Below are 115,343 nucleotides of genomic sequence, written 5' to 3'. Positions count from 1 at the left end.
CGAGAGCCACAAGCCCCTCGTTGCCACGCTGCTGGCTGAAGATGCACCGCTGACGTCGACCCCTGAGGCGTACCTCAAGCTGCACCTGCTGTCTCATCGCCTGGTCAAGCCGCATGGTCTGAACCTGACCGGCATTTTCCCGTTGCTGCCGAACGTGGCCTGGACCAGCCAGGGCGCTGTGGACCTGAGCGAACTGGCCGAGCGTCAACTGGAAGCGCGCCTCAAAGGCGAACTGCTGGAAGTGTTCTCTGTGGACAAGTTCCCGAAAATGACCGACTACGTCGTGCCGAGCGGCGTTCGTATCGCTGACAGCGCACGTGTACGCCTTGGTGCCTACGTCGGCGAAGGCACTACCGTGATGCACGAAGGTTTCGTCAACTTCAACGCCGGCACCGAAGGTCCGGGGATGATCGAAGGCCGTGTGTCGGCTGGCGTTTTCGTCGGCAAGGGTTCCGACCTGGGCGGCGGCTGCTCCACCATGGGCACCCTGTCCGGCGGCGGCAACATTGTCATCAAGGTTGGCGAAGGCTGTCTGATCGGCGCCAATGCCGGTATCGGCATTCCATTGGGTGATCGCAACACTGTGGAGTCGGGTCTGTATGTGACGGCCGGTACCAAGGTTGCCCTGCTCGACGAGAACAACGAACTGGTCAAGATCGTCAAGGCACGTGATCTGGCCGGTCAGAACGACCTGCTGTTCCGTCGCAACTCGCAGACCGGCGCTGTGGAATGCAAGACCCACAAGTCGGCCATCGAGCTGAACGAAGCCCTGCACGCTCACAACTGATGCCGTGTGCGGGTTCGGAACACCGCGTTCCGAACCCGCTTCACCCAGCCGGATGAATCATGCCCCTCCTTTCTCCCTGGCGCGCTGACTTTCCTGCCATCGCCGCCCTGCAACGGCAAGGCCAGACCTATCTGGACAATGCCGCCACCACGCAAAAACCTCAGGCATTGATCGATGCCCTGACTCATTACTACACCAACGGTGCCGCCAACGTGCATCGTGCGCAGCATCTGCCCGGTGCACACGCCACTCAGGCATTCGAAGACAGCCGCAGCAAGACTGCACACTGGCTGAATGCGGGCGACTCGGGACAGATCATCTTTACCCACGGCGCGACCTCGGCACTGAACCTGCTCGCCTACGGCCTGGCACACGAATTCGCGGCGGGCGACGAAATCGTCATCAGCGCGCTGGAGCATCACGCCAATCTGCTGCCCTGGCAGCAACTGACGCAACGTCTCGATCTCAAGCTGGTGGTTCTGCCTCTGGACACCAACGGCATTATCGACTGCGTGGCGGCCGCTCACCTGATCGGGTCCCGTACGCGACTATTGGCCATCAGTCAGCTTTCCAATGTGCTCGGCACCTGGCAGCCACTGCAGCGGCTCATCGCCCTGGCCAAGGCACAGGGCGCGCTGACGGTGGTGGACGGTTCGCAAGGCGTGGTTCATGGCCGTCATGATGTCCAGGCACTGGGCTGCGACTTTTATGTGTTTTCAAGCCACAAGCTGTATGGCCCGGAAGGGCTCGGCGTGCTCTTCGGCCGCAACGACGCGCTGCCCAGTCTTGCGCACTGGCAGTACGGCGGCGAGATGGTGTTGACCGCCGACTATCACCACTCAAAGTTTCGCCCTGCACCGCTGGGCTTCGAGGCCGGTACGCCGCCCATTGCCAGCGTGATCGGCCTGGGCGCGACGCTGGACTATCTGGACAGCCTGGACCCTCAGGCGGTCGCGGAACATGAACTCAAGCTGCATCGACGCCTGCTCGAAGGGCTGCAACAGCGTGACGGCATTCAAGTGCTCGGCTCCCCGGACCTGGCACTGGTCAGCTTCGTGGTCGAAGGTGTGCACAATGCCGATCTGGCGCACCTGCTCACCGAACAAGGCATTGCCGTGCGCGCCGGTCATCACTGCGCCATGCCGTTGCTCAAGAGCCTAGGGCTGCCGGGCGCGATCCGGGCTTCGCTGGCGCTGTACAACGACTCGGACGACCTTCTTCATTTTTTCAATGCATTGGATCAGGCGCTGGAGTTACTCAGATGAGTCTTCCCTCGCTTGCCCGGACAGCACTCGACATTTTCAGCCAGCAACAAGACTGGGAGCAGCGTGCACGCCTGCTGATGCAATGGGGTGACCGGCTCCCGCCATTGAGCGATGACGAAAAGTCGGATGAACATCTGGTGCACGGTTGTGAGAGCAAGGTGTGGCTGACAGGCGAGATCAGCGCCGGGCACTGGCAGTTTCGCGCCGGCAGCGATGCACGTCTGATACGCGGGCTGGTTGCTCTGCTACTTGCACGGGTAAACGGGCTTTCGGCGGAAGAACTGCAGGCTGTGGATTTGCCGGGCTGGTTCAGTCAACTGGGCTTGAGTCGCCAGTTGTCACCCTCGCGCAGCAACGGTCTGAACGCTGTGCTGCAGAAGATGCAAACGCTCACTCAGGCCTGATCCGAGATCGCAGCAGCAGGTTTGACCCGCTCCGAAGGACGTCGTGTACCCGCGACCAGTTTGTCCACTGCGCGCGTGGCGGCGATCATGCCGAACGATGCAGTAACCATCATCACCGCGCCAAATCCGCCAGCGCAGTCGAGCTTGACCCCTTCACCGACAAACTTTTTCTCCAGGCAGATGCTGCCATCCGGCTTCGGGTAACGCAGTTGCTCGGTGGAGAACACGCATGGAACGCTGTAGTGGCGGTTAGGGGTCCGCGAAAAACCGTAATCACGGCGCAGCGTCGAGCGCACCTTGGAGGCCAGCGGGTCGTTGAAGGTACGGTTCAGGTCGGCGATCTGGATCAGCGTCGGATCGATCTGCCCGCCTGCGCCACCCGTGGTGACCATCTGGATCTTGCGCCGTTTGCACCAGGAGATCAGCGCAGCCTTGGCGTTGACGCTGTCGATGCAATCGATGACGAAATCCAGTTCCGGCGTGATGCACTCGGCCATGGTGTCGCGGGTCACGAAGTCTGCCACCGCATGCACCACGCAGTCCGGGTTGATGGAGCGAATACGCTCCGCCATCACCTCGACCTTCGCACGACCCACCGTGCTGTCCAGCGCATGCAACTGCCGATTGGTATTGCTCACGCAGACGTCGTCCATGTCGAACAGCGAAATTTCACCCACGCCGCTGCGCGCCAGCGCCTCCGCCGCCCAGGATCCCACGCCGCCGATACCGACCACCGCCACATGCGCAGCACGCAGACGCTCCAGCCCCTCGATGCCATACAAACGGGCAATGCCTGCGAAACGTGGATCTTCTGCGCTCATGATCAATACCTCAAAAACCGGCGCGCATTATAGGGGTTTGCGGGCTTCGCGGCACCTGCGACATTGACCCGACCTCTGCAGGTAGACATACCGCCAGCCAACCGTCCCGGCGAGCCGAGCATCAGTTGCGAGGGATTACCCCGGAGAATCGTCTGACCCCTAATTGACTAAATCAGTGAATAAGCATGTATCAGGGAGGAAGCCTCAAGATGGAACGCACCATGAAACCTCTAATGAACGACAGCCTCAGGCCGTCGTTTTGATATAAGATAACGGCCCTTTCGCGCCCCCCAGTCTTGCTACCGGAGTTCTGTACATGACGGCCCCTTCCGATCTTTCGCCCACCCTGCAGCTTGCCTGCGACCTGATTCGTCGACCGTCGGTCACGCCAGTCGATGCCGATTGCCAGACCGTGATGATGCAGCGTCTGGGCGATGCCGGTTTCAAACTTGAGCCGATGCGTATCGAAGACGTGGACAATTTCTGGGCAACCCATGGCAACCACGACGGTCCGGTGCTGTGTTTCGCCGGCCACACCGATGTGGTGCCGACCGGCCCGGTCACGGCCTGGCAGAACGACCCGTTCGATGCGCTGATCGACGAGCACGGCATGCTGTGCGGACGTGGGGCAGCAGACATGAAGGGCAGTCTGGCGGCGATGCTGGTGGCGGCCGAGCGTTTTGTGGCTGACTATCCCGATCACCGCGGTTCGGTTGCATTTCTGATCACCAGCGATGAAGAAGGCCCGGCGTATCACGGCACCAAGGCCGTTGTCGAGCGTCTGGCAGCGCGCAAGGAGCGTCTGGACTGGTGCATCGTCGGCGAACCGTCGAGCACCACGCTGGTGGGCGATGTGGTCAAGAACGGTCGTCGCGGCTCGCTGGGCGCCAAACTTACCGTGCGCGGCAAGCAGGGTCATGTGGCTTATCCACATCTGGCGAAGAACCCGATTCATCTTGCTGCGGGCGCGCTGGCCGAGCTGGCTGCCGAGCACTGGGATAACGGCAACGACTTCTTCCCGCCGACCAGCTTCCAGATTTCCAACCTCAATTCCGGCACCGGCGCGACCAACGTGATTCCGGGCGACCTGGTGGCAGTGTTCAATTTCCGTTTCTCCACCGAATCGACCGTCGAAGGTCTGCAGCAGCGCGTAGCCCGCATTCTCGATAAGCATGAACTGGACTGGCACATCGACTGGGCGCTGTCCGGCCTGCCGTTCCTGACCGAACCGGGTGCCCTGCTGGACGCGGTGTCCGCGAGCATCAAGAGCGTGACCGGCCGCGATACCAAGGCTTCGACCAGCGGCGGTACGTCAGACGGGCGCTTCATCGCGACGCTGGGCACTCAGGTCGTCGAACTGGGCCCGGTCAATGCGACGATCCATCAGGTCAATGAGCGCATTCTGGCCAGCGATCTCGATGTATTGACCGAGATCTACTACCAGACACTGGTCAAGTTGCTCGCCTGATGCTGACCTGCCCTATCTGCTCCGGGCCGCTCAGTGCGGCCGACAATGGCATGGTCTGCCCCGCCAATCACCGCTTCGACCGCGCACGGCAGGGTTATCTGAACCTGCTGCCGGTGCAGCACAAGAACAGCCGCGACCCTGGCGACAATCAGGCGATGGTCGAGGCGCGGCGTGATTTTCTCAACGCAGGCCATTACGCACCGGTTGCCCAGCGCCTGGCCGAACTCGCGGCTGAACGCATGCCCGCTCACTGGCTGGACATTGGTTGTGGCGAGGGTTACTACACGGCGCAAATTGCCGAAGCGCTGCCAAGGTCCGACGGGTATGCGCTGGATATCTCCCGCGAAGCCGTCAAGCGTGCCTGCCGTCGTGATCCGAACGTGACGTGGATGGTGGCGAGCATGGCCCGCGTGCCGTTGCCGGATGCCAGCTGTCAGTTTCTGGCCAGCGTCTTCAGCCCGCTGGACTGGGCCGAAGCCAAGCGCCTGTTGACACGCGGTGGCGGGCTGATGCGCGTCGGGCCGACCAACGACCACCTGATGGAATTACGCCAGCGTCTTTATGACGAAGTGCGCGACTACGCCGACGACAAGCATTTGGCGCTGGTCCCGGAAGGCATGCAACTCCAGCACAGCGAAACGCTGCGCTATACCTTGAAGCTGATCGACGGTCAGTCACGCGCCGACCTGCTGGCCATGACGCCGCACGGCTGGCGTGCCAGCGCCGAACGTCGCACGGCCGTGATCGAACAGCCCGGACCGTTCAAGGTTACCGTTTCCATGCGCTACGATTATTTCGTGCTGCAATAAGCATTCAAAAAGAGGCACCCATGCGCCAACCTGATATCGAGATCTACCTGAAAGACGAAGACGTCGACCACAAGGCCATCGCCCAGTGGCTCGGCGAAGCCATTGGCCCCTGCAGCGACTGGGCGCAAAAAGGCCAGACCTGGAAGTGCAAGGCAGGCAATGTGCCCGTGACCTGGCTGCCCAAGGCCGTGGGCAAGTGGAACAGCCTGTACCTGGAAAGCGACCAGACGCCGTGGGACGACGACATCGCCTGTGCCCGCGCAGCGTTTGCCGCCCTGAACGTGGAAGTCCGCTGTGCACCGGGCACCTGGGTCGAAGAGGAAAGCGATGAAGCCGCCGACCGCTGGATGCGCATCAGTGCCGACGGTGAAGAAGAAATCACCTGGCGGACTTCGTAAGCGACAGGATCCGGGAGCGGGCTCAAGAACGATCACAAACTCCCCCGGGCGGATCATTCCCATGCATAGAATGACCTGCAGCCCGGACGCGGAGCATCCCGAGAGTCGTTACACACAGCTCTGATTCTGCCCAATGCTCCGCGCCCATCGTCATGCACACGTCCTGCTGCAACCAAGGATTGTGGGAGGCGGCTTGCCGGCGATGCTTTTTCTTGACGACTGAACTGACGCCGTCGCCGGCAAGCCGCCTCACACACGCACGCATTCGGTCAGACACGTTCGTTTTGGCCCCGGTTTTCCGTCTTCCGGACTTGTGTTCAACGATGAGTGCTCCGCGTGGGCATGCAACCTGTGACGCTGCGCGTCACACTGGCACAAATTGCAGATCAACAATCCGGGCACCCGGTTTACATCACCGCTTTTGCCCATCGCCTCGGGATGCGTCACACTGGCAACCATCTCGGGCAGCCGCCCTTTATTCAGCAGAAGCCGTATGACCCGCTCTCCGTTCCGCCGTCTTGTATTCGGCACGCTGCGCCGTTTGCTGTACCTCTGGGTTCGCTCGGAAACCATCAATCAATCGTCTTTCACGCTCAATCTGGATCGCAGCCGGCCGGTGTTCTATGCCCTGCAATCGCCGTCAATCAGCGATCTGGCAGTGCTCGACACCGAATGCCGCAAGGCAGGTCTGCCTCGTCCCGTGTTGTCAGTGTCGGTCGGCGATCTCATGGAGCCTGCCGCGTTCTTCTACCTGACGCCCTCCCCCGACTGGCTGGGGCGTCATGACAAACGCGGTGCTCCACCGACGCTGGAGCGGCTGGTGGCGGCGGTCAGTCAGAACCCGGCCGAGGATGCCCAGATCATTCCGGTCAGTGTGTTCTGGGGCCAGTCGCCCGATCGCGAGTCAAGCGCCTGGAAGCTGCTGTTCGCCGACAGCTGGGCGGTAACAGGACGCCTGCGTCGTCTGGTCAGCATACTGATTCTGGGCCGCAAGACGCGTGTGCAGTTTTCCGCGCCGATTCACCTGCGTGAACTGGTCGACGAGAACAAGGGCTACGAGCTGACCCTGCGCATGACCCAACGTTTGCTGCGCGTGCACTTTCGCAACCTGAAGAGCGCTGTCATCGGCCCCGACGTGTCGCACCGACGCAACCTGGTCAAGGGGCTACTGGACGAGCCGCTGGTCAAGCAGGCGATTCTTGAAGAGGCGCAGCGCGAAAAGATCTCCGAAGACAAGGCACGTGAGCTGGCACTGCGTTATGGCAACGAAATTGCGTCGGACTACACCTACTCAGCGATCCGTTTTCTGGAAGTGGTGCTGAGCTGGTTCTGGAACAAGATCTACGACGGCATCAAAGTCAGCCATATCGAGGGCGTGCAAGAAGTGGCGCCGGGCCACGAAGTCATTTATGTACCCTGCCACCGCAGCCATATCGACTACCTGCTGCTCTCCTACCTGCTGTTTCGCAACGGCCTGACGCCGCCCCACATCGCGGCGGGCATCAACCTCAATATGCCGGTCATCGGCAGCCTGTTGCGGCGCGGCGGCGCGTTTTTCATGCGTCGCACCTTCAAGGGCAACCCGCTGTACACCGCCGTGTTCAACGAATACCTGCACACCCTGTTTACCAAGGGTTTCCCGGTCGAGTATTTCGTCGAAGGCGGCCGCTCGCGCACCGGGCGCATGCTGCAACCCAAGACCGGCATGCTGGCCATCACGATGCGCAGCTTCCTGCGCAACTCGCGCATGCCAATCGTGTTCATCCCGGTGTACATCGGTTACGAGCGCGTTCTTGAAGGCCGTACGTACCTCGGCGAACTGCGCGGTGCGACCAAGAAGAAAGAATCGATCTTCGACATCTTCAAAGTGATCGGCGCGCTCAAGCAGCGCTTCGGTCAGGTGTCGGTGAACTTCGGCGAGCCGATCAAGCTGGCCGAGTTTCTCGACGCCGAACAACCGGACTGGCGTGAACAGGAACTGGCTCCGCAGTTCAAACCGGACTGGCTCAGCGGCACCACCCATCGTCTGGGCGAGCGGGTGGCTCAGCACTTGAACGAAGCGGCAGCCGTGAACCCGATGAATCTGGTGGCTGTGGCGTTGTTGTCGACGCATCGGCTGGCGCTGGATGACCAGGCCATGGAACGGGTGCTTGACCTGTACCTGACGCTGCTGCGCGCAGTACCGTATTCGCCTCACACCACGCTGCCGGAAGGCGACGGCCGTGCGTTGATCGAGCACGTAAAGGGTATGGATCTGCTGGCGGAGCAGAAGGATGCGCTGGGCAAGATTCTGTACCTGAACGAACAGAACGCAGTGCTGATGACCTATTACCGCAACAACGTGCTGCACATTTTTGCGCTGCCGTCGCTGCTGGCCAGTTTCTTCCAGAGCTCTTCGCGCATGAGCCGCGAGCTGATCCTGCGCTACACCCGCGCGCTGTATCCATACCTGCAATCGGAGCTGTTCATCCGCTGGCCGCTGAACGAGCTGGATGAGGTGGTGGATCAGTGGCTGACGGCGTTTGTCGAGCAGGGCCTGCTGCGTCGCAAGGATGACGTGTACATCCGCCCGGAACCCAGTTCCCGCGAGTTCGTGCTGCTGACCCTGCTGTCCCGCGCCATCGCCCAGACCCTTCAGCGCTTCTACATGGCAATCGCCCTGCTGCTCAACAGCGGTCAGAAAAGCCTGACCCCCGAAGAGCTGGAAGACCTGTGTACGGTCATGGCCCAGCGGCTGTCGATTCTGCACGGCCTCAACGCGCCGGAATTCTTCGACAAGAGCCTGTTCCGCCACTTCATCCAGACCCTGCTTGACCTGGGTGTGCTACGCAAGGATGCCGCTGGCAAGCTGAGTTATCACCCGCTGCTGGGTGAACTGGCAGAAGGCGCAGCAAAACGCGTATTGCCGGCCGAAATCAGGTTATCTATCCGTCAGGTGGCGTTGCACAGCGGTGAAGATGAGCAAAATGTCAGCACCGAGGAAGGAGCCGCGTAGGCCTTATCCGTAAGCTATCCGGGTAAACTGGACAGGTATTTTTTTATTCTTCTCGGGCTACCAGGGTCGGGTTTGCATCCATGACTGGTGCCAATCACCCGAGGAAGATTGAACTGTCCAGCGAACCTCGTCTACGCCGTCAAGGCGAAGTTCGTTACCTGCCACGCATCGCACTGCTGGCAGGCTGCACCCTGATCGTCAAACTCGAAGACATCAGCCGGGCCGATGCCGCGGCTGCCGTTCGAGCTGAGCTACGCAGTACCCGCCTGATGATTGTCTGAGCCCCCTTTGACTTCCCGGTATCAGACACCCGCGCTGACTTCCTGATACGCTCAATGCATACAGCGCCGATATCTGCCTCGATGCTGCTTTCAAGACCTCACCAAAAGGATGCTGCCATGCTTCGCCCCACGTTCACCTTTGCCGGCCTCTGTGCAGGCCTGCTGTTGTCGGCCAACGTCTTCGCCCTGTCGCTGGGTGACCTGTCGCAATCCGATGCTACGGGCGGTCTCAAGGATGCCCTGACACAGGGCGCACAGGTTGCGGTCAAGCAACTGGGCGTGCCGGGCGGTTTCAGCAAGAACGAAGAAGTGCGTATCGAACTGCCCGGAAAACTTGGTCAGGTCGCCAAGAAAATGAAAATGCTCGGCATGGGCACTCAGGTCGACCAACTGGAAGCCAGCATGAACCAGGCCGCCGAAGCGGCGGTGCCACAAGCTCAGGCGCTGTTGGTGGATGCGGTCAAGAAAATGAGCGTGACCGACGCCAAGGCGATTCTCAGCGGTGGCAAGGATTCGGCGACGCAATACTTGAGCAGCAGCAGTCGCGAGCAGATCCGCACCAAGTTCCTGCCCGTCGTCAAGAAAGCCACCGATCAGGTCGGCCTGGCCCAGAAATACAACGCTTTCGCAGGCAAGGCTTCTTCACTGGGCCTGCTGGACACCAAAAGCGCGAACATCGAAAGCTACGTGACCGAGCAGGCGCTCAATGGCCTGTTCGAGATGATCGCCAAACAGGAGGAAAGCATCCGCGCCAACCCGGCCGCTGCGGCGACAGGACTGGCGAAGAAAGTGTTCGGGGCGTTGTAAGCGCTGCATATCGATCGTGCCCATGAATCTGCGTGGGCATGCAGCCCGGGACGCTCCGCGTCCCGATGGGAGGCCTAGACACCCTCGACTTTCTTCACCCTGAACCATGCCGCATACAGCGCAGGCAGAAACAGCAGCGTCAGCGCGGTGGCCACGATCAGGCCGCCCATGATCGCCACCGCCATCGGGCCGAAGAACAGACTGCGCGACAGCGGAATCATCGCCAGCACGGCCGCCAGTGCGGTCAATACGATAGGTCGGAAGCGACGCACCGTGGCTTCGATGATCGCGTGCCACTGATCCAGCCCTGCGGCAATGTCCTGCTCGATCTGATCCACCAGAATCACCGAGTTGCGCATGATCATTCCCGAGAGCGCGATGGTGCCCAACATGGCCACGAAGCCGAACGGCTGGTTGAAGATCAGCAGAAACAGCGTCACCCCGATCAGGCCCAGCGGCGCGGTCACGAACACCATGAGCATGCGCGAGAAGCTGCGCAACTGGATCATCAGCAGGGTCAGCACGACCACGATGAACAGCGGAACGCCGGCGTTTACGGAGTTCTGTCCGCGTGCCGAATCCTCCACCGTACCGCCAACCTCCAGCAGATAACCGTCCGGTAACTCGGCGCGCACTGCATCCAAAGTCGGCATGATCTGTTTCACCAGCGTTGCCGGTTGTTCCTTGCCATAGATATCTGCACGTACGGTCACACTGGGCAGTCGGTTGCGATGCCAGATCACACCCTCTTCAAACCCGTATTCCAGCGTTGCCACCTGAGACAGTGCTACGCTTGTGCCGTTTTGTGTCGGAACGGCCAGACTGGACAGCGCCTCCAGTTGTTCACGCTCATTGCGTGTGCCGCGCACCATGATGTCCACCAGTTCGTCGTCTTCGCGATACTGACTGACCGTGGAACCCGTGAGCGAATTGCGCAGGAAGGCTGACAAGTCAGCGGTGGTCACGCCCAGCGCCCGAGCGCGATCCTGATCGATGTTCAGGTGCACCACCTTGCTCGGTTCCTCCCAGTCCAGATGAACGTTGGACACATGCGGATTCTCGCGAACCTTGTCCTGCACCTTGCGCGCCAGCGCCCTGACCACTTCGATGTGCTCGCCAGTGACGCGGAACTGCACCGGATAGCCCACAGGCGGACCGTTTTCCAGACGCGTCACCCTGGAACGCAGGGTCGGGAACTGTTCATTGAGATGAGTGATCAGCCAGCTGCGCAGCGCCTCGCGGTCTTCGATGCTGCGAGTGAGCACCACAAACTGGGCGAAACTGGGCGCGGGCAGTTGCTGATCCAGCGGCAGATAGAAACGCGGCGAGCCGGTGCCCACGTAGGCAACGTAATTGTCGATGCCTTCGTGCCCCTTGAGCATCTGCTCCAGACGCTTGACCTGCTCGGCCGTGTTGACCAACGACGAACCTTCGGCCAGCTTCAGGTCTACCATCAGTTCCAGACGCCCGGAAGCCGGGAAGAACTGCTGCGGGACGAACTTGAACATCACCACCGACAGGACGAATAGGCCGACCGTGGCAACGATCACCGTCTTGCGGCGCCGCACGCACCAGCCCACCAGCGCCCGGACACGTTTATAGAACGGCGTCGCATACGGATCAGGCGCATGACTGCCGTGTTTGGCCGCATGCCGCTTGGCGAGGTCCGGCAACAGACGGTCGCCCAGATAAGGCACGAACATCACCGCTGCAATCCAGGAGGCAATGAGCGCGATAGTCACCACCTGGAAGATCGAGCGGGTGTATTCACCGGTACTCGATTGCGCGGTGGCAATCGGCAGGAAGCCCGCTGCCGTGATCAGCGTACCGGTCAGCATCGGGAACGCGGTGCTGGTCCAGGCAAAGCTGGCGGCCTTGAGCCGGTCGTAGCCCTGCTCCATCTTGATCGCCATCATTTCCACGGCAATGATCGCGTCATCCACCAGCAGACCCAGGGCAAGCACCAGCGCTCCAAGTGAAATCTTGTGCAGGCCAATGCCCAGGTAGTACATCGCCGCAAAGGTCATCGCCAGCACCAGCGGAATGGCCAGCGCGACCACCATGCCGGTGCGCACGCCCAGCGAGAAGAAGCTCACCAGCAGCACGATGATCAGCGCTTCGGCCAGTACCTGAACGAACTCACCGACGCCTGTCTTGACCGCTGCAGGCTGATCGGACACCTTGCGCAACTGCATGCCGGCGGGAAGGTTTTTCTGTAACCGGGCGAACTCGGTTTCCAGCGCCCGTCCCAGTACCAGAATGTCGCCGCCGTCCTTCATGGCCACCGCCAGACCAATCGCATCCTCGTCCATGAAGCGCATGCGCGGCGCGGGCGGGTCGTTGAAGCCGCGATGCACATCCGCCAGATCGCTGATTCGAAACGCGCGATCGCCAACTCGAATCGGAAAGTTGCGGATCTCGTCCACGCTCTGGAACTGCCCGCTGACCCGCAGCTGGATTCGCTCGCTGGACGTCTCGAAGAAGCTCGCCGAGGACACCGCGTTCTGCGCCTGGAGTGCCTGCTGAACCTGCTGCAACGGCAAGCCCAGCGTGGCGAGCTTGACGTTGGACAGCTCGATCCAGATCTTCTCGTCCTGCAGGCCGATCAGTTCGACCTTGCCGACATCCTTGACCCGTTGCAGTTGAATCTGAATCCGGTCGGCGTAATCCTTCAGCACCGCGTAATCAAACCCCTGGCCGGTGAGCGCGTAGATATTGCCGAAGGTGGTGCCGAACTCATCGTTGAAAAACGGTCCTTGCACGTCGGGGGGCAGGTTCTGGCGAATGTCGCCGATCTTCTTGCGGATCTGGTACCAGAGATCAGGCAGGTAGGCGGAAAAGATCGAGTCACGCGCAACGAAGGTGACGGTGGACTCCCCAGGCCGCGAGAACGACGCAATGCGCTCGTACTCGCCGGTTTCCATCAGTTTTTTTTCGATGCGATCCGTGACCTGTCGAGCCACTTCTTCGGCACTGGCACCCGGCCACAACGTGCGGATCACCATGGCCTTGAAGGTGAAGGGCGGGTCTTCGCTCTGCCCCAGCTTGGTGTAGGACAGCGCACCGACAATGGCCAGAACGATCATCAGATACAGCACAACCTGGCGGTGACGCAGCGCCCATTCGGAAAGATTGAAGTGCATCGGGCCTACTCCTTGGCAGCCAGTTTCACGGCCCGATTGCTGCGGTCCACCGGACGAATCCGCTCGCCCTCACGCAATACGTGTCCACCTGCGGCCACGATCCAGTCGGTTTCCTGCACCCCCTGAACGACCGGCACGGACTCCTGACCATACGGGCCGACCTGCACAGGAACTCGTGTCACGGTGCTGTCGGGGCTGACACGCCAGACGTAGGTAACCCCGTTTTCAGCCGTCACCGCCGAGAGTGGCACCGCCAGCGGCACCGCATGCTCGGACGCAATGAACACTCGCGCGCTCTGGCCAAGCTCTGCCGGAACCTGCCCGCTGGCAAACGCCACGCGCGCCGCAAAGGTGCGCGAACGGGGATCGGCGGAAGGTGACAGCTCACGGATACGACCAGGGAAGCGCTGATCGCGCACTGTCCAAAGCTCGACAGAAACCGGTTGACCGACCTTGAAGCGGGCAAAATTCTGTTCCGGGAGGCTGATCAGCACTTCTCGCTCTCCGTCTGCCGCCAGAGTGAAGACCGTCTGGCCTGCTGCAACCACCTGCCCGACCTCGACCGAACGCTTGGCGATCACCCCATCCTGGGACGCCCGCAGTACCGCGTAGCTGGCCTGATTGTCAGCGACTGTCAGCTCGGCCTTGATCTGCCTGAGTCGGGCTTCGCCGGCGCGGTAGAGGTTTTCCGCGTTGTCGTATTGCGAGCGGCTGACCATCTGCCGATCCAGCAGGGTCTTGTAGCGATCCCGTTCGGAGCGCACCAATTGCAGATTGGCTTCAGCGGCCGTGACCTGTGCACGGGTGGCGTCCAGTTGCAGGCGTACGTCCTGCGCATCCAGTTCGGCAAGCGGCTGGTTGGCCTTGACCCGCTGCCCCTCCTCGACCAGCCGTTTACTGACCTTGCCGGCAATACGGAACGCCAGTTCAGGCTCGAAACGGGCACGCACTTCGCCGGGGTAACTGTCCATGGACTGAGCGGAAGGCAGCGGCTGCACGACCATCGCAGGGCGGACGAAAACCGGGGCGGTGGTTTCCTGGCCACAGGCCGTCAGCAGCGAGACCAGACACAGTGGCACGAGAAGCGGCATGACATCGCGGAACATGATGTAAACCTTCATCAAAACAGGCTTGGAATAATTGTACTGGCGAGTATATTAAAAATTATCAAACTCACCAGTACATTATTTGAACCTTATGCCTGACACCCTATCCAACAGCGGACCCGGCCGCCCCAAGGACCTTGAGAAGCGCAAGGCGATTCTTGAGTCTGCAAAGAATCTGTTCGTCAGCAACGGCTACGTGAACACCAGCATGGATGCGATCGCCAGCGAAGCCGGCGTCTCCAAGCTCACCGTCTACAGCCATTTCACTGACAAGGAGACGCTGTTTTCAGCCGCCGTGGTGGCGCGTTGCGAAGAGCAGATGCCTGCCGCGCTGTTTCACCTGGCAGAAGGCGCGACCGTCGAGACAGCGCTGCTGAATATCGCCCGCGCCTTTCAGTGCCTGGTCAACAGCCCGGAATCCCTCGACCTTCATCGCTTGATGGTGACGCTGGGCACTCAGGACCCGCAGCTGTCGATGATCTTTTTTGAGGCCGGTCCGCAGAAGCTCGTCAGCGAGATGGAGCGTGTACTGGTGGAAATCGACGCTACCGGCAGCCTGCGCATCGAAAGCCCGCGCCGGGCTGCCGAGCACTTTCTGAATATGGTCAAGGGCATTCACAACTTCCGGCTGCTGGTGGGATGCAGCACGCCACCGGACGCGGATACCGCCGAGCGGCATGTGCAGGAAGTCGTGAAGCTATTCATGCGGGCCTATCAGCCTGAACGCTGACCGGCAGGCAAGTCGGATTCAATCGACGGTCTTGGGTTTGAGGGCCTTCTTCGGGTAGATGTCGTAGCGGCTGGATTTGCCATCCAGCGCATAACCCGGCTTGGGGCCGTCGATGCAAGGGGCCTTGCGCGGGCGCTTGACCACCACACGGTGCGTGGCCAGGGCCAGCGCGGCTTGCAGCAATGCAGGTGCGTCCATGTCGTCGCCCACCAGAGGGCGGAACAGGCGCATCTCCTTTTTGACCAGTGCGGTTTTTTCCCGATGCGGGAACATTGGATCGAGGTAAATGACCTGTGGCGGCTCGCCTTGCCAGTCGCGAATCAGCTCAATCGAGTTGCCGGTCAGCAAACGCATCTGACCGATGATCGAACCCACATCGCGGTCATGGCGCCCGCGTGACAGCCCGTCTTCCAGCAACGCAGCGATGATCGGTTGACGCTCGATCAGGCTCATCTCGCAACCCAGGCTCGCCAGCACAAACGCATCCTTGCCCAACCCTGCGGTGGCATCCAGCACGCTGGGACGGATACCCGGCTGAATGCCGACGGCCTTGGCGATCATCTGCCCGGTGCCGCCGCCGAACAGTCTGCGATGGGCTACTGCGCCTTCGACAAAATCAACACGAACGGCGCCGGGTGCATCGTCACCCAACTGCTGCAATTGGAGCCCATCGCCGGTCACCTGCAGGGCAAAATCGGCCTGTTCATCCTGCAAGGGCAGACCCAGACGCTCGGCCCACACGGCCGCCTGATCCTGCCCGTCCGCGGTCAGGGCTTCGACCCGGATACGACTGCCTGCCTGCTGTTCACTCATTACGTCCACGCACTCAAAAAATGTTAATGATCAGCAAAATCTGCCGATAACCAAGTATCCGGCATTTTGCCAGACCCAAGGCCAGTACTGATCGCTATGTCAGACATTGTTCAAACATCCATTGGCTATTTGTCGCACTCAGGCGACTTTAGCGTCCGCAACAGCCGCACCCTCGGTGGTGTCACGCAGTTGTGGTCGGATGCATTTGCACGCGCAATGGCTGATCAGGTCGCCGACAGCACGCCGATTCCCGTGCACCCAAGCAGTGTGGAAGTGGATGTCGAGACCGGCGAACCCGTCGCTGGCGCCAAGACCCTGAGCAAGATCGTCGAACAGCGCGCCTGCCCCGTCGCCGACACCGAGGTCAAGCCGCCAGAGCCGCTGTTTCTGCCAATCGCCGAATTCGAACTCGACCTGCTGCCACCGCCAGCCGAGCCGTTCAGCATCGCCGACCTGATCGAGCAGCAGCGTCATCTGGAATTCGAAAGCAACTGGGTGCGCCCGACCGTCCTCAATGCTCACAGCGACGTGACGCCTGGCCCGGCACCACAGACCCGCCCGCTGCATCTGCCTATCGCGGAACTGGAATGGGACCTGGCTGACAAACCTGCCCTGCCCCTCGACGAAAAAACCATCGCCACCCAACAGCGTCAGTTCGACTACGAGAACGTCTGGGCCCGTCCGCTGATTCTGCAAAATCTGCGAATGGCCGCCTGATCAGCGACACACCTGCCAACGCCCCATGTCCACATGAAAATGATCACGATGTGCCGCGTTGTACTCCGGCCCCAGCACCGTGCTGAAATTCTTGCAGGCCCCGTCGCGGACACGCCTCAGAAAACGCCCCTTGTCCCCCGCGTCGTTCCAGTCCTTGAGCAGGTTGATGCGCTGACCGTCTGCCAGACGAAAACCCGCGATGTCCAGCGCATTGGCTGTCGCGTGCTGGCTGAGCCGGCTGTTGGCGCGGTTATAGATATTGCGGCAGGCAAAACTGCCCAGATGATCGATGCGCGCAACGCGCTGACCGAACACCGCCTCGGCCGCCGGCTGCAGCGTATGGATATCGAACAGCACGTACGCCACCGCAAGCGGGCAACTGGCCAGAAAGCTGCTGCTCAGTGCCACATCACCGCCCTGCACACGCAAGGTGTTCTCCAGCGGACATCGTGCCGACGCCGGGCTGTCGGCCTGGCGGCTGAAGCGCAGACCCGACGCACTTAATACTTGATCGCACAGCGCCGGATCATCCCGCAGGCGCGACAGTTTGAACGGCGTCAACAGATTCGGTTCGGCGCGCACATCCAGCGCAGCCCAAGGGTTCCACTTCGGCGGCACGTCGACCCAACCGCGCCACACCGCAACCACTCCGACCGCACACAGGACCAGCAACAACAGGAACACACGCATGCTCAGCCCTTGAACAGATCGTTCAGTTGATCGAAGGGCAGCGCCTGTCCGGCGTAGTTGAAGGTGCCGTAGTTGCGAATTTCCTCCGCAGCGCGATAAAGACCACCAAAGGCTGCCCGCGCCAGCGAGGAGCCGACGCTGATCCGCTTGACGCCACACTCGCTCAGATCGGCCACAGACAGTGTCACACCGCCCAGCCCCATGAGGATATTGACCGGCCTGGGCGCCACGACACGCACCACTGCGATCACCTCTTCCCGGGTACGCAGTCCGGGGGCGTAAAGCACATCCGCGCCCGCGTCGGCATAGGCTTCAAGCCTGCGCAGGGTGTCAGCGAAATCCATCCGGCCGTTCAGCAGGTTTTCGGCCCGCGCCGTGAGCATGAAAGGGAACGGCAGGCTGCGAACGGCAGCGGCCGACGCCCGGACGCGCTCTACAGCCAGATCGAAGTCATAAATCGGATTGTCTGCCTGCCCGGTGGCATCTTCGATGGAGCCGCCCACGATACCTGCCGCCGCAGCCATGAGCAGCGTTTCGGCACAGGCTTCGGGGCTGTCGGCGAAACCGTTTTCCAGATCGGCAGCGACCGGAAGCGGTGTGGCCGCCACGATATCCGCCACGTTGGCGAGCGTGTCGTTGCGACTGATCGCACCCTCGGCGTCTGGACGACCCAGAGTAAATGCGAGGCCCGCGCTGGTCGTCGCCAGCGCTTCGAAACCCATCGAAGCCAGCAGTTTTGCCGAACCGGCATCCCACGGATTAGGCATTACGAAGGCGCCGTCGCGCTCGTGCAAGGTCTTGAATGCCTGCGCTTTGAGAAGTTGTTGCGAGTCCATGTGCGTGCTCTCCGGTGACAGGTCTCAATAAACCCACACCTATCGACCTCAGAGCAAGCCCAACTGCTCCACCTGTGGACCACGATCCAGCTCGGGCAGCGGCGACAGCCCCGGCAAACGCACCCTCAGCTGCTCATGAAAACGTCGCGCAAGCTCGGGCGCACGCAGGTTGTCCGGTGTGTGCAGGAACACGTAAGGCACCCGCCCTTCTTCGATCCAGGCGGCGACTTTCTCCACCCACTGCACCAGAAACGGGTCGTTGGCCTCAAGTTCAGGGCGGCCTATGAATCTCACTTGAGGATGCTGGGTCAACGCTGCCGGACGCGCAGGCACCTTGGGCTTCTTGGACTGCGCGTGAAGGACGGCGGGGTCGCTGGATACGCAACTGAACAAGGCACGCGAATCCAGACAGATACGCTCGACGCCACGATCCAGTAGCAGGCGATTGAGCATGCGCTCCTCATCGCCCTTCATGAAGAACGCCATATTGCGGACTTCTACAGCCAGCGGCACATTCAGTTCATCAATGAAACCGACCAGCTCTGCCAGGCGTTGCGGCGTGAAACTGGCCGACAGTTGCAACCAGAACGGCGCAACACGCTGGCCCAGCGGTGCCATCAATTGAATGAAGGTTTCAGCAGCGGACACGTGTGCGCGCAGATCGCCATCATGGCTGATGTCGCGGGGAAATTTGGCGGTGAAGCGGAAATCTTCAGGCATCATTTCAGCCCAACGCTGCACGGTGGAAGCCGCGGGACGGGCATAGAAGGTAGTGTTGCCTTCGACAACATTGAACACCTGTGAGTACAGGCTCAGAAAATCGGTTGGCCGGGCGTCATCGGGATACAGCGAATCGCGCCAGGCGTTCTCGCTCCAGGATGGACAGCCGAGGTAATAAGGCAGGCCGGACACGATCAAACGTGAAGATCGAGCCCCGATACTTCAAGGTCCCAATCCACAAAGCTGGCCGTGGTCAGGTAACTGGCCAGGGCGTTGGCGACACGAGAGCTCATGGAGCGGGGAAAGATGATGTCCTGAGGACGCGCAGGTACGTTGCCAGTACTGCCGATCGGACCCTGATCAGCTTCGCGGCGTGACGCGCGCGCAGGCACCGGAAGGTCAACGTCAGTGGTGACTTCTTCGAAAGAACCCTCAACGGTCGAAGGCTGCTTCTGCTGCTTTCGCTTGATGGGGTAGGAACGTTGTGATGGTCCGTCAATGCGCATCGATAGTTACTCGGCTTCTGTAGTGGCAATTTAACGTTACAGTCCGGATACTGGCAAATTCCCTAACGTTAACTAGACCACACATATTGCAAATTGTTTGAGCCCGAGCGCTTTAAGTCACACTAAAACGATAAACGGTAGATGGCGAATTGATATACCGATTGCAATCGTCACAACTTGCGAGTTGCTGCGGCAGGTATCAACGCGCCTTGGGCGTGGCAACCTTGTCGCGCAAATATACCGGTTGCGCCTCGTCAGCCTGAACGGCTTCGCCGCGATGCCAGGCAAAGGTGGCCAGTGTCAGCAGGTCCTGAGCGTGAGGCAACAGGCTTGCATCATGCCCCGCCAAGGCGACCGGGATGCGCTCACCGTAGCCCCATCCTGTACCGGCGCCAAACCATTGGCCTGAGACGTCTACAGGCAATGTGGCCCGTTCTGGCGCCATTACCGCTTCCTGACCCACCAGGCGCATCTCGCCTGCCGCCTCGCGATAGCAACCCCAATAGACCTCATCCATCCGCGCGTCGATGGCCGCTGCCACCTGCGAGACGCCCCGCTCGCGAAAGGCACGCTGTGCCAGCACTGCCAGGTTGGAGACCGGCAAGACCGGGCGTTCCAGCGCGAACGCCAGCCCCTGGACCACACCGATTGCGATCCGCACGCCGGTGAACGCACCCGGACCCCGACCAAACGCGATGGCATCCAGTGCCGACATGGCAAGACCCGCCTCGGCCAGCAAATCCTTGATCATCGGCAACAGGCGCTGGGCGTGCAGGCGCGGAATCACCTCGTAGTGGCTCAGTACCTTGCCGTCATGCAGCAAAGCGACCGAGCAGGCTTCAGTGGCGGTGTCCAGGGCCAGCAAGGTGGTCATCGGTGTATCCGTCGTCATGGAAAAGTGGCGCAGTATAAATGACAAATGGCCCGCAAGCGGGCCATTGTCGAGAAGCGGTGTCGACTCAGCTCAGTGCTTTCAGCACTTTGGCGGTGATCTCTTCGACAGAACCGACGCCAGGAATGTGGCTGCACTTGGGCTTGCCGTTCTGGGCGCTCAGTTTGCTGTAGAACTCCACCAGCGGCTTGGTCTGCTCGTGATACACAGCAAGGCGATGACGCACGGTTTCTGCCACGTCGTCAGGGCGCTGAACCAGATCTTCGCCCGTCACATCATCCTTGCCTTCAACCTTGGGCGGATTGTAGACCAGGTGATAGGTGCGGCCGGATGCCGGGTGAACACGGCGGCCGGACATGCGCTGGACGATTTCTTCGTCATCCACCGCGATTTCCAGCACGTGGTCGATTTCCAGACCGGCTTTAAGCAGTGCCTCGGCCTGTGGAATGGTGCGCGGGAAGCCATCGAACAGCACGCCGTTCTGGCAGTCCGGCTCAGCCAGACGGTCCTTGATCAGGCCGATGATCAGGTCATCGGAAACCAGACCACCCGAATCCATGACGCTCTTGGCCTTGATGCCCAGTTCTGTACCGGCCTTGACCGCTGCGCGCAGCATATCGCCTGTCGAAATTTGCGGGATGCCGAACTTTTCAGTGATGAATTTTGCCTGAGTACCTTTACCGGCCCCGGGAGCTCCCAGCAGAATCACGCGCATCGTCATGCTCCTCAAATTTTTTATATGGAAATCATCGGATTCGCCTCAGGGGCCAATCTAAAAAATGAATCAGGCCAATAGGCCAAAAGGCTGATCAAGATACACAGCAGACCGTAGCCGCACAAGCCGCCAAAAGTCGCAGTAACCGCAGGGCCGCTGGCGTGCAGGGCGAGGTCGTTTAACGGTACGACCTGCCTTGACCCTTTCGGCAGGTTAGCCCGTAAACGCTTCACCCGCCGTGATCCTGATCAAACACAAGGCCCGCCGACCGGGCAGGTGCCTCAGCCGGTGTTGCGCAGCCCGGCGGCAATTCCCGCCACAGACACCAGTAACGCCAGTTCCAGAGGGCTGTCCAGGTGCGCCTCACGGTGGCGCGAGCGCGACAGCAGTTCAGCCTGAAGCAGATGCAGCGGATCCAGATAGGTATTGCGCAGACTGATGAACTCGAGGGTTTCCGGGCTGTGTGCCAGCAATTGCGTCTGCCCGGTCAGCCCCAGCACCACGTCGCACGCCTGCGACAATAGGTCGCGCAAATGTGAGCCTAAATGTTGCAGCTCTTCGCTGACCAGACGTTCGTCGTACAGCCTGGCGATGTCTGCATCGGCCTTGGCAAGCACCATTTCCAGCATGTCGATACGGGTTCTGAAGAATGGCCAGCGCTCGCGCATCTGTGCCAGCACGTCGCCCTCGCCCCGCTCCAGTGCCTTGGTCAGTGCCGCTTCCCAGCCCAGCCAGGCGGGCAGCATCAGGCGGGTCTGGGTCCAGGCAAAGATCCAGGGGATGGCACGCAGGCTCTCCACCCCACCCTCGCGGCGTTTGGCCGGTCGGCTGCCCAACGGCAGGCGACCCAACTCCTGCTCGGGCGTGGCCTGACGGAAATACTCGACGAACTCCGGATTCTCCCTGACCACTGCCCGATAGGCACTGACGCCATCACTGGCCAACTGATCCATCATCGTGCGCCAGGCAGGCTCGGGCAGCGGTGGCGGCAACAGGGTCGCTTCCAGTACAGCGGCCAGATACAGATTGAGGTTCTGTTCGGCGATGTCCGGCAGACCGAACTTGAAGCGGATCATTTCGCCCTGCTCGGTGGTGCGGAAACGGCCGGCCACGGAACCGGGTGGCTGCGACAGAATGGCCGCGTGCGCCGGACCACCACCGCGTCCGACCGTGCCACCACGGCCGTGGAACAGCAGCAGTTCGACCTGCTGATCGCGACAGATCTGCACCAGCTTTTCCTGAGCCCGGTACTGCGCCCAGGCCGCGGCTGTCGTGCCAGCGTCCTTGGCCGAGTCGGAATAACCGATCATCACTTCCTGAGGACCGTGCAAACGCGAACGATAACCCGGCAAACCCAGCAGGGTTTCGATGACCGGCCCGGCGTTGTCCAGGTCCGCCAGCGTCTCGAACAAAGGCACGACGCGCATGGGTCGTTGCAGTCCGGCTTCCTTGAGCAGCAACTGCACCGCGAGCACGTCCGACGCAGCGCCCGCCATCGAGATGACGTAAGAACCCAACGACGCTGCGGGTGCCGCAGCCACTTCCCGGCAGGTTGCCAATACCTCGGCCGTGTCCGCAGCAGGCTTGAAATAACCGGGCAACAGCGGACGACGGTTGTTCAGCTCGCGCAACAGAAACTCGATGCGGGTCTGCTCGTCCCATTCCTCGTAACGGCCCAGCCCCAGGTAGTCGGTGATTTCAGTCATCGCCGCACAATGGCGGCTGGAATCCTGACGCACATCCAGACGCACCAGAAACAGGCCGAAGGTGACGGCACGGCGCAGGCAATCCAACAGTGGACCGTCAGCAATCACGCCCATGCCGCACTCGTGCAGCGACTGGAAGCAGAGCATCAAGGGTTCGATCAGTTCGCGATTGTCATGCAGCACGGCTTCAGGCGCAGGCTGAGTGACGGTCAGCGAAGCATTCGCCCAGTTGCGGGTCGCCCGAAGGCGTTCGCGCAGGCGCTTGAGTTCGGTGCGATAAGGCTCGGCGCTGTCGCCGACACGGGCGCGCAATGCCTCGCTGGCCTGCTGCATCGACAGGTCGGCGGCCAGGCTGTCCACATCGCGCAAATAGAGATCGGCCGCCATCCAGCGCGCCAGCAGCAAGACTTCACGGGTGACCGCAGCCGTGACATTCGGATTGCCGTCCCGGTCGCCGCCCATCCACGAGGCAAACCGTATGGGTGCCGCTTCGAGCGGCAAGTGCAGGCCGGTCGCCGCCTGCAGCGCCAGATCAGCCTTGCGCAGGTAATTGGGGATGGCGTGCCACAGCGAATGCTCAATGACCGCAAAGCCCCATTTGGCTTCATCGACAGGGGTCGGGCGGATGCGACGGATTTCTTCGGTGTGCCAGGCTTCGGCAATCAGCCGCTGCAGACGCGAGGTGATCTGCTCACGTTCCAGGCTGTTCAGGTCGCGGTGATCCAGCGCGGCCAGTTGCGCGGCGATGGCGTCGTACTTCTGAATCAGCGTGCGCCGGGCCACTTCGGTCGGGTGCGCGGTGAGCACCAGCTCGATCTCAAGCTTGCCCAGTTGCCTGGCCAGCGCATCAGGTGCATGACCTTCGGCCTTCAGGCGCTCCAGCAGTTCGGGCAGCACCCGGGATTCGAACGGTTGCGGCTGCGAATCGTCGCGACGATGCATGAGCTGGTATTGCTCGGCGATGTTCGCAAGATTGAGGAACTGGTTGAACGCGCGCGCCACTGGCAGCAGTTCATCGTCCTCCAGACCATCGACGCTGGAGCTGAGGGCTTCTGCACCTTCAGCGGAACCGCGCCTGCCCGCCTTGGCGCTCTTGCGAATGCGCTCGATCTTGTCGAGAAAATCAGCCCCACGCTGTTCGCGAATCGTATTGCCCAGCAGCTCACCCAGCAGGTGAACGTCTTCGCGCAGTCGCGCATCGATATCGGCCATCGTTCCCTCTCCCGGTTTTTTATAGGGGCTTTTTGCTTGATCGCTTACCCGAACTGAACGGGTGTTGAAATCCGCTTTGCCAACAGTGCATCAAAAGCGCGTTCGCCGACAAATCCTTGTGCATGAAATTATCTGCCCGTGCCGCGAATGCCATACCGGCTAATCTCATGCATGAGCCACACGACGACTTATTACGGAACACACTCGCCACAAGCGAGCACATCAAGAAGACAGTCAGGAGAAGTCACCATGAAAATCCGCGAGCTGGCCAGCCACTGGGAAAACAATGCCAAGGGTCGCCTGACCCGGACCCGCTATGCGATTCATCTGGATATCGAATCCGCCGCGCGACTCGCCGCATTGTGCGAGATGTACCCCAAACATCACCCGGAAGAGTTGCTGGGCGAGCTGATCGGCGCAGCCATGGAAGAACTGGAAGCCAGCTTTCCTTATGTGAAAGGGCCGCATGTCGTGGCCACGGATGAAGAAGGTGATCCGCTGTACGAAGACATCGGCGCCACGCCCCGCTTCCTGGCACTGTCCAAACGTTACCTGCATGAACTGTCCGAGAAGCTGGACACACCGGTCGATGAATCCGGTCAGGCGTAACACCGCCGATTCTGTCAGGGCCCATGCCCGCAAAAGGGCCGGGCCTGACGCTCGCCCGGCATGGGCAACATATTGAGCACGACATATCAAACGTTCCCGTCCGTCCGCGAAATATTTATGTGAACTATTCAAAAACCCCGCGGGTCCGAGCCATTAACCATTACAGGAAAGCCTGAAGAGCAGCAGGTGGTTGCATGACCTGATGCCCGGCCTGAATAAAAACTGTCATGGATAACCACGTTCGGAGTCAGACAATGGAGTTGATCACCATGAACACCCCTACTGCCAATACAAAGTTCAAAGGCCTGCGCGGGCTGAAACTCGCTGCGCTGGCGCTGGGTAGCACCTTTATCCTCGCTGGCTGCGCAGGCAACCCGCCGTCTGAGCAGTACGCAGTGTCTCAGTCGGCCGTCAACAGCGCAGTCAGCGCCGGCGGTACTGAGTTCGCAGCGGTGGAAATGAAGTCGGCTCAGGACAAGCTCAAAGAAGCCGACCTCGCCATGCAGGAAAAAAAGTACGACGAAGCGCGCAAGCTGGCCGAACAGGCTGAGTGGGATGCCCGAGTGGCAGAGCGCAAGTCTCAGGCTGCCAAAGCGGCCAAAGCCGTGCAGGATGCTCGTCAGGGCGTCAACGAACTACGTGACGAAGGCATGCGTCAGGTGCAGTGAGCACCGCCATCAACCTTTGGTTTTCATGCATTCGTAATCGATTAAAGGACGACCCTAATTATGCGTAAACAATTGATGATCCCTGCCCTGCTGGCCATGAGTGTTGCACTGGCTGCCTGTGCTACCAAGCCGAACCCTAACCTGGAGCAGGCACGTACCAACTTCACTTCCCTGCAGACCAACCCGGACGCCACCAAGGTTGCCGCGCTGGAAACCAAGGATGCGAGCGAATGGCTGGCCAAGGCTGAGCAGGCTTTCCGTGATGATGCCGACGTCAAGAAAGTCGACCAACTGTCTTACCTGACCAACCAGCGCGTTGAACTGGCCAAGCAGACCATCGCCCTGCGCAACTCCGAAGCCGCGCTGCAGAACGCCTCTGCCGACCGCGCCAAGGCCCGTCTGGAAGCGCGTGACGCTCAGATCGCTGCGCTGAAGAACAGCCTGAACGCCAAGCAAACCGAACGCGGTACCTTGGTCACTTTCGGTGACGTGCTGTTCGACTACAACAAGGCCGAGCTGAAGCCAGGCGCCCAGGGCGACATCGGCAAGCTGGCGGCTTTCCTTCAGGAAAACCCTGATCGCAAAGTGATCGTTGAAGGCTATACCGACAGCACCGGTTCGGCTTCCTACAACCAGTCGCTGTCCGAGCGCCGCGCCAATTCGGTTCGCATGGCTCTGACCCGCATGGGTGTAGACCCGACTCGCATCGTTGCCATGGGTTATGGCAAGGAATACCCGGTCGCTGACAACACCAGCAACTCGGGCCGCGCCATGAACCGTCGTGTGGAAGTGACCATTTCCAACGACAACCAGCCGGTTGCTCCACGCTCCTCGATGAAGTAATCGACCGAGCTGCTGCACCGAAGCCCCGCCTGCGCATACAGGCGGGGCTTTTTCATGGGCGTTTCACTGGATTGCCGCAGATGCCTGCTGATTGATGCAGCGCACGGCCTGCCTGTGATCATCGATCAGCACCCCGGACAGCCCGGTGCGTGAAGTGTCGAACAGCACCAGCACACCCTCGATGCACTGCGCCACTTCGGCCGCAGGCGTGGCGGCGATTCTGTAGTCCTCTCCGGGCACGGTCTTGAGCAGCGTGAACTCGCTCAACAGCAGCGCGTCTTCCGGTCGGGCGAAATGCAGGTAGCCGTAGTACCACAGGCAGCCAACCGTACCGATGATGCTCGCGATACCGGTCAGAATCATGCCTCTGACGTTGCGCTCCTCGCTCATTGCTGCGGCTCGGTTTGCTTTGAAGTTGCCGGGTAATTGGGCACTTCGGCGAGGCGACGCAAGCCATCGAAATGCTGTGGATCTTCCAGATAACGGACCATGACCTGTCGCCACAGCGGATCGGCGAACGTCTGCACATGTCCGCCGCGGGTCAGTTGCAGCACTCGCGGCGGGGGCGCGGCCTTGTAGAGGCTGATGCCGTTGGCGAGCGGCACCAGCGTGTCGTCCATGCTCTGGAAGATCAGCATGGGCGTACCGGTCAGCTTCGGCAGGCCGTTGATGGCACTGTCGGCGTCAGGCATCAGCCAGGAAAGGGGCGTCTTCAAAGGCCAGGTCAGCCATGAAGTGCTCAGCGTGTAACGGGTGACATCGCGGTAACTGGCAGGCGTGCCGTCGAGGATCAGCGCCTTGACGCGAGCCTTCTCCTGCGGGTGCTGTGACAGGTAATGCACGGCCAGCGCACCGCCGATGCTCTGACCCAGTACCACCAGCGGCTTGTTCTGTACCTCGGGCGCCGCTTGCAACCAGTCGAAGGCGGCCTGAACATCCTGATAGATCGCCGGCAGGCTCGGCTCGCCCTGCGACTGGCCGTAGCCGCGGTAGTCGAGCATCAGCACTTGATAACCCTGCTCAGGCAGCCACCAGCTTCCACCCAGATGCCAGGACAGATTGCCGCCGTTACCGTGCAGATGAAGCACCGTGCCCTTGACCGGCACGCCCGCCTTCGCCGGAAGCCACCAACCGTGCAGGCGCGTGCCGTCTGCTGCGGTCAGATTGACGTCGCGGTACTCCAGACGTGCCTTGTCGGGCGTGAAGGGCAGACCCGGCTCAGGGTAGAACAGCATCGAACTGCAGCCGGCAAGACTGAGGAGCAAGGCAAGGATGCTGATCAGTTTCAAATAAGGAATTCCTTGAGATTCAAGTCGTGCCCATCGCTGTACGTGGGCATTCAGCGCGTGACGCTCTGCGTCACAGGCGAGAGCGGACGCGGAGCGTTCAGCGCCATCAGAGGATATTCGAGTAATCCGCCTCGATGCGATCCAGGCTCAGGTGGTTGAGGAAGTTGGAGAAGCACATCCAGGCTGACAGGGCGTTCATATCGCGGAACTGCTCGGGCAGGTATTTGGGTGCGACCACCAGGCCTTCATCGACCAGTTGGCGAAGGGTGCGCATGTCTTCCAGTGTGGTCTTGCCGCAGAACAACAGAGGCACCTGTTCCAGCTTGCCTTTGCGCACGGCCAACTGAATGTAGTTGTACACCATGATGAAACCCTTCAGGTAAGACAAGTCCTTGGTGAACGGCAGCCCGCTGGGCACCGAACCGCGGAAGACCCGGCTGGCGTTGCCGTAGCTTTCCGGCATGCCAAAGCCCTGCTCGCGATAGAACTCGAACACCTGCAGAAAATCCGCGCCCTCTTCGGCCATGTGAATGGCTCGTGTGCGGTTGGTCAGCTTGCGCAGACGGCTGGGGTAGGATGCAAAGGCGATGACCTCCATAAGAATCGCCAGCCCCTCCTGTGTCACGGTTGACGAGGGCGGGCCTTTGGACAGAAAGGTGCAGATCGGCTGGTTCTGCCCGTTGAGCGTAGTACCGACATGCACGAGGCCTTCATGGACTTCCAGCGCCCGCACATCGCGCTCATTGAACATCGCATCACTGCGGATCTTGATGTAGTCCGCACCCGCCGCCGCATCGGCCACGATGCCGTCGGACTCGAAGACGCGGATGGTTTCCTCGGCCTCGCCGAACACCCGGTTCAGGCGCGATTGCAGCAAGGCCACGGCATCCTTGGCAGTCAGGGTTTTCGGCTCGTCCTTCAGATCGCCACGTCCGGCGATGTTGTTCAGGTAGTCGGAAAGCATCAGCCCCAGATCGGCCAATGTGGGATCGCCCGCGTGAAACGCATCGGAGGCCGCGCCGTACAATTCCTGAGAGATCAGCCCGAAGTCGGGTGTGCCACGCGCTTCAAGCATGCGGATTACCATGCGGTATTCCCGGCACATCCGGCGCATGATCTGCCCGACCGGATTGAACTGACCCAGCTGGCGCGTGACGTCGCGCTCAATGTTCTGGAATTCCTGCTTGAGGGCGCTGGAGTCAAAGCCCAGCGGGCGATTTTCGTAATACGCGCGATCGACGGCCGGCAGGGCCTTGCCCTTGGCGGCCAGGAAATCCCGGCGCACCGTGTCGTCCCACTTCACTGCATCCAGCACGCGAATCGGTGTCTGCGCGGCAACAATCCGATCCGATAAAACACGAATAGTCTGCTGGTACTCGTCCACCCGGTACTCCTTGGCTGGCGGGCTATTGCCCTGCTACTTGGCAACGCGCCTGTAACGCGCGACTTCCTGAAAAACATCTGAGTTGGCAGGATCGTCAAGGTACCCGAATACCTGCTCCAGAGGGCTGGTAATCAAGAGGCCCTTGCCGGTTTCATTTTCGACCGGCTGACCGGCCAGACTGCCTTGCTCGACCCACTGGCCGACGCGATCCATATCCAGACTATAGACAACCAGCTCACCACTGCGGGTCAGCTCGAAACCGCCCATGCCATAGTGACCGCCATACCTGGACGGGAGCTTCGCCGAGAGGTACCAGCGACTGCCGTGGTGCGTCACCGTCACGGAGTACTCATCGCCGTGACGACGATCGCCCTTGCGGTAGCTCACGGCCTTGTAGCGGTTGACCCCGGCGCGCGAAACGTCCAGCTCCAGCGGCTCGCCCCAGGCGTTCTTGCTGGTCCACTGGCCCAGCAATCCGGAGGGCGCGGCATCATGGGCGGGTATCGGGTCCTTGAAGATCACCAGACAGCCGCTCAACAACAGAAACGACAACGCAATCAACACGCGCCAGGTCTTCATGGGGTTCTCCTGAACAGAGGCAGCGTCACCCTCGAACCGGTTGAGGGGTTCCCAGCACCAGACGCATCTGGCGGGTGAGCATACAGAGGATTTCTTCGTCCGCCTGACGCAGCGGGCCATGAAGCAGGCCCTGATATTCCATCCGGCGGATGAGCCCCGTCAACACTTGCGCGTCCTGATAAGGCTGCAGAGAGCCAATCACCTGAAAAAACTGACAGCTGCCCTGCAACAGAATTTCCTGGTGTGCCATGACCAGCGGGGTCAGACGCGGGTTGATCAGCGCCTCGTGATAGAACGCATGTTCGGCAATCAGATAGTCGCGCCGGGTCAGCAACTGGTGACGAATATGTTCCATCACCATTTTTGCAATGTCATCGGCGAGCTTGAAACGATCACTGGGACTGCCGGAACTGCGGGTCATCATGTCGCGCAAGATGACTTCGGTGTTCTGCCACAACCTGGCCAGATAGTCCGCGCTGCGCTGCACGTATTGGGCGAAGGCATCGGTCAGCAGATCGTCAATGTCCTTGAAGTAATACGTCGTCGCCGACAAAGGTACGCCCGCCTCGGCAGCCACGGCCCGATGGCGCACGGCACGTACGCCGTCACGCACGACAATGCGCATGGCCGCATCGAGAATGACCTGCCTGCGCTGCTCGCTCCCCTCTCGACTGGCCTTGCGGCCCTGATACTTGACACTTCTGGCCACCGCACTCGCTACCCCGGCAGCCCCTTCTCTGGCAATCGTCACACTGCAGTCCTTATGAATTCGTCCTGAAAAGACCCAAAAAAAAGCCGCCCATTCGAGGCGGCTTTCTTTTTTTTTCGTTACGCCTGCGGGCGCATGTGCGGAAACAGGATCACATCCCGGATCGACGGCGAGTTGGTGAGCAGCATCACCAGGCGGTCGATACCGATCCCCTCACCGGCTGTCGGCGGCATGCCGTACTCCAGCGCGCGCACGAAATCGGCGTCGTAGTGCATGGCTTCGTCGTCACCGGCGTCCTTGTCGGCCACCTGCGCCTGGAAGCGCTCGGCCTGATCTTCGGCGTCATTGAGCTCGGAGTAGGCGTTGGCGATTTCGCGGCCACCGATGAACAGTTCGAAGCGGTCGGTGACGCTCGGGTTGTCGTCGTTGCGGCGTGCCAGCGGCGAGACTTCAAACGGGTACTGGGTGATGAAGTGCGGCTGCTCCAGCTTGTGCTCGACCAGCTCTTCGAAAATCATCACCTGCAGCTTGCCCAGACCTTCGAAGCCCAGCACCTTGGCACCGGCCTTCCTGGCGATGGCACGTGCCTTGTCGATGTCCTGCAGATCGGCTGCGGTCAGTTCAGGGTTGTACTTGAGGATCGAGTCGAACACCGACAGGCGAACGAACGGTTCGCCGAAGTGAAACACCTTGTCGCCATACGGTACGTCGGTAGTGCCCAGAACCAGTTGAGCCAGTTCGCGGAACAGTTCCTCGGTCAGGTCCATGTTGTCTTCGTAGTCGGCATAGGCCTGGTAGAACTCGAGCATGGTGAACTCGGGGTTGTGCCGGGTCGAAACGCCTTCGTTACGGAAGTTGCGGTTGATCTCGAAGACCTTCTCGAAGCCGCCGACAACCAGACGCTTGAGGTACAGCTCAGGCGCGATACGCAGGAACATTTCCATGTCCAGCGCATTGTGGTGGGTTTCGAAAGGCTTGGCTGCCGCGCCGCCGGGAATGGTCTGCAGCATCGGCGTTTCGACTTCAAGGAAGTCGCGCTTCATCAGGAAGCTGCGGATGTGGGCGATCACCTGCGAACGCACGCGGAAGGTCTCACGTACGTCTTCGTTGACGATCAGGTCAACGTAACGCTGGCGATAGCGCTGTTCGGTGTCGGTCAGGCCATGGTGCTTGTCCGGCAGCGGACGCAGCGATTTGGTCAGCAGGCGCACGGATGTCATTTCGACGTACAGGTCGCCCTTGCCGGAACGGGCCAGAGTGCCTTCGGCGGCAATGATGTCGCCCAGGTCCCAGGTCTTGACTTCGGCCAGGGTTTCTTCAGGCAGCGTCTTGCGGTTGACATAGACCTGGATGCGACCGGTCATGTCCTGGATCACCATGAACGAACCACGGTTGAGCATGATGCGACCGGCAACCTTGACCGGAATCGCTGCTGCAGCCAGATCTTCCTTGGTCTTGTCGACATACTGTTTCTGCAGGTCGTTGCAGTAGCTGTCGCGGCGGAAGTCATTCGGGAAGGCCTGACCCTTGGCGCGGCCGGCAGCAAGCTTTTCCTTGCGCAGGGCGATCAGGGTGTTTTCTTCCTGTTGCAGGGCTTGCGGGTCGAGTTGTTGGTCGCTCATGTCTTCAGTCATTCCATCACAGGTTCGTTGCCCCGGTTCATCCGGGTTCGCGGGCGAGGCGGATAGCCGTCCCGGACGCTTGCACAGGATCGCGCTCACGGCACGAATCCTGCGAAGCGTGCATTACAGCCCTTGTTTGAGGCTTGCGATCAGGTACTCGTCCAGGTCACCGTCGAGCACCTTGTCGCAGTCGCTGCGCTCGATGTTGGTCCGCAGGTCCTTGATGCGCGAAGCATCCAGCACGTAGGAGCGAATCTGATGACCCCAGCCGATATCGGACTTGGTGTCTTCCAGCGCCTGGGACGCCGCATTGCGCTTCTGAACTTCCTGCTCATACAAACGGGCCCGCAGCATTTTCATGGCGGTGTCCTTGTTCGCATGCTGGGAGCGTTCGTTCTGGCAACTGACCACGGTGTTGGTCGGAACGTGGGTGATACGTACCGCCGAGTCGGTGGTGTTTACGTGCTGACCACCGGCACCGGAGGAGCGGTAGGTGTCGATCCGCAGGTCCGACGGGTTGATGTCGATTTCGATGTTGTCATCGATTTCAGGCGACACGAACACGGCCGAGAACGAGGTGTGACGGCGGTTGCCGGAGTCGAACGGGCTCTTGCGCACCAGACGGTGCACGCCGATCTCGGTACGCAGCCAGCCAAAGGCGTATTCGCCCTTGATGTGCACGGTCGCACCCTTGATGCCGGCGACTTCGCCAGCGGACAGTTCCATGATGGTGGCGTCGAAGCCGCGCTTGTCAGCCCAGCGCAGGTACATGCGCAGCAGGATGTTGGCCCAGTCCTGCGCTTCGGTACCACCGGACCCGGCCTGGATGTCCAGGTAGGCATTGTTCTGGTCCATCTCGCCGCTGAACATGCGACGGAATTCCAGCTTCTCCAGCGACTCGCGAAGGCGCTCGACTTCGGCCGCGACGTCATCGACGGCAGCCTGGTCTTCTTCTTCGGCCGACATCAGCAGCAGGTCCTTGGCATCGGCCAGACCGGACGTCATTTCGTCCAGCGTGTCGACGATCTGTGCCAGCAAGGCACGCTCGCGGCCCAGGTTCTGTGCGTATTCGGGGTTGTTCCAGACGTTTGGATCTTCGAGCTCGCGATTGACTTCGGTCAGACGATCATGTTTGTGATCGTAGTCAAAGATACCCCCGAATGGTTTCGGAGCGCTCGGACAAATCCTTGATGCTGTTTAGGATCGGGTTGATTTCCATGGTGGGCAGCACTCGCAGGCGAAATTTTCAAAGCCGACGAGTATACCCCAGGCAATGCCACGAAAGCAGCCCGTCGAGCGGGCCTTGTGCAGTCAATTTTATCGATTGGGCGGGTTTCTCAAGGGAGGAGACCTGCCGGAAACCGGCAGCACACCCTTCGACTCAACCCACCGAGACCTGATTGCGACCATTGTGCTTGGCCACGTACAGGCCCTTGTCGGCATCCAGAATCAACTGGCGACTGTGCCCACCGACCTGTGGCGAAACTGTGGCTACGCCGATGCTGACGGTAAGATGCGAGCCCTCGGCAGGTGCGACGTGAGGAATGTTCATGCCCACCACGCTCTGGCGCAGCTTTTCCGCGATCAGCCGCGCACCACCCGGCGACGTGTTAGGCAGCACCATCGCAAACTCTTCGCCGCCGTAACGGGCGGGTAGATCGGACGGCCGACTGCAGCTGTTGCGAATCGCCTTGGCCACTTGCCGCAGAGCTTCGTCGCCTTCCAAATGCCCGAAGCTGTCGTTGTAGACCTTGAAGAAGTCGACGTCGATCATCAGCAGCGACAGCTGAGTCTGATCGCGGGTCGCGCGACGCCATTCCAGTTCCAGGTATTCATCGAAATGACGCCGGTTCGACAGACCGGTCAGGCCATCGGAATTCATCAGGCGCTGCAGAACCAGATTGGTGTCGAGCAACTGCTGCTGGCTGACGCGCAGGGCGCGATAGGCCTCGTCACGTTGCAGCAGGGTCAGGTAGGAGCGCGAGTGGTAAAGAATCCGGGCGACCAGTTCGATGTTGTCCGGCAGCTTGACCAGGTAATCGTTGGCACCGGCGGCGAACGCAGCGCTTTTGATCAGCGGATCTTCCTTGGTGGACAACACGATGATCGGGATATCGCGGGTCAGCGGATTGCTGCGGTATTCACGCACCAGCGTCAGACCATCCAGGCCGGGCATGACCAGGTCCTGAAGAATGACCGTCGGCTTGATCTGCACGGCCTGGGAGATGGCTTGATGCGGATCGGCGCAGAAGTGGAAATCGATAGAGCTTTCGTTGGCCAGACCACGCCTGACCGCTTCGCCGATCATTGCCTGATCGTCGACCAGCAGCACCATTGCAGAGTTTTCATCCGGTGTTTTGATGTCGTCCATCTGCACATCATGCATGAAGTTTCTCCTGGTCACCAAGCACCGGTGAGTTCATCTGGGCAGTCATTGGGCGAATACCTCCACAAGCCGCGGAGCGATGGAAGTCAACGGCCGGATCTCGACCGCCGCATCGATGGCAGCTGCCGCCTTGGGCATGCCATACACCGCAGAACTCGCCTGATCCTGAGCGATGGTCAGGAATCCGCGCTCACGCATGGTCTTGAGCCCCATCGCGCCGTCGCGCCCCATGCCGGTCAATAAAACGCCCACAGCATCTCCATTCCAATAACGGGCCACACTTTCGAAAAACACGTCGATCGAGGGCCTGTAGATTTCGTTCACCGGCTCTGCCGTATAGGCCAGCGTGCCGCCCTTCAACAGACGAATGTGGTGGTTGGTGCCTGCCAGCAGAACCTTGCCGCTCTGGGGTACCTGACCTTCGAGGGCCAGTTGCACAGGCAACCCCGAGGCTGTGGACAGCCACTCGGCCATGCCTGCGGCGAAGACCTGATCCACATGCTGCACCAGCACGACTGCCGCCGGAAAGCTCGACGGCAGTGCCTTGAGCAGAATTTCCAGAGCCGCCGGCCCGCCCGCCGAAGAGCCGATGGCAACCAGACGGTCACGCCGAACGGCCTCACGCAAAGGCGTGGCGACGGTCCGCTCATGGGTGTTGCGCTGGCCCATGAGCCATTCGATATTCAGAATCTTGCGCAGCAGCGGTGCCGCCGCCCCTTTGGGGTTGCCAGCGCCAATGGCTGGCGTGTCCACCACGTCCAGCGCACCGTGCCCCATGGCCTCGAATACACGGTGCACGTTCTGTTCGCGATCCACTGTCACTATGACGATAGCGCACGGTGTGCTGGCCATGATCCGGCGAGTGGCTTCGACGCCATCCATGACCGGCATGATCAAATCCATCAGGATCAGATCAGGCGTCTGTTCAGCACAGCAGCGCACCGCTTCGGCGCCGTTACCCGCCACCCATATCACCTGATGCAATGGCTCGAACGCCAGCGCCCGGCGCAGCGCTTCGACAGCCATGGGCATGTCATTGACTATAGCGATCTTCATGCCTGCGCATCCCCTATCAGCTCGACGACTGCATCGAGCAAGGCATCATCATGGAAACTGGCCTTGGCCAGATAATAATCGGCGCCCGCATCCAGTCCGCGGCGTCGATCTTCCTCACGATCCTTGTAGGAAACCACCATTACAGGCAGTGATTGCAGTCGGGTATCCCGACGCAACAGGGTAACCAGCTCGATACCGTCCATGCGTGGCATGTCGATGTCGGTAATCAGCAAGTCAAAATCTTCGGCACGCAACGCGTTCCAGCCGTCCATGCCATCCACGGCAACCGACACTTCGTAGCCACGACCGACCAGCAGCTTGCGTTCCAGCTCACGCACCGTCAACGAGTCATCGACCACCAGTACACGCTTGCGCGACGCGCTGTCGATCTGACGGTTCCGACGGTCAATACGCTCCAGACGTCCGGTATTGAGCAGCTTTTCCACTGAGCGCAGCATGTCTTCGACGTCGATGATCAGCACCACCGAGCCATCGTCAAGCAGCGCACCCGCCGACACATCCTGGACCTTGCCCAGCCGCGCATCCAGCGGCATCACCACCAGCGTGCGCTCACCGATGAAGCGCTCGACCGCAACCCCGTAGACCGCGTCGCGCTCGCGAATCACCACGACCTTGAGCGCTTCGCCAGCATCCTGTGTGGAGGGACGATGCAACAACTGGCTGGCCGACACCAGGCCGACATGGCGTTCTTCGTCCCAGAAATGCTGGCGTCCTTCGAGTTGTACGATGTCATCGGGCTGCAGATCGCGCATGCGTTCAATGTGCGCCAGCGGGAAGGCATAGGCTTCGCCGCCGACCTCGACCACCAGGCTGCGCACGACAGACAGGGTCAGCGGCAACTCGATTCTGAAACGACTGCCCTCACCCGCCCATTGCTGCAGTTCGACACTGCCGTGCATCTGTCGAACCATGTGCTGCACGGCATCGAGCCCGACCCCCCGACCGGACACTTGCGTGACCTTGTCGCGCAGGCTGAAGCCGGGCAGAAACAGAAAGCTCAGCAGTTCCTCTTCGCTCAACTGGGCGGCGGTAACGGCAGGCGACAGGTTGCGCTGCACAATGTTCTGACGCAGACGCTCAAGGTCCACGCCGCCGCCATCATCACTCAGTTCCACCACCAGAAGACCGGCCTGATGCGAAGCCTGCAGACGAATCAGCCCTTCCGGCTCCTTGCCGTGGGCGGCCCGTTTTTCAGGTGACTCGATGCCATGATCGACCGCATTGCGCAGCAGGTGCGTCAGCGGAGCCTCGAGTTTTTCCAGCACGTCCCGATCGACCTGAGTCTTGTCTCCCTCGATCTGCAAACGGACCTGCTTGCCCAGCTCGCGCCCCAGATCACGCACCATGCGCGCCTGACCGACCAGCACGTCGGCGAACGGCCGCATGCGGCAGGCCAGTGCGGTGTCATACAACAGCTGCGCGCGCTGCCCCGACTGCCAGCCGAACTCGTCAAGCTCAGCGGTCTGCTGAGCCAGCATTTGCTGTGCCTGAGACAACAGGTTGCGGGCGTCTTCAAGCGCTTTCTGTGCGTCGGCGTTCAAACCACCTTCGCCGAAACTGGCACCCAGCACTTCAAGCGCACGGTCGCTGCTGCTCTGCAAACGCTTGAGGCGCTGCATACCGGCCAGCAAAGGTTTGAGACGCTGGGTCTCGACCAGAGATTTGCTCGACATGTCCAGCAGACCGTTGAGGCGTTCGGCAGTGACCCGCAGCACACGCTCGCCGCCTTCAACAACCCGGCGCTCCTTGAAAGGCGTAGCCGGTGGCGTCTCAGGTTCGGTCATGGAGGCGGGAGCGCTGGCCGGTTCCAGACGCAGATCGGCTGCCAGTGGGTCGACCGGCGACTCGCTCAGCGGTGCTGGCGTGGCCGACGCTTCGAGCTGTTGCAGAGCGCTGCCCAGCAACGGATCCGTCATGGGTACGCTGACTGTTCGCGCCGCTCCGGCACCTGAAGCCAGCAATGTGTTCACCCTCTCGACGTAAGCGTCGATATCGGGCTGGCCGACGCTGTTTCCGCCCGGCGTCGCGATGCGCATCAGCAGATCGGTTCCGGACAACAGGGCGTCGATGTGCTCAGGCTGGAGCAGCAGTCGCCCTTCCTGAGCACTGACCAGACAATCTTCCATCACATGCGCAACGCTGACACCGAACTCGACGCCGACAATCTTTGCTGCGCCCTTGAGCGAGTGGGCGGCGCGCATACAGGCTTCGAGCTGGTCGGCCTGGGTCGGGTTGCGCTCCAGCGCCAGCAGGCCTGCACTCAGAACCTGAGTCTGCGCGTCGGCTTCCAGCGTGAACAGTTCGAACAGCGAGGCGTCGCGCATTTGATCTGGCGTCATGTAAGGCTCCGGTGCACCGCCGACAGCAACTGATCTTCATCGAGCCAACGCAGGCTTCGGTCTTTCCACTGCAGGACCCCTCGGGTAAAACGCGCATTGGCGTGTGTACCGGAAGCCGAAGCGGCGTCCAGTTCACGTTGGTCAATGGCATGAATACCTTCGACCTCATCCACCGGCACCACGACAGGACCGCCCTCCGCTGCAACGATCAGCATGCGTGGCACCGTTCGTGCGGACTGGGCAATCACCGGATTGCTGTCCAGCCCCAACAATTCGACCAGTGAGATACAGGCCACCAGCGCGCCGCGCACGTTGGCGACACCCAACAACGCGCGCGAACGCTGATGCGGCAGGGAATGGATGGTCTGCGCGGGTGCAACTTCCGACAGACAGCGCGATGCCAGACCCAGCCATTCTTCGCCCAGACGAAAGACCAGAATCGAGCGCGTCTTGATATCGCGCTGCAGGACAGAGCCCTGAAACTGCTCGTGATGTTCCTGAGCATGGGAATAGCGGTCGAGCAGACGCGTGGCCGCCGCCGAATAGACAGCACAATTGCGGCAGTGGATATGGTCTTCCAGCAACGGACAGGAGCGGTCACCGTGAACGCCGATTCTATTCCAGCAGTCGTCGATGTCCTGGGCCTGGTCATGGGTAAGGCTTGAAAAACCAGACGGCCCCGTCATCAGTGATTTCCTTGTTTATTGGCACCGCGCACGGCGCGGTCCTGCAATCGGCGAGCCCCGGCACTGTCGCCCCTGGCGGCCAGCAACGCGGCCATCTGCGCCAGTGATTCCGGATGCTGTGGCTGAAGGTAAAGGGCCTTGCGGTAAAAACCCTGAGCCTCGGCAGCACGGCCTTCCACTTCGCAGAGCAACCCCAGCCAGTAAAATACCTGTGCCACCGGTTCATGCTGTTGCAGATAACGTTCGCAGGCGGCACGTGCCTCGACCGTCTTGCCCTCGTTGGCCAGACTGGCGATCGTGCCCAGTAGCGCAGCACTCTCGGCGGTGCCGGTTGCCACCGCAGGTTTGATGCCCGGCGCGAATGCAGCCGAGTTGCGCGAAACGGGCCTGGCAACTGGCGCGCGCGCAGGCGCATCGGGAACCGGCCGCGGCGTCGCGGTGCTGAATGGAGCAGACACAGGCGCAGTGAGCGTTGCAGCCGCGTCCCGAGGCGCATGGCGAAAAACGAAGGACTGGGCAATGCCCAGCGAGCGCATGCCAATGGCTGACAGCAGGTTGCCTTCGGCAGGGCCGATGAACAGCACACCGTCTTCACGGGTCAGTTGCTTGAGAACCTGAAAGACGTGTTGCTGCGTCGGACGGTCGAAATAGATCACCAGATTGCGGCAGAAGACAATGTCGTAGGCCACCTGCTTAGACAGTTTGGGATCGAGCAGGTTGCCGGGCTGAAAATCGATGCAGCCACGAACCAGATCGGAAATCTCGAAACTTTCGCCTGCAGGGGTAAAAAAACGCTCGCGAAAACTCAGGTCGCTGCCACGAAACGAGTTCTTGCCGTAAACACCGTGCTTGGCGCGTGCAATCGAAACAGGGCTGATATCAATGGCATCGATCTTGAACTGCCGCACGCCAATGCCGGCGTCGATCAATGCCATGGCTATCGAGTAAGGCTCTTCACCGGTCGAGCACGGCAGGCTAAGAATGCGCAACGGTCTTGCGCCGTCCAGCGCCGTCAGGCGCTCGCGAGCCAGTTTGCCCAGCGTCACGAAAGATTCCGGATACCTGAAAAACCAGGTTTCCGGGACGATGACGGCCTCAATCAGCGCCTGCTGTTCCTGCGGTGAAGTCACCAGCAAATGCCAGTAGGCATCGCTGTCCGGGCATTTCGCCGAGGCTGCGCGCTGGCGCAAGGCACGCTCGATGATGGCCTCGCCAACGGAGGTTACGTCCAGTCCGATGCGTTCCTTGAGGAAACTGTAAAAGCGCGAATCATCACTCATGGCGCATCCTCAAGCGATTCCAGATCTAGCGGGGGCACCGGATACAGCAACTCGCGCACCGGCTCGCTCAGCAGTTCCTGAACATCAATCCATTGCAACAGGCCCTGTTCGTCCTCGCGGACCGGCCCCAGATAAGGCGACAGGCGATTGTCCAGCCCGTACTCCTTGAACTGCGACACCGGGCATCGCAGGGTTTCAGTGGCCTGCTCCAGAATAAGCCCGAGCAACTGCGCCGGATGCTTGTCGTCGTGCCGATAATGCACCAGCACCATGCGCGTGCTGGTGCGCGCCTTGGCCGGCTGGCCGCAGTTCAACGCGCTGATATCGATCACCGGTACGATTTCGCCCCGGTGGGCGAAGATGCCTGCGACCCAATGCGGCGCTCGGGCAATCGCCTTGAGCTTCACGCGCGGCAGAATCTCGGCGATTTCAGTCGCCTCCAGCGCGTAGCGGTCCTCTCCGATGCAGAACAGCAGAAACAATTTGTTCGACGCGGGCAACGCGGCGTTACGCCTGGGCGATTGATCCATCATCAGCGATGCTCAGACCTTGAATCGCGATACGCCACTGCGCAGCCCGACCGCCACCTGACTCAACTCGTCGATGGCGAAACTGGCTTGACGCAATGAATCGACGGTCTGGCTGCTGGCGTCAGCCAGTTGTACCAGGGCCTGATTGATCTGCTCGGCGCCAGTGGCCTGTGCCTGCATGCCTTCGTTGACCATGAGCACGCGCGGGGCCAGCGCCTGAACCTGATGAATGATCTGCGACAACTGCTCCCCGACCTGCGTGACTTCATACATGCCGCGCCGAACTTCCTCGGAAAACTTGTCCATGCCCATGACACCTGCGGAGACCGCAGACTGGATTTCCCGCACCATCTGCTCGATGTCGTAGGTGGCCACGGCAGTCTGGTCGGCAAGACGGCGCACTTCGGTAGCGACGACGGCAAAACCGCGGCCGTACTCGCCCGCCTTCTCGGCTTCGATGGCCGCGTTGAGCGACAACAGGTTGGTCTGATCGGCAACCTTGACGATGGTCACCACCACCTGATTGATGTTGCCAGCCTTCTCGTTGAGGATCGCCAGCTTGGCGTTGACCAGATTGGCCGCGCCCATGACTTGATGCATGGTGTCTTCCATGCGTGCGAGGCCTTGCTGGCCCGAGCCCGCAAGAATCGAGGCCTGATCCGCAGCCGAAGTCACTTCGGTCATGGTCCGCACGAGATCGCGGGAGGTCGCGGCGATTTCACGCGACGTCGCGCCGATTTCGGTGGTGGTTGCGGCGGTTTCCGTAGCGGTCGCCTGTTGCTGACGCGACGTGGCGGCAATTTCGGTCACCGAGGTAGTGACCTGCACCGACGAGCGCTGAGCCTGGGCAACCAGGGCGGTCAATTCGGCCATCATGTCGTTAAAACCGGTTTCGACGACATTGAACTCGTCCTTGCGCGCCAGGTTCAGGCGCGAACTCAAGTCGCCTGTGCGCATGGTTTCCAGAATCCGGACGATGAGTTGCATCGGCGCGATGATCGAGCGCATCAACAGCAGCCCGCACGCAGCGGCAGCCATGACGGCAATCAACAGGGAGAAGACCATGCTGACCTTGGCGCCCAGTACGGCATTGACGATGTTGTCGGTGGCGCGATCCGCCAGCTGTTTGTTGGCTACGATCAGTTCATTGAGCTGTTTGCGACCGTCAGTCCAGACGGGATTGACCTCGCCGTAGAACTCCGCACGAGCACCCGCATAGTCGCCACGCTCGAACTTGGCGTGCACCTCGGCGAGCAGCCGGGAATAGGTTTCGCGACGCTTCTCGAAAACGGCGAAGCTGGCTCTGTCGGCGTCATCGAAAATGGACTTCTTGTAACCGTCCACCTGGGTCTGCAGTGCGTCATCGAAGCCCTGAAACTGATCCTTTTCCTGCTTGGTCAAGGCACGCCCCTGACCTTCGCCGATCAACTCAAGTGTGCGGATGTAGCTCTCACCCCAGGCGCTACGCACCAGAGTGCTGTAGTAAACACCCGGCAACGCGTCGAGACGCACCTGCTCTTCGCTGGACTCGATCGACAAAAGGCGTGAGTAAGACACAACGACCATCAACAGCATGATTGCAATAATGACAGCAAAACTCGCCAGAATGCGTTGGCGCAACGTCCAGTTCTTCACAGTCAGCCCTCGAGAGTTCAACGACGGCATCCGGCCGTGTTCAAGAAGCGGACCGACAGACGGTCCAAGCCGCGTGAGTATAGCCCAGCGTTTCAGCCATTTGCGGGTGATATGAAAATGAAATGACGGTCGACAGGCATGTGCCCGTATTCAGGGCTGAAACACGGGCCTGAACGCTGCGCGAAGGCCTGAAAATGTGGACTGTTGCGAGCTGCCTGTCGACTTGGCGACGGTCGGAACAGAGGGCGATCATGTGTGGAGCGTGCCGACATACAGGACAGCACAAGCCTTGGTAGAACAAGCCGGGTGACTTCACTGACACCCGGCTCGGCAACACCTGCGCCGGCGAGGCACTCACGCGTCCCTGACCTGCCCTTCCAGTTCGGTCTTGAGGCCCGGGTCCAGCTTCAGCGCGCGGGCCAGTTCATCCAGATAAGCGCGCTCCATGAAATGTTCCTGATCCACCAGCATCACACTGGCGATATACATTTCTGCCGCCATTTCCGGCGTGGTGGCTGCCCGTGCGACCTCGGCCGGGTCCAGAGGCTTGTTCAGCTCCGCATGCAGCCAGCTTTGCAGGGTCTGATCGGTGCTCAACTTGTTGAATTCGCCTTCGATCAGCTGGCGCTCACGCTCGTCGACATGGCCGTCGGCCTTGGCAGCAGCCACCAACGCTCGCAGGATCGCCTGGCTGTGCAACTCGGCTTCCGAATCCGGAAGACGGTCGATAGTCTGCGGCTCGCGCTGGCCGGTCATGCCCTGGCTGGCCTGCCAGTTGTTATAGGCCTTGTAGGCCAATACACCCAACGCCGCCAGCCCGCCATATTTCAGCGCCTTGCCCCCCATGCCTCGAGAGCCCTTGCCCCTGAGCAGGCTCATGGCACCGGCCGCCAGCGCGCCACCGCCAGCACCGGACAACAGACCGCCCAGACCGCCCTGACTGCTGTTCTGGCCGCCGCTTTTATTGCCGCCCAGAAGGCTGCCCAGCCCGTCCATCAATGAATCGCTCCCTGAAGACGGCTTGCCGGACCTTGATTTGCCATTGACCTTGTCCTGCAACATGTTCTGACCAGACTTGAGCAACTGATCGAGTAAGCCACGCGTATTCACAGGGAACCTCCACAGGTTTGTCAGATGAATCATTGACCAGCAGGGTAAACAGAAGTGACAAAACACAGCCAACGGGTGTGCTTCCAGATGTTGCGGTCGCTCGTAGCAGGGCCAAAGGCCGGTACCGGGCCTACCCTGCATCAGAAAGACGTAACCCTTGAAAGTTGAAACAGTTGACTCATATAGGTGCCAAAAAAGAGGACAATGCGCCTTTCATCTGAATCGGGCGTCGATGTAATCGGCGTTCATCACTCTTTCATTACTGTCCAGCCGTCCATCGGGAGCTTGCTGAAGTGATATCACGAGTCGGGTTCCCTGCAGGCAGCAGCGAAGCAGCCGAGACAATCAGAACCAAAGACTGGAGCCAGACCTCGCTCGGTCCTGTGGACCAATGGCCTGTGGCATTGAAGAATGCACTGAATCTGATCCTCAACTGCCCTGAATCCATGTACCTGCTGTGGGGCCCGGAGCTGTTCTTCTTCCACAATGATGCTTATGCGCCGATCCTTGGGCCGCGCAAGGACCGGGCGATCGGCGCTTTGATGCACGAGCTGTGGGCTGATGTCTGGGATCAGGTGCTCCCGTTGGTCGAGCAAGCGTTGAACGGGCAGGCCGGCCGATGGCAGGACATGCCATTGACCATGGCCCGCTTCGGTGAAATCGAGCAAACCTGGTGGTCGTTCTCCTTCTCGCCCTTGATCGATGAACACGGCACCACCGTCGGCATGTTCTGCACCACCAACGAGACCACCCGGCATGTGCTTGATCAACGGGCACTTCAAGCCAGCGAAAGCAAACGCCGCGCGCTGATCGAGGAATTGATCGAACAGGAAAAACAGCAGACCGCCAAGCTTGAGCAACGCACGCAGGAGCTGGACACCTTCTGGAAGATCTCGCCCGATCCGTTGGCGATACTCGATTTCAACGGTATTTTCCTGAGCGTCAACCCGGCGTGGAACGCCCTTCTCGGCCGAACCGAGCGGGAGCTGGTCGGCACCTCGATCATGGACTTGCTCCACCCGGACGATGTTGTCAACACGCAAAATGCCCTGACGCACACCATCCATCACGTCCTGCCGCTGTTTGAAAATCGTTACCAACATATTGATGGCACGTACCATTGGTTCGGCTGGACGGCCGCACCGGGCAATGGCGTCATTTTCGCGTTGGGCAAACATTTGACCCATGAGAAGCAGCGCATCGAAGCGTTGCGCATTACCGAAGAAGCACTGCGCCAATCGCAGAAGATGGAAGCGGTCGGACAGCTCACCGGCGGCCTTGCACATGACTTCAACAACCTGCTGATGGGCGTCACCGGCAATATGGAGTTGCTGCAATCGAGAGTGAAACAGGGCCGCTTCACAGAACTGGATCGATACATTGGCTCGGCGCTCGAGGGTTCCAGGCGGGCTGCTTCGCTGACACACCGACTGCTGGCCTTTTCACGCCGCCAGACGCTTGCCCCCAAGGCAACCGACGTCGATCAGTTGATCGCAGGCATGGATGAACTCATCAGGCGTACCGTAGGACCTGCCATCGACATGCAGGTACACACTACTCAGGGGTTGTGGTCGATCATGGTCGACCCGCATCAGCTGGAAAACTCACTGCTGAACCTGTGTATCAATGCCAAGGACGCGATGCCGGACGGTGGCCAGTTGCTAATCGAGACCGGAAACCGATACCTGGACAGCCCGACTGCAGCTAAATACGAGCTGACTGCGGGCCGCTATGTAGAACTGACGGTCAGCGACACCGGTACGGGAATGGCCAAGGAAGTCATGGGGCGGGCCTTCGACCCGTTTTTCACCACCAAACCCATAGGCATGGGCACGGGGCTCGGGCTGTCGATGATTTACGGGTTTGCCCGGCAATCCGGCGGGGGCGTCGGCATTCTTTCCGAGGTCGGGAAAGGCGCGCAACTCAGCATCCTCCTGCCAATGTTCGAAGGTGAGGCCGAGCCCGTCGAGTTTGAATGCGCCGCACCCGTGCCCTCACAGAACGCGGGCGGTGAAACCATTCTGGTTGTCGATGACGAGCCGACGGTGCGCCTGTTGATCACCGAAGTGCTTGAAGAGCTGGGCTACCTGGTGTTGCAGGCCGACCGAGGCGCTGCTGCGCTGGAAATCCTGCAATCGAAGGCGGCGATCGATCTGCTGGTGACCGATGTAGGCCTGCCGGGCGGTATGAATGGCCGTCAGGTCGCGGACGCGGCCAGAGCGGTGCGGCCCGACCTGAAAATCCTCTTCGTGACCGGCTACGCAGAAAATGCCGCGCTCGCGCACGATACGCTTGAGCCTGGCATGTACGTGCTGCCCAAGCCCTTCTCCATCGCAGCCCTGACCGGGCGCGTGACCGAGCTGCTGGACAGTGCGAATGAGCGGTTGTAGCGCTGCCGCGCAGTAAGCGCGGCGTGGCATCGGACGCACTCAAGGGCCGCCAGGCGGCCCATCGCTGCAGTCACAAACTCCGAGAATCCCACGTCCTGCGGGCAGAAGCAGATTCAGCGAGCCTCCAAACTGCTCGCTCTCGTTAGCAGAAAGCCCCCAAACCCGGCTGTTGCCAAACCGTCAATCTCGCAGATCAGACTCGTGAATCGGCTGATCACGATGGGTTGCGCGCTGATATTGCGCGGGCCAGGTAGCCAGTCGTCCGCCGAGGTCGTCGTCGGCATGCAGCGGCCAGTACGGGTCACGCAACAGCTCTCGGGCCAGCAGGATAATATCGGCCTGACCGGTACGCAGGATGTGCTCTGCCTGAGCAGGCTCGGTAATCATGCCGACGGTACCGGTAGCGATACCGGACTCCTTGCGCACGCGCTCGGCGAAACGGGTCTGGTAGCCCGGACCGACCGGGATTTCGGCGTTCGCAGCAGTGCCGCCCGAAGACACATCGATGAGGTCTGCGCCCAGCGCCTTGAGACGGCGTGCCAACTCCACAGTCTCGTCCGGGTTCCAGCCATCTTCCACCCAGTCGGTCGCCGATACGCGCACGAACAGAGGCAATTCTTCCGGCCAGATCGAGCGAACGGCCTCGGTCACCTGCAGGGTCAGGCGGATGCGATTTTCGAAGGAACCGCCGTATTCATCCGTGCGCTGATTGCTCAGCGGCGACAGGAACTGATGCAGCAGGTAACCATGCGCCGCGTGGATTTCAACGACTTTGAAACCGGCCGTCAGCGAACGGCGTGCTGCGTCCACGAATGCCTTGATCAGCTCCTGGATCTGGATGTCGCTCAGTTTCACAGGGGCGGTGTGCTGCGGATCGAAGGCAATCGCCGACGGGCCGACCGGGGTCCAGCCGCCTTCACTTTCAGGGATGCTGCCATGCTTGCCCAACCAGGGACGCCAGGTGCTCGCCTTGCGTCCGGCATGTGCCAGCTGGACGCCTGCAACGGCGCCCTGAGCAGTAATGAAACGCGTGATGCGCTGCAGGGGCTCAATCTGCTCGTCGTTCCACAGGCCGAGGTCTTCCGGGGTAATACGACCGTCCGGTGTCACCGCCATGGCTTCAGTGATGACCAGCCCTGCGCCACCGACGGCACGACTGCCCAGATGCACCAGATGCCAGTCATTGGCCAGACCATCGACACTGGAATACTGGCACATGGGCGACACAGCAATGCGATTACGCAGCGTCAATTGGCGCAGGGTATAGGGCTCAAGCAGCAGGCTCATGGAAACCTCTCATAATGAAAATTCGAGTGTCCCGGCTCGTGTTTCGCGAGCATCTTTCAGAGGACAGAGCCTAGTCGACAACCCATGAGCCTGACGGGTTCCTGCTTATTCTCAGCGTGGCGCGATGTGCACCACCATCAGTTGCACGGTTTCATTGCCACGAAACTCGTTAAGATCCAGCTTATAGGCCAGTTCAACCCAGCGGATGTTGGGGTTGGGCCAGATATCGCGATCCACGCCGAACGCAATGCCGTCCAGCTTCACGCTGCCGCACTCGGTCTTGAGCACCATTTTCAAATGCCGCTCACCCACCACGCGCTGCTCCACCAACTGGAACACGCCATGAAACAACGGCTCGGGGAAGTGCTGCCCCCAGGGACCTGCGTTGCGCAATGCGCGGGCCAGTTCCAGATGAAATTCTTCGACGGCCAACGAGCCGTCCGACAGCAAGCGTCCAGTCAGATCCTGCTCGTCAAGCTGCCGCCGCACTTCCTGGTCGAACGCCTCGGCGAAGGCCGGAAAGTTTTCTTCCGGCAAGGACAGACCCGCTGCCATCGCGTGCCCGCCGAACTTGCTGATCAGGTGCGGATGCGCCGCAGCCACCGCGTCCAGCGCATCGCGAATGTGAAATCCCGGCACCGACCGGGCCGAGCCCTTGAGCACGCCCTCCCCGGCGCTGGCGAACGCGATGGTCGGACGGTGGTAACGCTCTTTCATGCGCGAGGCCAGGATGCCGATCACACCCTGGTGCCAGTCCGGCTCGAACAGGCACAGCCCGAACGGCATGGACTCCACCGGCAGATCCTTGAGCTGGGCCAGCGCCTCACGCTGCATGCCCTGTTCGATGGATTTGCGGTCCTGATTCAGCTCATCCAGCTGGACGGCCATTTCACGCGCGAGGGTCGGATCATCGCAGAGCAGGCATTCGATCCCCAGGCTCATATCATCCAGACGCCCCGCCGCGTTCAGACGCGGACCGAGGATAAAGCCCAGGTCGGTGGAAGTAATACGCGACGGCTCGCGACGCGCCACCTCCAGAATCGCGCGTAACCCGGGACGGGCACGACCGGCGCGTATGCGCATGAGGCCCTGATGCACGAGAATGCGATTATTGGCGTCCAACGGCACGACGTCCGCCACACTGCCCAGCGCTACCAGATCCAACAGTTCGCCCAGATTGGGCTGGGCGCGCTGATGGCGTTCGAACCAGCCGCTGTCACGCAGGCGTGCGCGCAACGCCATCAACACATAAAAGATCACGCCGACACCCGCCAGCGATTTGCTGGGGAACGTACAGCCGGGCTGATTGGGATTGACGATGGCATCAGCTGCCGGGAGTTCGTGACCCGGCAAGTGGTGATCGGTAACCAACACCTGCAAACCGGCCGCTTTGGCCGCTGCAACGCCCTCGACGCTTGAGATGCCGTTGTCGACGGTGATCAACAGTTGCGGCTTGCGCTGCAGCGCCACCTCGACAATTTCCGGGGTCAGGCCGTAGCCGTATTCGAAACGATTCGGCACCAGATAGTCGACATGTTCGGCACCCAGCAGGCGCAGCCCCAGCACCCCCACAGTACTGGCCGTGGCACCGTCGGCATCGAAATCACCGACGATCAGCATGCGTTGACGTTCATCCAGCGCGGTCACGAGCAAATCGACAGCGGCATCAATGCCTTTGAGCTGTTGATACGGAATCAGTCGCGCCAGGCTCTTGTCCAGCTCGGTCTCACACGCCACCCCCCTTGCCGCGTAGAGGCGGGTGAGCAGAGGGGGCAGATCGCCAAGAAAAGGCAGGGTGTCGGGCAACAGACGAGGTTCAATGCGCATGCGGGTCAGCTGATTCTCTTTAATGTGTCGGTACAGGGTAATGGCGTGGTATCAGCCGCGTTCGCCAGCGAGCCACTGCAACTGGACTTCGTGCTGACCCCGATCATCGGTAACGAACACAGTGCCTTCGCTGATCATCACGTCCCACTTGATGACACGGGGCATGTCTTTGGCCAGCACTTCGAGTACTTCCTGCGGCACGGCAGCGATATTCACATTCTTCAGGTTCTTGATCGCCGGAATGACCTTGCCTTCCCAGACCCGCAGGCTGCCGTAGGCCAGCAGACTGGTGCGTTCGGTACGACGCGAACACCAGGTCAGGCGGTCTGCATCGGGCTGGCCCACTTCGATCCAGTGCAGAACCCGGTCATCCAGGCTTTTCTCCCACAACGCCGGCTCGTCCACGTCAGACAGACCGCGACCGAAGGAAAGCTGCTCGTTGTACCAGAAGGCGTAGGCCAGGAGACGCACGGTCATGCGCTCTTCGGTTTCCGAGGGGTGACGGGCAATGGTCTGTTTGACGCTTTCGTAAACGCCCCGATCGAGGTCGGTCAGGTTCAGTTCGAATTTGTAGGTCGTGGACGGCTGGGCCATGAACGGGCTTCTAGAGTCTGGAGGAAAGACGGCAAGTCTAACCGATGCAGGGCCCCGCAAACGAATCGGCGCATGGATCGGCTTGCCGGACAGGGAAAATGAGATAGCCTCATAGACGCGCAACCACCGCGATATGTGACGCCAGCGGCGCGGCGCGACTCAAAAGCCTGTTACTCGACACTCCATTTTCGAGGATGAGACAGACGAATGATTCTTCGTGCCTCGCACTGCGCAATGATTCGCCTGCTGCTGACGCTGTGGTGGCTTGCCATGCCCGGTACGAGCCAGGCGAGGGAAACACTGACCTGGCTGTTGCGCGACCTGCCACCCTCGACGATTTTTTCAGGGACCATGCAGGGCCAGGGTGCCATCGATCAACTCATGCCCCTGCTGACCGCCGGAATGCCCGAATACGAACACGTGGTGATGCACGTCAACAGGGCCAGGGCCATGCAAACGCTCAACGACGGCACAATCCTGAGCTGCGACCCGACCATGCTCTGGACACCCGAGCGCGCCAGAACCATCGCCTTTTCCATTCCGGCCTTTGTTCTGTACAGCAGCGGACTTGTCGTGTTCAAGGCCGACATGGCGAAGTTCGAACCCTTCGTCTCGGACGGCAAGGTCGACCTCGACGCCCTGATGGCCAGCAATACGATCAAACTCGGTGCAGTTGCAGAACGCAGTTACGGTGGCGTGATCGACAAGACGCTCCAGGACAGCCATGAACAGACGCTGAGCCTGCACTACGGCAGCGACGCGGTCGGCAGCCTGTTGCAGATGGCGCGGGCGGGACGTCTGCAAGGCTTGCTGGGTTTCTGGTTCGAGGCGCGCTATCAGGCGCTTCAACAGGGCATCAGTCCACAGGAGTTGACCTTTCTGCCCATCGCCGAAAATCCCGTGTACCAACTGGCCTACATCGGCTGCAGCAATACGCCTGAGGGCAGGCAAGCCATGCAACTGATCAATCGGGAGATGCGCACGTTGCGTGAAAGCAGCCTGATGGGGCTCTACGCGCAGTGGCTGGCCCCTGAACAGCGTGGCGACTACCTGCGTGATGTGAAGGCCATCTTTGAGAAACACTGACCCCTGGAAAAGACAAACCCCGGGCAGAGTGAACCTGCACGGGGTAATCAGATGCTTCGTCGGCGCTGATCAAGGGAGCGGCGAGCATCCCTTGGGCTCCATCGCCATCAGGCGAATGTCGGGGCACCGACAAACGCACGGCTCATCGCTGCGTTGCGCATGGCAGCAATGACACAGGGCTCGATCCTGCCTTCGGCAACCATCAGGTCACGATGAAGACCGTCGACCACATCCGTCAGTTGACGTTTGTCACCTAATTGATCGGCAGTGAACGTACGCTCGATCACACAGGCACCCGACGCGTCTCTCAGCGTCACAAGACGCTCGCCACGTGCGCCGGCCGGGCCGATGCAGGCCTTGTAGGGAGCCAGCGCTTCGCTTAGCAGTAAGCTGATATTTTCCATACGAACCACCACTCAACTGTTTGAATGCAAAGGTGCCAATCAATGACCGTCGGCGACGGCAGAAAGTTCTTTTCTGCGTTGCACTGTCGGCGACGTTTCTGGCATTCGAGCATGCCTGCCGAATGTGACAGGGAAAAAACCGAGGTAGCCGGCAAGCAGTCATCAGTGTCTTTCAGGCCGACCCACGGGCGAACGCTGCAGACTGTTATCAACTCCGTAGGAATTTTCAGCAAAGATGAGCGCCATCGCCTACAAACCGCCTGTCTCCGGCGCACCTTTGATAAACAGCCGACTCAGATGAAATACCATTAGCCCCCCTCTGACGGAGTCATGCCTTGAGCGCATCCACCGGTCACCCTCTGCGTATCATCCTGGCTGATGACCATCCCATTTTCCTGATCGGACTGCGCGTGGTAATTGAGCAGGACAACGCCGCAACGGTGGTTGCACAGGCGAGCAATCCGGACGAACTGCTGGCGGCGCTCAACGGGCATGACTGTGATGTGCTGGTCACGGACTTCATGATGCCGGTTGAGCAACAGAACGATGGTCTGCGTCTGCTGCAACGCATTCAGCGGGATTTCCCGGACCTGCCGGTCGTGGTCGTGACGACCCTGACCAACGCCGGATTGTTTCAGGCAATGCTGGACCTCAACGTTCAGGGCCTTTTGAGTAAAGCCAGTGTGGCCGGAGAGCTGCCCGCCGCCATCAAGAGCGTTCGTCGCGGACGGGTCTTTCTGGCCGACTCGGTGCGCAGGGTGCTGCAGGATGCCCGGCAACTGGGGCCTGATTCACCACTGGCGCTCGAACAGCTATCGCCCAGAGAGCTGGAAGTGCTGCGCCTGCTGTCGGCCGGGCATGCCGTGGGCCGGATCGCGACTCGGCTCAATCGCAGCAAGCAGACCGTCAGCGCCCAGAAAGTCAGTGCCATGCGCAAACTGGGGCTGGCCAATGACGCCGCGCTGTTTATCTATCTGCAGGAACACGGGCTGTCGTAAGCCCCGAATCCCTGACGACCGTGGAAACAGCGCTGCGCTCGGCCAGCCATAGGGTCAGGTCCGCGGGTGCCATGGGCCGGGCAATGAAATACCCCTGAATGGCAGGCGTACCCAGCATCAACAGGCTGTGAAAATCATCCAGGGTCTCGACGCCCTCCACCACGACGTTCATGGACAAGCGTTGCGCCATGACCATTGCACCGGCAACGACGGCCGCCTTGCGAGGATCCTCGCTCATGCCCCGGACAAAATCAGTGGGAATTTTCAGCTCGCTGAAAGGCAGTTGCAGCAGCCGCTCGATGTTCGACGCACCCATGCCGAAATCGTCGATCGACAGCGTGCAGCCCTGCATGCACAGCCGTAACAGGTCCTCTATCTGCCAGCCCTGATGCTGAACGGCATCCTGTTCGAGAATTTCCAGGGTCAGGACGCTGGCCGGGAGCGCATGACGCGCAAGTGCCTCCATGACCTGTTCGGTGAAGCGCGCCTGTTGAAGTACCTGCGGCGCTATGTTCACGGATACCGGCAGAGGCTGACCCTGCTGATCCGCCGTTCGCGCCGAGAACGCCAGCGCCTGATCCAGCACACGCCAGGTCATCGGTTCAATCAGCCCTTCGGTCTCGATGGCGCCCATGAATCGACCCGGCGCCAGTAGCCCATGCACCGGATGCTGCCAGCGCACCAGCGCCTCGGCACCCACGACATCGCCATCAAGGTTGACCTTGGGTTGAAAGTGCGTGATCCACTGGGCGACGAAGGCATCACGATCAGTGGAGTCCCCGAACAATTGAGAGGCGCTCAACGCACCCTGCACCTGCCGCTCGGGGGGTGACTCTTCTACCGTCACCGCGCGAGGCTCATAAGCCTTGAACAACTCGCTCAAGGCCGCAGCCGAGGCTGGTTTGGACAGATAACCCAGCACTTCCAACCCCTGAGCAATCGCCAGACGCGCCACGCCTTCAAGCACGCATGTTGTGGTACTGCTCAGGATGATCAGCGCGTTGGCCATGTGTTCGGCGGCCAGATAACGAATCAGCTCCAAGCCATCCGGCCCCTCCATCTGGAGGTCACAGATGGCGATATCGACAGGGCCGCGGCTGTCCAGAGACTCCCGCGCCGCTTCGACACTTTCGGCGGTTCGCACATCGAAAATCTGATTGGCGTTGAGCATCTGGTGCAACGCCATCAATTGAAAGGGGTGATCTTCAAGCACCAGAACCTTGAGTGAACGCACAGTCATGCCTATCGGGGAGAAAGCCATCGGGCCCAGAGAAGCCGTACTCTAGAGGCTCGCGAAGGCGAGCCCCATAGGACAAGTCCTAAAACACCCTTAAGTCCCGACGATCAGAGCACGGTGTTCATCCTGGCAGGGGCGAGACTTCGGGCAGTTCAACCAGATGCACTTCAATGTCCATGCGCAGACTGCCGATGGTCGTCTCCAGTGCCGGCCAGCGCTCGAGCGTATCGGCGTCGGACTCGCGCCGGGCGGCGTCCTCCAGCGCCATACAGGCCTTGGCCAGCGGCATGGCGTCAATCAGACTGGCGGCCCCCTTGAGCCTGTGCAGCGATGCATTCAGAGTCTGCCAGTCCTGCGAATGGACGGCGGTTTCCAGAGCCGCGTGTTCATGCAGAAGGTTTTTCCAGAGTTCGGCCAGCAAACGCTGCATCTGTTGCTCATTGGCCTGAGTCATACGCTGCAATGTCTGAAGGTCGAAGGTCGGCTCTGGCACTCGTGTTGCCAGCTCATGGGACAGACGCTCAAGCGACAAGGGTTTTATCAACAGACCGTCCATTCCCGACGCTTCACAGCGCTGGCTTTCATCGCTCATTGCGTTGGCCGTGCAACCGATGACCGGGCACCGCTGGCGCCTTTCCAGAGTCTCGATACGCCTGATGGCTTCCGTCAGGGCATAGCCACTGATGCCGGGCATGTTGCAATCGGTGATCACCGCATCGAATTCATCTTCACGCCATGCCTTCAGCGCGGTTTCGCCGCTATCGACGGGCACGACCTGATGACCGAGAAACTCGAGCTGGCGGGTCAGCACCATACGATTGGCGGACAGGTCATCGACCACCAGCAGATGCAGACTGCGCTGATCTGCAAGCATCCCCGCGGACTCGCTATCCGGTGCTACGGCGTGCTGGACTCTGGCAAACGAGATGTCGATCACAATCTGCGTACCGTTACCCGGCTCACTGTGCAGGCTGACCTCACCTCCCATCAACTCAACCAGTTGCCGGGAAATACTCAGTCCGAGCCCTGTACCGCCGTAGCGGGCAGCCGTGTCGTCGCTGGCCTGAATGAAAGGCTGGAAGACCTGCTGCTGACGTTCCGGCTCGATACCGGGGCCGCTATCCTCGACACTGATGCGGATACGCGATTCCCCGGCCTCGTCGGCAGACTGCGCTTCGAGTGCCTGCACGGCGATGACCACGGCGCCCTGACGGGTGAACTTCAAGGCGTTACCCACCAGATTGTGCAGGACCTGACGCAGCCTCAACGGGTCCAGCCAGTAATCGCCTCTCACCCGCTCGTCGAGTTCAAGACGAAGCGCCAGCCCTTTCGCCCGGGCCTGAGCGGCGAACAGATGAACGATACCTTCGAAGAACGTCTGCAACGATGTCACTTCCAGGGACAATTTCATGCCCCCGGCCTCGATCCGCGCCAGATCAAGGCTGTCGCCAACCAGCGCCACAAGCTCCTGCGCCGAGCGGTGCGCCACCCGGATCGCCTGGGAAGGTTCATGCCCGAGACGCACCGCCTGCGCGCACTCAAGCTCCAGCAAACCGATGATTGCGCCCATCGGGGTACGGATTTCATGACTCATGGTGGCCAGAAATGCGCTTTTGGCTTCGTTGGCTTGATCCGCATGCCGCAATGCCTGCTCAAGCTGCTGCTCCAGTCGCTTGCGTTCAGTGATGTCGATCCAGCCGCCCAACAGCCCCTGCAACTGACCATCCGCCGCGAAAAACGGCACCGTCCATTGCCAGGCATCCACACGCTTGCCATACAGTTCCATGGTGCGATCGGCGAAAATCGGCTGATGGTCTTCCAGCAGTTTCACGTAGTCGGCGTGCATCTGTTCGGCTACCGAGCGTGGGATGAGGTCAACATCAGTCAGCCGCCGACCGTTCAACTGTTCGAAGCTGACGCCGAAGCTTTCTTCGTAACTTCGGTTACAGGAAATGAGCCGCCCCTTGAGGTCACGTACGTAGATCGGGTTGGGAATGCCATCGAGCAATGCGCGCTTGAAGGCCAACTGGTCACTCAGTTGTCTTTCCACTCGAAGGCGCTGACGAATCTGCGCCTTGAGCCTGCTACTCCAGACCAGCGATACCAGACCGGTCAACAGCGCCAGGATCACCACCCAGAAGACCCATTGCGGTATGCGGTTCCAGAGTGAAGGCTGGGGCAAGGTCGAACCCAGCCATTTCACTCTTATGGAGCGCAGTTCAGCGACGGGAAACTCTTCCAGTGCCTTGTTGAGAATGCCCAGAAGCTCGGGTTGGGATTTGACTACCGAGAACCGGTCCGGCGACCATTTGCCGTCCACGCTACGGGCAACCTTCAACTCTGCGGACGGATACAGATAGGCGCCCGCTTCATTCTGAATCGTGGCATCGGCCACACCGCTTTCCACCATTGCCCGCGCCTGATCGTAGGTGTTGGCAAGCTTCAGCTGGATCTGTGGGTACTCGCGCCTGATCTGATCTTCAAGAGCATGCCGGGCCGGCAAGGCAAGCACACGCCCTTCCAGACCTGCCAGAGAAACATTGGAGGAGCTGTCGGAGCGCACGACAAATACCCAATTGTTGCCGCCGAAGGAATAGGTGAAATCCAGGAATCGCCGACGCTCCGGATTCTCCGCAAGTGTGGTGTTCATGTCGGCCATGCCGGTACGCAAGGCGTCGATGCTCAGTTGCGTGGAGGGCACTTCGCGGTGAATGAACTGCAGACCGGTCATGCGGGATATACGCGCCAGCACATCGATATTGAGCCCCACCCACTGGCCATTCCGGTCTTTGTAGATATAAGGGGGGTGTTGGGTCGTGGACACCGTGACGCTGGGATGCTTGACGATCCAGCGCCGCTCGGCGCCCGTGAGGCTGATGCGTTGTCCTGCCAGATCTGCGCCCAGACCCACCGTCCAGCGTCCTGTGACTTCGCGGCAGACGGCGGGATCGATGCTGGCCAGCGCACGGTCGATCAGGCCCAGCAAACGTTGCTCCTGCGCACGCACCGCGAAGGCGAAACCCACCGGTGGCAGCGCGCTTTCGAACTTGATCTGCAAGCCCAGATAAGGCCGCAGCGCGATGTAGGAGCGTACGATGACCTCGTTACCGATAAAGACGTCCGCCTCGCCCTGGCTCAATGCCTCGAGTGCGCTGTAGAGGTTGGGAGCGATAATGATCTCGCTCTGGGGATAGACACGGTGCACGACATCCGAATCGGCGTAGCCGTCGAGCAGAACCACTTTTTTGTCTGCCAGGCTGAACGAGGGGCTGAGGTCGTTGCCGCGCCCGACAACGACCGAGCGATCCGGCATGTATTCCGTGGAAAACGCCAGCCCCTTTACACCCCGCTCGAATCCGTTGGCGCTGGTCAGGATGTCGATGCTGCCATTGCGCAATGCGTCGATGGCTTCCTCGCGCTGGGCGAATCCGGTGACCTGCATGGTCACGTTCAACTGATCGCCAACCAGCCCCAGGTAGTCGGCGCTGATGCCCTGATAGCGATTGCGGTCACTGGTGATGTCGATGGGTTCGTAATCGGCAATGGCGATACCGACCCGAAGCACCTTGTGCTGATCCAGCCACGTTCGATCCGCGGCTTCCAGCGGCAGGTCGGGAGAAGGCAGAAAGGGGGCGGTCAGGGTAAACGGCAGACTCTGCGCTGCAACCACCGCCTGAGCAAAAACAAGCATCAGCAGAAAAACCATCGCATGCCAGACGCGATCACCCGTCACCTTGCCTATCCCCTTGGCAACCACTTGCATACTTGCTTGCTTCACAACGACCGACTCATCTGTATGAACTGAAAACCCCCGGAAGTTTGGCACGTAGAAACGAGAAGGCCCGCTGGTGGGCGGGCCTAAAGTTGTTACACAACGATTCCGTCAGAGCGGTTTTCCGCGGTTGCCGTGCTGGCTGACGAAAGCCTGTATGGCTTTCAGGTCATTGGGCAGGACCGTGCAGCGCTCGTCACGCTCGAAAAGATCAGACATATGTGCAGGCAGCTCTAGCGCTTTTCCTACGCCAGCCTTCTCTACTGCCTCAGGGAATTTGACTGGATGCGCTGTACCCAGAACCACCATCGGCGTATCCAGGCTGCGACGACATTCGCGTGCAGCCCTCACACCGATCGCGGTATGCGGGTCCAGCAGCTCGCCGGTCTTGGCAAACACGTCGGCGATCGTTTCGCAGGTCTCTTCGTCGCTGACCGCCAGTGAGTCGAACAGCTTGCGTGTCTCGGTCCAGCGCTCCTCGTCAACGCTGAAACCGCCACCCTGTCTGAAATTGCTCATCAGTTCGGCAATGGCCAGACCGTTGCGACCGTGCATGTCGAACAGCAGACGTTCGAAGTTGGACGACACCATGATGTCCATCGACGGCGACAGCGTGGCGTGCAGGGTTTCCTTGACGTACTGATTGCCGCTCATGAAGCGGTGCAGAATGTCATTGCGATTGGTGGCCACGATCAGCTGATTGATCGGCAGGCCCATGTTGCGGGCCAGGTAACCGGCGAAGATATCGCCGAAGTTGCCGGTCGGCACCGAGAACGATACCGAGCGTGCAGGGCCGCCCAATTGCAGCGAGGCGTGGAAGTAGTAGACGATCTGGGCCATGATCCGCGCCCAGTTGATCGAGTTGACCGCGACCAGGCGGGTCCCTTTCAGGAAGCTCTGATCGGCGAAGCTGGCCTTGACCATTTCCTGGCAGTCGTCGAAGTTGCCTTCCACGGCGATGTTGTGGATGTTGTCACCGAAGATGGTGGTCATCTGGCGACGTTGAACGTCCGACACCCGATTGTTCGGGTGCAGGATGAAGATATCGACGTTGTCGCAACGACGGCAGCCTTCGATGGCCGCTGAGCCAGTGTCACCGGACGTGGCGCCAATGATGACGACGCGCTCGCCACGCTTGGCCAGTACGTAATCCAGCAGGCGACCGAGCAGTTGCAGGGCGAAATCCTTGAACGCCAGCGTCGGACCGTGGAACAGCTCCAGAACCCATTCGTTGCTGTTCAACTGACGCAGCGGTGCGATGGCGCTGTGGGCGAAGACGCCGTAGGTTTCTTCGAGAATCTGCTTGAAGTCTGCGTCCGGAATGCTGCCGGTCACGAAAGGACGCATCACCCGGAAGGCCAGCTCGTGGTAAGGCAGGCCTGCCCATGATGCGATCTCTTCCTGGGTGAAGCGCGGCAGGTTTTCCGGCACGTAAAGGCCGCCATCGGTGGCCAGTCCGGCCAGCAGCACATCTTCGAAATTCAGCGCAGGCGCTTGGCCGCGAGTACTGATATAGCGCATGGGATCAAACCTTTGGTCTGAGCGTCGAGCCCGCAGGCTCGGCGCCTTGATTAATTCAGATGTTCAACACGGATGCGAATCACCGGGCCTACCACGTCCTGCAGGGCTTCCAGCGCTTCAATGGCGTCGTTGATACGCTGCTCGATCACACGATGCGTCAGCAGGATCATCGGCACCAGCCCGTCATGCTCTTCGACTTCCTTCTGCATGATCGACTCGATATTGATACCGCGCTCGGACAGGATGCTCGCCACCTGAGCCAGAACGCCCGGATGATCCTTGGCCTGGATGCGCAGGTAATAGGCGCTTTCGCAGGCTTCGATCGGCAGGATCGGGTGAGCCGACAGCGAATCTGGCTGGAAGGCCAGATGCGGTACGCGGTTTTCAGGGTCGGAGGTCATGGCGCGCACGACATCCACCAGATCGGCGATGACCGAGGAAGCCGTTGGCTCCATGCCGGCACCGGCACCGTAGAACAGCGTCGAACCGGACGCATCACCGTTGACCATTACAGCATTCATCACGCCGTTGACGTTGGCGATCAGACGGTCGGCCGGGATCAGGGTCGGGTGCACGCGCAACTCGATGCCTTGCGCAGTGCTGCGCGCCACACCCAGATGCTTGATGCGATAGCCGAGCGCTTCGGCGTAATTCACGTCGGCGGTGGTCAGTTTGGTGATGCCTTCGGTGTAGGCCTTGTCGAACTGCAACGGGATACCGAATGCAATGGACGCCAGAATGGTCAGCTTGTGAGCGGCGTCGATGCCCTCGACGTCGAATGTCGGGTCAGCTTCGGCATAGCCCAGCGCCTGCGCTTCAGCCAGCACGTCCGGGAAGGTGCGGCCCTTCTCGCGCATTTCGGTCAGGATGAAGTTGCCGGTGCCGTTGATGATGCCGGCCACCCAGTTGATACGGTTTGCCGAGAGGCCTTCACGGATGGCCTTGATGACAGGAATGCCGCCGGCAACTGCCGCTTCGAACGCAACGATGACGCCTTTCTCGCGCGCCTTGGCGAAGATTTCATTGCCATGAACGGCAATCAGCGCCTTGTTGGCGGTGACCACGTGCTTGCCGTTTTCGATGGCCTTGAGCACCAGCTCGCGGGCGACCGTGTAGCCGCCGATCAGCTCGATGATAATGTCGATTTCAGGGTTGCTGGCAACAGCGAACACATCGCTGGTGGTAGGCGTACCGGTAATCTGGCAGTTGGGGTTTGGTGTACGAACCGCAATTTGCGCAACTTCGATTCCACGCCCGGCACGGCGGGCAATCTCCTCGGCGTTACGTTTGAGTACGTTGAAAGTACCGCCACCGACAGTACCCAGCCCACATATGCCTACTTTGACCGGTTTCACTGATGAACTCCCCGAAAAACAGCCGATCCTGAATCGGCTGTGGAAAACAGTCGCGTATCGCCACGCGACTACAATTTAGCGAGACGGCGGCAAGGCCGTTGTGTCACGACGCAGAGCCAGAACTGCGTCAGTCAGGTATTACTTGGCACCCAGCGCCAGCTTGGCGACCTGCGCAGCGGGCTGATAGCCCGGAATGACCTGACCATCGGCCAGAACGATCGCAGGCGTGCCATTCACACCGATGGACTGACCCAGTTCGTACTGTTTGGTGACCGGGTTGTCGCACTTGGCAGCCTTGATGTCCTTGCCGTCGACCATACGGTCCATGGCGCCCTTGCGGTCTTTGGAGCACCAGACGGCCTGCAGTTGCTCGTCACCCGGAGAACCCAGCCCCTGACGCGGAAATGCGAGATAACGCACTTCGACGCCCATCTTGTTCAATTCGCCCACTTCCTCATGAAGCTTGTGGCAATAAGGGCACGTGGTGTCGGTAAATACGGTGATGTGCGATTTGGTTTCACCCACGGCCGGGTAAACCACCATCTCGGCAGCCGGAATGGCATTGATGGTCTTGGAGATCGCCAGACGCTCGGTTTTCTCGGTCAGGTTGACCGGCTTGCCGTTCTGGACCTGAAACAGGTAACCCTGAACCACGAACTGTCCATCGGCGCTGGCATACAGCACGCGGCCACCCTTGAGCTTGACCTCGTAAAGGCCATTGAGCGGACTGGGTGCGATGCTTTCTACCGGAAGTTCCAGTTTGAGCGTATCGAGGGTCTTGCGAATGGCCTGCTCAGGAGCGGCATCGGCCTGGACAAACGTGCTGAACGTACCAGCCAGTGCAACGACGGCGGCAGCAAAAATCTGGGGCAAGCGCATGAAAACTCCTATCGACGGCGGACAGGGCGACCACTGCGCAAACGTAGCAGGTCGGCCTGGTTCTGCGAAACCGGCAAAGCCTATCACATAAGGCCCGTAACACCGACCCGGACAACGGCAAGACGCCAGGTAAATTGCAACCGGGGCTAACCCCGCGGATGGTGCCGGGCATGCAGATCCTGAAGCCTGGCACGTGCCACGTGAGTATAGATTTGCGTCGTCGACAGATCACTGTGCCCTAGCAACATTTGCACGACACGAAGATCGGCACCGTGATTGAGCAGATGCGTGGCAAATGCATGGCGCAGCGTATGTGGCGAGAGGGATTTATCGATGCCTGCGACCACGGCTTGATGCTTGATCCGATGCCAGAACGTCTGGCGGGTCATCTGTTCCCCACGCTGGCTGGGAAACAGTACATCACTGGGACGACCGTTCAGCAGTTCGTCACGGGCACCGCGCATGTAACGTTCGACCCAGACGATGGCCTCCTCGCCCATCGGCACCAGACGCTCCTTGCTGCCCTTGCCCATCACCCGCAGCACGCCCTGACGCAGATTGACCTGTTCCAGCGTCAGACTGATCAGCTCGGTCACCCGAAGACCGCACGCATAGAGCACCTCAAGCATCGCCCGGTCGCGCTCGCCAATGGGCTCACTCAGGTCCGGCGCCGCCAGCAGCGCTTCGACGTCAGCCTCGGACAGCGACTTGGGCAGCGGCTTGCCCAGTTGCGGCATGTCGACTTGCAGGGTGGGATCTATTGCTATCAGCTTTTCGCGCAGCAAATAGCGATAGAAACCTCGTGCACCGGACAGAAACCGCGCGGTCGAGCGCGGCTTGTAGGCTTGATCTACCCGCCAGGCCAGATGATCGAGAATGGCCTCGCGCCCGGCAGTCGCCAAATCCACGTTGCGCTCCTGCAACCAACCGTGAAACAGAGCCAGATCGCTGCGGTAGGCGTCGCGGGTGTTGTCGGACAGGCCTTTCTCCAGCCAGAGGGCGTCGAGAAACTGGTCAATCAGCGGGTGGTCGATGGCAGGCATGGGTACTCGGGCTTATGCAACAGGAAGAAGGTCATCATTAAACACCAGACAATAAAAAAGCAGCCCGAAGGCTGCTTTTTTCATGCATCGAAAAACTGTATCAGGACAGTTTTTCCTTGATGCGAGCTGCTTTACCGGACAGGTCACGCAGGTAGTACAGTTTGGCCTTGCGAACGTCACCGCGACGTTTCACAGCCATGCTGTCGATTTGCGGGCTGTAGGTCTGGAAAGTACGCTCAACGCCAACACCGTTGGAGATTTTACGAACAGTGAAAGCACTGTTCACGCCACGGTTACGCTTGGCAATTACAACGCCTTCAAAGGCCTGCAGACGAGCGCGGTCGCCTTCCTTCACTTTCACCTGAACGACAATAGTGTCGCCCGGGGCAAAGGTAGGGATCTCTTTGGTCATCTGCTCTGCTTCGAGGGCAAGAATGATTTTGTTAGTCATGCTGGTGCTCCTAAGGTAATCCGTCTGGATCGACCATCGATACGTTAACTATCGTCCCGCTCGCGGATGTATTCCGCCAGCAGCTTCTTCTCTTCTCCAGAAAGCGAGCGGCTTTCCAGAAGATCAGCGCGTCGTTCATAGGTCCGCCCAAGGGACTGCTGTAAACGCCAACGCCGGATGTGCGCGTGATTGCCACTTAGCAACACGTCGGGAACACGCTGATCCGCATACACCTCAGGTCGGGTGTAATGCGGGCAATCCAGCAGACCGTCCGTGAAGGAATCTTCCTCCGCGGAGTCCACATGCCCTAAAGCTCCAGGCAGCAGCCGCGTAACCGCGTCAATCAGGACCATCGCCGGCAGCTCGCCACCGGAAAGAACATAGTCACCAATCGACCACTCTTCATCGACATGAGCCTCAATAAAGCGCTCGTCAATGCCTTCATAACGACCGGCGATGAGGATAATCGCTTCCTCCTGCGCCAGTTCGCGCACCGCAGACTGATCCAGCTTGCGGCCTTGTGGCGACAGGTAAATCACCTTCGCCGCATCCCCCGCCGCTTGCCTGGCCTGAACCAGAGCATCTTCAAGGGGCTTGATCTTCATCACCATGCCCGGACCACCGCCAAATGGGCGATCATCCACAGTGTGATGGCGATCAGTGGTGTAATCCCGCGGATTCCAACAGGTAAGCTGCAACAGCCCCTGTTTCACCGCACGGCTGGTAATGCCGTATTCGCTGATGGCGGAAAACATCTCGGGAAACAGACTGATGACTTCTATGCGTAGGCTAGCCATGGCACTCAGAAGTCCGCATCCCAATCCACCTTCATCTCGCCAGCACCCAGGTCGACTGCCAACACGCATTGCTCCGTATAGGGCAACAGGCGTTCACGATCATCCAGGCTGCCCGCGCAGGGCTTTACAACCATTACATCGTTCGAACCGGTTTCGAGCAGGTGATCGATTTTCCCGAGCAATTGCCCGAGTTGGTCAATGACCTTGAGGCCTTCAAGCTGGTACCAGTAGTACTCGCCATCGTCCAGATCAGGGAACAGGTTACGCGGCACGCAGATTTCGTAACCGGAGAGAAGACGGGCTTCTTCGCGATCATCGAGACCCTTGAGCTTTGCGACCAGAAACTTGCTTTGCAAGCGTCCGCTGACCAGCTCAACCTGCTTCTCAACGCTGCCTTCGCGCCGAAGCGTCCAGGTTTTGTAGTCCAACAGGTTTCCAATCGGATCAGTAAAGGAAAAAACCTTCACTTCGCCGCGAACGCCATGAACTGAGTAAATCTTGCCAATGACGATCAGATCGTCGGCAGGTGCAGGCGTCGCGTTCATAAGACTCAGGCCGCGGCCTTTGCCTTGTTGTGCTCTTTGAGCAGCTGTGCAACGCGCTCGGAAGTTTGTGCACCCACGCTCAACCAGTAGTTGACGCGTTCTTCGTTAACGGACAAACGGATTTCCTGACCACGGGCAACCGGGTTGAAGAAACCAACCTGTTCCTTGTGGGAACCGTCACGAGCGTTGCGGCTGTCGGTTACGGTCAAGTGGTAAAACGGGCGCTTTTTGGAGCCGCCAAGGGCAAGACGGATGGTTAGCATTGAACATCGTTCCTGTAGTCGGTGCTGCAAATCTAAGATGCACAGCGGGCATAGGTGCCCGAAAGGCCGCATATTCTAAGGAATATCCCGACTTTTGCAAATGTCTTTTTCCGGCGCCTATAGGCGTGCCGTCCAGATTTGCTGGAGCGCTGTCGGTGTGACAGCAGGTAGAAGCCCGCAATACACGGGCTGAGCGGGGGTCACCCCCCATGCGGGACGCGCGCAAGACACTACGCGCGCGACACAATCACATCTTTGGCATGCCGCCGCCGGGGAACATTCCACCCATGCCGCGCATCATTTTCGCCATTCCGCCCTTGGCGGAGAATTTCTTCATCATCTTCTGCATCTGTTTGTGCTGCTTGATCAGACGCCCGATGTCCTGAACCTGAGTGCCGGACCCCATCGAAATGCGACGCTTGCGCGAGCCGCTGATCAGATCAGGATCACGGCGCTCGGCCGGGGTCATCGAGTTGATGATGGCTTCCATCTGCTTGAACTGTTTCTCGGCTGCGCCCTGAGCGTTGCCCATCTGCGACAGGTTGACCCCGCCAATGCTTGGCAGCTTATCCATCAGGCCGCCAAGGCCGCCCATATTCTTCATCTGCTGCAGCTGATCGCGGAAATCTTCGAGATCGAAGCCCTTCCCCTTCTTCAGCTTCTTGGCCAGTTTGTCGGCCTTGTCCTTGTCCAGGGTCTGTTCGGCCTGCTCGATCAGGCTGAGCACGTCGCCCATACCGAGGATTCGCGAGGCGATACGATCCGGGTGGAACGGCTCGAGCGCGTCGCTCTTCTCGCCCATACCGATGAACTTGATCGGCTTGCCGGTAATGGCCCGCACCGACAATGCGGCACCGCCGCGTGCATCACCGTCGACCTTGGTCAGGATCACGCCGGTCAATGGCAGCGCATCGCCAAAGGCCTTGGCGGTGTTGGCAGCATCCTGGCCGGTCATGGCGTCGACGACGAACAGCGTCTCGGCCGGCTTGACCGCGGCATGCAGCGACTGGATCTCGCCCATCATCTCGGCGTCGATGTGCAGACGACCGGCGGTATCGACGATGACCACATCGATGAATTTGAGTTTGGCTTCTTTAATGGCAGCCTGGGCGATGTCCACAGGCTTCTGGCTGATGTCCGACGCAAAGAACGTCACGCCGATATCATTGGCCAGGGTTTCAAGCTGCTTGATGGCGGCGGGACGGTAAACGTCGACCGAGACCACCATCACGGTTTTCTTCTTGCGCTCCTTGAGGAAGCGCGCCAGCTTGCCGGCAGTCGTGGTTTTACCCGCGCCCTGCAGACCGGCCATCAGTACGACGGCTGGCGGCGTGACGTTGAGCACCAGGTCTTCGTTGGCAGCGCCCATCAGGCTTTCGAGTTCGGCCTGGACGATCTTCACAAACGCCTGGCCCGGCGTCAGGCTGCGCGACACCTCGGTGCCGACCGCACGTTCCTTGACGTTATTGACGAAGTCCTTCACCACCGGCAGCGCGACGTCGGCTTCGAGCAAGGCCATACGCACTTCGCGCAGGGTGTCCTTGATATTGTCCTCGTTCAGCTTGGCCTTGCCAGTTACGTGGCGAAGCGTCTGCGAGAGGCGGTCTGTCAGATTTTCAAACATGGGCGATCCTTTCAGGCTCTCGTCGAACCCCGGTTGATGCGGCCCGGCCCGTGATGCAGAAATGGCGCTCGGCGAGCCTGCGGCTTGAGCAGGTGGCGGATTATAGCGAAGACTCCGCTGCACGGACACCACGCAGACTGCTTCTGTGGTCTTTCGTGATTTGTCGGTTCTATGCCAAACTCAGCGTCTTTTCAGGCCCGTCCATCAGGATCTATGTCCCCTTTGCCACCCAGCCTGCTCCCCAGCCTCGCCGCCGCCATTCTTTACGCCGCTGCGACCGTCTATCAGGGCCTTCGTCTGAGCCAGAGCATCAGGCCTGACAAGCGGCTGCTGTATCTGCTCGGCACGCTTGCCGTGATCGCCCATGCCATCGGCCTGTTCTCGCAACTGGCGCGCCCGGCCGGCCTTGGTCTGGACTTCTTCAACTCGGCCAGCCTGATTGCGGCGTCGGTGATTGTCGTGACCCTGATCGCCACCACCCGTATACCGGTGGAAAACTTGCTCGTCCTGCTGTTCCCTCTCGGGATGATCACTGCCCTGCTGGCGCAGTTCGCGCCCAGTGGCACGGTGCAACCGATCGAGGAAGAACCCGGCATTCTCAGCCACATTCTGCTGTCGCTGCTCGCCTACGGCATGCTCACCATTGCAGCGTTTCAGTCCTTGTTGCTGCTGGTGCAGGACTACCAGCTCAAGCACAAGCACCCACTGGGTCTGATCAAGAACTTCCCGCCCTTGCAGACGATGGAAAGCCTGCTGTTCGGCTTTCTGTGGGCAGGCTGGATACTGCTGTCGCTGTCGCTGATCTCCGGCTGGGTATTCGTCGAAAACCTGTTCGCTCAGCATCTGGCGCACAAGACGCTGCTGGCCTGCCTGGCCTGGATCGTATTCAGCGTACTGCTGTGGGGCCGTAACCGCCTCGGATGGCGTGGACACAAGGCCATCCGCTGGACGCTGGGTGGCTTCTGCCTGCTGATGCTGGCCTATTTCGGCAGCAAGCTGGTACGCGAATTCATTCTGCATATCTGACGGGCGACGATCATGGATAACCTGCCCATCGCCCCACTGCTCGGCGTTCTGGCGTTATTGATACTCTGGTCCGGCCTGTTCACCGCAGTGGAAAACGCCCACCAGCAATTAAAGATAATGCGCGCAGGCAGCCGTCCCGGCGACTCGACGTTGCCCGAGCTGGCCTTTAACCTCAATAGCCTGATTCTCTGCAACACGCTGATCAGAGTACTGATCACCGTGATCGCAACGCTGATTGCCGCCGATTACTGGTTCTACAACGGTCCGACCGTTGCCTGGCTGGGCACCGCTGGCGTGATGCTGGTGTTTGGCGAATACATGCCGCGTCGTCTGGCCAGCCGCTATCCCGTCTCGACACTGCACCTGGGCAACGGCCTGCTGCGTCTGCCGATGATGATCGTTCGACCCGTGACCTGGGTGTTCAACACCCTCGCGAAAACCCTGCTGCGCCCGGTTCTCAAAGGCAACGTGCAGGATCCTGGCCGGGAGTTCGACGAAGAAGCGCAGCAAACCCCTCACCACGATGGCGTTCAGGAGCATTACCCACGCGCCAACGTGCTGTCGGGCATTCATGCGCTGAACAGCATCACGGTGAATGACATCCTGATTCCGCGCAGCGAAGTGGACGGCGTCAACCTTGACGACACCATCGAGCTGATCATCGAGCGCCTGATCATATCCCGCCACACCCGCCTGCCGGTGTTTCACAACGACATCAATCAGGTGCAGGGCATTATCAACACCCGCGACATCAGCCACTTGCTGCCCAAGGGCGCACTGACCAAGGAACAGCTTTTGTCGGTTTGCTATGAACCGTATTTCGTCCCGGAAAGTACCCCGCTGCAGTTGCAGCTGCTCAATTTCCACAAGCAGCAGCGCCGTCTGGGCGTGGTGGTCGACGAATATGGCGAAGTGCTGGGCATCGTCACGCTCGAGGATATTCTTGAGGAAATCGTCGGCGAGTTCGAAAGCGAGCAGACCCTGGACAATCCGCATATCAAACGCCAGGAAGACGGCCGCCTGGAAGTGGAAGGCGCCGCCTCCATTCGCGATTTGAACAAGAGCCTGGGCTGGCACCTGCCATCCGACGGCCCGAAAACCCTGAACGGACTGGTCACCGAGGCGCTGGAAACCATTCCCGAAGCACCGGTCTGCCTGAAGATAGGCCCATACCGGCTGGAAATTCTGGAAACCGAAGACAACCGTGTCACGCGCGTGGCCATGTGGCAGAACGCGCCGAGCCTGGTGTTCAAGTAAAGAACGATTCAGCGCCGTGTAAGCACTTGTTTCAAATCCGGTCCGCTTCCTATAATCGAGACGCTTATCCAGCCCGGCAGTCGTTGTGCTACCCGCACGTCAGACGATCAGCCTGTAGCCTGAACACTTCAATTTCTCTGGCCCGCGCCCTTACCCATGAGCGCGGCCATTGCCCTCCCGCCCAACCGGGCTACGCTGCTCAGCGCTGCGCCATAATGACGTAACAATCACAATAACGAAGACTTGCCGCCGCGCATGCCGTGTCGACAGGCAAGATGACCGTCAGGGATAACAGCATGACCAGCACCTCAGCCGCTCACGAAGACACCGCAGCCGCGCCGCCTGCCAACTCTGCGACCCGCGTCGCCACGGCCAGCTTCATCGGCACCGCCATCGAGTTCTATGATTTCTACGTCTACGCCACGGCGGCCGCACTGGTAATCGGCCCGGTCTTCTTTCCTCAAACGTCCGGCACCGCACAGATGCTGTCGTCATTTCTGACCTTCGGCATCGCTTTCCTCGCACGCCCACTGGGCTCGGCACTGTTCGGCCACTTTGGTGACCGTATCGGCCGTAAATCGACACTGGTCGCGTCGCTGTTGTTGATGGGCATCTGCACCACGCTCATTGGCGTGCTGCCGGGATACGCAACCATCGGTGCCTGGGCGCCGATCCTGTTATGCGTACTGCGCTTCGGTCAGGGGCTCGGCCTGGGGGGCGAATGGGGCGGCGCGGCGCTACTGGCGACGGAAAACGCCCCCAAGGGCAAGCGCGCCTGGTTCGGTATGTTCCCGCAACTGGGCCCTTCGATCGGCTTCCTTGCCGCCAACGGACTGTTCCTGACGCTGGCCATGACCCTGAGCGACGAGCAGTTCCGTGCCTGGGGCTGGCGGATTCCGTTTCTGCTCAGCGCCCTGCTGGTCATGGTCGGCCTGTACGTACGCCTGAAGCTGGAGGAAACCCCCGTCTTTGCCGAGGCCATGGCGAGCCACAAGCGAGTCGGAATGCCCATCGTGGAAACATTCCGCGATCACTGGAAGCCCGTGCTGCTGGGTGCTGCCTCAATGGTGGTGTGCTATGCACTGTTCTATATCTCGACCGTGTTTTCGCTGAGTTACGGCGTCTCGACACTCGGTTATACCCGAGAGACCTTTCTGGGACTGCTGTGCTTTGCAGTGTTGTTCATGGCTGCCGCCACCCCTCTGGCCGCGCTGGCCAGCGACCGTTTCGGACGCAAACCGGTCCTGCTGGTCGGTGGTGTGCTGGCAATTCTGTCGGGCTTCGCCATGGAACCGCTTCTGACCCACGGCACCACATGGGGCGTGGCGTTATTTCTGTGCGTTGAGCTGTTCCTGATGGGCATCACCTTCGCACCGATGGGCGCGCTGCTGCCGGAGCTGTTTCCGACGCAAGTGCGTTATACAGGCGCGTCGGCGGCCTACAACCTGGGCGGAATCGTCGGGGCTTCGGTTGCACCCGTCTTCGCACAGAAACTGGTGGCGATGGGCGGACTGAGCTGGGTGGGCGGGTATGTTTCGGCAGCAGCGCTGATCAGCGTGCTGGCAGTGCTGTGCCTGAAGGAAACACGCCATGAGGACTTGAATCGGGTGGGTTGAACACATTCACAATCAACCCTGATCGTGCCCATGGGCACGATCAGGGACAATGTTACAACTCGACCTTGACCGCCTGCGATGCGCGGGTGGCCTTGGCGCGAGCGGCCTCGATGGACTCATCACGCGCAAGCGCTACGCCCATGCGGCGCTGACCGTTGACTTCCGGCTTGCCGAACAGACGCAAGGCTGTATCCGGCTCGGCCAGTGCAGCACCGAGGTTGGAGAACGCGGTCTGCGTCGACTGGCCTTCAACCAGAATCACTGCGGAGGCCGAAGGGCCGAACTGACGGATCAACGGAACCGGCAGGCCCAGGATGGCGCGGGCGTGCAAGGCGAACTGCGACAGGTCCTGGGAAATCAGTGTTACCAGACCGGTGTCATGCGGACGCGGCGACACTTCGCTGAACCACACCTGATCACCCTTGATAAACAGTTCAACACCGAAGATGCCGCGACCGCCCAGTGCCTCGGTCACAGCCTTGGCCACCCGCTCGGACTCGTCCAGCGCTGCCGGGCTCATGGCCTGTGGCTGCCAGGATTCCTGGTAGTCGCCCTTCTCCTGACGATGGCCGACCGGCGCACAGAACGTGGTGCCGCCCACATGGCGCACGGTCAGCAGCGTGATTTCGTAATCGAAGTCGATGAACCCCTCGACGATCACGCGACCTTTACCGGCACGACCGCCTTCCTGCGCGTAATCCCACGCCTTCTGGACGTCGTCGGCGCTTTTGAGCAGGCTCTGGCCTTTGCCCGACGAACTCATGACCGGCTTGACCACACACGGGAAGCCCAGATCCTCTACCGCCTTGCTGTAGGCCTCGAAGGTGTCGGCAAAGTGGTAAGGGGAAGTGGGCAGCTTCAACTCTTCAGCGGCCAGACGACGAATGCCTTCGCGGTTCATGGTCAGTTGCGCAGCACGAGCGGTCGGGATGACGGTGAAACCTTCGGCTTCCAGCTCGACCAGCGTAGCGGTGGCAATGGCCTCGATTTCCGGAACGATGAAATGCGGCTTCTCGGCCTCGATCACTGCGCGCAGCGCTGCGCCGTCGAGCATATTGACCACGTGGCTGCGGTGCGCGACCTGCATGGCCGGCGCGTTGGCATAGCGGTCGACCGCGATCACTTCGACGCCCAGGCGTTGCAGCTCGATCACGACTTCCTTGCCCAGCTCGCCGCTGCCGCAGAACAGTACGCGCGTCGCAGTAGGCGACAGTGGAGTTCCGATTTGAGTCATCTCAGGTCCTCGTGGAGCAGATATCGAGGGCAGCCCGCCGTGTGCGAGCGACCGCTGTGGAGAAAGGCGCGCAATTTACCATGAAGCCCCTGCGAATGGGGGCTCAACCCGGACAGGCGTTGTTGCGTGCCCGCCAGGCCATGATCATCCAGACGGCCGTCACCCCGGCAAACTTGGAGAGCAGCGCGGTCAGAATCACTGGCGTTGTCAGGGCATCGATCATGCCGAAGAAGATAAAGGTGTCCAGCGGGATGCTCAGCGCCGAGCTGATCCACAGACGGTCACGCAAGGGTCGCCTGGTGATGCTGAACACCAGCCAGTCGATGCACTCCGATACCGCAAATGCCGTGGCACTGGCCAGGGCAATGGTCGGATCGCTGGTGACATAGGAAAGCACCAGCGCCGCCAGCATGGCGAGAATCGCGCCATGGCCGAACCGGATCTGCACCATGTCGCGCAGCACAAACACCAGCCCGCCCCAGGCCGACCAGATGATGTCCAGATGCGGAGCGCTGGAAAACGCGAAGTTGATCAGCACGACGCTGCCGATGTAGGCGATCAGAAAAAGCATGGCGGTACTGCTGCCTGAAAAAATGGGGCCAATGTTAGCAGCCGCGGACGCAGCGGTGGGAAGGGTTACGGGCTGCTCCTCGTTCCTTGCCAGGCCCTCAGCCCTTGCCACCCAGCGTCCACATCATCCCGCTGGCCCTGGCGCGGTCATCACACAGACCCAGCACAACACGACGCTCGTCATTGCTCATGCGACTCCAGCGGGTGATTTCGCTGACGGTGCGCTGGCAGCCGGTGCAGATATCGTCTTCGTCCAGCGCGCAGATGCTGACGCAGGGTGAACGGACCGGCTTCTCGACTATCGATTCAGTGCTCATCAATCTTCCTGCACCGCCAGGTCGCGGGCGTAGCGTTGGGCGTTGTGGACGTAATGGGCGGCGCTGGCTTCGAGCATCTTCATCTGCACATCGGTCAATTCGCGGACGATTTTACCCGGCGAGCCCATTACCAGCGAGCCATCGAGAATGACCTTACCCTCGCCGATCAGCGAATTGGCGCCGATGATGCAGTATTTCCCGATTTTTGCCCCATTGAGGATGACCGCGTTGATACCAATCAGGCTGTAATCGTCAACACTGCAGCCGTGCAGCATCGCGTTATGGCCAATGGTCACGCCCTTGCCGATGGTCAGCGGCGAACCCATGTCGGTGTGCATCACCGTGCCATCCTGCACGTTGCTGTTCTCGCCGATATGAATCAGCTCGTTGTCGCCGCGCAGTACAGCGTTGAACCACACGCTGGCACCGGCCTGCAGCCTGACCTTGCCGATCAGCACCGCATTGGGCGCGACCCAGCTTTGCGGATCGATCTGGACGCGGGACTCTCCCAGTCGGTATTTCATGCGGTTTCCTCAGGCTGGCCACGCTCTTGGCCATGACTCTTTATGGATGACACACCGTTCAGGTAGTGGAGCGCTCGGGCGGATGATGCAGGCTGATCTGCGTGCCGTACATCACATTGACCAGCTCGACGATCATGATCGCGGTCAGCCCCCAGATCTTGTACTCGCCATAACGATAGCTGGGGACGTACCAACTGCGCCCTTCGTAGTCGATTCGGTGCGTATGTTCGCGGGTGTCCTGACGAAAGAACTCCAGCGGTACGCTGAAGACAGCGGCGATTTCACCATCATTGGGCCGGTACTCGACGAAATCGGGAATCACCCCTACGTACGGTGTGACCTTGATGCCGTGCTTGGAGATCAGCGGGCTCAATGGCCCGACGATTTCCACCAGACCGGGCGGCAGGCCGATCTCTTCTTCGGCCTCGCGCAACGCCGTGAAAATCAGGTCCGGGTCTTCGGGATCGCGCCGTCCGCCGGGAAATGCGACCTCGCCACCATGGGTCGAAAGCCCGCTGGCGCGCAGAGTCAGGATCAACTCCGGCTCGTCACTGCGGGTGACAGGCACCAGCACTGCGGCCTCGGGAAAGAAGCGATCCGTCTCAAGGGTGTCCGGCGTATGACTGACTACACGGCGAAGTAGCTCATCCAGCATGGCAAATCTCGATCTGTTGCTTACCTGGCACTATGCACCAAAGCAGCGAAGTGCCCAAGCCCTTGTAGGACAAGTCGCCCCACATAGACGCTTGCTCATGGGCGGCGGGACAAGCCAAGATAGCGCCTGCATTCACTATCGACCGACACCATGAAATTTTGCAGCCAGTGCGGCAACCCCGTCATCCAGCGCATCCCCGAAGGCGACAGCCGCCTGCGGTATGTCTGTGAGCATTGCCACACCATTCATTATCAGAACCCCAACATCGTCGCGGGCTGCCTGGTGACCCTGGGCGACAAGGTATTGCTGTGCCGTCGCGCCATCGAGCCGCGCCTGGGTTTCTGGACATTGCCAGCAGGGTTCATGGAGAACGGCGAGACCATTGAGCAGGCCGCACGGCGCGAAACGGTCGAAGAAGCGTGTGCGACCCTGCGGGAGCTGCATTTGTACTCAGTGATTGATGTGCCACACATCAATCAGGTGCATGTGTTCTACCGCGCAGAGATGGCAACCGAGGACTTCGCCGCCGGTATCGAGAGCCTTGAAGTGCAATTATTCGAAGAAGCCGACATTCCCTGGCAAGACCTGGCTTTCATGACGGTCAGGCGTACCCTAGAATGCTTCTTCGCGGATCGGCGTCGGCAGGTTTACCCGGTTCATACCAGTGCCCTCCCCCCGTCACGTCCAATGCAGGTTTCTTAATTCGGCTTCGCAATCGAGATTGGCTCTCTTGAGCCCTCAGGGAAATGGTAATGCGCTGGTTGCTCGCTTTCGTCTGCATGTTGTTCGTCCCGCTGTCCCAGGCTGCTTTCACTCAGACCATCGTGCCCAAGGGCAGCGAACAGAAGATCATCAACAATAAGGTGATCAACACCGAAAGCATTGCCGACAAGAAAATCGACAAGGTGCTGGTGCTCAAGTCAGTGCGTCAGTTGCAACTGATCAGTGGCGGTGAGGCACTCAAGACCTATCGCATATCGCTGGGCAAGAACCCCAAGGGCACCAAACTTCAGGAAGGCGACCAGCGAACGCCTGAGGGTTTCTACTGGCTCGACTGGCGTCAGCCAAGCGGCAACTATAACCTCTCGATGCACATCTCCTACCCGAACATTTCGGACTCGGCACGTGCACGTCGCGAAGGCGTGAAACCGGGCAGCATGATCATGATTCACGGCACGCCAGTGGATGAAGAGTACCCGGAATGGTATTTCCACACCCTGGACTGGACCAACGGCTGTATCGCGCTGAAGAACAACGACATGCGCGAGATATGGGATCTGGTGAAAGACGGGACGATGATCGAGATAAGGCCTTAGACAAGCCAGACAGGCTCGCTGCCATCTAAAAATCGAACGCGGAGCGCCCCATTCGGGCTGACACACAGGTATTTCAGCGACAGAACCTAGAAATCTTCCAGCCGCCACACTTCATAAGCCGGCGTTTCGTAAGGGTGGCTCTGCTTGAGCGCCACGACCGCCTGCTGAATCAGCTCATCGGCCACGACCAGCTCGACCTTCCACTCCTGCACCTGTTCAACCACGCCGCCCTGCCCGATAAATGGCTGACTGCCATCCAGCGGGCGGAACTGACCGTGGCCGAGCACTTGCCAGCAGCACTGGTCATAAGCGCCGATTCGCCCTGCACCCGCAGCGAATACGGCGCTCTTGACCTCGTCCACATGGCTCGGCGGAACAAAGAAGGCAAGCTTGTACATGTTCCGCCAGCCCGCCTCAGTTGACCCAGGCGCGGGCGTTACGGAACATGCGCATCCACGCGCCATCTTCGTTCCAGTCCTCAGGACGCCACGAGTTCTGCACGGCGCGGAACACACGCTCAGGGTGCGGCATCATGATGGTGACGCGACCGTCGAGGGTGGTCAGACCACCGATACCGCGCGGCGAACCGTTCGGGTTGGCCGGGTAGGTTTCGGTGACCTTGCCATGGTTGTCCACGAAACGCAGCGCGACCGTTCCGGACACATCAGCTTCCAGCAGTGCGTCAGCATTGCGGAATTCCGCGTGGCCCTCGCCGTGAGCGATGGCGATCGGCATGCGCGAACCGGCCATCCCCTGCAGGAAGATCGACGGCGATTCCTGGATCTGCACCATCGCAACGCGTGCTTCGAACTGCTCGGAGCGGTTACGGACGAAGTGCGGCCAGAACTCGCTGCCTGGAATCAGTTCGTGCAGGTTGGACAGCATCTGGCAACCGTTGCACACGCCCAGGGTGAAGCTGTCGGTACGCTCGAAGAAGCTCTGGAACGCATCGCGGGCACGGCTGTTGAACAGCGCCGATTTGGCCCAGCCCTCACCGGCACCCAGTACGTCACCGTAAGAGAAGCCACCACAGGCAACCATGCCCTTGAAGTCGTTCAGATCGACACGACCGGCCAGAATGTCGCTCATGTGCACATCGATGGCATTGAAGCCTGCGCGATCAAACGCAGCGGCCATTTCGACCTGACCATTGACGCCTTGCTCACGCAGCACAGCCACCTGAGGACGCACACCGGTCTTGATGTAAGGCGCGGCGATGTCCTCGTTGACGTCGAAGCCCAGCTTGACGGTCAGGCCTGGATTATCTTCTTCCAGCAGTGCGTCGAATTCCTGATCGGCGCATTCGGCGTTGTCGCGAAGGCGCTGGATCTGGTAGCTGGTCTCGGCCCACTGACGCTGCAGCAGACGGCGTTGCCCCATGAATACCGGCTCGCCCGCGAAGCTGATGACGACTTCATCGTTGTTCACCGGCTGGCCGATGACCGACACACAATCTGCCAGACCGGCCGCGCTGAACTGAGCCAGCACCAGCGGCGTGGCGTCCTGACGAACCTGGATGACTGCCCCCAGCTCTTCGTTGAACAGAATCTCGTTCAGTTCGGAAGCGTTGTCAGCCAGACCGTCGAGGTGCAGTTTCAGGCCGCAATGACCGGCAAAGGCCATTTCCAGAGTGCTGACCAACAGGCCACCGTCGGAACGGTCGTGGTAAGACAGGATGTGGCCGTCGGCATTCAGACCCTGAACCACGGCGAAGAACGCCTTGAGGTCTTCAGCGTCATCGACGTCCGGGGCCAGGCGGCCCAGCTTGCCGTGAGTCTGGGCAAGAATGGACGCGCCCATGCGGTTCTGACCACGACCCAGATCGATCAGGATCAGATCAGTGATGCCCTTGTCCATGCGCAGCTCTGGAGTCAGGGTCTTGCGAATATCCACCACAGGCGCGAAGCCGGTCACGATCAGCGACAACGGCGAAGTCACACTCTTCTCTTCGCTGTCGTCGCTCCAGCGGGTCTTCATGGACATGGAGTCCTTGCCCACCGGAATGGTCAGGCCCAGCTCGGGGCACAGCTCCATACCCACCGCTTTCACGGTGTCGTACAAACGTGCGTCTTCACCAGGGTGACCGGCCGCCGACATCCAGTTGGCCGACAGTTTGATGTCGGACAGCTTCTCGATGCGCGAGGCAGCAATGTTGGTCAGGGTTTCGCCGATGGCCATGCGGCCCGATGCCGGAGCATCCAGCAACGCCAGCGGAGTCCGCTCGCCCATGGCCATCGCTTCGCCGGTGTTGACGTCGAAGCTGGTGGCAGTCACGGCGCAGTCAGCGACAGGAACCTGCCACGGACCGACCATCTGATCGCGAGCCACAAGGCCTGTGATGCTGCGGTCGCCGATGGTGATCAAAAAGCTCTTGCTGGCAACCGCCGGATGACGCAGAACGCGTTGAACGCTTTCTTCGATATCCAGCGTGCTCGGGTCGAAATCGTCGCCCATCTCGGCTTCACGCTCGACCGAACGGTGCATGCGCGGTGCCTTGCCCAGCAACACTTCCAGCGGCATGTCCACCGGGTTGTTGCCGAAATGGCTGTCGGTCACGGTCAGTTGTGGCTCGGCAGTCGCTTCGCCCACCACGGCGAACGGGCAGCGCTCGCGCTCGCAGATCGCCTTGAAGCGTTCGAAGTCTTCAACGCCGACGGCCAGAACGTAACGCTCCTGGGATTCGTTGCTCCAGATTTCCAGCGGGGCCATGCCCGGCTCGTCGTTTGGCACGTTGCGCAGTTCGAAACGACCGCCACGACCGCCATCGTTGACCAGCTCAGGGAAGGCGTTGGAAAGACCACCGGCACCCACGTCATGGATGAAGCTGATCGGGTTACGGTCACCCAGCTGCCAGCAACGGTCGATGACCTCTTGGCAACGACGCTCCATTTCAGGGTTTTCACGCTGAACCGAAGCAAAATCCAGATCGGCAGAACTGGTGCCGGTCGCCATCGATGAAGCAGCACCGCCGCCCAGACCGATCAGCATGGCCGGACCGCCCAGCACGATCAGCTTGGAACCGACCGTGATCTCGCCCTTCTGGACATGGTCTTCGCGAATGTTGCCCATACCGCCAGCCAGCATGATCGGCTTGTGGTAACCGCGGACTTCATCACCGTGCGGTGTGGTAATGGATTGCTCGAAGGTACGGAAGTAACCGGTCAACGCCGGACGGCCGAACTCGTTGTTGAACGCCGCGCCACCCAGCGGGCCTTCAATCATGATGTCCAGCGCGGTCACGATGCGCTCGGGCTTGCCGTAAGGCTTCTCCCAGGGTTGCACGAAGCCCGGAATCTGCAGGTTGGAAACGGTGAAACCCGTGAGGCCAGCCTTTGGCTTGGCGCCGCGACCGGTTGCACCTTCGTCGCGGATCTCGCCGCCGGAACCGGTCGATGCGCCAGGGAACGGAGCAATCGCGGTCGGGTGGTTGTGCGTCTCGACCTTCATCAGAATGTGCACCGGCTCCTGCACCGCGCCGTACTGGCGGGTTTCCGGATCGGGGAAGAAGCGACCGGCGACGTTGCCGACGATCACCGAAGCGTTGTCCTTATAAGCAGACAGGACGCCTTCGCTGTGCATCTGATAGGTGTTCTTGATCATGCCGAACAGGCTTTTTTCCTGGCTCTGGCCGTCGATGTCCCAACTGGCGTTGAAAATCTTGTGGCGGCAGTGCTCAGAGTTGGCCTGGGCAAACATCATCAGTTCGATGTCATGCGGGTTGCGACCCAACCCGTTGAAGCTGGTGACCAGATAGTCGATTTCGTCCTCGGCCAGGGCCAGACCCAGCTCGACGTTGGCCTTCTCCAGCGCAGCGCGACCGCCACCCAGGATATCAATGGCCGTCAACGGCTTGGGCTGAGCATGGCTGAACAGACCGGCGGCCTGTTCATGGTCGCCCAGAACCAGTTGAGTCATGCGGTCGTGCAGGCTGTCAGCGATGGACTGAGCCTCGGCCTCGCTGAACTGGCCTTCTACATAAAAGGCAATCCCGCGCTCGATGCGCTGAATCTTCGCCAGGCCGCAGTTGCGAGCGATATCGCTGGCCTTGCTCGACCATGGCGAAATGGTGCCAAACCGTGGCAACACCAGAAACAGGCGGCCACTCGGCTCTTGAACCGGCACGCTTGGGCCGTATTTCAGGAGACGGTCGAGAACCTGCTGTTCTTCGCTGGACAGAGCGTCAGTGACGTCGGCGAAGTGAGCGAATTCAGCGTACAAGCCACTGACAGCTGAAACTTTTTGTTTCAGTTGTTCTAGTAATTTGCTGTGGCGGAAGGCAGAAAGGGCAGGAGCACCGCGCAGGATCAACATCTTCGGGACAGCCTCGGGAAGGGGGTGTGCTTTGAGGCCGCGTATTCTAGCCTAAACTGGGACGTTGATCACCCAAAACGGCAGCATTCCATGCGCCCGAATGTCACGCCACCGTCGAAAACGCGACAAATGCTATCAAAATGCCGTTGCCTATCAGACGCAAGCATCGCTGTCGAGATATGGCGCCCGGTGCGCTTTGCGTATACTGCACCGATGTTCTTCAGACCCGATTTCCGCACTCGTTGCGCCAAGTGGCTCATCGCAACCGGACTCCTCCTGATGCTCAGCGCCTGTGTGGATAAACCCAACACACTGGAGCGAGTCAAGGAGGACGGCGTGCTGCGCGTGGTCACCCGCAACAGTCCGGCCACCTACTTCCAGGATCGCAACGGTGAAACCGGCTTCGAATACGAGCTGGTGAAGCGCTTTGCCGAAGATCTGGGCGTGGAATTGAAGATCGAAACCGCCGACAACCTGGACGATCTTTTCGACCAGATGAACAAGCCGGGAGGCCCGGTATTGGGCGCCGCCGGTCTGATCGACACGGAAAAGCGCAGGCAGCAGGCCCGTTTCTCCCACTCTTACCTCGAAGTCACGCCGCAGGTCGTCTACCGCAACGGCCAGTCACGCCCGACCGATGCGGGTGATCTGGTCGGCAAACGTATCGTCGTGCTCAAAGGCAGCAGCCATGCCGAGCAGCTCGCCGCGTTGAAAGTGCAGAATCCAGGCATTGAATACGAAGAATCCGACGCGGTAGAAGTCGTCGATCTGCTGCGCATGGTCGATGAAGGCCAGATCGACCTCACGCTGGTCGATTCCAACGAACTGGCGATGAACCAGGTCTACTTCCCCAATGTGCGCGTCGCGTTCGACCTGGGCGAAGCCCGCGAGCAGCGCTGGGCTGTCGGTCCTGGCGAAGACAACAGCCTGCTCAACGAAATAAACGCTTATCTGGACAAGGTCGAAAAGAACGGCACCCTGCAGCGCCTGAAAGACCGCTATTACGGCCATGTCGACGTTCTTGGCTATGTCGGTGCGTATACCTTCGCCCAGCATTTGCAGGAACGCCTGCCAAAGTACGAGAAGCATTTCCAGACGTCCGCCAAGAAAGAACAGGTGGACTGGCGCCTGCTGGCAGCCATCGGCTATCAGGAATCCATGTGGCAGCCGGCCGTAACCTCCAAGACCGGCGTGCGCGGCCTGATGATGCTGACCCAGAACACCGCGCAGGCCATGGGCGTGACCAACCGGCTGGACGCTCGACAAAGCATTCAGGGCGGAGCCAAGTACTTTGCCTACGTGAAGGAACAACTGGATGACAAGATAGAAGAGCCAGATCGCACCTGGCTGGCTCTTGCGTCCTACAACGTGGGCAGCGGCCATCTGGAAGATGCGCGTAAACTCGCGGAAAACGAGGGCCTGAACCCCAATAAATGGCTCGACGTGAAAAAAATGCTGCCGCGCCTCTCGCAGAAAAAGTGGTACAGCAAAACACGTTACGGTTATGCCCGTGGCGGCGAACCGGTGCATTTCGTTGCCAACATCCGGCGTTATTACGACATCCTGACCTGGGTCACGCAGCCGCAGCTGGAAGGCAATCAGGTCGCAGAGGGCAATCTGCATGTGCCCGGTGTAGACAAAACCAAACCCACATCAGACTCAACGCCCGAACCTGCCGCCAGCGACGACAAGAGCGCGCTCTAAGCCTTACCTTTCTGCGCATCCTTGGCAGCACGTCGCATCCTGAAGAACTCGCTCAGCATCACACCACACTCCTCGCCCAGCACGCCGCCTTCAACCAGCACGCGATGGTTGAGAAACGCCTGGCTGAAAAACTGCCCCTGGCTCTGCACGATGCCCGCCTTGGGCTCAAGCGCGCCGTAGACCACGCGTGCCACGCGGGAATGCACGATCAGGCCCGCGCACATGCTGCACGGCTCAAGCGTCACATACAGCGTGCTGCCGGGCAGACGATAGTTGTCCACGGTTTTGGCAGCATCCCTGATGGCAACCATTTCGGCATGGGCACTGGGGTCGCTGCCACTGATCGGACAGTTATAACCACGGCCGATGATCTCGCCGTTCTGCACCACGACTGCACCTACCGGCACCTCGCCCAACAAGGCACCTTGTGCAGCGAGCGCCAGCGCCTCGCGCATGAAGTACTGGTCGTTGCTGCGGTCGATGATTTGCGGCTGCCTCATCACGACACCTCGATGGCGGCCATTAGACCGGTTTCCATGTGGTCGATCACGTGGCAGTGAAACATCCACACGCCAGGGTTATCGGCGACCAGAGCCACCCGTGCCCGCTCGTTGCGACCCAGCAGGAAAGTATCGGTAAAGTAAGGGATGATCTTGCGTCGATTGGACGCGATCACCTTGAAACTCATGCCATGCAGGTGAATAGGGTGCTGGTACTGGGTCATGTTCTTCAATTCGAAAATATAACTCTGACCCAGCTTCAGTTTGGCAATCGGCCGATCCGCACAGGTCTTGTCGGTGATGTCCCAGGCTTCGCCGTTGATCTGCCACAGGCTCGGCGGCTTGCCGTTATCGGTGTTGGCCGACACCGAACCCACCCACTCGACATTGAAATTGATCTTCTCGGCGTTCTCCAGATCCGGCTCAGCGACCGGATTGGCCGGCAACTCCGGCGGCCATTCGCCCGGCGCGTCATGATTGGCGACCGAACGAAACGTACCCAGCCGCACCGGTCCGTTGCGCAGCGAGATCTCTTCGCCAGCCACTGGAGCCTTGATCGCCAGACAGATCCGCATGCCAGGCCCAAGCCAGTATTCATCGCCAAACGGACGCGGCGTCACCGGATTGCCATCCAGCGCATAAATCTGCGCCTCGGCATCTGGCAGATTGAGGCGATAGGTCACGGTATTGTCGAGATTGAGCAGCCGCACGCGGGTAATCTGCCCGGCGGGCAACTCGATGACCGCCTGCGGAATTCCGTTCAACGTCGACAGCCGCCCCGCCGTCCCCTCGCGCGCGGCCTCGCGCAACACGCTGAACTCGGTGAACGCGCCCTCTTCGTCCACGTGCCAGCTTTTCAGACTGACCGTGCGCTCGTGCCTGAAACCGGTCGGCTCGCGCTCTTCAACGATCAACGGCCCGACCAGCCCACGCCCCAGCTCTTCGCTGCTGCTGACGTGCGGGTGATACCAGTAGCTGCCGGCGTCCGGCACCCGGAACTTGTAATCGAAATACTCACCCGGCTTGACCGGCAACTGCGAAACATACGGCACACCGTCCATCTCCAGCGGCAACCGAATGCCATGCCAGTGAATGGTCGTCTCGACAGGCAACTGATTGATGAACCGCAACCGCAACCACTCACCCTGCCGCACCCGCAACTCCGTCCCCGGCGCAGAACCACCGAACGCCCAGGCAGGCGTCTTGTGGCCGGGCACCAGTTCAACATCCAGCGGCGCGGCAATCAGCACGTAATCCGAACCGGCTTCCGACTCCCTGCGCCCCAGCCAGTACCGCGAAGCCCCACCTGCACCCAGACCGACCACGGCAAGGCCAGCGATACCTGTGAGGAGTTGGCGACGGGTGAAGGACATAAAGCGAAGACCTCGAAACGACTGCGGGAGCGCGTCCGGAGGGCCGGCGCGCGGGGGCGAATACGATACACCTGCATTTGGGGAAAGATAAGGGCGAAAAGCGGCTTGGGTCGCTCAGGCCTTAGCGGCAACACCTTGCAGACAGGTAAACCGGGCGATGACGGCTAGGCGCTGAGATAAGGTTCCAGCACCCGACCGGCCTTGGCCATCAACCGCGCATCAAGGTCAGGATTAGCGGGTTCATTTTCGACGAGCAGCATGATGCCCAGATAATGCTCCAGATGCAGGGTCATCACCCCACCCTCCACCGCCAGATCCCAATAGCGCTGATCCAACCCATCCGCTTTCACCAGCCACTCGCCACCCAACCCCTGCTCCAGCGTCGCGGCAATAGCATTGAATAGCGCCCAGTCAGAGACATCGGAAATATGCAGTTCCATGAAAGGCTCCTGGCCGGTGAGTGAATCGCCCCTGACTTTGTAGAGTGTTGAATGACTGTTTGGCCGTTAGTTTCCAGTAATAAGCCAACTGGCGTCACTGCACGATCGCAACGCCCATCTGAGTAACCTGTTAAAGTCCAATACTGTCAGGCACCGGGCATGGCTTTTGACTCAGTCAATATCCCGCATCATGCTAAGTAAGTACGGCGCTAGCCGATGCACGAAGCTGCCGGAAACTGCCAGGACCAAAACCAAAAATCGGGTAGCTCGGCGCTGCTGGCGTCGGCCACCCGGAACTGGGCCGAAGTATCCTGTGGTGCAAGCGCGCGGGCTCGGCAAATCAGCGGTTCAGATATGTCCACGCCTAACACATGACCGCCCGCACCTACGTGGTCAGCCAGCGCCAGACTCGACGCGCCCGCGCCACAGCCAACGTCAAGCACCTGCTCCCCCGTCGCGGGCGCGGCGGCTTCTATCGCCGCCTGGCCGAACGTCGCCATCATGGCGTCGAGCCGAACTTGATTGGCCGCCCAGTACTCCCCGCTTTGGCCATTCCAGTCAGCGACTGATAAGCATTTTGCTCTGTCATGACGTTTCCTCGTTCTGGAAAGAATCTACGCGCTCAAACCAGCATCGACTGCTGGGCGGAGATACCTGCCGTCGCTCCGTGCGATATCGCCAGAGTGACGGAGGCCATGAGAGGGTTCGCCAGGTCGCCTGCGGCGTAGATGCCTGGCACGCTGGTTTCGCGACGCTCGTCAACCTTAAGGGCAATGCCGAAGGGCGTATTAACGGTGGCGAGGCCCAGTGATTCATGCAGGCTTGCTGACGGCTTGTTGCGCGGATGCGCGAACAGGATGTCGACCGCGACATCGGGACTGGTACCGAGCTTGACGGTGGCACCATGACTCCCGTGCTGGACGATTTCGGTGATCCGAGCATCGATAACACGTACATGGCGGCGTGACAGATCGGCCTGGATGTCGGGCGGTATATCGTGACCATCGGCGAAAACCGTCAACGCGTCGGTCCAGTCGTGGTAAAGCCTGACATAGTTGTGCGACTGCGGGCCGGACCATACGAGGCCCCAATGCTGGTCGGCGACTTCAAAACCGTCGCAGTAGGGGCAGGGTACGATGGACGTGCCCCAATTTTCGGCAAAGCCTGGAACATTAGGCATCTGGTCGGCGACGCCATAGCTCAGAATCAGGCGGCGTGCCCTCAGGCTTTCGTTATCGTCAGTCAGGACGCAGAAATCGTCGATGGCACCAGACACTTCTTCGGCCCGGGCAACGACGAGCTTGACCGTGGGATAACGCACCAACTGATCCCGAGCCTCGGCCAAAATGTCCAGAGGCGGTTTGTGATCGTGGCCGAGCAACCCGTGCGAGTGGCCAGCAAATCGGTTGCGCGGCAGACCGGTATCGAGAACGATGACCTTGCGGCGGGCACGGCCAAGCTGCAAGGCGGCGGCGAGACCGGCAAAGCTGCCGCCAATGATAATGACGTCGTTCATGGTGATGGGCTCCGCGCTATGGCTGAAGGGACATTGGGTTGCATAATTAAGATACTGAAAGGTACCATAATTCAGCAATTAAGATACTGTCAAGTACTGGAATTTTATGACCGAAAGCAGTCAGAACCGGCGTGGCCGCCCCACCAACGAAACGCTTGGCGAGACCATCGTCACAGCAGCGTTTGACCTCTTCGTGGAATTGGGTTTTCAAGCTACGACCATGGACAAGGTCGCCCAGCGGGCGAAAATATCCAAGCTAAGCATCTATCGGCACTTCGAGAACAAGGAGGCGCTGTTCAGTGCAGCCATTGCGGCCCGCTGCCACCAATTTGCACCACAGGCCCTTTTTGAAGGCTGCGAGGGTTCGGCCGAAGACCAGCTCATGGCGGTGGGTTCATCCCTGCTTCGCACGCTGTTAAGCCCGGATGTCCGGAGTGTCGAAGCCATGATCATGGCCGACAAGACCAATCAAAAGGCACTAAGCCAGCGCCAATACGAAGTCGGCCCCGCCCATGTCATCGCCCGGATCGAGGCTCTGTTGCGTCAGTTACATGCGAAGGCAGTTTTGAACGTGCCCGACCCTCATCAGTCCGCTCGCTTGTTTGCCGCGCTTATCAAAGGATCCGACCTGTTGATTATCGCGCGCTTCAATGAGGCGAGAGCTGAAGACGACAACGAAATCGAATCCTACTGCCGATCTGCCGTGACCATGTTCATCGCTGCACACGGCGGCAACAAGCACGCAGATTGATCGGGGGCGCTAAGGGACATAGAGAATGTGATATCGCCGGAGCACAGTCGGATATTCAGCGGGCAGGATCGTCCCCTACTTCAGTTGGCATGAGGAGACTTCACAAAACGGGACAAAAACACAGGATCCCGATCAGACCTCAAAAACACTATGTATCTTGGGTATCGGACGCGGGCTGATGCGGGACGATGCAGCCACGCTCTCATATGCAAGAGACTGATAAACAGATCATGCGGACACTTGGGTCGCAGAGCATTCTCGATACCATGTCGGCACGCCTTAACCGGACAGGGTATCGATGTGGCTCGCTCACACAAATGCGATGCGAGCCACCAGGAATGCATTAACGATGTAGTAAAAACATCACTATCTGATCTTGTTTTTACAACAGAAACAGATAGTTGCGAATCAACCTTACTCCCGATCTATCATCAATTGACCAGAAATGTCCTTATTTTACGGGACATTTAGAGATGAAATAATAAAACAACCATGAAAAGTGCCATGACAAAGCCAGAGCCCGCTCAAGAGTCCGAGCTTGCCTCTCTCATGGCTGAGGCAGCCGATAGCTGAAGGTTTAGGATGACCCACTCATCCGCATCACCGTCACGAACAACCTCCGCCAGCAGTTCAGCCGCATAAGACGGATCGACCCGGAAAAGCTCGGCCATTGCCTCGTCGTGACTACGGTCTTTCATCAATCCCCCTTGTTCATGGATGCCCTTAGCCTTAAGAATAGCCTGCTCAGGCCACTAAAAATCCGACCGTTCCTGGCAGTACCGCTTGTCAGGACTCACAGAAACCGGCCAGAAGCAGTCAGTCAGAAACCCAGCGTGAGCCCGATTGCCGCCGCCCCCAGGCATCAACTGTTCAGCGGCACATACGACTTTATTCCTACTGGTCAATGGATATATCCACGTCCTTGTTCCCTCCGCGCCATTCGAGGGAGCGTCATACGTGGCTTTCCAGACATACTTACCCCAAAGTGTCGGCAGGAAAGGCCAAGACGACCCTTTTCGGGGTAATTCAGGTATCCAACCCTAATCGCCCTCAGTAAAGGCGCCTAGCAGCTTGCAACCGGCGCTTCTTAGTGGCAATTTGACTCACAGTCCGACATGTTCCCGCGCTCAGACGTAGGTGAAGCCATTCGGGTGGAAGCGTTAAATGGGGGAAACATGGCCTGATCGAAAATTCCGCCCGTCCAAAGTTGGCTTTACATAATCAGATGGACACACAAAAATTCGTGAAATTGGATAACCGCGCATTATAAAAGGAGTTAGACATGGCAGGCGGCGAAGTATCAGCTATAGCAGAAATGGCAAACCTTGTTGCCAACGATCTCGTAAAGTGGTTCAAGTGGACGAAGTTCCCACTGGCAGATCAAAATTTTAAATGCCTTAAAGTGGAAAAACACGCACCACCTCGCCGCAAAAAGAAAGGAGAAGAGAATAGTGACGTTGAAGTCGGCCAAGAACTGCCCGTAGAAACAAGCGGCGATGTAACGCCCAAGTCCCATAATCACCCTGTTGATGTAGTTCTCAGCTATGTGGATCCGTACACTGCAAAACGAGTGATGCTAAATACGGATCTAAAAAGTTACCAATCTGAATCCATATCAAAAACAATGGTGCGCAACGCATTAAAATCTCTAGGCAATACTATCGAATGCGCTCGGTCTAGCCCTGAATGGAAGTCGAGGTACAGTTTTACCGAAGACGCGGACATTCGAGGACTTCTGTTCGTCTACAATCACGATGGTGCTTACGACAAAAAATTCTTTGAAATATTCCGCAGCGTACCTGAAAGCAAAGGCCAGAAAGCGCAAGGGAAAATCGACATCAGCAACTTGCCTATAAGCAAAGGACAGCTTGTCCATATTATCGAACCCAAAACAATAAACTATATGCTCACGATAGTTAACGACTCTGCCAGTCTACATACCGAGGGGACGTTTCCGGAAACTGAGTATTTCTTTTATTATCCCGAATTGACGCTTCACAAAACAAAACTACCAAAAGAATCACGCCCCGCAACGATCGAGCTATTATCAGCGCCTTATTTAATAATTGAACATGGAGCAATTACGAAATACAACGAGAAAACCAAATCTTTGGAAAATCGGCATCAAGATGGATTCGTAGTCTATTACAATCGCTCTGGCGCCACCGTTAAAGAATTCATTTACTTACTTGACACATTGTCAAACTTTCAGATGCTTGACCGCGACTGCTCACTCAGACTGCGAATTGCCCATGACGCACCCGACCATTCACTGCGAAGCAATTTTGAGGCTGCAAAATTAATGTATGCCCAAGATTGGGGATTCGACCATTATAAAATCCAGAAACTTGATCGGATAGAACTAAAAATAGTTGAGGTGGCACAGAAAAAATTTTCCGCCACTGACGTCGGCTGGAGATGCTGAATGAAAACCGGGAATTTGTATAGCGTCAGTGACAAAGCGATCTTTGATGCGATTAATAACTCCAAGGTAACAAACCAAGAAATTTTTGACCTGTTCTTTTCTCGGGGAATATTAATATCCAAAGAAACCAAAAGAAAAGATTTGGCAGAATATTTTTCACGTTTGACGCACGGCTATCATGACTTTCAAATTCTCTATGAAACACTAGGTGGCAACTCTAGACGAGAAAAGTCTACTTCTTGCGAAATATCGAATACGGTTACCAGAGACGAACTAACAAACGCAGCCCAAGAACTTTGTAAAAAAATCAATGCTGAAGGGAACACAGCAGATAGCAACATACTTCCTAACGGCGACATTGAAATTGTTGTAAAATATACCAAACTTCACTTGGAGAAGAGCGAACTCCGTCAAACTGTCAACCGTGAAGCGGTCCTTATAGTTGAACCTCATAAAGACGGTTTCACTTTGCGAACGCCTCTTAATGAAGATGCCAACGGTTGGAAAGAGGATCTATTACAAGCGATCCAGGCAGAATCTTCAGCAGAAGTATCGTTCACAGAAATCTCTTTGGAGCACATTCAATCTCCGGTATTAAGAAGTGAATTTTTTACGACCTTGATTGATAAAATTGGGGACAACGTCCTTCACGACGTCACCGACGTATATGTTTACCACCCTAAAACAACTGACAAGATAGATCCTGAATTTTCACAGGATGATGACGATGAAATTGATTTTGGGGTTCATATTACTAAGGCTTCATTGAAAGGCGAAGGAGTACTTCAGTCAGAAGAACTTCATAGCCTCTACGAGAAAGGATTTTATATCTGGAAAATTGTATGGAGGTGTCAAAACCCACAAGTCGGCAGCGACATGATCGAATGTGAAGCTCAGTTTGCCAATCCAGCTGCATGCGTTGACTTTTCGTACATAGCCAAAGGTTCTTACAAATATAAGTCCATCGGGGTATACTCAACTGGGCGCACCGCATTGAGCTACACTGATGAAAAACATTTTCTCCAACAATTAGAAGCACGAGCACGTACAGTTGTAAATCAAGTCTCCGCTAAAGCCTCAGGAGTTACTCATGCTTAAGATAAAATATCTACGCATCAACCTTCCTGAAGAATTAGAGATATCCTACAACAAACTCTTAGGATTCCCCTTTGAACGTGATGGACAGGCTGGATTTGAAGGGATTTCATTCTCTTCGGAACACGTGGATCTGAAGTTCATAGAACGTATTATTACTAAGGAGAAAATTACTGATCCCTTCGGAAATACCCAAGAGTTAATTTCAACCAGGTATATCGTTACAGAGCTGTCTATTATAAGTTCCAACAAGGTTTATATTTTAGTCATTCGCAATCCATCACGCAGTGTAAACACACTGATCAAAAAGATGTCATCTGTAATCGGCCAGAATTTTTACGCTGCCGCAATCAATACAGACATCAAAAATTTTGGAAATTATCTCGCCACCAATCACAGCACTTTAGGTCTCACCTCTACCAAAGTTTTGGCATCGAACTTGGTTTTAGATAGTCATAGCACAGCCAATGTGGAACTGATCAGTGGTATAAATGCCCTTGATGACTTGCAGAAGCACTTTCCCCTACATAATACCCACATCGAACGTGCCCGTTTTACTTTGACCGATCATGGCAAAAGATCTCAGTTAGAAATAAAACATACCGGCACCATTGGTATTTCCGGCCACAAACATGAACTACTTGAAGAAATTATTACAGATTACGTTTGTGGCATTCATATTACCACCAGTTAAAACCAAATATCTATCCAATCAATTGCCACCTAAGAGACGCGCTTTGTAGCAATCCTCTTTGAACGGCAGCTATCGACCGATTCTGTTGAAAAAGTCGGCTTTGAATTCAAGTTAGAAACGTTCGCGCCTAAGGAAATCTAAATTTTTGGCAACAGGTTCAGGACTCGGATTTCACGCAGCAGCATGCTGCGGAGGTATTTTAATCCATCAATATTCGAGCGTTCTAGGAAAACCGACTTTTTCAATACAATCGCCCCAACGCAGTCGTTGAGCTAACGCGTGAAATGTCCACAATCGGTCATCGTACCCGTACGAAACTTTGGGCTAGTCAAGGCTGGAAAACACGCAACATTGATGGCAGAGTGCTGTCTTCGGATTTTACGAGGAAACGAGAATGTATCAGGAAATTTTAGCCCTTTTGAGTAGTGATGGGGCTGTGGCGACGGCCATTGGTGTACTAGTAGCAGTGATAATTAAGTCTATCTCCACTCTGAACCAGATCATAGAGTTTCACGACAAACACTTTATTGAAAAGCGTTATAAGCTATTGACAACTCTTACCTCTGCAATCCCTGCCAATAGTAAGCTCAAGAAATATATGGATGATTCGGTTGAGCAGGAAGTATTTCGGATCGTATCAGGTATAAGAGGTAGCTCTTTACGAATAGCTGCCCTGGTTAAGTTAGACAGCCTAGGGTACTGGAATCGAGAGCAAATTCGCAAGATAGCCAGATTTTTAGTAATCAAGCCTGGATCCTCAACACCATTCATCGAGATCACCAAGGCAGATAAATTTGGAGCTTGGTTTGGGTTGGTTGTGGCAATCTTTCTCCTCTTGGCTGGAGGTATTATTTCCATAGCATTGACAGTTAAGATTCCTCCTTTTGGATTCTTCATAGGTTTGATCCCTTTGACAGGAATGATTTGGGCAGGTGGTTTCTTCGCGGCGGATTATGGAGCTTATAGAAATGCACTTAACATCCAAAATTATCTTACGGATCATCCTGAAACATTTTCTACGCACACGGCCCAACAGTGATGTTCAGACGGTGATAATGGTAGTCGAAGATGAGTATTGAACCGCCACGGCAATCGTGGATAAGTTTCAGTGATCGAGTGAGCTGACTTCAGCCGTCGTCGGAGTTCTGCAAAGCGTCGATTTTTGTCCTCCATGACGGGCAAAAATCGGCCAATCATAGATTTCCAGTAGGGTGAGCTGCTGGCCTCATAAACGCACGACCTTCTTTGTGGTCTCGACCGATATTGCTGCTATCGCGCGCAACATAACCGGAGCGTTAGGACCATATAAAGCTTCCTCGGGCGTGATGCCCGCCTTTAGTGCGGGCACCCAAAGGCGAGCCTCGTAGGTGAGCCGCCCGAGTAACCAAATGACACGAACCCTAAAGCGATCTAAGGACGGCATTGACGAATAGAAGTTCTCAGGAAGACGCACGCCATCGCCCAACTGTTCCTCGAACGATTTCTGTTTTTTTTCAATTAATTCCGTCATCCTTTGTTCAAGTAGCTCAATATCCCACTTATGCGATAGATCATTACGAACTTTTCGGATGTGGTCAAACTCAACGAGTAGATCCTTGCTTAGCCAATCGAAGGCAAATGCCAGCTGTATCCGTTGTGAAAATCTTGCCAACGGGCCAAATCCGGACATGAGTGCGCTCCTTCCGCCAGGAACGCCTTCCGGGATTTCGCGCTGAAACATCTCCTTTAGTCGGTCATCCGCGTATGCAGCGGCAATCACCGGAATAACACGACTCTCTTCGGAAACCACTAAAGCGGCAACCTGTTCGAAAAGCTTTACTTCTGTCTCGAATGGAGAGGCTTGCTCGACGAAACTCTTAACTCGGTGCTCTCCGAAAGCTCGCGAATAATTTCGGTAAATCTGAAGCCCCCATTTTTCGCCCTCGCTGAGCTGCATGGCGGCGATATCCGGATCAAGTGTATTGTTCATAAATCCCAACTCGAAGATATAAAGCACTATTGTGGCATGTTTCTTCACTAGTGTCGTATGCCGCTGCGAAACACAGGACGCAGGTTTGTCGTTTGCATGAGAGATTGAAGTAGATCCGTATGGTGTAAGCCGAATACGAAATCGATACAGCGCGTCCACCGTTCCCTTCTGGCCGATTGCAGACTATCGCGAAGGGCTGCAATCAACCCGAAGTCAAAATTTAAGTATCAAAAACATCCTGAAAACTTCTGATTCGTGGAAATCGCCGAAAATAGGACGCTGGCAACATCTCAAAGAAACCTTCTTGAGCGACGTGTAGACCGCCTTCATCTTCCATTTTTCCACCAGTAACGAGACGGGTTTCCTCTTGATGAATCAGACGAACTAGGGCACGACCTCTTGAGCTGAGCGGTGCAATAAAGTGCGGGTGCATCTCACGATCTACCCAGTCGATGAGGCAGTCTGAGAGGTCAATGTGAGCTAATCCTTGCGCGACAAGGAATTTTACGAACCCGAATGCAAATTGGTGTTCCTGGTGCCCCATCCCCATTCCATATGGGGCTTTTGCTGCTTCAAGATTGTATTCTACCGAGTTGATAACCATGTCCATGCCATAATAAATGCTGCGGCATATATTTGTGAGGCCATGAACAAATAAGTCAAAATAGCTTAAAGGGAATGCCACCTCATTAGATTTCGTATCTATTAAGCATCGGAGAATTTCCGGAATTTCCGAGATGAAAGGTTGATCTAGAACGCCGGCGTTTTCAAAAAGTGCAATTGTATCTGTTTCTTCTAGATTATTTGACGACAACACTTCTATAAAGGCACTTTCCTCACGTGTGCTTCTAAGTAATTGTCGTGCATCTGCCCAATAGCTTTTATTGGTGTCCGGATCATGCAGAACGAGCAACACAGGAAGTGAAAATGATTCCCAGTAGTTTCTGTGCTTGCGTTCAGGATAAAATTTCCATCCATTCAAAGTAGGGTTTTTGAAATAGGATGGACCGGATTTTACTTGCACAGCAACTATCCGACCTGTAGCAAATCCCTCAGCGTTGACGAACTCGATATTTCCATCAATTCCCACATCCCCCGTACCCGTTTCACGCCAAATCTGATTTCTTCGAGCTGCATAATATTGGATAGCGGCAATGCCTAAGCGCTCTTGAGTGTACGTTGTGCCTGCTTTCGGCAAATCCATTGCAAGTCCTATACCTAATGTTCGCCCAATGAAGGCGATTGGATACTGAAAATAGCAAAAAACTGTTGCAGCGTCGCTGTCCGTTTCTGGCCGATAGCTGAATCGCACTAGGTTTCTCAGACGCTCCCAGACCTTAAATCAAGCTCTAATAAACGTCCGATGCTCATTCCTTTCAAAAAGCGGCCAGCAGGAGAAAAATGCACCATTTTGGCAACTTCCGGCACTGAATTGGATTGCACACGCCAGAGAGCTCCAGACGTCAGCCCTCACGCTTTCGAGAAAAAACGACAGCGCTCATTTTTTCCCGAATACCTGCTTGCAACTCACGAAACTCGACCATCATCCGCTCGACCTCGACTGAGCTTGCTCCCTGGCCGTTTTTCTCCGCAAGCCAGAGCTTCAACAAGCCAGCGACCCGTCCCAAGTCGCCGTTGATCTTGCCTAGGTTTTGTACGAAAAGTCGGTGTGAGTAGAATTCCGGCCATGATTGGCTGGAGGCCCGCATGGCAAAGCGTTACGAACTCTCCGACGTATCGTGGGAATTGATCAAGGATCTGGTTTCTCCTGAGCAGAAATAGGTCGCCCACGCAGTGATGATCGCCAAGTACTGCATGGGATCTTGTGGATCCTATGCTCAGGCGCTGCTTGGCGTGACCTGCCAGAGCGCTTTGGGCCTTGGTCGACGGTGTATCAACGTTTTCGTGACTGGCGCGACGACGGTACGTTTGATCGAATACTGGAGCGCTTGCACATTCGCCTGAACCGGGAAGGACTGATCGATCTGGACACCTGGATGATCGACTCTACAGCGGTACGTGCAACCCGAGCCTCTTCAGGCGCCGGGAAAAAGGGGGGCCTGAAGAACCGCTAGATCATGCATTGGGACGCAGTCGAGGTGGCCTTACAACCAAGATCCACATAGTCTGCGACGCCAATGGCGTTCCCTTGCGCTTCATCCTTTCGCCGGGGCAAGCCAGCGATATTGCCCATGCCCAGCCGCTGCTGAATCAAGTGCGAATTCCCGGTAAGCCCGGGCGACCGCGCAAGCGTAGTCGCTGGTTACTGGCTGACAAAGGCTATGACGCAGAACACCTGCGTCAGTACTGCGACCGTTACCGGATGCAGCCGGTAATCCCGCTGCGCGCCATGCCACGCAAACCCCGGCCTGGCTTGCCCCGACTCTTTGATCGTCCAAATTATCGACAGCGAAACATCATTGAGCGGATGTTTGGCTGGCTAAAAGAGAACCGCAGAATAGGGACTCGCTACGACAAGCTGGCCAGGAGCTTTGCAGCCATGGTCACGCTGGCCTGCAGCCTACGCTGTATGAGGCAATACTTTTCGTACAAAACCTAGATCAGCTACTGCCTTCAGATCGACGACCGAACGGATCGGATGGTGGAGAGCTCCCGTCCGCAGTAAAGCAGACAGGGAAAGCCCGGCGTTGCGGGCACGGCTTTCTATCTCAGCTTCCTCAACAGCAGTCACGCGAAACCGAAGCGTCCGGGCGCGGTTCAATCCCTCCTTTTTGGTATCGCTTTGTTTTGACATGGCTTCTCCTTTCTTGGATCGCGGCAGCGATTGTGGGCCTCGCAGAGCAAGATGCCGTCGAACCGCAGGTGAGTAAGGTCGCGGTGTTTGTAGAGGAGCGGCGAAGCCGTGTAGCTACAAACACATATCTTGCCGTCTCGTCGCAAGCAATTAAAGTAAATTTAAAAAGCAAGATCCACCACTTGCTTTAAATTATACTAAATCGTCTACCGTTGCGTTTAATTGCCTTGAGTTGCGTTAATTTTCCTTGAGTTGCATATAGTTGCGTTAAGTTTCTTTATTTTCCGCAGCCTCGTAATTGAGTGTTTTTTTCGGCTTCCATCCGTGCTAAAAACAACAGAATCAAAGGGAGGTAAGCCGATGCAAAGTGATAGCCTAAAGCCTATCAATAAAAGAGCTCGCCGCGCCGAGTTTTTCTCGATCAGAAAAGAGTTAGAATCGAAAATCCTGCTTGGCCACACCCTAAGAAAACTTTATACCGAATATTTGGATTGGTTTAGTTTTGGATATGTGCAGTTCACGCGATATGTCTCTCGCCACTGTAAGAAATCGCATTCATTTGTCATAACAGGCTCACACTGGGGACAAGAATAAGGAAATTATTTAAATCATTAACAGCAGTTATCATTTTTCTTTTCTCGGGGCAAAATGCTTTCGCTATTTACTGCGCAAACTGCTCTAAATTTTACCAGCAAATGTTCGAATATGCCGAGCAGGTCAACACAGCGCTGAACACCGCCGAGACATTACAGACGCAGATTCAGCAATATCAGAACATGGTTACTCAAGGCACCGGCTTGTCCAGCTCAATGTTCGGCAGCATAGCAGCCGACCTTAAAAACGTGGCCAACATCTACAATCGCTCGCAATCCCTAGGCCGCCAGATTCAGAATATGGACTCGCAGTTCAACACCGCTTTTCCTGGCTTTCAGTCCTACCTAAATCAAGCTGCAAACTCGGCGGAAGTACCGACGCGTGAGCGCTATCAGAAGTGGTCAGAGGCTCTAAATCGACTACCTTTGCTGGGCAGCAAGACTAACGCGAATTTGAACCGGCAAGTTTTGTTGTCCGTTCGGAGCGTGCAGCAAGCACAGCAGCAGAAATCTGATAAACGCTAATTAATACACGGCTTCAGAGATAATGCCGCTCAAATGCAGGATTTTTTGCCGCAACCTAAAACCGCCTCGCATATGCATTTGCTCCATGACGAATTTCAACAGCTAGAGAAAATCATAAGCTAGCTGGCTCCTACGATGTTTCGTGCAATCGCAAGAGCCGGATGACTGCTCTCCCACCGCTCTCCCGTTTGGTGTCTAACAGCAGCAGGCCAAATTGTATGGATGTCAATCAAGCAGTACCCGCGTTATCGCCGCTATCAAGACCTAAAACCAAATTCGTTGGAATGCGCGCTCCGTCGACGAAGGCCGCGCTGCCCCACCTACCTTACGGTCTGATCAAGATATTCCACCATAAAAGTTGCTCCCTGCTGAGTAAAGGCATGGAGCGACTATTCTTTTTCGCATTAGCTATGACCAGAAAATCACATTCGAGTGTCTACTCACTCGACGTTTACAGCTGACGACCTGTACATGTGACAGGGGCCAATGACACATATAAATTACCCTCCTCAGTCGGCCATGGAAACATGCCCACCGTCCACAAGAGACGCTCAACATGTTGTGAAAGCCTAAGGATGCTCTCGATTGTGAACTGGTCATCTGCATCATAGAGCCGTCGTAAATCGCGCCCAAAAAGCTCAATCCAATCGCGAAGCCCCTGGTTTTTCAAGTTTTCTGGAAGCGAGGATCCGGCGAACGACTCTTGCGAGGGAAGCCCATCTCGGTGCCCAAGCCATTCGGCTGCATGATCGAGTACTGAAGATATGTGCGTAAGGGCTACGTCTAGCAATTGGTCCATTGCTAGATCAACAAGGTATGTCTGCTTCGCGCATTGGATCGCTTGTTGTGCTGAGGACAAGCTATCTAAAAATAAAGTGGCAAATCGCTCACCTGCACCGTTATCGGCAAAAGCGCTAGTTTTCGCCGAAAAATACATGCCAGGACAGGAAGAAGAGGCTACATGCAGGCGCCTTGAGACAATGTCAAATTGGATATCTGACATGCTAGGAAGATCCTGCTCGTAAAGCGCGCTGTGTGCGACATTTGCGAGCATGCCCACAACGACGTGTAGAGCCCAAGCGTTGTTTTCATCTTCCGTATCAAATAGCGCTCTTGCAACAAATGCGCTGAGCATAATATGCTCTTTACGCTTCCCATCGCGGATAACATGAACGCATTTGGCTATGGCTTGACCATAATTTCGAGGGCGGGTCCTGTCCGCGAGCAGCGCTGGATCCCCCCTATCCAGGCTCTCAAGAGCTGCCGCGTAGTCTGCCGCGAATGTAATACCATCTAGATTTGAGAGTGGTAAATCCCGGCTCATTTCCTGGGCTATACCCCGCATAACGTTACCAAGTTTGGTCGCAGTATCGGAATCGGCAAACCCTTGGCACGTTAGAGAGAAGCTAAAGCCACTGCTGTGATTGGCTGAGACAACGGGATCCATCCCAGTCCTTGCGATTGACTGCGAGGAGTCTCGTTGTCTAACTTCAGATATCGCCTCTGCGACAACTTTTTTTATTGATAGGGAGCAGCGCTGACCGATCAGGCTGGCAAAATCGGTAGAGTTGTAGGAGTTGCGGGCAATAAAGAAGCTGTTGCTGCAAGCAGCGCTTGCGGCGTTGATCTCTTCGATATTAATTTCTTTTATTTCTTCCTTGGAACCCACAAGTAACAGATCGTGAGCGATGGGCAAAATTATGATGTTAGGTATTTTTTCCTCTCTCAAAGTTAGAGCGGTTATCGAGTCAGAGCCGCTCTGCGCCAAAGCAATGCAATCTGGAAGAATAGCCCCCTCAACACTGTACGTTCGCCATGACAGCTGCGCTAGGTCCGCCTCCCATTTACTCTCTTGGAATATTCTCAATGCTTTGTTATGACCATCCCGGGTCATAGCGGGAAGCGCATTTATAAGTTTTGTGAAAGCGTCGGCGACCACTGGCATTTTAAATGAGTAGAACTCGTTGAACGACTCGCGTAGCGAGAAGGCTAGAGCTCTCTTGACGAAAGGACGCGGGAATAATTCTCCGAGGGGAGACGAATTCAGTTCTTCCTCGATTGCAGACAGGGGCAGACTCATGCCCACACTATCTATCCCCATCAATTCACGCAGTTGATCCGAGTCAGAGATTAGTACGGACAACTGATCCAACAACTGCTCAACGCCTTGAAGGAAGATCGAGCGTACATGCGCCGTCCTTAACGTAAGGTGCGTCGTAACGCGGGCAGGAATTCGTGAGTCGGCGATAGGCCCTCGGGGAGCACGTTGGAGCTCTTGGAGACTGGTGTGGATATCCCACTCAATCGATGTAATGAGATCGTCTAGTCTTTCTTCGTCTGAAGGCCCTAGCTTCGAGTAGAAGAACTCGCCGACTCCGACATCTTTTATACCGACCAGTCGTGCTGCGGTACCTCGCCGATGCAGCCACGTCCGCTCAGCTTCGCCGGTTTGCTCAACGAGAAAACCTCGCTGTAGGAATCTAGGAATGTAATGTTGCCGTTTTCCAGCCATGTCGCGCCTATAACGATCTCGTTCAACCGAAGACCGTTCCTCTATTGTTGATTATTTGCGCGCAGCATCGTGGCGCCCAAGAACATGTCGCATGTCATTCGCATAAGCGCCCTTTGATGCCAGTTCGAACGACTACCTTTGCTACCAATAGCACATTCTGGCGCGACTCTTCGCGGGTAGCATCCGATGCTACGCATTAATCAATATGACTCATCGAGCTCCCGCTTTAGAGATTAGCAATACGCACGGACCTAGGACACCTGCTGATAACTCCATTTCCAAACCTCAACTCCTTGGATCAGCGCGAACGGACGGACGTCAAAAATGCGGAGGCCTCGCCCACGCTCCTGGGCCACCCGCACACTGATGATCGTCTTGAGCTGCCTTTGCTCATCTGCGGTGATCCTAATAAGTTGATAAGGGTGTCATTCTTGGGAGTGTAGAGCGGCGCGTTGTCTTTGCCGCCAAAACTGACCCTTTCCCCGGACTCATAGGCCTTAGCCTTGCTGAACAGGGTCATCAGCTCTTTGGAGCGGCTATTCCATTGCGGATCTAGCTCGGGGGCCAGCGACGAGGCTTCGTGATACATCTGTTTGCTGTTGGTCGCGCCCGACAGTAGCAGGAAGTTCAAGCGCCAAAACAGGTGTTGCACCCGGCTGCCTTCGTTGACACCGCCGCGCAGGTAGGCGAGCTTGCGGAGGTCTTCGAGCCGATCCCAAGCAAGCTGGCGCAAACGTCTCTGCCCCTTTGGTGCGAGCCTTAGCACGTGCTTTATATTTGGCAGGTGACTTACCCGCCGAAACCATCTTTTTAGCCTCTCCCAGGCGCTCTCTGGCCTCAGCAAGTGTGATGCCACCCACGCCATAGCGACCGAACGTGATGGTCTCCTGACGGCCATTGATTGAGTAGTTGTAGCGAAATGAGATGGAACCGGCAGCAGTGACGGCCACGTACAGCCCGTCGCGGTCGTTTACTTTGTAGAGTTTTTCTTTCGGTTTGAGGTTACGCAGCTTGGTATCGGTCAACATGGCAGCTATGGACTCCATGGAAAAAATACCATGCTCAGAAACACACTCATGCACCGCGGCAAACCCCAATGAAACCGGGCTGATGATGAGATTTGATACCATACCCTTCCCTACTAAGGCGACATGGTATCGAGCACTAAACATGGCATTTGGCTCAGTCAATGCCCCGTACCATGCCACATAAACACGGTGCTTGGCGATGCGCAAAGCTGCCAGAATTTGCCAGACCCAAAAAGCCAAAAGCCCGCAATTAAGCGGGCTCCAGAGCATTTCTTGCTAGATCGTGCCGGACAATGCCGGACGTCCAATCATTCCCACTCAATCGTCGCAGGCGGCTTGCTCGACACGTCATACGTCACGCGGGAAATACCCTCGATCTCGTTGATGATGCGGCCACTTACCGTCTCCAGCAGCTCGTAAGGCAGGTGCGCCCAGCGTGCGGTCATGAAGTCGATGGTTTCTACGGCGCGCAGTGCGACAACCCAGGCGTAGCGACGGCCATCGCCGACGACGCCTACCGATTTGACGGGCTGGAACACGACGAAGGCTTGGCTGACTTTGTGGTACCAGTCGGCCTTGCGCAGCTCTTCGATGAAGATGTGGTCTGCGCGACGCAGCAGGTCGGCGTATTCCTTTTTCACTTCACCCAGGATCCGCACGCCCAGGCCCGGGCCCGGGAATGGGTGGCGGTAGACCATGTCGTACGGCAGGCCGAGTTCGAGGCCCAGACGGCGGACTTCGTCCTTGAACAGTTCGCGCAGGGGCTCGACCAGTTTGAGGTTCATTTCTTCCGGCAGGCCGCCCACGTTGTGGTGCGACTTGATGACGTGTGCCTTGCCGCTTTTCGCGCCAGCCGACTCGATCACGTCCGGGTAGATGGTGCCTTGCGCCAGGTACTTGATGTTGTCCAGCTTGCAGGATTCGGCATCGAACACGTCGATGAAGGTGCGGCCGATGATCTTGCGCTTCTTCTCTGGATCGCTCTCGCCTTCCAGGTTGTTCAGGAACTGGTCTTCAGCGTTGGCGCGGATGACCTTGACGCCCATGTTCTCGGCGAACATGGCCATGACCTGCTCGCCTTCGTGCAGGCGCAGCAGACCATTGTCGACGAAGACGCAGGTCAGTTGATCGCCGATGGCCTTGTGCAGCAAGGCGGCGACTACCGACGAGTCGACGCCGCCGGACAGGCCCAGCAGGACGTTGTCAGTGCCGACCTGGGCACGAATGGTGGCGATGGCGTCGTCAGCGATGTGCGACGGCGTCCACAGGGCTTCGCAGCCGCAGATGTCGAGGATAAAGCGCGACAGGATGCGACCACCCTGCTTGGTGTGGGTCACTTCCGGGTGGAACTGAACGCCGTAGTAGCCGCGGGTGTCGTCGGCCATGCCGGCGATCGGGCAGCTCGGGGTGCTGGCCAGGACGTGGAAGCCGTCCGGGATTTCGGTGACCTTGTCGCCGTGGCTCATCCAGACGTCGAGACCGAACACGCCATCGGCGTCAATGTGGTCTTCGATGCCGTCAAGGATGCGGCTCTTGCCGACGACGTCAACGCGGGCATAACCGAACTCGCGCAGGTCGGAACCGGCAACGCGGCCGCCCAGTTGTTCAGCCATGGTCTGCATACCGTAGCAGATGCCGAAGATCGGAACGTTGAGGTCGAACACGGCCTGCGGCGCGCGCGGGCTGTTGGCTTCGTGTACGGATTCCGGGCCGCCAGCGAGGATGATGCCGCGCGGGGCGAATTCGCGAATCGCTTCGTCGTCCATGTCGAACGGATGCAGTTCGCAGTACACGCCGATTTCACGCACGCGGCGGGCGATCAGCTGGGTGTACTGGGAACCGAAGTCGAGGATCAGGATACGGTGGGCGTGAATGTCGAGGGCCATGACTCAATCTCGTCAAAAAACAGAAACGACACGGGGCTGCGTCAACAGCCCCGGCCATGAAACTTGCTGAACGGCATCGCGGCGTGAACCACGGTGCAATCCGGATCAACCAACGCGATAGTTCGGCGCTTCCTTGGTGATCTGCACGTCGTGGACGTGGGATTCAGCCATGCCGGCACCCGTGATGCGCACGAACTCAGGCTTGGTGCGCATTTCTTCGATGGTGGCGCTGCCGGTGTAGCCCATGGAAGAACGCAGACCACCCATCAACTGATGGATGATGGCGGACAGCGGGCCTTTGTAGGCAACGCGGCCTTCGATACCTTCCGGTACCAGTTTCTCGGCACCGGCGGACGAATCCTGGAAATAGCGGTCGGACGAACCTTGCGCCTGGGACATTGCACCCAGCGAACCCATGCCGCGATAAGCCTTGTAGGAACGGCCCTGGAACAGCTCGATTTCGCCCGGTGCTTCTTCAGTACCGGCAAACATCGAACCCATCATCACGCAGGAAGCGCCAGCCACGATGGCCTTGGACAGGTCACCGGAGAAGCGGATACCGCCGTCGGCGATCATCGGCACGCCGGTGCCTTCGAGGGCAGCGGAAACATTGGCGATGGCACTGATCTGTGGAACGCCGACACCGGCAACGATACGGGTGGTGCAGATCGAGCCAGGGCCGATACCGACCTTGACTGCGTCAGCGCCAGCGGCAACCAGCGCCTTGGCCGCTTCGCCGGTGGCAATGTTGCCGCCGATGACCTGCACTTCCGGGAAGTTGTCCTTGACCCAGCGAACGCGGTCGATCACACCTTTGGAGTGACCGTGTGCGGTATCTACAACCACCACGTCAACGCCAGCGGCAACCAGCGCGGTGACGCGCTCGCCGGTGTCCTTGCCCGTGCCGACTGCGGCGCCGACACGCAGACGACCCTGGTCGTCCTTGCTGGCCAGCGGGTAGGCCTTGGCCTTTTCAATGTCCTTGACGGTCATCATGCCCTTGAGCGCGAACTTCGCGTCAACGATCAGGACCTTTTCCAGACGGTGCTTGTGCAGCAGCTCACGCACTTCGTTCTTGTCAGCGCCTTCACGCACAGTGACCAGACGCTCTTTAGGCGTCATCACTTCGCGGACCGGAACATCAAGACGGTTTTCGAAACGTACGTCGCGGGACGTCACGATGCCGACCAGGTCGCCATCATGCAGTACGGGTACGCCGGAAATGTTGTGCATGCGGGTGAGTTCGAACAGGTCGCGCACCGTGGCGTCGGCTTCGATCGTGATCGGGTCCTTGACGACACCGGCCTCGAACTTCTTGACCTTGCGCACTTCGGCAGCCTGCTGCTCGATGGTCATGTTCTTGTGGATGATGCCGATACCGCCTTCCTGAGCCATGGCAATTGCCAGACGGGCCTCGGTGACGGTGTCCATTGCAGCGGAGACCAAAGGAATATTCAGCTCGATGCCACGGGTCAAACGGGTTTTCAGACTGACTTCGTTGGGCAGTACCTCGGAATAACCGGGCACAAGGAGAATGTCGTCGAATGTAAGGGCTTCTTGACTGATACGCAGCATCGCGGGGGCTCCCGGGCGGGAAAATTGGAAGCGCGCCATTATACCTACACACCCCGCCCGGCTCAATGTAAACCTCAGTCTATTATTAAGGCCGTTTATAGACGCACTTTTACGAAAGACACCGGGCGATCCAGACGTTCGGCGAAGTCGTCGAGAAAGGTCTGGGTGAAGGACGCGTCGAGCCAGTTGTTGAAGATGAATCCCAGGTTCGAAAAACCGCAGGCATCCAGAAACAGAAAGCCGTTGATGTCGTCTTCATGACGGCATTCCGGGCAGGTGAAGTTGTCGGTGTGGCCGGGCATCCAGTCTTCAAGGCTGTCGAACAGCGCCTCGCCGATTTCACGACGGCATTCCGGACAACCAGCTTCTTCGGCGAAGTTATCCAATGGCGTAAAGATGCAGCGCTTGGTCACGATCTCCAGGCCGTTGATGACTTCCCCGAACGGCAAGGCCTCCGGATTCTGCACCACGCGCCTGGCCCCCGGTGCCACGGCGTAGGCCATCTTGTTGCCCGTGCGTCCGCAGGTAGACAGCTCCGGCTCGACGACGTTGAGCTTGATCAGCCAGCGCAGGATCAGCCGCGCTCTGGCTTCATGGGCCGGAAAGGTAGAGATTTGCGGGACGATGATGCTTTGGGTGTTCATGACTGAGTGTCGCTTGAAACCGATTGAGGCCGCAGCTTAATCGGCCCTGCTTTCAGGTCAAGCGTGAAATCGGCATTCACCCTGCGATGTAACGCCCAATCAGGGCAATGCCGCTCACCAGCACCAGCCACGTCACCAGACGCACAAAGGTTTCGCGGGACAAGCGCTGGGTCAGTGCCTTCCCCACCCAGGAGCCGATCAGCATCGCTGGCAACAGACAGACACCGAGCACCAGCAGCGGAATTTCGGCGTAGACCCCCGCGATCACAAACAGACTCAGGCGCACGACGGTGCTGCAACTGATCAGAGCGCTTTGCGTAGCCCTGGCCTGCTCTTTCGAGGTCAGGCGACTGTTGAGGTAGATCGCGTATAAAAAGCCGCCGCTGCCAAACAAGGCACCGAACAGCCCACCAACGGTGCCCATGGGGATGGCCCAGCCTGCGGCAAGCTGGGTGGGCCGGACCTTCACCGCCAGGCTGTACAGCGCGTAAGCCGTGACAAAGATGCCCATTAACAGAAGTAGAAGATCGGACTTCAGATTGAGCAGAAACAGCACACCCAGCGTGCAGCCCACCGCCATACACGGGAGCAGACGCAGCAGTTCGGATTTGACCACTGACTGGCGGGACGGCAGCAGATTGCCGAAGGCGGCGAGGAAGTCGAGCATCACCAGCAACGGGATGATGCGTGACAGCGGCATGAAGTGAATCAGGATGGGACCTGCCACCAGCGCCGTGCCGAAACCGGCGATGCCGAACACGATATAAGCGGCAGCCACACTGAGCTCGATGATCAGCCAGTCGAGCGGTGTGAAGCCCAGTTGAGTAAACACTGCGAACATCTCGGTATCGCCCACGATGCTTCCTTTCTGGAGAGACTGAAGGGACTTTAGCAAAGGCACTGGCGGGTTGCCTTCACGTTCAGGGTTGCCTGAAAGGCCGGACGCGGAAACGTCCTGGGCCATATGCCCAAGCTGCGGCGCTCATGTTTATACGTCATGCGCCCGGCTCACTGAATCCGCAATCTGTGCACCTTATTGAGCGAACGCAGACCTCGTGCGCTCAGCCGACATTGCCTTTATGATGCCCGACATGATCAAAGACCCATTCGCAAGACTCGGCCTCGACCGGGAAGTCCTTACTGTCAGCCAGCTCAACGGCCGCGCGCGGGTGTTGCTGGAGGATGTGTTCAGCAGCATCTGGGTCGAGGGCGAGATATCCAACCTCTCGCGCCCAGCCTCGGGCCATGTGTACTTCACCCTGAAGGACTCAGGCGCTCAGGTGCGTTGCGCGCTGTTTCGCCAGAGTGCGGCGCGGGTGCGCCAGGCACTCAAGGATGGGTTGCAGGTCAAGGTACGCGGCAAGGTGTCGCTGTTCGAAGGTCGTGGCGACTATCAGTTGATCCTCGACACCGTTGAGCCTGCCGGTGATGGCGCGTTGCGTCTGGCGTTCGATGCGCTGAAAGCCAGGCTCAGCGACGAAGGCCTGTTCAGCGCCGAACGCAAGGTCGCCCTGCCCTTGCATCCACAGCGTATCGGCATCATCAGCTCGCCGACCGGCGCAGTGATCCGCGACATCATCAGCGTGTTCCGCCGCCGCGCACCGCGTGTCGAACTGACCCTGATTCCGACCGCCGTTCAAGGCCGCGAAGCGATCAATCAGATCGTCCGTGCCCTCAAACTGGCCGACTCCCGAGGCTTCGACGCGCTGATCCTCGCCCGTGGTGGCGGATCGCTGGAAGACCTGTGGTGCTTCAACGAAGAAGCCGTGGCCCGCGCCATTGATGCCTGCGTGACACCTATCGTCAGCGCGGTCGGGCATGAGACCGACGTGTCGATCAGTGACTTCGTGGCCGATGTGCGTGCGCCAACCCCGTCAGCCGCCGCCGAACTGCTGGCTCCCGATTCCAGCGACCTGCACCGCCGCGTCGACAATCTGCACCGCCGGCTGATCAGCCGTATGCAGGATCGTCTGATGCGCGAGCGCCTGCGCCTCGACGGGATCTCCCGACGCCTGCGTCATCCCGGCGAACGGCTGCGTCAGCAATCCCAGCGTCTCGATGACCTGGACATGCGCATGCGCCGCGCTTTCGAGCAAAGCATGCACAAGCGTCAGGTTCGTCTGGCCCATATGGAAAGCCGCCTTGCCGCCCAGCATCCGGGACGCACACTGGCGTTCCTGCGCCAGCGCCTGGATGTGCTGGCCGAGCGCTTGCCGCGCGCCATTCGAGAACAGATCAAAGCCCGCAAACTGCACCTGCAAAGTCAGGTCCAGACCCTCAACGTCGTCAGCCCGCTCGCCACTCTGGGTCGCGGCTACAGCATTCTGCTCGACGAACGGGGCCACGCGATCCGCGATGCCGCACAAACCCGCACCGGCCAACGCCTGACTGCGAAGCTGGGTGAAGGCGAGCTGCAAGTACGGGTCGAAGACAATCACCTGACGCCCGTGACCCTTTCCCTTCTGGACTGACTGCCTGATGCTACGTTTTATCGCCCCGCTGTTCGCTCTGCTGCTGTGCCTGCCTGTTCAGGCCGACAGCTTCATCACCCGTGCACTGAACAAGCCCGTTCCAGGCGGCGTCGCCGTCATCGATCTGGGCACTGGCGCACAGGCACCAACCGCGACCTATCAGGGCAAGCGGGTGTTGGTGGTCAAGGAGCAAGGCACTCGCTGGCTGGCGATTGTCGGCATTCCACTGACTGTCAAACCGGGTACAGAACAGATCGCTTCGGGCGGCCGCTCGCTGAGTTTCACTGTCGGCACCAAAAAGTACCCGGAGCAGCGCATTACCCTGAAGAACAAGCGTCAGGTCAATCCGAACCCTGAAGACAACAAACGCATCGAAGGCGAACTGGCCGAACAGATACGCGCCTACCGCAGCTTCAGCCCCGGCACGCCGAGCAACCTGATTCTCGACAAGCCGGTCAACGGTCCGCTATCCAGCAAGTTCGGGGTTCGCCGCTTCTTCAATGGAGAAGAACGCAACCCGCACGCCGGCCTGGACTTCGCGGTGCCTGCGGGCACACCGATCAAATCCCCGGCAGCCGGCAAGGTCATCCTGATTGGCGATTATTTCTTCAACGGCAATACCGTGTTCGTCGATCACGGTCAGGGCTTTATCAGCATGTTCTGCCACATGTCGAAGATCAATGTGAAACAGGGCGACCTCGTACCGCGTGGCGGCGTCGTTGGCGAAGTAGGCGCAACCGGCCGCGCGACGGGCCCGCACATGCACTGGAACGTCAGCCTGAACGATGCACGCGTCGATCCTGCGATCTTCATTGGCGCGTTTCAGCCTTGATGATCCGTGCTGCGCTTCAGGCAGCCTTCGCGAGCTTGCTCGCGAATGGACACGAGCGGGACGCACCGAACCGAGTATCGCCAAACATCATCTTGCGCACATCAGGGATCATGAACAATTACCCTGACAAAAACGCAACAATTGTGCGATAAAAAAGCCAAAAATCAAAAATAACAAGAATTTATCCCAATTATTTTCAAGTGCTTGCCATCGTTCACCTCAATGGTTACGGTTGGCCTCATGAACACCTCTCAAACCCTATTCCTGTTGCGCCAACATCGGTGCCTCAGCCTGGTCAGTGCACGACTGCCGGGCTGGATTGCAGTGCCTCGACCATAGTTAGCGATAACGGTGGCCGCTTCTTTCCGGCCTATAAGTACAAAGGACTATTTACATGACCATGCTCAAAGATCCCTCGAACAAGTACCGCGCGTTTCCGACCATTGATCTGCCTGACCGCACCTGGCCTTCCAAGACCATCACTGCGGCGCCGATCTGGTGCAGTTCCGACCTGCGCGACGGTAACCAGTCGCTGATCGAGCCTATGGATGCTGCCAAGAAGCTGCGCTTCTGGAAGACGTTGGTCAGCGTCGGCGTCAAGGAAATCGAAGCCTCGTTCCCGTCGGCCTCGCAGACTGATTTCGACTTCGTGCGCACCCTGATCGAAGACGGTCACATCCCGGACGACACCACCATTCAGGTGCTGACCCAGGCGCGTGAAGACCTGATCGCCCGCACGTTCGAATCGCTGCGCGGTGCCAAGAAAGCCATTGTTCACTTGTATAACGCGACCTGCCCGTCGTTCCGCCGCATCGTGTTCAATCAGGACAAGGCTGGCGTGAAGGACATCGCAGTCAACGCTGCCAAGCTGTTCGTCAAATACGCCGCCGAACAACCTGAAACCCAGTGGACCTTCCAGTACTCGCCGGAAACCTTCAGCGCCACCGAGCTGGAGTTCGCCAAGGAAGTCTGTGACGCCGTGATCGAAGTCTGGAACCCGACGCCGCAGAACAAGGTGATCCTGAACCTGCCTGCAACCGTTGAAGTGGCTACACCCAACATTTACGCCGACCAGATCGAGTGGTTCGGTCGCCACATCACGCGCCGTGACAGCGTGCTGATCAGCCTGCACACCCACAACGACCGTGGCACCGGCGTCGCGGCCACCGAGCTGGGCCTGATGGCGGGCGCGGACCGTGTAGAAGGCTGCCTGTTCGGTAACGGCGAGCGTACCGGTAACGTCGATCTGGTGACCGTGGCCTTGAACCTCTACACCCAGGGCATCAACCCTGAGCTGGACTTCTCGGACATCGACGGCGTGCGCAAGGTCGTCGAAGAGTGCAACCAGATTCCGGTTCACCCGCGTCACCCATACGTGGGCGACCTGGTTCATACCGCATTCTCCGGCTCGCACCAGGATGCCATCCGCAAGGGCTTCACTCAGCAGAAGGAAGGCGAGCTGTGGGAAGTGCCCTACCTGCCGATCGACCCGGCCGATATCGGGCGCAGCTACGAAGCCGTGATTCGCGTCAACAGCCAGTCGGGCAAGGGTGGCATCACCTACCTGCTGGAACAGGAATATGGGATTTCCTTGCCGCGCCGTATGCAGATCGAGTTCAGCCAGGTGGTTCAGGGTGAAACCGACCGTCTTGGCCTTGAGATGACTGCCGAGCAGATTCACTCGTTGCTGCGCCGTGAATACCTGCAGGCCAACACGCCTTACGCGCTGATCAGCCACAAGCTGCAGGAAGAGAACGGCAACAGTTCGGTCGATGCCGAAGTACACGTCGATGGCGAAACCCAGCACTGGCGCGGCAAGGGCAAAGGTGCTCTGGAAGCGCTGGTGGCCGGTCTGCCGATCTCCGTCGAGATCATGGACTACAACGAGCACGCCATCGGTTCCGGCACCACAGCCAGGGCCGCTGCCTACATTGAGTTGCGTGTGAATGGTGACAAGGCCGTCCACGGCGTGGGCATCGATGAAAACATCACTACCGCCAGCTTCCGCGCATTGTTCAGCGCACTGAACCGCTCACTGAGCCAGGCACAAGCCAAAGCGGCCTGAGTGAATGAATGTGGCAGCGGATACTGATCCGCTGCCATTTCGGTTCGACAATCCCTCCCCGACTCTGCCACGCGCCCTCAAGGGCTATTGCATTTAGCGCATGACCCTGTCCGTTTCGGCATAATCTTTTTTATTGACGCTGTGGTAGCATGCTGCCCTTGGCTTGGACCGGCCTGAATCGAACAGCCATTCATAGGCTGAAGATGCCCGTCTCAATTGACCTGCCCGCTCCACCTTCCTATAAAAAACAAGACGACTATTGCATTGTTTCCCCGACGAAAAAAATGCACGGGCAGACCTTCCGTGCATTGAAAACAGCTTTGGCGTCGTCAACGCCGAGCTGATCCAATCACATTTGGAGCGATTATGCCCAAGGCTTCCCATCAAGACCTGCGCCGCAGCTTTCGTGAGCTGACCTCGTCAAAATCCTGCTTTCACACCGCTTCGGTATTCGACCCGATGTCTGCGCGCATCGCCGCTGACCTGGGCTTTGAAGTCGGCATCCTTGGCGGCTCGGTCGCTTCGCTGCAAGTACTGGCAGCGCCTGATTTCGCCCTGATCACGCTCAGCGAGTTCGTCGAGCAGGCCACGCGCATCGGCCGTGTCGCACAGCTTCCCGTCATTGCAGACGCAGACCATGGTTACGGCAACGCCCTGAACGTCATGCGCACGGTCACTGAGCTGGAACGCGCCGGTATCTCGGCCCTGACCATCGAAGACACCCTTCTGCCCGCGCAGTTTGGCCGCAAATCGACAGACCTGATTTCCACAGCAGAAGGTGTGGGCAAGATTCGCGCTGCCCTGGAAGCACGGGTCGATCCTGAAATGTCGATCTTCGCCCGCACCAACGCAGCGATCATTCCGGTTCAGGAAGCCATCAGCCGTGTGCAGCAGTACCAGAGCGCAGGCGCCGATGGCATCACCATCGTCGGCATCCGTGACTTTGATCACCTCGCGCAGATTTCCGAAGGCCTGACCGTGCCGCTGATGCTGGTCACCTATGGCAACCCTGAGCTGCACGACAATGACCGCCTGGCAGAGATGGGCGTGCGTGTCTGCGTGCATGGACACGCTGCGTACTTTGCGGCAATAAAAGCGACTTATGACTGCCTGCGCGAGCAGCGCCAGATTCTGGGCAGCACTTCAAACATGAGCGCGACCGAGCTGACCCACACTTACACCCAGCCTGAGGACTACGTCGAGTGGGCGAAGAAGTTCATGAATGTGAACGAATAAGTGCTGTAGCGCTGAACTGAAAAAGCCTCCCTCTCGTAGAGAAAGGGAGGCTTTTTTATATGTTTCGTGGAGTCGTCCGCGAAACTCGCTTCAGGCAGTGGTTTTCACGCCACCCTCAGTCTCAAGCTGCAACAACGCACCTTGAAGAGTCTGCAGGTTGGCGCTGGTCGCCATGATCTGCGTCTGAATCGCCATTGCCTTCATGGCCTTCTCTTCAGGTGTGCCTTGGCTGGCCTCGACAGAAGCCAGTTGAGCCTGCTGTTGAGCCAGTTGCTTCTGAGCCAGCTTGATCTGTTCTTTTATCTTTTCTTTGGTTTCATCGAGCACACTTTTGCTTGATCCGCCGACGCTGCCGCCGTCGGATGCGCCAGTTGCTTTGGCACTTTCCGGATTCACTTCCGTGGTCTTTTTATCATCGTCCGTGGTGGCAGTAGCTGTAGCTGTAGCCTTCTGCGCCTCCTGATTCTTCACTGTTAAAGACAGCGAGCTCGAGTAAGCGGTCAACGTGGACGTATTGATGGTAACCATGGCGATCTCCTGATTGTCTGCGAACGGTATCGGCAGACTCGTAACATTCTGAAGCATTTAATTGATAATAAATGAGTCAGCGTCCAATCCTGCCGGGAAACGCGTGCGATAGGCCTGAAGATCGGCAGCGCTGAGGGCCGCATGGAACACCCCATCGGCCTCGCCAGCGCTCAGCAGGTTTTCACCCTGGAAATCCAGGACCTGACTGTCGCCTGTGTATGCGAAGCCCTTGCCGTCGGTTCCGACCCGATTCACTGCCGCCACATAGCACAGGTTTTCGATCGCCCTGGCAGGCAACAGCCGGTTCCAGTGCAAACGTCTGGCGCCCGGCCAGTTGGCGGTATACAGCAGCAAATCGGTGTCCTGAGCGTCGCGGCTCCACACGGGGAAACGAAGGTCGTAGCAAATCAGCGGACGAATGCGCCAGCCCTTGAGTTCGAACCTCACCTGACGCTCCCCGGACGTGTAATGCTCATGCTCCCCAGCCATGCGGAACAGGTGACGCTTGTCGTAATACAGCAATTCGCCATCGGGGCGCGCCCACAACAGACGGTTGCGATGACTGCCATCGGCTGCACGAATGATCACACTGCCGGTGATCACTGCATTGATGCGCCTGGCTTGCTGCAACAACCACTCCGATGTCGGTCCGCCCTCGGCCTCCGCAAGCGCTTCGGACTCCATCGAGAAGCCGGTGGTGAACATCTCCGGCAGGATCACCAGATCGGCACCCTGCGTCTGGCTCAGCAGCGATTCAAAGTGCTGGAGATTGGCATCACGGTCATGCCAGACCAGAGTGGTCTGGATCAAGGCAAGGTTCAGGTTCGGCAGCTGGCTCAGATCGCGCATAGTTTTTCCGCTGCCAGACGCAGCGTCTCCTCTTGCTTGGCGAAGCACAGGCGGATCAGTCGCTGGCCTTGCGGCGGACTCTGATAGAACACAGAGATAGGGATGCTCGCAACGCCATGCTCGCGGGTCATCCACAGCGCCATGTCGACGTCATTGAGGTCAGGGCGAATCTGCGAATAGTCCACCAATTGAAAATAGGTACCGCCGACCGGCTTGAAGGCGAAGCGTGAACCCTTGAGTTGATCGCAGAAATAGTCGCGCTTGGCCTGATAAAACGCCGGCAGTTCATCGACATGCTCTGGGTGCGCAGCCATGAAGTCGGCCAGCGCGAATTGCAGCGGGGTCACGCCGCAAAAACTTACGTACTGATGAACCTTGCGCATCTCGGCGGTCAACGCAGGCGGTGCGACCACATAACCGGTTTTCCAGCCGGTGACGTGATAGGTCTTGCCGAACGAGCTCACGACAAACGCTCGCTGATACAGCGCCTCATGGTCCAGCACGCTAACGTGTCGCTGGCCGCCAAAAACCAGATGCTCGTACACCTCGTCGCTGAGCAGATAGATATCGCGCTCCGCAATCAGCGCCGCCAGCCGATCCAGCTCGGCGCGACTGATCAACGCACCGCTCGGGTTGTGCGGGCTATTGATGACGATCATGCGCGTGCGCGGGCTGAGCGCGTCGGTGAGCTTCTGCCAGTCGATGGAAAAATCATCCAGCCCCAGTTGCACATGAACGCAGCGACCGCCCGCCAGCTCGACCGCAGGCTCGTAGCTGTCGTAGCACGGATCGAAAATAATCACTTCGTCGCCGGGGCGGATGACCGTCTGGATCGCGCAGAAAATACCCTGGGTCGCGCCAGGCGTGATAGTGATTTCAGTATCAGGGCTGACCGTGCGCCCATAGCTGCGGGCGATCTTGGCCGCGACCTGTTGACGAAGCGCGGGCAGACCGGTCATCGGTGAATACTGATTGTGGCCCTGCATGACGTGACGGCACACCGCATCGCGCAGCGCCTGCGGGCCATCAAAATCGGGAAAGCCCTGAGACAGGTTGATGGCGCCGGTTTCGGCAGCCAACTGTGACATGACGGTGAAGATGGTGGTGCCCACATTAGGCAGCTTGCTGTCGATCATGGAGCCCTTTCCCTGCAATCCCCCGGCACCAAGGCGGCACGGGTCAGGCAGGATAGCCCATGGAGCGCGCATAAAAAAAGGCACCAGAGGTGCCTTTTTCGTACATTTCCTACAGACGATTCAGCGCTTGTCGCGGCGCTTCTTGTCGGCTTTCTTGTGGTGCGACATCATCCGACGCTTCTTGTTGACCTGACGGTCAGTCAGCGTGTTCTTGTTGCCTTCGTACGGGTTCTCACCGCCCTTGAACTCGATACGGATCGGCGTACCGACCAGCTTGAGCACACGGCGATAGGTATTTTCCAGGTAGCGTACGTAGGACTTGGGCACCTTCTCGACCTGATTGCCGTGAATGACGATCAACGGCGGATTGGCACCGCCCAGGTGAGCGTAGCGCAGCTTGATGCGGCGGCTGCCGACCATGGGCGGCGCGTGCTCGCTGACGGCGTCTTCGAGAATCTGGGTCAGGCGGCTGGTCGGCCAACGGGTCACGGCAGACTTGAACGAGTTCTGTACCGACTGATACAGGTTGCCCACGCCCGTGCCGTGCAAGGCCGAAATGAAGTGAATGTCCGCGAAGTCGACGAAGAACAGGCGACGTTCCAGTTCGACCTTGACGTAATCACGCTCGCCCGGTGTCATGCCGTCCCACTTGTTCAGTGCGATGACCAGTGCGCGACCGGCTTCCAGCGCAAAGCCCAGCAGGTTGAGGTCGTGATCGACGACACCCTCGCGGGCGTCCATCACGAAGATCACCACATTGGCATCCTTGATGGCCTGCAGCGTCTTGACCACCGAGAACTTCTCGACTTCCTCGTGGATCTTACCGCGCTTGCGCACACCGGCGGTGTCGATCAGCGTGTACTTCTCTTCGTTACGCTCGAAGGGAATGTAGATGCTGTCACGGGTGGTGCCTGGCTCGTCATAGACGATAACCCGGTCTTCACCGAGCATGCGGTTGACCAGCGTCGACTTGCCGACGTTGGGGCGGCCGATGATCGCGATCTTGATGCCGTCTTTCTCGCTGGGGCCTGGAATGCGCTTGGCTTCCTGACCTTCGGCGACTTCTTCGACTTCTGCGTCTTCCTGGTCGTCCTCATCACGCGGGAATTCGCGCAAGGCGATTTCCAGCATCTGAGAGATGCCGCGACCGTGGGCACCGGCCACCGGAATGGCATCGCCCAGCCCCATCGGACTGAACTCGGCACGAGCCAGGTTTTCGTCGATGTTGTCGATCTTGTTGGCGACCACGTAGGAACGCTTGTTACGTTTGCGCAGGTGCTCGCCAATCATCTGATCGGCAGCGGTATAGCCTGCACGGGCGTCTACCAGAAACAGCACCACATCGGCTTCTTCAATAGCCAGCAGAGACTGCTCGGCCATCTTTTCGTCCATGCCATGCTCGTCACCGGAGATACCGCCGGTGTCGATCAGAATGTAGGAGCGCCCCTGCCACTTCGCCTCTCCGTATTGGCGATCACGGGTAAGACCGGACAGATCGCCGACAATAGCGTCGCGGGTCCTGGTCAGGCGGTTGAACATGGTGGACTTGCCGACGTTCGGTCGACCCACCAGGGCGATTACGGGAACCATTAGGCTCTCCACTTCGTTATTTCAGAAAATACAAAAGCCGCTGCAGGGCAGCGGCCGGAGTTCGGGGCGGCACCCTGGGGCACCGCAGCCTTGCCTGAGCAAGGTCGCCAGAGGCCTCAGGCCCCCGGCTTCATCAATCATTACTTGATGGTCAGGGCTTCCAGTTTGCCGCTGTTGCCATACACGTAAATCATGTCACCAACCACCAGCGGACGAGCACGCAGGCCGTCGCTGTCGATACGCTGACGCCCCACGAAACGACCGTCTACCTGGCTCAACAGGTGGAGATAGCCTTCCATGTCGCCGACCGCGATATAGCTGGAATACACTTCCGGCGCGCCCAGTTGACGGCGGGCCAGGGACTCGTTGCTCCACAGTGCGGAGGAAGAACGCTCGTCGATACCTTCGACGGTGCCGGAGGCCAGGGTCGCGTAAACACTGCCGAAGCCCTGGGCAACGCCCGAGTAGCTCGACGCGTCACGCTGCCAGAGCACCCGACCGCTTTCCAGTTCCAGACCGGCAACACGACCCTGGTAGGTCGCGACGTACAGTGTACCGCCAGACAGCAGCAGACCACCGTCGATATCGACCACACGATCCAGTTCCGAACGACCTTGCGGAACCGCTACACGCTGCTCCCAGATCGGTACGCCGTTGGTGATGTCCAGCGCGACCACTTTACCCGTGGACAGACCAGCCACCGCAAGACGGTTGGTTGCCAACGGAGCGCCTGTACCGCGAAGGGTCAGCACCGCAGGCGTGCTTTCGTAGATCCAGAGTTGGGAACCGGTGGAGGCATCGAAGCCGACCACGCGGTCATCCTGGGTCTGAACCACGACAACGCTGCCATTGGTGGCAGGCGGAGCCAGCACTTCGCTGCTCACACGAGCGCGCCATTTTTCTTCGCCGGTGGTGGCGTCCATGGCGACCACTTCACCCTTGAGGGTGCCGATCATCACCAGGCCGTAACCCACACCCACTGCACCGGAGACCGGCAGCTCGAGATCCTTCTTCCAGATCACGTCGCCGGTCAGGCGGTCCAGCGATACGATTTCGCCCGTGACGTCGGCCGCAAAAATGCGATCGCCATCAATGGCCGGAACCAGCATATTGTAAGTCTTGCCCTGACCGTCTCCGATGGAGCGGCTCCACTGCTTCTGCAGGACCACTTCTTCTTTGAAGTCGGTCAGCTCGGCCGGCGGCAGTTCTTTCTTGCTGTTGCTGCTGCAACCCGCGGCCAGAATGGCCAGAGCCAGCAATGCTGCATGTTTCCAACGAATCACGTCACGCATCCCCTTTCGCCAGATCGTCGAGCTTCATTTGCAGACCACCGACCGCTGCCTCTTCAGACAGAGCGGATTTGGCCTTTTGGTATGCAGCGTGTGCCTCGTCGGTACGACCCAGTTGAACCAGCAGGTCACCCTTGAGTTCTTCACGGCTGGCCAGGAACGACTTTTCAGCATCGCCTTCCAGCAGTTTCAGCGCATCATCAGCCTTGTTCTGTGCTGCCAGTACGCGCGCCAGACGCTGACGGGCAATCTCACCCAGCGTGTCGTTGGCAGGCTTGTCGGCAACCACTTTCAGCTCTGCTGCTGCGTCGTCGAGTTTACCGGTATCCACCGCTACCTTGGCGACGAAAAGACTGCCGTACTGCGCATAAGTCGTACCGCCGTATTCGCTTTTCAGCTTGCCGGATATCTCGGCGACACGCGTGGTGTCTGCCTGGCCACTTGGCGTCAGTGCGGTTTCGAGCAACTGCTGGTAGAGCATCGAGGCGCCTTGCGACTGATTAGCCTGATATCTATGCCAGAACTGCCAGCCCAGAACCACGATCAGCGCGAGCAGGCCACCTGCAACCAGGGGTTTGCCGTTGCGCTGCCACCAGTCCTTAACTCCCGCCAGCTCATCATCTTCAGAACTCGACACCCCAATACTCCTATTCGCTAAAACGGCTGTTAATCAGCTTCAACCCTGCACGACGCAGGAGGCCAGGTGCTCTGACAGAGCGTCCCAGGCAATATTTTGTTGTTCACCCTGACCACGCAGGGGTTTGACGCCAATGATCTTCCGGGCAAGCTCTTCGTCGCCGAGGATCAGAGCATACAGCGCGCCGCTCTTGTCGGCTTTCTTGAACTGGCTCTTGAAGCTTCCGGCACCGGCATTGATCTGCAGACGCAGGTTCGGCAGACGGTCGCGGACCTGTTCGGCAAGCGTCAGCCCCGCCAGTTCGGCAGCTTCGCCGAATGCGCAAAGGTACACGTCGACCTGGCGGGAAATCTCTTCCGGGATCTGCTCCAGGGTTTCCAGCAGCAGAACCAGGCGTTCGATGCCCATCGCAAAGCCGACACCCGCTGTCGGCTTGCCGCCCATCTGCTCGACCAGACCGTCGTAACGACCGCCCGCGCAGACAGTACCCTGAGCACCCAGTTGATCGGTGACCCACTCGAAAACGGTCTTGCTGTAATAATCCAGCCCGCGCACCAGTTTGGGATTGATCACATAAGGAATGCCGGCAGCGTCCAGACGGGCCTTCAGGCCTTCGAAGTGAACGCGGGATTCTTCATCGAGATAATCAGCCAGCTTCGGTGCATCCACCAGCACCGCCTGAGTTTCGGGATGCTTGGTGTCGAGCACGCGCAACGGATTGGTTTTCAGGCGGCGCTGGCTGTCTTCGTCCAGTTGGTCGAGACGCGCTGACAGAAACTCCACCAACGCCTCGCGATAACGTGCACGGGCCTCGCTCGTACCCAGACTGTTAAGTTCAAGCTTGACCGCATTGCGAATACCCAGCATACCCCACAGGCGCCAGGTCATGACGATCAGTTCGGCATCGATGTCCGGACCGTCAAGATTGAAGACTTCCACACCGATCTGGTGAAACTGGCGATAACGGCCTTTCTGCGGACGCTCGTGACGGAACATCGGCCCGATGTACCACAGTTTCTGAACCTGCCCGCCACCCGTAATGCCATGCTCGAGCACTGCGCGCACGCAGGCCGCCGTGCCTTCAGGGCGCAGGGTCAGCGAGTCACCGTTGCGGTCGGCAAAGGTGTACATCTCTTTTTCGACGATGTCGGTGACTTCGCCGATGGAGCGCTTGAACAGGTCGGTGAATTCGACGATAGGCATGCGAATCTGCCGATAACCGTAGTTATCGAGCAGACGCGAGACGGTGCCTTCGAAGT

104 protein-coding genes and 4 pseudogenes (2 of these 108 cut by a window edge) are annotated in these 115,343 nt (G+C 58.7%); 35 read left to right on the top strand and 73 right to left on the bottom strand.

Going from position 1 to position 115,343, the window contains the following annotated elements; translation table 11 throughout:
• The 3 genes in view from dapD to JTJ32_RS01075 are tightly spaced (at most 59 nt apart) and all read left to right on the top strand, a layout consistent with a single transcriptional unit that may run on beyond the window.
• Positions 1-787 carry the 3' portion of a 2,3,4,5-tetrahydropyridine-2,6-dicarboxylate N-succinyltransferase gene (gene dapD, locus JTJ32_RS01085; protein WP_210040452.1) on the top strand. Its footprint begins 248 nt before the window's first position, so the window shows 787 of its 1,035 coding nt (coding positions 249-1,035); its start codon lies off the left edge, out of view; its stop codon occupies positions 785-787.
• 59 nt (positions 788-846) lie between these two features.
• Positions 847-2,052: an aminotransferase class V-fold PLP-dependent enzyme gene (locus JTJ32_RS01080; RefSeq protein WP_210040450.1), complete on the top strand. Its 1,206-nt coding sequence runs from the start codon at positions 847-849 to the stop codon at positions 2,050-2,052.
• The gene (locus JTJ32_RS01075; RefSeq protein WP_210040447.1) at positions 2,049-2,456 is read left to right on the top strand and encodes a SufE family protein; all 408 of its coding nucleotides are present in this window, start codon (positions 2,049-2,051) and stop codon (positions 2,454-2,456) included. The genes JTJ32_RS01080 and JTJ32_RS01075 overlap by 4 nt, the downstream gene beginning before the upstream one ends.
• Here JTJ32_RS01075 and tcdA read toward each other — a convergent pair.
• Entirely contained in the window at positions 2,447-3,277 is an 831-nt protein-coding gene (gene tcdA / locus JTJ32_RS01070; protein ID WP_210040446.1) for a tRNA cyclic N6-threonylcarbamoyladenosine(37) synthase TcdA, read from the bottom strand. The genes JTJ32_RS01075 and tcdA overlap by 10 nt on opposite strands.
• Positions 3,278-3,593: 316 nt before the next feature.
• Here tcdA and dapE point away from each other — a divergent pair, with 316 nt between their 5' ends.
• The 6 genes from dapE to JTJ32_RS01040 all read left to right on the top strand — a co-directional run bounded on the left by dapE (position 3,594) and on the right by JTJ32_RS01040 (position 10,035).
• The gene (gene dapE, locus JTJ32_RS01065; RefSeq protein ID WP_210040444.1) at positions 3,594-4,745 is read left to right on the top strand and encodes a succinyl-diaminopimelate desuccinylase; all 1,152 of its coding nucleotides are present in this window, start codon (positions 3,594-3,596) and stop codon (positions 4,743-4,745) included.
• Positions 4,745-5,554, top strand: a complete 810-nt coding sequence (locus JTJ32_RS01060; RefSeq protein ID WP_210040442.1) for a putative RNA methyltransferase — start codon at positions 4,745-4,747, stop codon at positions 5,552-5,554. Before dapE ends, JTJ32_RS01060 begins: the two co-directional genes overlap by 1 nt.
• A gap of 20 nt (positions 5,555-5,574) precedes the next feature.
• Entirely contained in the window at positions 5,575-5,952 is a 378-nt protein-coding gene (locus tag JTJ32_RS01055) for a hypothetical protein (RefSeq protein ID WP_099229690.1), read from the top strand.
• A 493-nt stretch (positions 5,953-6,445) separates the two neighbouring features.
• Positions 6,446-8,947: a glycerol-3-phosphate 1-O-acyltransferase PlsB gene (plsB, locus tag JTJ32_RS01050; protein WP_210040440.1), complete on the top strand. Its 2,502-nt coding sequence runs from the start codon at positions 6,446-6,448 to the stop codon at positions 8,945-8,947.
• An 80-nt stretch (positions 8,948-9,027) separates the two neighbouring features.
• Entirely contained in the window at positions 9,028-9,228 is a 201-nt protein-coding gene (locus JTJ32_RS26645; RefSeq protein ID WP_408004551.1) for a YbaY family lipoprotein, read from the top strand.
• 117 nt (positions 9,229-9,345) lie between these two features.
• On the top strand, positions 9,346-10,035 hold the full coding sequence (locus JTJ32_RS01040) for a DUF4197 domain-containing protein (RefSeq protein ID WP_099229688.1): 690 nt from the start codon (positions 9,346-9,348) through the stop codon (positions 10,033-10,035).
• Positions 10,036-10,109: 74 nt separating this feature from the next.
• Here the strand turns inward: JTJ32_RS01040 and JTJ32_RS01035 are convergent, their stop codons facing one another.
• On the bottom strand, positions 10,110-13,178 hold the full coding sequence (locus JTJ32_RS01035; protein WP_184318929.1) for an efflux RND transporter permease subunit: 3,069 nt from the start codon (positions 13,176-13,178) through the stop codon (positions 10,110-10,112).
• A 5-nt stretch (positions 13,179-13,183) separates the two neighbouring features.
• On the bottom strand, positions 13,184-14,284 hold the full coding sequence (locus JTJ32_RS01030; protein WP_210040438.1) for an efflux RND transporter periplasmic adaptor subunit: 1,101 nt from the start codon (positions 14,282-14,284) through the stop codon (positions 13,184-13,186).
• Between the two features lie 91 nt (positions 14,285-14,375).
• On the opposite strand from JTJ32_RS01030, the gene JTJ32_RS01025 reads away from it, so the two are divergent.
• Positions 14,376-15,014, top strand: coding sequence for a TetR/AcrR family transcriptional regulator (locus JTJ32_RS01025; protein WP_099229686.1), 639 nt, complete (start codon positions 14,376-14,378; stop codon positions 15,012-15,014).
• A gap of 18 nt (positions 15,015-15,032) precedes the next feature.
• Here JTJ32_RS01025 and JTJ32_RS01020 read toward each other — a convergent pair whose 3' ends face one another.
• Positions 15,033-15,827 (bottom strand): class I SAM-dependent methyltransferase, encoded by a 795-nt coding sequence (locus JTJ32_RS01020; protein ID WP_210040436.1) that lies wholly within the window; start codon positions 15,825-15,827, stop codon positions 15,033-15,035.
• Between the two features lie 96 nt (positions 15,828-15,923).
• On the opposite strand from JTJ32_RS01020, the gene JTJ32_RS01015 reads away from it, so the two are divergent.
• Complete coding sequence (locus tag JTJ32_RS01015) at positions 15,924-16,544, top strand: energy transducer TonB (RefSeq protein ID WP_210040435.1); 621 nt, start codon at positions 15,924-15,926, stop codon at positions 16,542-16,544.
• Here the strand turns inward: JTJ32_RS01015 and JTJ32_RS01010 are convergent, their stop codons facing one another.
• The 7 genes from JTJ32_RS01010 to ppc form a co-directional block, all read right to left on the bottom strand.
• Positions 16,545-17,234: an extensin-like domain-containing protein gene (locus tag JTJ32_RS01010; protein ID WP_099229683.1), complete on the bottom strand. Its 690-nt coding sequence runs from the start codon at positions 17,232-17,234 to the stop codon at positions 16,545-16,547.
• Between the two features lie 2 nt (positions 17,235-17,236).
• A complete protein-coding gene (locus tag JTJ32_RS01005) occupies positions 17,237-18,070 on the bottom strand; it encodes an isocitrate lyase/PEP mutase family protein (RefSeq protein WP_210040433.1) in 834 nt (277 codons plus the stop codon).
• A gap of 48 nt (positions 18,071-18,118) precedes the next feature.
• Positions 18,119-18,982: a DUF72 domain-containing protein gene (locus JTJ32_RS01000; RefSeq protein ID WP_210040431.1), complete on the bottom strand. Its 864-nt coding sequence runs from the start codon at positions 18,980-18,982 to the stop codon at positions 18,119-18,121.
• A gap of 2 nt (positions 18,983-18,984) precedes the next feature.
• Positions 18,985-19,296: a hypothetical protein gene (locus JTJ32_RS00995; RefSeq protein ID WP_099229680.1), complete on the bottom strand. Its 312-nt coding sequence runs from the start codon at positions 19,294-19,296 to the stop codon at positions 18,985-18,987.
• A 199-nt stretch (positions 19,297-19,495) separates the two neighbouring features.
• Entirely contained in the window at positions 19,496-20,170 is a 675-nt protein-coding gene (gene tsaB / locus JTJ32_RS00990; RefSeq protein ID WP_099229679.1) for a tRNA (adenosine(37)-N6)-threonylcarbamoyltransferase complex dimerization subunit type 1 TsaB, read from the bottom strand.
• An 85-nt stretch (positions 20,171-20,255) separates the two neighbouring features.
• Complete coding sequence (adk, locus tag JTJ32_RS00985; RefSeq protein WP_057408672.1) at positions 20,256-20,903, bottom strand: adenylate kinase; 648 nt, start codon at positions 20,901-20,903, stop codon at positions 20,256-20,258.
• Between the two features lie 281 nt (positions 20,904-21,184).
• Positions 21,185-23,821 carry a phosphoenolpyruvate carboxylase gene (gene ppc, locus JTJ32_RS00980; protein WP_099229676.1) on the bottom strand — a complete coding sequence of 879 codons (2,637 nt, stop codon included), beginning with the start codon at positions 23,819-23,821 and terminating at the stop codon, positions 21,185-21,187.
• 249 nt (positions 23,822-24,070) lie between these two features.
• Here ppc and JTJ32_RS00975 point away from each other — a divergent pair, with 249 nt between their 5' ends.
• From JTJ32_RS00975 to JTJ32_RS00965, 3 genes are all read left to right on the top strand, one after another.
• Entirely contained in the window at positions 24,071-24,430 is a 360-nt protein-coding gene (locus tag JTJ32_RS00975; RefSeq protein WP_099229675.1) for a pilin assembly protein, read from the top strand.
• A gap of 254 nt (positions 24,431-24,684) precedes the next feature.
• Positions 24,685-25,098: a DUF4398 domain-containing protein gene (locus JTJ32_RS00970; protein ID WP_099229674.1), complete on the top strand. Its 414-nt coding sequence runs from the start codon at positions 24,685-24,687 to the stop codon at positions 25,096-25,098.
• A 60-nt stretch (positions 25,099-25,158) separates the two neighbouring features.
• Positions 25,159-25,941, top strand: a complete 783-nt coding sequence (locus JTJ32_RS00965; protein ID WP_099229673.1) for a lipotoxin F family OmpA-related lipoprotein LptF — start codon at positions 25,159-25,161, stop codon at positions 25,939-25,941.
• Positions 25,942-26,004: 63 nt separating this feature from the next.
• Here the strand turns inward: JTJ32_RS00965 and JTJ32_RS00960 are convergent, their stop codons facing one another.
• From JTJ32_RS00960 to JTJ32_RS00890, 15 genes are all read right to left on the bottom strand, one after another.
• On the bottom strand, positions 26,005-26,331 hold the full coding sequence (locus JTJ32_RS00960; protein ID WP_210040429.1) for a PA3694 family proteiin: 327 nt from the start codon (positions 26,329-26,331) through the stop codon (positions 26,005-26,007).
• Positions 26,328-27,230: an alpha/beta hydrolase gene (locus tag JTJ32_RS00955; RefSeq protein WP_184318899.1), complete on the bottom strand. Its 903-nt coding sequence runs from the start codon at positions 27,228-27,230 to the stop codon at positions 26,328-26,330. Before JTJ32_RS00955 ends, JTJ32_RS00960 begins: the two co-directional genes overlap by 4 nt.
• Positions 27,231-27,336: 106 nt before the next feature.
• Positions 27,337-28,614, bottom strand: a complete 1,278-nt coding sequence (locus tag JTJ32_RS00950) for a flavohemoglobin expression-modulating QEGLA motif protein (RefSeq protein WP_099229670.1) — start codon at positions 28,612-28,614, stop codon at positions 27,337-27,339.
• A 33-nt stretch (positions 28,615-28,647) separates the two neighbouring features.
• On the bottom strand, positions 28,648-29,193 hold the full coding sequence (locus JTJ32_RS00945) for a hypothetical protein (RefSeq protein ID WP_099229669.1): 546 nt from the start codon (positions 29,191-29,193) through the stop codon (positions 28,648-28,650).
• A gap of 25 nt (positions 29,194-29,218) precedes the next feature.
• The gene (locus JTJ32_RS00940) at positions 29,219-29,944 is read right to left on the bottom strand and encodes a TetR/AcrR family transcriptional regulator (RefSeq protein ID WP_099229668.1); all 726 of its coding nucleotides are present in this window, start codon (positions 29,942-29,944) and stop codon (positions 29,219-29,221) included.
• A gap of 77 nt (positions 29,945-30,021) precedes the next feature.
• Complete coding sequence (gene lysS, locus JTJ32_RS00935; RefSeq protein WP_025992984.1) at positions 30,022-31,524, bottom strand: lysine--tRNA ligase; 1,503 nt, start codon at positions 31,522-31,524, stop codon at positions 30,022-30,024.
• Positions 31,525-31,647: 123 nt separating this feature from the next.
• Positions 31,648-32,743, bottom strand: a protein-coding gene (gene prfB / locus JTJ32_RS00930; protein WP_099229667.1) for a peptide chain release factor 2 whose coding sequence is annotated in 2 segments (ribosomal slippage) — positions 31,648-32,670 and positions 32,672-32,743 — 1,095 coding nt in all. Because the reading frame shifts where the segments join, the coding sequence is not laid out codon by codon here.
• A gap of 162 nt (positions 32,744-32,905) precedes the next feature.
• On the bottom strand, positions 32,906-33,910 hold the full coding sequence (locus JTJ32_RS00925) for a response regulator (RefSeq protein WP_099229666.1): 1,005 nt from the start codon (positions 33,908-33,910) through the stop codon (positions 32,906-32,908).
• 45 nt (positions 33,911-33,955) lie between these two features.
• Complete coding sequence (gene cheB, locus JTJ32_RS00920) at positions 33,956-34,966, bottom strand: chemotaxis response regulator protein-glutamate methylesterase (protein WP_099229665.1); 1,011 nt, start codon at positions 34,964-34,966, stop codon at positions 33,956-33,958.
• The gene (locus JTJ32_RS00915; RefSeq protein WP_210040427.1) at positions 34,963-37,326 is read right to left on the bottom strand and encodes a hybrid sensor histidine kinase/response regulator; all 2,364 of its coding nucleotides are present in this window, start codon (positions 37,324-37,326) and stop codon (positions 34,963-34,965) included. Before JTJ32_RS00915 ends, cheB begins: the two co-directional genes overlap by 4 nt.
• Positions 37,323-38,012, bottom strand: coding sequence for a chemotaxis protein CheW (locus JTJ32_RS00910; RefSeq protein WP_099229663.1), 690 nt, complete (start codon positions 38,010-38,012; stop codon positions 37,323-37,325). The genes JTJ32_RS00915 and JTJ32_RS00910 overlap by 4 nt, the downstream gene beginning before the upstream one ends.
• Positions 38,012-39,292, bottom strand: a complete 1,281-nt coding sequence (locus tag JTJ32_RS00905; RefSeq protein ID WP_184318887.1) for a CheR family methyltransferase — start codon at positions 39,290-39,292, stop codon at positions 38,012-38,014. The genes JTJ32_RS00910 and JTJ32_RS00905 overlap by 1 nt, the downstream gene beginning before the upstream one ends.
• Positions 39,289-39,825 (bottom strand): chemotaxis protein CheW, encoded by a 537-nt coding sequence (locus JTJ32_RS00900; RefSeq protein WP_184318884.1) that lies wholly within the window; start codon positions 39,823-39,825, stop codon positions 39,289-39,291. The genes JTJ32_RS00905 and JTJ32_RS00900 overlap by 4 nt, the downstream gene beginning before the upstream one ends.
• Before the next feature lie 9 nt (positions 39,826-39,834).
• Positions 39,835-41,457: a methyl-accepting chemotaxis protein gene (locus tag JTJ32_RS00895; RefSeq protein WP_099230058.1), complete on the bottom strand. Its 1,623-nt coding sequence runs from the start codon at positions 41,455-41,457 to the stop codon at positions 39,835-39,837.
• Between the two features lie 354 nt (positions 41,458-41,811).
• Positions 41,812-42,567 carry a tellurite resistance TerB family protein gene (locus tag JTJ32_RS00890; protein ID WP_099229660.1) on the bottom strand — a complete coding sequence of 252 codons (756 nt, stop codon included), beginning with the start codon at positions 42,565-42,567 and terminating at the stop codon, positions 41,812-41,814.
• A 293-nt stretch (positions 42,568-42,860) separates the two neighbouring features.
• Between JTJ32_RS00890 and JTJ32_RS00885 the strand changes: the two genes are divergently transcribed.
• The gene (locus JTJ32_RS00885) at positions 42,861-44,957 is read left to right on the top strand and encodes a response regulator (RefSeq protein ID WP_210040425.1); all 2,097 of its coding nucleotides are present in this window, start codon (positions 42,861-42,863) and stop codon (positions 44,955-44,957) included.
• 180 nt (positions 44,958-45,137) lie between these two features.
• Here JTJ32_RS00885 and JTJ32_RS00880 read toward each other — a convergent pair whose 3' ends face one another.
• From JTJ32_RS00880 to JTJ32_RS00870, 3 genes are all read right to left on the bottom strand, one after another.
• Complete coding sequence (locus tag JTJ32_RS00880; protein ID WP_099229658.1) at positions 45,138-46,244, bottom strand: NADH:flavin oxidoreductase/NADH oxidase; 1,107 nt, start codon at positions 46,242-46,244, stop codon at positions 45,138-45,140.
• A gap of 111 nt (positions 46,245-46,355) precedes the next feature.
• Complete coding sequence (gene recJ, locus JTJ32_RS00875; RefSeq protein WP_184318875.1) at positions 46,356-48,071, bottom strand: single-stranded-DNA-specific exonuclease RecJ; 1,716 nt, start codon at positions 48,069-48,071, stop codon at positions 46,356-46,358.
• A 51-nt stretch (positions 48,072-48,122) separates the two neighbouring features.
• The gene (locus JTJ32_RS00870; protein WP_003314240.1) at positions 48,123-48,665 is read right to left on the bottom strand and encodes a YaeQ family protein; all 543 of its coding nucleotides are present in this window, start codon (positions 48,663-48,665) and stop codon (positions 48,123-48,125) included.
• 234 nt (positions 48,666-48,899) lie between these two features.
• Between JTJ32_RS00870 and JTJ32_RS00865 the strand changes: the two genes are divergently transcribed.
• Positions 48,900-49,751 carry a TIGR02285 family protein gene (locus JTJ32_RS00865; protein WP_408004565.1) on the top strand — a complete coding sequence of 284 codons (852 nt, stop codon included), beginning with the start codon at positions 48,900-48,902 and terminating at the stop codon, positions 49,749-49,751.
• 107 nt (positions 49,752-49,858) lie between these two features.
• On the opposite strand, the gene JTJ32_RS00860 is transcribed toward JTJ32_RS00865, so the two are convergent.
• Positions 49,859-50,155 carry a DUF3509 domain-containing protein gene (locus JTJ32_RS00860; RefSeq protein WP_099229656.1) on the bottom strand — a complete coding sequence of 99 codons (297 nt, stop codon included), beginning with the start codon at positions 50,153-50,155 and terminating at the stop codon, positions 49,859-49,861.
• Positions 50,156-50,490: 335 nt separating this feature from the next.
• On the opposite strand from JTJ32_RS00860, the gene JTJ32_RS00855 reads away from it, so the two are divergent.
• On the top strand, positions 50,491-51,153 hold the full coding sequence (locus tag JTJ32_RS00855) for a response regulator (protein ID WP_210040423.1): 663 nt from the start codon (positions 50,491-50,493) through the stop codon (positions 51,151-51,153).
• Here JTJ32_RS00855 and JTJ32_RS00850 read toward each other — a convergent pair.
• The 11 genes from JTJ32_RS00850 to ffh form a co-directional block, all read right to left on the bottom strand.
• The gene (locus JTJ32_RS00850) at positions 51,122-52,393 is read right to left on the bottom strand and encodes an EAL domain-containing response regulator (protein ID WP_210040421.1); all 1,272 of its coding nucleotides are present in this window, start codon (positions 52,391-52,393) and stop codon (positions 51,122-51,124) included. The two genes, JTJ32_RS00855 and JTJ32_RS00850, sit on opposite strands and share 32 nt — an antisense overlap.
• Positions 52,394-52,511: 118 nt before the next feature.
• Positions 52,512-56,096, bottom strand: a complete 3,585-nt coding sequence (locus JTJ32_RS00845) for an ATP-binding protein (RefSeq protein ID WP_210041094.1) — start codon at positions 56,094-56,096, stop codon at positions 52,512-52,514.
• Between the two features lie 177 nt (positions 56,097-56,273).
• Positions 56,274-57,683 carry a threonine synthase gene (gene thrC, locus JTJ32_RS00840; protein ID WP_099229654.1) on the bottom strand — a complete coding sequence of 470 codons (1,410 nt, stop codon included), beginning with the start codon at positions 57,681-57,683 and terminating at the stop codon, positions 56,274-56,276.
• A 50-nt stretch (positions 57,684-57,733) separates the two neighbouring features.
• Positions 57,734-59,038 carry a homoserine dehydrogenase gene (locus tag JTJ32_RS00835; RefSeq protein WP_122433005.1) on the bottom strand — a complete coding sequence of 435 codons (1,305 nt, stop codon included), beginning with the start codon at positions 59,036-59,038 and terminating at the stop codon, positions 57,734-57,736.
• Positions 59,039-59,176: 138 nt separating this feature from the next.
• Positions 59,177-59,917 carry a bifunctional protein-disulfide isomerase/oxidoreductase DsbC gene (gene dsbC, locus JTJ32_RS00830; RefSeq protein WP_043303225.1) on the bottom strand — a complete coding sequence of 247 codons (741 nt, stop codon included), beginning with the start codon at positions 59,915-59,917 and terminating at the stop codon, positions 59,177-59,179.
• Between the two features lie 146 nt (positions 59,918-60,063).
• Complete coding sequence (gene xerD, locus JTJ32_RS00825; protein ID WP_184318861.1) at positions 60,064-60,960, bottom strand: site-specific tyrosine recombinase XerD; 897 nt, start codon at positions 60,958-60,960, stop codon at positions 60,064-60,066.
• A gap of 100 nt (positions 60,961-61,060) precedes the next feature.
• A complete protein-coding gene (rplS, locus tag JTJ32_RS00820; protein ID WP_002552524.1) occupies positions 61,061-61,411 on the bottom strand; it encodes a 50S ribosomal protein L19 in 351 nt (116 codons plus the stop codon).
• A gap of 44 nt (positions 61,412-61,455) precedes the next feature.
• Entirely contained in the window at positions 61,456-62,208 is a 753-nt protein-coding gene (gene trmD, locus JTJ32_RS00815) for a tRNA (guanosine(37)-N1)-methyltransferase TrmD (RefSeq protein WP_099229652.1), read from the bottom strand.
• Between the two features lie 5 nt (positions 62,209-62,213).
• Positions 62,214-62,753, bottom strand: a complete 540-nt coding sequence (rimM, locus tag JTJ32_RS00810) for a ribosome maturation factor RimM (RefSeq protein WP_004878870.1) — start codon at positions 62,751-62,753, stop codon at positions 62,214-62,216.
• Positions 62,754-62,758: 5 nt separating this feature from the next.
• Positions 62,759-63,016 carry a 30S ribosomal protein S16 gene (gene rpsP / locus JTJ32_RS00805; RefSeq protein ID WP_024685933.1) on the bottom strand — a complete coding sequence of 86 codons (258 nt, stop codon included), beginning with the start codon at positions 63,014-63,016 and terminating at the stop codon, positions 62,759-62,761.
• Between the two features lie 247 nt (positions 63,017-63,263).
• On the bottom strand, positions 63,264-64,640 hold the full coding sequence (ffh, locus tag JTJ32_RS00800; protein WP_004878868.1) for a signal recognition particle protein: 1,377 nt from the start codon (positions 64,638-64,640) through the stop codon (positions 63,264-63,266).
• Between the two features lie 213 nt (positions 64,641-64,853).
• On the opposite strand from ffh, the gene JTJ32_RS00795 reads away from it, so the two are divergent.
• From JTJ32_RS00795 to JTJ32_RS00785, 3 genes are all read left to right on the top strand, one after another.
• The gene (locus tag JTJ32_RS00795; protein WP_099229651.1) at positions 64,854-65,666 is read left to right on the top strand and encodes a cytochrome C assembly family protein; all 813 of its coding nucleotides are present in this window, start codon (positions 64,854-64,856) and stop codon (positions 65,664-65,666) included.
• Positions 65,667-65,678: 12 nt separating this feature from the next.
• Positions 65,679-66,923 (top strand): transporter associated domain-containing protein, encoded by a 1,245-nt coding sequence (locus JTJ32_RS00790; RefSeq protein ID WP_099229650.1) that lies wholly within the window; start codon positions 65,679-65,681, stop codon positions 66,921-66,923.
• Between the two features lie 296 nt (positions 66,924-67,219).
• Positions 67,220-68,539, top strand: coding sequence for an MFS transporter (locus tag JTJ32_RS00785; protein ID WP_210040419.1), 1,320 nt, complete (start codon positions 67,220-67,222; stop codon positions 68,537-68,539).
• Positions 68,540-68,591: 52 nt separating this feature from the next.
• Here the strand turns inward: JTJ32_RS00785 and purT are convergent, their stop codons facing one another.
• From purT to JTJ32_RS00760, 5 genes are all read right to left on the bottom strand, one after another.
• Positions 68,592-69,773: a formate-dependent phosphoribosylglycinamide formyltransferase gene (purT, locus tag JTJ32_RS00780; RefSeq protein WP_099229648.1), complete on the bottom strand. Its 1,182-nt coding sequence runs from the start codon at positions 69,771-69,773 to the stop codon at positions 68,592-68,594.
• A gap of 103 nt (positions 69,774-69,876) precedes the next feature.
• Positions 69,877-70,344 (bottom strand): VUT family protein, encoded by a 468-nt coding sequence (locus JTJ32_RS00775; protein ID WP_122438476.1) that lies wholly within the window; start codon positions 70,342-70,344, stop codon positions 69,877-69,879.
• 97 nt (positions 70,345-70,441) lie between these two features.
• Positions 70,442-70,660: a DUF1289 domain-containing protein gene (locus JTJ32_RS00770; RefSeq protein ID WP_099229646.1), complete on the bottom strand. Its 219-nt coding sequence runs from the start codon at positions 70,658-70,660 to the stop codon at positions 70,442-70,444.
• Positions 70,660-71,184: a gamma carbonic anhydrase family protein gene (locus JTJ32_RS00765; protein ID WP_210040417.1), complete on the bottom strand. Its 525-nt coding sequence runs from the start codon at positions 71,182-71,184 to the stop codon at positions 70,660-70,662. Before JTJ32_RS00765 ends, JTJ32_RS00770 begins: the two co-directional genes overlap by 1 nt.
• Before the next feature lie 58 nt (positions 71,185-71,242).
• Positions 71,243-71,839, bottom strand: a complete 597-nt coding sequence (locus tag JTJ32_RS00760; RefSeq protein WP_099229644.1) for a CoA pyrophosphatase — start codon at positions 71,837-71,839, stop codon at positions 71,243-71,245.
• Between the two features lie 150 nt (positions 71,840-71,989).
• Between JTJ32_RS00760 and JTJ32_RS00755 the strand changes: the two genes are divergently transcribed.
• Positions 71,990-72,541 carry an NUDIX hydrolase gene (locus tag JTJ32_RS00755; protein WP_099229643.1) on the top strand — a complete coding sequence of 184 codons (552 nt, stop codon included), beginning with the start codon at positions 71,990-71,992 and terminating at the stop codon, positions 72,539-72,541.
• A 191-nt stretch (positions 72,542-72,732) separates the two neighbouring features.
• Positions 72,733-73,155: pseudogene (locus tag JTJ32_RS00750) on the top strand (L,D-transpeptidase family protein); the annotation flags it as partial.
• A gap of 86 nt (positions 73,156-73,241) precedes the next feature.
• Here the strand turns inward: JTJ32_RS00750 and JTJ32_RS00745 are convergent.
• Both JTJ32_RS00745 and purL read right to left on the bottom strand, forming a co-directional pair.
• Positions 73,242-73,553: a YqfO family protein gene (locus JTJ32_RS00745; RefSeq protein WP_099229642.1), complete on the bottom strand. Its 312-nt coding sequence runs from the start codon at positions 73,551-73,553 to the stop codon at positions 73,242-73,244.
• Positions 73,554-73,569: 16 nt separating this feature from the next.
• Positions 73,570-77,466, bottom strand: a complete 3,897-nt coding sequence (gene purL, locus JTJ32_RS00740; RefSeq protein WP_210040416.1) for a phosphoribosylformylglycinamidine synthase — start codon at positions 77,464-77,466, stop codon at positions 73,570-73,572.
• Between the two features lie 213 nt (positions 77,467-77,679).
• Here purL and mltF point away from each other — a divergent pair, with 213 nt between their 5' ends.
• Positions 77,680-79,170 carry a membrane-bound lytic murein transglycosylase MltF gene (gene mltF, locus JTJ32_RS00735; RefSeq protein ID WP_184318852.1) on the top strand — a complete coding sequence of 497 codons (1,491 nt, stop codon included), beginning with the start codon at positions 77,680-77,682 and terminating at the stop codon, positions 79,168-79,170.
• Here the strand turns inward: mltF and tadA are convergent.
• The 4 genes from tadA to JTJ32_RS00715 all read right to left on the bottom strand — a co-directional run bounded on the left by tadA (position 79,167) and on the right by JTJ32_RS00715 (position 81,926).
• The gene (gene tadA, locus JTJ32_RS00730; protein WP_099229639.1) at positions 79,167-79,670 is read right to left on the bottom strand and encodes a tRNA adenosine(34) deaminase TadA; all 504 of its coding nucleotides are present in this window, start codon (positions 79,668-79,670) and stop codon (positions 79,167-79,169) included. The genes mltF and tadA overlap by 4 nt on opposite strands.
• A complete protein-coding gene (locus tag JTJ32_RS00725; RefSeq protein WP_210040414.1) occupies positions 79,670-81,043 on the bottom strand; it encodes a multicopper oxidase family protein in 1,374 nt (457 codons plus the stop codon). Before JTJ32_RS00725 ends, tadA begins: the two co-directional genes overlap by 1 nt.
• Positions 81,044-81,207: 164 nt before the next feature.
• A complete protein-coding gene (locus JTJ32_RS00720; RefSeq protein ID WP_210040410.1) occupies positions 81,208-81,483 on the bottom strand; it encodes a DUF3630 family protein in 276 nt (91 codons plus the stop codon).
• A gap of 209 nt (positions 81,484-81,692) precedes the next feature.
• A complete protein-coding gene (locus JTJ32_RS00715; RefSeq protein WP_328823953.1) occupies positions 81,693-81,926 on the bottom strand; it encodes a methyltransferase domain-containing protein in 234 nt (77 codons plus the stop codon).
• On the opposite strand from JTJ32_RS00715, the gene JTJ32_RS26565 reads away from it, so the two are divergent.
• Positions 81,855-82,052: a hypothetical protein gene (locus JTJ32_RS26565; RefSeq protein ID WP_328823954.1), complete on the top strand. Its 198-nt coding sequence runs from the start codon at positions 81,855-81,857 to the stop codon at positions 82,050-82,052. The genes JTJ32_RS00715 and JTJ32_RS26565 overlap by 72 nt on opposite strands.
• A 53-nt stretch (positions 82,053-82,105) precedes the next feature.
• On the opposite strand, the gene JTJ32_RS00710 is transcribed toward JTJ32_RS26565, so the two are convergent.
• Positions 82,106-82,999 carry an NAD(P)/FAD-dependent oxidoreductase gene (locus JTJ32_RS00710; protein WP_210040408.1) on the bottom strand — a complete coding sequence of 298 codons (894 nt, stop codon included), beginning with the start codon at positions 82,997-82,999 and terminating at the stop codon, positions 82,106-82,108.
• A 106-nt stretch (positions 83,000-83,105) separates the two neighbouring features.
• On the opposite strand from JTJ32_RS00710, the gene JTJ32_RS00705 reads away from it, so the two are divergent.
• The gene (locus JTJ32_RS00705; RefSeq protein ID WP_184318836.1) at positions 83,106-83,750 is read left to right on the top strand and encodes a TetR/AcrR family transcriptional regulator; all 645 of its coding nucleotides are present in this window, start codon (positions 83,106-83,108) and stop codon (positions 83,748-83,750) included.
• A 524-nt stretch (positions 83,751-84,274) separates the two neighbouring features.
• Here the strand turns inward: JTJ32_RS00705 and JTJ32_RS00700 are convergent.
• Entirely contained in the window at positions 84,275-84,448 is a 174-nt protein-coding gene (locus tag JTJ32_RS00700; protein WP_210040406.1) for a hypothetical protein, read from the bottom strand.
• Positions 84,449-85,032: 584 nt separating this feature from the next.
• Here JTJ32_RS00700 and JTJ32_RS00695 point away from each other — a divergent pair.
• The 4 genes from JTJ32_RS00695 (at position 85,033) to JTJ32_RS00680 (ending at position 89,003) form a co-directional block, all read left to right on the top strand.
• The gene (locus JTJ32_RS00695; protein WP_210040404.1) at positions 85,033-86,175 is read left to right on the top strand and encodes a PD-(D/E)XK nuclease domain-containing protein; all 1,143 of its coding nucleotides are present in this window, start codon (positions 85,033-85,035) and stop codon (positions 86,173-86,175) included.
• Complete coding sequence (locus JTJ32_RS00690) at positions 86,176-87,273, top strand: hypothetical protein (RefSeq protein ID WP_210040402.1); 1,098 nt, start codon at positions 86,176-86,178, stop codon at positions 87,271-87,273.
• Positions 87,266-87,964 carry a hypothetical protein gene (locus JTJ32_RS00685; RefSeq protein ID WP_210040401.1) on the top strand — a complete coding sequence of 233 codons (699 nt, stop codon included), beginning with the start codon at positions 87,266-87,268 and terminating at the stop codon, positions 87,962-87,964. Before JTJ32_RS00690 ends, JTJ32_RS00685 begins: the two co-directional genes overlap by 8 nt.
• A gap of 394 nt (positions 87,965-88,358) precedes the next feature.
• Positions 88,359-89,003, top strand: a complete 645-nt coding sequence (locus JTJ32_RS00680; protein ID WP_210040399.1) for a hypothetical protein — start codon at positions 88,359-88,361, stop codon at positions 89,001-89,003.
• Between the two features lie 186 nt (positions 89,004-89,189).
• On the opposite strand, the gene JTJ32_RS00675 is transcribed toward JTJ32_RS00680, so the two are convergent.
• From JTJ32_RS00675 to JTJ32_RS00665, 3 genes are all read right to left on the bottom strand, one after another.
• A complete protein-coding gene (locus JTJ32_RS00675; protein WP_210040397.1) occupies positions 89,190-89,933 on the bottom strand; it encodes a hypothetical protein in 744 nt (247 codons plus the stop codon).
• 220 nt (positions 89,934-90,153) lie between these two features.
• Positions 90,154-91,137 (bottom strand): DUF4365 domain-containing protein, encoded by a 984-nt coding sequence (locus tag JTJ32_RS00670; RefSeq protein WP_210040395.1) that lies wholly within the window; start codon positions 91,135-91,137, stop codon positions 90,154-90,156.
• Positions 91,138-91,396: 259 nt separating this feature from the next.
• Complete coding sequence (locus JTJ32_RS00665; protein ID WP_456239179.1) at positions 91,397-91,642, bottom strand: hypothetical protein; 246 nt, start codon at positions 91,640-91,642, stop codon at positions 91,397-91,399.
• Between JTJ32_RS00665 and JTJ32_RS00660 the strand changes: the two are divergent.
• Positions 91,641-92,493, top strand: a pseudogene (locus tag JTJ32_RS00660) (IS5 family transposase). The gene JTJ32_RS00665 and the pseudogene JTJ32_RS00660 sit on opposite strands and share 2 nt — an antisense overlap.
• On the opposite strand, the gene JTJ32_RS00655 reads toward JTJ32_RS00660, so the two are convergent.
• Complete coding sequence (locus JTJ32_RS00655; protein WP_210041132.1) at positions 92,455-92,688, bottom strand: plasmid mobilization protein; 234 nt, start codon at positions 92,686-92,688, stop codon at positions 92,455-92,457. The pseudogene JTJ32_RS00660 and the gene JTJ32_RS00655 sit on opposite strands and share 39 nt — an antisense overlap.
• Before the next feature lie 590 nt (positions 92,689-93,278).
• On the opposite strand from JTJ32_RS00655, the pseudogene trbJ reads away from it, so the two are divergent.
• Positions 93,279-93,740, top strand: a pseudogene (gene trbJ / locus JTJ32_RS00650) (P-type conjugative transfer protein TrbJ); the annotation flags it as partial.
• A gap of 517 nt (positions 93,741-94,257) precedes the next feature.
• On the opposite strand, the gene JTJ32_RS00645 reads toward trbJ, so the two are convergent.
• From JTJ32_RS00645 to JTJ32_RS00610, 8 genes and pseudogenes are all read right to left on the bottom strand, one after another.
• Positions 94,258-95,961, bottom strand: coding sequence for a hypothetical protein (locus JTJ32_RS00645; protein ID WP_210040393.1), 1,704 nt, complete (start codon positions 95,959-95,961; stop codon positions 94,258-94,260).
• Positions 95,962-96,191: 230 nt separating this feature from the next.
• A complete protein-coding gene (locus tag JTJ32_RS00640; RefSeq protein WP_210040391.1) occupies positions 96,192-96,344 on the bottom strand; it encodes a hypothetical protein in 153 nt (50 codons plus the stop codon).
• 272 nt (positions 96,345-96,616) lie between these two features.
• The gene (locus JTJ32_RS00635) at positions 96,617-97,051 is read right to left on the bottom strand and encodes a hypothetical protein (RefSeq protein WP_236059193.1); all 435 of its coding nucleotides are present in this window, start codon (positions 97,049-97,051) and stop codon (positions 96,617-96,619) included.
• A pseudogene (locus tag JTJ32_RS00630) lies at positions 97,050-97,346 on the bottom strand (Arm DNA-binding domain-containing protein); the annotation flags it as partial. The gene JTJ32_RS00635 and the pseudogene JTJ32_RS00630, both read right to left, overlap by 2 nt.
• Before the next feature lie 308 nt (positions 97,347-97,654).
• Complete coding sequence (gene guaA, locus JTJ32_RS00625; RefSeq protein WP_210040389.1) at positions 97,655-99,232, bottom strand: glutamine-hydrolyzing GMP synthase; 1,578 nt, start codon at positions 99,230-99,232, stop codon at positions 97,655-97,657.
• 105 nt (positions 99,233-99,337) lie between these two features.
• Positions 99,338-100,807: an IMP dehydrogenase gene (guaB, locus tag JTJ32_RS00620; RefSeq protein ID WP_210040387.1), complete on the bottom strand. Its 1,470-nt coding sequence runs from the start codon at positions 100,805-100,807 to the stop codon at positions 99,338-99,340.
• A gap of 95 nt (positions 100,808-100,902) precedes the next feature.
• A complete protein-coding gene (locus tag JTJ32_RS00615; protein WP_099229630.1) occupies positions 100,903-101,451 on the bottom strand; it encodes a sugar ABC transporter ATPase in 549 nt (182 codons plus the stop codon).
• A gap of 76 nt (positions 101,452-101,527) precedes the next feature.
• The gene (locus JTJ32_RS00610) at positions 101,528-102,292 is read right to left on the bottom strand and encodes a sulfite exporter TauE/SafE family protein (RefSeq protein ID WP_236059164.1); all 765 of its coding nucleotides are present in this window, start codon (positions 102,290-102,292) and stop codon (positions 101,528-101,530) included.
• A 250-nt stretch (positions 102,293-102,542) separates the two neighbouring features.
• Here JTJ32_RS00610 and xseA point away from each other — a divergent pair, with 250 nt between their 5' ends.
• The 4 genes from xseA to JTJ32_RS00590 all read left to right on the top strand — a co-directional run bounded on the left by xseA (position 102,543) and on the right by JTJ32_RS00590 (position 108,055).
• On the top strand, positions 102,543-103,922 hold the full coding sequence (gene xseA, locus JTJ32_RS00605; protein WP_210040384.1) for an exodeoxyribonuclease VII large subunit: 1,380 nt from the start codon (positions 102,543-102,545) through the stop codon (positions 103,920-103,922).
• Between the two features lie 7 nt (positions 103,923-103,929).
• A complete protein-coding gene (locus tag JTJ32_RS00600) occupies positions 103,930-104,754 on the top strand; it encodes a peptidoglycan DD-metalloendopeptidase family protein (RefSeq protein WP_099229628.1) in 825 nt (274 codons plus the stop codon).
• Positions 104,755-105,148: 394 nt separating this feature from the next.
• Positions 105,149-106,819, top strand: a complete 1,671-nt coding sequence (gene leuA / locus JTJ32_RS00595; protein WP_099229627.1) for a 2-isopropylmalate synthase — start codon at positions 105,149-105,151, stop codon at positions 106,817-106,819.
• Positions 106,820-107,185: 366 nt separating this feature from the next.
• Positions 107,186-108,055: an isocitrate lyase/PEP mutase family protein gene (locus JTJ32_RS00590; RefSeq protein ID WP_083182860.1), complete on the top strand. Its 870-nt coding sequence runs from the start codon at positions 107,186-107,188 to the stop codon at positions 108,053-108,055.
• Between the two features lie 90 nt (positions 108,056-108,145).
• On the opposite strand, the gene JTJ32_RS00585 is transcribed toward JTJ32_RS00590, so the two are convergent.
• From JTJ32_RS00585 to hisS, 7 genes are all read right to left on the bottom strand, one after another.
• Positions 108,146-108,583, bottom strand: a complete 438-nt coding sequence (locus JTJ32_RS00585; RefSeq protein ID WP_184318808.1) for a hypothetical protein — start codon at positions 108,581-108,583, stop codon at positions 108,146-108,148.
• Positions 108,584-108,640: 57 nt separating this feature from the next.
• Entirely contained in the window at positions 108,641-109,432 is a 792-nt protein-coding gene (locus tag JTJ32_RS00580) for an amidohydrolase (RefSeq protein WP_210040382.1), read from the bottom strand.
• Positions 109,420-110,568: a pyridoxal phosphate-dependent aminotransferase gene (locus JTJ32_RS00575; protein WP_210040380.1), complete on the bottom strand. Its 1,149-nt coding sequence runs from the start codon at positions 110,566-110,568 to the stop codon at positions 109,420-109,422. The genes JTJ32_RS00580 and JTJ32_RS00575 overlap by 13 nt, the downstream gene beginning before the upstream one ends.
• 120 nt (positions 110,569-110,688) lie before the next feature.
• Entirely contained in the window at positions 110,689-112,158 is a 1,470-nt protein-coding gene (gene der / locus JTJ32_RS00570) for a ribosome biogenesis GTPase Der (RefSeq protein WP_004878760.1), read from the bottom strand.
• Positions 112,159-112,298: 140 nt separating this feature from the next.
• Positions 112,299-113,450: an outer membrane protein assembly factor BamB gene (gene bamB, locus JTJ32_RS00565; protein WP_099229624.1), complete on the bottom strand. Its 1,152-nt coding sequence runs from the start codon at positions 113,448-113,450 to the stop codon at positions 112,299-112,301.
• Complete coding sequence (locus tag JTJ32_RS00560; RefSeq protein WP_099229623.1) at positions 113,443-114,084, bottom strand: tetratricopeptide repeat protein; 642 nt, start codon at positions 114,082-114,084, stop codon at positions 113,443-113,445. The genes bamB and JTJ32_RS00560 overlap by 8 nt, the downstream gene beginning before the upstream one ends.
• A 39-nt stretch (positions 114,085-114,123) precedes the next feature.
• Positions 114,124-115,343: the 3' portion of a histidine--tRNA ligase gene (hisS, locus tag JTJ32_RS00555; RefSeq protein ID WP_099229622.1), read on the bottom strand. 70 nt of this gene lie beyond the right edge of the window; the window shows 1,220 of its 1,290 coding nt (coding positions 71-1,290); its start codon lies beyond the right edge, outside the window — the gene reads right to left on this strand; the stop codon is at positions 114,124-114,126.

Origin of the sequence: Pseudomonas alliivorans, from assembly GCF_017826695.1 — a bacterium.
GTDB classification, from domain to species: domain Bacteria; phylum Pseudomonadota; class Gammaproteobacteria; order Pseudomonadales; family Pseudomonadaceae; genus Aquipseudomonas; species Aquipseudomonas alliivorans.
Note: the sequence above shows the minus strand (reverse complement) of the source record. Positions and strands in the feature narration are given on the sequence as shown.

What these genes read in the sequence shown, in the direction of transcription:
- JTJ32_RS01080 (WP_210040450.1), top strand. Translation starts at nt 847, where the DNA reads ATGCCCCTCCTTTCTCCCTGGCGCGCTGACTTTCCTGCCATCGCCGCC.
- JTJ32_RS01075 (WP_210040447.1), top strand. Translation starts at nt 2,049, where the DNA reads ATGAGTCTTCCCTCGCTTGCCCGGACAGCACTCGACATTTTCAGCCAG.
- tcdA (WP_210040446.1), bottom strand. Translation starts at nt 3,277, where the DNA reads ATGAGCGCAGAAGATCCACGTTTCGCAGGCATTGCCCGTTTGTATGGC.
- dapE (WP_210040444.1), top strand. Translation starts at nt 3,594, where the DNA reads ATGACGGCCCCTTCCGATCTTTCGCCCACCCTGCAGCTTGCCTGCGAC.
- JTJ32_RS01060 (WP_210040442.1), top strand. Translation starts at nt 4,745, where the DNA reads ATGCTGACCTGCCCTATCTGCTCCGGGCCGCTCAGTGCGGCCGACAAT.
- JTJ32_RS01055 (WP_099229690.1), top strand. Translation starts at nt 5,575, where the DNA reads ATGCGCCAACCTGATATCGAGATCTACCTGAAAGACGAAGACGTCGAC.
- plsB (WP_210040440.1), top strand. Translation starts at nt 6,446, where the DNA reads ATGACCCGCTCTCCGTTCCGCCGTCTTGTATTCGGCACGCTGCGCCGT.
- JTJ32_RS26645 (WP_408004551.1), top strand. Translation starts at nt 9,028, where the DNA reads ATGACTGGTGCCAATCACCCGAGGAAGATTGAACTGTCCAGCGAACCT.
- JTJ32_RS01040 (WP_099229688.1), top strand. Translation starts at nt 9,346, where the DNA reads ATGCTTCGCCCCACGTTCACCTTTGCCGGCCTCTGTGCAGGCCTGCTG.
- JTJ32_RS01035 (WP_184318929.1), bottom strand. Translation starts at nt 13,178, where the DNA reads ATGCACTTCAATCTTTCCGAATGGGCGCTGCGTCACCGCCAGGTTGTG.
- JTJ32_RS01030 (WP_210040438.1), bottom strand. Translation starts at nt 14,284, where the DNA reads ATGTTCCGCGATGTCATGCCGCTTCTCGTGCCACTGTGTCTGGTCTCG.
- JTJ32_RS01025 (WP_099229686.1), top strand. Translation starts at nt 14,376, where the DNA reads ATGCCTGACACCCTATCCAACAGCGGACCCGGCCGCCCCAAGGACCTT.
- JTJ32_RS01020 (WP_210040436.1), bottom strand. Translation starts at nt 15,827, where the DNA reads ATGAGTGAACAGCAGGCAGGCAGTCGTATCCGGGTCGAAGCCCTGACC.
- JTJ32_RS01015 (WP_210040435.1), top strand. Translation starts at nt 15,924, where the DNA reads ATGTCAGACATTGTTCAAACATCCATTGGCTATTTGTCGCACTCAGGC.
- JTJ32_RS01010 (WP_099229683.1), bottom strand. Translation starts at nt 17,234, where the DNA reads ATGCGTGTGTTCCTGTTGTTGCTGGTCCTGTGTGCGGTCGGAGTGGTT.
- JTJ32_RS01005 (WP_210040433.1), bottom strand. Translation starts at nt 18,070, where the DNA reads ATGGACTCGCAACAACTTCTCAAAGCGCAGGCATTCAAGACCTTGCAC.
- JTJ32_RS00995 (WP_099229680.1), bottom strand. Translation starts at nt 19,296, where the DNA reads ATGCGCATTGACGGACCATCACAACGTTCCTACCCCATCAAGCGAAAG.
- tsaB (WP_099229679.1), bottom strand. Translation starts at nt 20,170, where the DNA reads ATGACCACCTTGCTGGCCCTGGACACCGCCACTGAAGCCTGCTCGGTC.
- adk (WP_057408672.1), bottom strand. Translation starts at nt 20,903, where the DNA reads ATGCGCGTGATTCTGCTGGGAGCTCCCGGGGCCGGTAAAGGTACTCAG.
- ppc (WP_099229676.1), bottom strand. Translation starts at nt 23,821, where the DNA reads ATGGCCGATATCGATGCGCGACTGCGCGAAGACGTTCACCTGCTGGGT.
- JTJ32_RS00975 (WP_099229675.1), top strand. Translation starts at nt 24,071, where the DNA reads ATGAAAATCCGCGAGCTGGCCAGCCACTGGGAAAACAATGCCAAGGGT.
- JTJ32_RS00970 (WP_099229674.1), top strand. Translation starts at nt 24,685, where the DNA reads ATGGAGTTGATCACCATGAACACCCCTACTGCCAATACAAAGTTCAAA.
- JTJ32_RS00965 (WP_099229673.1), top strand. Translation starts at nt 25,159, where the DNA reads ATGCGTAAACAATTGATGATCCCTGCCCTGCTGGCCATGAGTGTTGCA.
- JTJ32_RS00960 (WP_210040429.1), bottom strand. Translation starts at nt 26,331, where the DNA reads ATGAGCGAGGAGCGCAACGTCAGAGGCATGATTCTGACCGGTATCGCG.
- JTJ32_RS00945 (WP_099229669.1), bottom strand. Translation starts at nt 29,193, where the DNA reads ATGAAGACCTGGCGCGTGTTGATTGCGTTGTCGTTTCTGTTGTTGAGC.
- lysS (WP_025992984.1), bottom strand. Translation starts at nt 31,524, where the DNA reads ATGAGCGACCAACAACTCGACCCGCAAGCCCTGCAACAGGAAGAAAAC.
- JTJ32_RS00925 (WP_099229666.1), bottom strand. Translation starts at nt 33,910, where the DNA reads ATGCATGATGTGCAGATGGACGACATCAAAACACCGGATGAAAACTCT.
- cheB (WP_099229665.1), bottom strand. Translation starts at nt 34,966, where the DNA reads ATGAAGATCGCTATAGTCAATGACATGCCCATGGCTGTCGAAGCGCTG.
- JTJ32_RS00915 (WP_210040427.1), bottom strand. Translation starts at nt 37,326, where the DNA reads ATGACGCCAGATCAAATGCGCGACGCCTCGCTGTTCGAACTGTTCACG.
- JTJ32_RS00910 (WP_099229663.1), bottom strand. Translation starts at nt 38,012, where the DNA reads ATGACGGGGCCGTCTGGTTTTTCAAGCCTTACCCATGACCAGGCCCAG.
- JTJ32_RS00905 (WP_184318887.1), bottom strand. Translation starts at nt 39,292, where the DNA reads ATGAGTGATGATTCGCGCTTTTACAGTTTCCTCAAGGAACGCATCGGA.
- JTJ32_RS00900 (WP_184318884.1), bottom strand. Translation starts at nt 39,825, where the DNA reads ATGATGGATCAATCGCCCAGGCGTAACGCCGCGTTGCCCGCGTCGAAC.
- JTJ32_RS00880 (WP_099229658.1), bottom strand. Translation starts at nt 46,244, where the DNA reads ATGAGCCTGCTGCTTGAGCCCTATACCCTGCGCCAATTGACGCTGCGT.
- recJ (WP_184318875.1), bottom strand. Translation starts at nt 48,071, where the DNA reads ATGCGCATTGAACCTCGTCTGTTGCCCGACACCCTGCCTTTTCTTGGC.
- JTJ32_RS00870 (WP_003314240.1), bottom strand. Translation starts at nt 48,665, where the DNA reads ATGGCCCAGCCGTCCACGACCTACAAATTCGAACTGAACCTGACCGAC.
- JTJ32_RS00865 (WP_408004565.1), top strand. Translation starts at nt 48,900, where the DNA reads ATGATTCGCCTGCTGCTGACGCTGTGGTGGCTTGCCATGCCCGGTACG.
- JTJ32_RS00860 (WP_099229656.1), bottom strand. Translation starts at nt 50,155, where the DNA reads ATGGAAAATATCAGCTTACTGCTAAGCGAAGCGCTGGCTCCCTACAAG.
- JTJ32_RS00850 (WP_210040421.1), bottom strand. Translation starts at nt 52,393, where the DNA reads ATGACTGTGCGTTCACTCAAGGTTCTGGTGCTTGAAGATCACCCCTTT.
- JTJ32_RS00845 (WP_210041094.1), bottom strand. Translation starts at nt 56,096, where the DNA reads ATGGTTTTTCTGCTGATGCTTGTTTTTGCTCAGGCGGTGGTTGCAGCG.
- thrC (WP_099229654.1), bottom strand. Translation starts at nt 57,683, where the DNA reads ATGCGCTATATCAGTACTCGCGGCCAAGCGCCTGCGCTGAATTTCGAA.
- dsbC (WP_043303225.1), bottom strand. Translation starts at nt 59,917, where the DNA reads ATGCGCTTGCCCCAGATTTTTGCTGCCGCCGTCGTTGCACTGGCTGGT.
- xerD (WP_184318861.1), bottom strand. Translation starts at nt 60,960, where the DNA reads ATGCCTGCCATCGACCACCCGCTGATTGACCAGTTTCTCGACGCCCTC.
- rplS (WP_002552524.1), bottom strand. Translation starts at nt 61,411, where the DNA reads ATGACTAACAAAATCATTCTTGCCCTCGAAGCAGAGCAGATGACCAAA.
- trmD (WP_099229652.1), bottom strand. Translation starts at nt 62,208, where the DNA reads ATGGCTAGCCTACGCATAGAAGTCATCAGTCTGTTTCCCGAGATGTTT.
- rimM (WP_004878870.1), bottom strand. Translation starts at nt 62,753, where the DNA reads ATGAACGCGACGCCTGCACCTGCCGACGATCTGATCGTCATTGGCAAG.
- rpsP (WP_024685933.1), bottom strand. Translation starts at nt 63,016, where the DNA reads ATGCTAACCATCCGTCTTGCCCTTGGCGGCTCCAAAAAGCGCCCGTTT.
- ffh (WP_004878868.1), bottom strand. Translation starts at nt 64,640, where the DNA reads ATGTTTGAAAATCTGACAGACCGCCTCTCGCAGACGCTTCGCCACGTA.
- JTJ32_RS00795 (WP_099229651.1), top strand. Translation starts at nt 64,854, where the DNA reads ATGTCCCCTTTGCCACCCAGCCTGCTCCCCAGCCTCGCCGCCGCCATT.
- JTJ32_RS00790 (WP_099229650.1), top strand. Translation starts at nt 65,679, where the DNA reads ATGGATAACCTGCCCATCGCCCCACTGCTCGGCGTTCTGGCGTTATTG.
- JTJ32_RS00785 (WP_210040419.1), top strand. Translation starts at nt 67,220, where the DNA reads ATGACCAGCACCTCAGCCGCTCACGAAGACACCGCAGCCGCGCCGCCT.
- purT (WP_099229648.1), bottom strand. Translation starts at nt 69,773, where the DNA reads ATGACTCAAATCGGAACTCCACTGTCGCCTACTGCGACGCGCGTACTG.
- JTJ32_RS00775 (WP_122438476.1), bottom strand. Translation starts at nt 70,344, where the DNA reads ATGCTTTTTCTGATCGCCTACATCGGCAGCGTCGTGCTGATCAACTTC.
- JTJ32_RS00770 (WP_099229646.1), bottom strand. Translation starts at nt 70,660, where the DNA reads ATGAGCACTGAATCGATAGTCGAGAAGCCGGTCCGTTCACCCTGCGTC.
- JTJ32_RS00765 (WP_210040417.1), bottom strand. Translation starts at nt 71,184, where the DNA reads ATGAAATACCGACTGGGAGAGTCCCGCGTCCAGATCGATCCGCAAAGC.
- JTJ32_RS00760 (WP_099229644.1), bottom strand. Translation starts at nt 71,839, where the DNA reads ATGCTGGATGAGCTACTTCGCCGTGTAGTCAGTCATACGCCGGACACC.
- JTJ32_RS00755 (WP_099229643.1), top strand. Translation starts at nt 71,990, where the DNA reads ATGAAATTTTGCAGCCAGTGCGGCAACCCCGTCATCCAGCGCATCCCC.
- JTJ32_RS00745 (WP_099229642.1), bottom strand. Translation starts at nt 73,553, where the DNA reads ATGTACAAGCTTGCCTTCTTTGTTCCGCCGAGCCATGTGGACGAGGTC.
- purL (WP_210040416.1), bottom strand. Translation starts at nt 77,466, where the DNA reads ATGTTGATCCTGCGCGGTGCTCCTGCCCTTTCTGCCTTCCGCCACAGC.
- mltF (WP_184318852.1), top strand. Translation starts at nt 77,680, where the DNA reads ATGTTCTTCAGACCCGATTTCCGCACTCGTTGCGCCAAGTGGCTCATC.
- tadA (WP_099229639.1), bottom strand. Translation starts at nt 79,670, where the DNA reads ATGAGGCAGCCGCAAATCATCGACCGCAGCAACGACCAGTACTTCATG.
- JTJ32_RS00725 (WP_210040414.1), bottom strand. Translation starts at nt 81,043, where the DNA reads ATGTCCTTCACCCGTCGCCAACTCCTCACAGGTATCGCTGGCCTTGCC.
- JTJ32_RS00720 (WP_210040410.1), bottom strand. Translation starts at nt 81,483, where the DNA reads ATGGAACTGCATATTTCCGATGTCTCTGACTGGGCGCTATTCAATGCT.
- JTJ32_RS26565 (WP_328823954.1), top strand. Translation starts at nt 81,855, where the DNA reads ATGACCGCCCGCACCTACGTGGTCAGCCAGCGCCAGACTCGACGCGCC.
- JTJ32_RS00710 (WP_210040408.1), bottom strand. Translation starts at nt 82,999, where the DNA reads ATGAACGACGTCATTATCATTGGCGGCAGCTTTGCCGGTCTCGCCGCC.
- JTJ32_RS00705 (WP_184318836.1), top strand. Translation starts at nt 83,106, where the DNA reads ATGACCGAAAGCAGTCAGAACCGGCGTGGCCGCCCCACCAACGAAACG.
- JTJ32_RS00700 (WP_210040406.1), bottom strand. Translation starts at nt 84,448, where the DNA reads ATGAAAGACCGTAGTCACGACGAGGCAATGGCCGAGCTTTTCCGGGTC.
- JTJ32_RS00695 (WP_210040404.1), top strand. Translation starts at nt 85,033, where the DNA reads ATGGCAGGCGGCGAAGTATCAGCTATAGCAGAAATGGCAAACCTTGTT.
- JTJ32_RS00690 (WP_210040402.1), top strand. Translation starts at nt 86,176, where the DNA reads ATGAAAACCGGGAATTTGTATAGCGTCAGTGACAAAGCGATCTTTGAT.
- JTJ32_RS00685 (WP_210040401.1), top strand. Translation starts at nt 87,266, where the DNA reads ATGCTTAAGATAAAATATCTACGCATCAACCTTCCTGAAGAATTAGAG.
- JTJ32_RS00680 (WP_210040399.1), top strand. Translation starts at nt 88,359, where the DNA reads ATGTATCAGGAAATTTTAGCCCTTTTGAGTAGTGATGGGGCTGTGGCG.
- JTJ32_RS00675 (WP_210040397.1), bottom strand. Translation starts at nt 89,933, where the DNA reads ATGAACAATACACTTGATCCGGATATCGCCGCCATGCAGCTCAGCGAG.
- JTJ32_RS00670 (WP_210040395.1), bottom strand. Translation starts at nt 91,137, where the DNA reads ATGGATTTGCCGAAAGCAGGCACAACGTACACTCAAGAGCGCTTAGGC.
- JTJ32_RS00665 (WP_456239179.1), bottom strand. Translation starts at nt 91,642, where the DNA reads ATGCGGGCCTCCAGCCAATCATGGCCGGAATTCTACTCACACCGACTT.
- JTJ32_RS00655 (WP_210041132.1), bottom strand. Translation starts at nt 92,688, where the DNA reads ATGTCAAAACAAAGCGATACCAAAAAGGAGGGATTGAACCGCGCCCGG.
- guaA (WP_210040389.1), bottom strand. Translation starts at nt 99,232, where the DNA reads ATGGCCCTCGACATTCACGCCCACCGTATCCTGATCCTCGACTTCGGT.
- guaB (WP_210040387.1), bottom strand. Translation starts at nt 100,807, where the DNA reads ATGCTGCGTATCAGTCAAGAAGCCCTTACATTCGACGACATTCTCCTT.
- JTJ32_RS00615 (WP_099229630.1), bottom strand. Translation starts at nt 101,451, where the DNA reads ATGAACACCCAAAGCATCATCGTCCCGCAAATCTCTACCTTTCCGGCC.
- JTJ32_RS00610 (WP_236059164.1), bottom strand. Translation starts at nt 102,292, where the DNA reads ATGTTCGCAGTGTTTACTCAACTGGGCTTCACACCGCTCGACTGGCTG.
- xseA (WP_210040384.1), top strand. Translation starts at nt 102,543, where the DNA reads ATGATCAAAGACCCATTCGCAAGACTCGGCCTCGACCGGGAAGTCCTT.
- JTJ32_RS00600 (WP_099229628.1), top strand. Translation starts at nt 103,930, where the DNA reads ATGCTACGTTTTATCGCCCCGCTGTTCGCTCTGCTGCTGTGCCTGCCT.
- leuA (WP_099229627.1), top strand. Translation starts at nt 105,149, where the DNA reads ATGACCATGCTCAAAGATCCCTCGAACAAGTACCGCGCGTTTCCGACC.
- JTJ32_RS00590 (WP_083182860.1), top strand. Translation starts at nt 107,186, where the DNA reads ATGCCCAAGGCTTCCCATCAAGACCTGCGCCGCAGCTTTCGTGAGCTG.
- JTJ32_RS00585 (WP_184318808.1), bottom strand. Translation starts at nt 108,583, where the DNA reads ATGGTTACCATCAATACGTCCACGTTGACCGCTTACTCGAGCTCGCTG.
- JTJ32_RS00580 (WP_210040382.1), bottom strand. Translation starts at nt 109,432, where the DNA reads ATGCGCGATCTGAGCCAGCTGCCGAACCTGAACCTTGCCTTGATCCAG.
- JTJ32_RS00575 (WP_210040380.1), bottom strand. Translation starts at nt 110,568, where the DNA reads ATGATCGACAGCAAGCTGCCTAATGTGGGCACCACCATCTTCACCGTC.
- der (WP_004878760.1), bottom strand. Translation starts at nt 112,158, where the DNA reads ATGGTTCCCGTAATCGCCCTGGTGGGTCGACCGAACGTCGGCAAGTCC.
- bamB (WP_099229624.1), bottom strand. Translation starts at nt 113,450, where the DNA reads ATGCGTGACGTGATTCGTTGGAAACATGCAGCATTGCTGGCTCTGGCC.